The sequence below is a fragment of the Streptomyces sp. SCL15-4 genome (genome assembly GCF_033366695.1).
GTDB lineage: Bacteria > Actinomycetota > Actinomycetes > Streptomycetales > Streptomycetaceae > Streptomyces.
Map to the genome: position 1 here is coordinate 3025602 of NZ_JAOBTQ010000001.1, position 113919 is coordinate 3139520.

The window sequence follows — 113919 nt, forward strand, 5'->3', positions numbered from 1 at the left end:
TGCCTCGGCCACGGCCTCCCGCACCGCGTCCCGCGACGGCGCGAGCCCGAGGGCGGACAGCGCGAAGGAGGCCCGGCTTCCCTCACTGTCGAGCAGGGCCAGCAGCAGATGCTCGGGGCCGACGGTCCGCTCCCCGTCGCGCCGCGCATGCGCGAACGCCCCCTCGACCACCGCCCGCGCGTCCTTGGTGAACCGCTCGAACATCAACGCCTCCCGTACTTCTTGTGCACGGCCTGCCTGCTGACACCCAGCTCCGCGGCGATCTCCTGCCACGACCAGCCCTGATTGCGCGCACTGCGCACCTGTACCGCCTCCAGCTGCTCCAGCAGCCGGCGCAGCGCGGCCACGGCCCGCAGCCCGACCCGTGGATCACGGTCACCGGCACGCTCGGCGAGATCGATTGCCTCACTCATGCTGTCAATGTAGGTTGACAGCCTCCTCGCGTCAACCACAGTTGACAACCGGGGCACGCGAAAGGCGGGCCCGGCACCCCGGACCCGCCCTCCGTACCAACGCCCCGGCGAACCTCAGGAGTTGGTGAGCACGATCTTTCCGAACTGCTCTCCCGACGCCAGCCGTTCGAAGCCCTCGCGGGCCCGGTCCAGCGGCAGCTCCTCGTCGATGACGGGCCGTACGCCGGTCGCGGCGCAGAAGGAGAGCAGGTCCTCCAGCTCGTCCTTGGTGCCCATCGTGGAGCCGACGACCTTCAGTTCGAGGAAGAAGATCCGGGTCAGCTCGGCGTGCGAGGGCCGGTCCCCGCTGGTCGCGCCGGAGATGACGAGCGTGCCGCCGGGCCGCAGCGACTTCACCGAGTGGGACCAGGTCGCGGCGCCCACGGTCTCGATGACGGCGTCCACCCGCTGCGGCAGCCGGGCCCCGGGCTCCATCGCCTCCACGGCGCCCAGTTCCACGGCCCGCTTCCGCTTCGCCTCGTCCCGGCTGGTGGCGAAGACACGCAGCCCGGCCGCCTTGCCGAGGACGATCGCGGCGGTGGCGACACCGCCGCCCGCGCCCTGCACGAGGACCGAGTCACCGGGCCGTACCCCGGCGTTGGTGAACAGCATCCGGTACGCGGTCAGCCAGGCCGTCGGCAGACAGGCGGCCTCGGCGAAGGACAGCTCCTTCGGCTTGGGCAGCACGTTCCAGGTCGGCACGGCGACCTGTTCGGCGAAGGTGCCCTGGTAGCGCTCGGTGAGGATGGAGCGCGGCTCGCCGGGGCCGACGCCGTGGCCGGTCTGGCCGATGACGGAGTGCAGGACGACCTCGTTGCCGTCCGCGTCGACACCGGCGGCATCGCAGCCGAGGATCATCGGCAGCCGGCCCTCCGGGAGGCCGACGCCGCGCAGGGACCAGAGGTCGTGGTGGTTGAGGGAAGCGGCGCGCACGGTGATGGTGCTCCAGCCGGGACGGGCCTCGGGAGCCGGACGCTCCCCCAACTCGAGGCCGGTGAGCGGCTGGTCGCGGTCGATTCGGGCGGCGTAGACAGCGAACATGGAGCCGACGATAGGTGCGCGACGCACCCGGCGGAACCAGGCGCCCCTGTGACACATGCCCTCTTGCGCAACGGCACCCGTGCGGCGCAGGACCACCGGCACCGCACCGCCGGACACCCGGGAGGCGCCTCCCCGGAGGAGTCTCCCGGACATCCGGACGGCGTCTCCCGGACACCCGAGACGAAGGCGGCGGGCAAAAAAAGGTCCCGCCCTGACGGGCGGGACCATGCGGCGCGACGTCAGCGACGCGCGACGCCCGCGGCACGCGCGGCGGCCGCGACCGCCGCGGTGACCGCCGGAGCGACCCGCTCGTCGAACGGCGACGGGATCACGTAGTCGGCGGCGAGATCGTCACCGACCACCGCGGCCAGCGCCTCGGCGGCGGCGATCTTCATCCCCTCCGTGATCCGCGTGGCCCGCACCTGGAGCGCGCCGGCGAAGATGCCGGGGAAGGCCAGCACGTTGTTGATCTGGTTGGGGAAGTCGGAGCGCCCGGTGGCGACGACCGCCGCGTACTTGTGCGCGACGTCCGGGTGCACCTCGGGGTTCGGGTTGGCCATCGCGAACACGAAGGCGCCCTCCGCCATGGAGGCCACGGCCTCCTCCGGGACCGTACCGCCGGAGACGCCGATGAACACGTCCGCACCCGCGAGGGCGTCCTCCAGCGAGCCGGTGAGGCCGGCCTTGTTGGTGAACCCGGCCAGTTCGCGCTTGACCGGGGTCAGGTCGTCCCGGCCGGCCCAGACCACGCCCTTGCGGTCCGCCACCGCCACGTCCCCGATGCCGGCCTCGACCAGCATCCTGGCGATGGCGACACCGGCCGCGCCGGCACCCGAGATGACGGCCCGCAGCTGCCCGATCTCGCGTCCGCTCAGCCGCGCCGCGTTGCGCAGCGCCGCGAGCGTCACGACGGCCGTGCCGTGCTGGTCGTCGTGGAAGACCGGGATGTCCAGGCGCTCCTGGAGCCGGCGCTCGATCTCGAAGCACCGGGGAGCCGAGATGTCCTCCAGGTTCACTCCGCCGAAGGAGGGAGCGAGCCGGACGACGGTCTCCACGATGTCGTCGACGTCGGTGCAGTCGAGGGCGATCGGGACCGCGTCCACGCCGCCGAACTGCTTGAACAGGATGGCCTTGCCCTCCATCACGGGGAGGGAGGCCTGGGGACCGATGTCCCCGAGCCCGAGCACGGCCGTACCGTCGGTGACGACGGCGACCACACTGGATTTCCATGTGTAGTCGTTGACCAGCTCCGGCTGTTCCGCGATCGCGGTGCACACGCGCGCGACGCCGGGCGTGTACGCGAGGGAAAGGTCGTCCTTGTCACGGACCGGCACGGTGGCCTGCACAGCCATCTTGCCGCCGCGGTGCAGCGCGAACACGGGGTCGAAGGAATCGAGGGGCTCGGCCCCGCCGTCCTGGTCCGTTGTGTCGTCGCTGCGAGGATTGACGATCTCCGCTGCCACTTTGTCTTACCCCTTAGGTATGCATGGTTTGAGGGTCGACCACTCCTGGTGAGGGGTGGGCGGGCACCGCGTACGGCCCGATTGCTGATACGTACGAGGCCATACGCGACGGGCGCGCCGCACACGCGCCCTGAGCCCCGGATGAGGGGTGTAAAGAACCTTCTTACCGGACGGACGGCGCCCGCGACGAGTCCAATAGGTGCAAGGTCACATCCCGGAACGCGTGGGCGACGCGGAGATGACGGACGGCCGTCGGGCGGAAATGGCGTGAAATCGCGCAAGGGTGATCCACGGCCGACCGACCACATCGTGAGACACGGTGAAGATTCTCCGGCCGGAGTAGCGGATTCCCGCAGATGGTCCTGCGGCTATGGACCGAGGTTGTACCGACCTGGTGTGGTTCGGGGGTCACCCGTTATCCGATTTTGACATAACGAGTCCCCTGAATGGCGTAGTCCGAATGGCAAGATGCCGTAAACCCACGAGGTCGCGACACCCGAAGGTGTGTGTTTCCGTCGACCCATCGGCACCTCTTCCCATCCGCCGGAGGAACCACGATGACCGCAAGCTCCACCCGTCGTACCACCGCCGCGCGCTCCCGTCTTGCCGCGGTCGGTGCGATCGCGGTCGCAGGCGCCCTGCTGCTCACCGGCTGCGGTGATCAGACCAAGGACAAGGACAAGGACTCCGGCAGCGCGTCCACCAGCAGCGCCCCGCTCGCCGACAAGCTCCCGCAGGACATCCGGAGCAAGGGCAAGATCCGGGTCGGCTCGGACATCGCGTACGCCCCGGTGGAGTACAAGGACGACTCCGGCAAGGTGGTCGGTCTGGACCCGGACCTGGCCCAGGCGCTGGGCAAGCAGCTCGGGGTGACGTTCGAGTTCCAGAACGGCACCTTCGACGCCCTGCTCACCGGTCTGCGCTCGGACCGCTACGACATCGCGATGTCGGCGATGACGGACAACAAGAACCGCCAGGAGGGCGTGGACCCCGACACCGGCAAGCACGTCGGCGAGGGCGTCGACTTCGTCGACTACCTGACGGCCGGTGTCTCCATATACACCCGCAAGGGAGACACCGAGTCCATATCGACGTGGGACGACCTGTGCGGCAAGAAGCTGGCCGTGCAGCGCGGCACCACCTCGGACGACCTGGCCAAGGCGCAGGCCGAGAAGTGTCCGAAGGGCAAGAAGCTCTCCATCGAGGCGTTCGACGACAACCAGCAGGCCCAGACCCGGCTGCGCTCGGGCGGTGTGGACGCGGTGTCCGCCGACTTCCCGGTCGCCGCGTACGCGGTGAAGACCTCCGGCGGCGGCAAGGACTTCGAGCTGGTCGGCGACCAGGTCGAGGCGGCCCCGTACGGCATCGCGGTCTCCAAGAAGGAGACGCAGCTGCGGGACGCCCTCCAGGCGGCGATGGACGCGCTCATCAAGAACGGCGAGTACCAGAAGATCCTCGAGAAGTGGGGCGCCCAGGACGGCGCCGTCAAGCAGTCCGTCATCAACGGCGGCAAGTGACCCGCGACAGACAGCAGCGGCCACCGAGAGGCACTATCCGTGACTGACATCGACAAGACGGCGGGTCCGAAGGACACGCCCCCGGCCGGCGCCGAGGCCATCAGGGCCATCCCGGTGCGGCACTACGGACGGTACGTCACCGCCGTCATCGCCATCGCGATCCTCGTCGCGATCGTCTACGCGTTCGCCCAGGGCAAGATCAACTGGCACGCCGTTCCCGACTACTTCTTCGACGACCGGATCATGACCGGTGTCGGCAAGACCCTCCTGCTGACGGTCCTGTCGATGGTGATCGGCATCGTCGGCGGCATCGTCCTCGCGGTGATGCGGCTGTCGAAGAACCCGGTGACCTCGTCCATCGCCTGGTTCTACATCTGGTTCTTCCGCGGCACCCCGGTCCTCGTCCAGCTGTTCCTCTGGTTCAACCTGGGCCTGGTCTTCGAGTACATCAACCTGATGCCGATCTACAAGGACTACTGGTCGAGCTTCATGACGCCGCTGCTGACGGCGCTGCTCGGCCTCGGTCTGAACGAGGCCGCGTACATGGCCGAGATCTGCCGGGCCGGCCTGCTCGCGGTGGACGAGGGCCAGACCGAGGCGGCCCACGCGCTCGGCATGAGCCACGGCAAGACCCTGCGCCGGGTGGTCGTCCCGCAGGCGATGCGAGTGATCGTGCCGCCGACGGGCAACGAAGTGATCAACATGCTGAAGACGACCTCGCTCGTGGCGGCCGTCCAGTTCTCCGAACTCTTCCGCTACGCGCAGGACATCGGCCAGAACTCCGGCGCCCCGGTGGAGATGTACTTCCTCGCCGCGGCCTGGTACCTGATCATGACCTCGGTGCTGAGCGTGGGCCAGTACTACCTCGAGCGGTACTACGCCCGCGGCTCCAGCCGCACCCTCCCCCCGACCCCGTGGCAGAAGGTGAAGAAGCATCTGACGACCTTCTCCAGCAGGAAGGCCACGGCATGACCGACAAGCTGAGCAAGACGCAGGACGCCCGGCCGCGGGACGCGGTCCCGATGGTCAGGGCGGAGGGCGTGCACAAGTCCTTCGGCCAGGTCGAGGTGCTCAAGGGCATCGACCTGGAGGTGAAGCCGGGCGAGGTGTTCTGCCTGATCGGCCCCTCCGGCTCCGGCAAGTCGACGTTCCTGCGCTGCATCAACCACCTGGAGAAGATCAACGCCGGGCGGCTCTACGTCGACGGCGAGCTGGTCGGCTACCGCCAGCAGGGCGACAAGCTGTACGAGCTGCGGGACCGCGAGGTCGCCATGAAGCGCCGCGACATCGGCATGGTCTTCCAGCGCTTCAACCTGTTCCCGCACATGACGGCCGTGGAGAACGTCATGGAGGCGCCGGTCCAGGTGAAGGGCGCCAGCCGCGGCGAGGCCCGGGAGCGCGCCCTGCAACTGCTGGAGCGCGTGGGCCTGGCCGACCGCGCCGGGCACTACCCCTCCCAGCTCTCCGGCGGCCAGCAGCAGCGGGTGGCGATCGCCCGGGCCCTGGCGATGGAGCCGAAGCTGATGCTGTTCGACGAGCCGACCTCGGCCCTGGACCCGGAGCTGGTCGGTGACGTCCTGGACGTCATGCGGGACCTCGCCGAGTCCGGCATGACCATGGTCGTCGTCACCCACGAGATGGGCTTCGCCCGTGAGGTGGGCGACAGCCTGGTCTTCATGGACGGCGGCGTGGTGGTCGAATCCGGCCACCCCAGGGACGTCCTGACGAACCCGCAGCACGAGCGGACGCAGTCGTTCCTGTCCAAGGTCCTCTGACCTGCGCGTGAGGGGCGGTACGGGTCGCCGTACCGCCCCTCACGGCTGCCCCGCCTACTTCAGCGCCAGCAGCAGCGTGTCCGACGGGGAGCACCACACCGGCCTGGCCTCGGCGAATCCCTTCTCGCGCAGCACGCGCGCGTGCCACCGCACCGACGGCATGTCCCCGTCCGCGTGCTCGCCGTAGATCTCGAAGCGGCGAGCGGTCGGCTCGGCGAGGGCCGGGTCCGCGGCCGCCAGCCGCCACCAGTCGGCCCAGTCCACCGCGCCGTCCCGCTTGGCCTGTTCCATACGGGCGTGCCGCTGGGCGCGCTCCGCCTCGTTGATCCGGGGCGTGGTCTCGTCGATCATGTGGTCCGCGTTCATGAAAACACCGCCGTCGCGGACCAGCTCCGCGATCCGGCCGTAGAGGACCGCGAGGGGTTCGGCGTGCAGCCAGTGGAGGGCCGTCGCGGTCAGGACGGCGTCGTAGGAGTCGTACGGCAGCTTCGCCGGCCAGTCGGGGTCCTTGAGGTCGGCGGTGACGAGCCGGACGCGGTCGTCGCCGTCGAAGGTGCCGTGCGCGATGGCGAGCAGCGCCGGGTCCAGGTCGACACCGGTGCTGGTGGCCTCCGGGAAGCGGCTCAGCAGCCGGGCGGTGATGCTGCCGGTGCCGCAGGCCAGGTCGAGCACGCGCGGAGCGGGGCCCACGAGCGCCTCGACCATGTCGAGCATGATCCGGAAGCGCTCCTCGCGGTCCGGCATGTACCACTCCTGCTGCCGGTCCCAGCTCTCCTGCCAGGCCGCCCAGTCGGTCCCGGTACTCGTCGTCATGTGGAACACCGACTCCCCTCGGTTCGCGTAATACCCTGGAAGCACGACCGGCTCTTACCCGACCGCAGACACGACCATAAGACGCCCTCGTAAGGACTACAAGTGGAACTGGCCTATTACTCGGATTACGCGGTACGTCTCGTCAACAGCGAGGAGCCGGCCCGGGGCAAGGACGTCCTGACCACGGTCGAGGCCGTCCGCGACCTCTTCGGTGTCAACGCGTCGGCCGCCCGCCGCGCCACGGACGCCGACGTCACCCGCTTCCGCTCGGTCCGGGCCCGGCTGCGCGCGGTCTTCGAGGCCGCCGACCAGGGCGACGAGACCCTGGCCGTGGACCTGCTGAACTCACTGCTGCTGGAGTTCCCGGTCAGCCCGCAGATCTCCGGGCACGACCACCGGGACGACGACGGCCGGCCGCTGTGGCACATGCACCTGGCCGACCACCCCTCCAACGCCACCGCCGGCTACGCGGCGATCGCGGCGATGGGCCTCGCCTTCCACCTCACCGAGTACGGCGTCGACCGCCTCGGCCTGTGCCAGGCGTCCCCGTGCCGCAACGCCTACCTGGACACCTCCACCAACCGATCCCGGCGCTACTGCTCGGACCGCTGCGCCACCCGCGCCAACGTGGCCGCCTACCGGGCCCGCAAGCGCCTGGAGGCCGACCGGTCCGGCAGCAGCGGCCGGGCCGCCGACAGCGCCCAGCGCAGCAGCGCGAACGGCGACCGCTGACCGGCCCCCACCGGCCGGAACCGGAACAGCGCCTTGCCCAGGATCAGTTCCTCGGGCACCACCCCGTAGTCCGTGCTGTCCCCGCCCGCGTACGGATTGTCCCCGAGTACCCACCAGCCGCCGTCGCGCCGCTCCACCGCCCGCTTGACCACCAGCAGGTCCTGCTGGAAGGGATGGCGCAGGACCACCACGTCACCGGGCCGGACCGCGCCCCCGTACCGCACCAGCAACTGGTCCCCGTGGTGCAGTGTGGGCACCATGGACGGGCCGGTCACCTCCGCCAGCCCGAAGGGCGCCACCGCCCTCCCCCGCTCGGTCTCCTGCGACAGTTCCGGCATCCCCGGCACCTCCCCGGTCCGTTCCTCCACCAGTCTCAGTCTCACCCTGGACTTTTGTCCTAAGCCCTAGGGGGCAGCCGAGAAATCGCGTTCCTCAGGGAGTAATGTCGCACCTGAGAAGACGATCACGAGGAAGGAATGCTCCATGCTTTCCCGCCTGTTTGCCCCCAAGGTCAAGGTCAGCGCCCACTGCGACCTGCCCTGCGGCGTGTACGACCCGGCCCAGGCCCGCATCGAGGCGGAGTCGGTGAAGGCCGTCCAGGAGAAGATGGCCGGCAACGCCGACCCGCACTTCCAGGCCCGCGCCACCGTCATCAAGGAGCAGCGCGCCGAGCTGGCGAAGCACCACGTCTCCGTCCTGTGGAGCGACTACTTCAAGGCCCCGCACTTCGAGAAGTACCCGGAGCTGCACCAGCTGGTCAACGACGCCCTGAAGGCCCTCTCGGCCGCCAAGGCGTCCACCGACCCGGCGACGGGCCAGAAGGCCCTGGACTACATCGAGCAGATCGCCAAGATCTTCTGGGAGACCAAGCAGGCCTGACCGCCCGCCTCTTCCCCGCACCCGGCCCGCGCCACCGCGAGCCGGGTGCGGTGTTCTCCGCGGGCTGTGGTGCGCGCAAGCCCGCCGGGTCACGCACACCGGTGGCGTCGGCCGCCGGCTCGCGCACATGCTCCTGGACACCGGGCGGCCGGCCCCGGCCGCTTCGGCGCGTGGAGCGACGCGAAGGTTCGTTGCACCGCCCCGGCCACGACCAGGGTGTCCACGACGCCGCCGGCCCCGGGCCGCCTCCGTGCCGGGCTCCGGCCTCACTGCGCTGTGCGAAGCTGGGCGGGTGAGCGCACTGGAGGACCTGAGACGGCTGCGGCGCGTGCGCGACCGCATGGACCGGGAGTACGCCGAACCGCTCGACATGACCGCGCTGGCCCGCGACGCCCTGATGTCACCGGGCCACTTCCAGCGCAGCTTCCGCAAGGCGTTCGGCGAGACGCCGTACGGCTATCTCATGACCCGCCGGATCGAGCGGGCCAAGGCGCTGCTGCGCCGGGGCGATCTCACCGTCACCGAGGTGTGCCTCGCCGTCGGCTGCACCTCCCTCGGCTCCTTCAGCTCCCGCTTCACCGAGCTGGTCGGCGAGACGCCGAGCGCCTACCGGGCCCGCGACCACGAGGAGAGCGCGGTGATCCCGCCGTGCGTGGCCCGCAGGCTGACCCGGCCGCGCCGCCGCCCGTACTGAGGCACGGCGCGGCGGCCCGCTCTAGGGTGAGCCCATGGACGTGAAACTCGCGCAGTGTTTCCTCGCGGTGGACGACCACGACAAGGCCATCGCCTTCTACCGCGATGTCCTCGGCATGGAGATCCGCAACGACGTGGGCTTCGAAGGGATGCGCTGGGTGACCGTGGGCTCCCCGCTCCAGCCGGACGTGGAGATCGTGCTGGAGCCGCCGGACGCGAGTCCGGACGCCTCGCCGGCGGACAAGCAGGTCCTCAACGAACTCCTCGCCAAGGGCCTGCTGCGCGGGGTCATCTTCACCACCCCCGACTGCGACGCGCTGTACGAGCGGGTGCGGGAGGCCGGCGCCGACGTCCTCCAAGAGCCGCTGGACCAGCCCTACGGGGTCCGGGACTGCGCCTTCCGGGACCCGGCGGGCAACCAGCTCCGCTTCATCGAACGCCCGGCGTCCTGACGCGGCGGCCGGCCGGCGGCCGCCGCGCGGCTCAGCCCCAGGGCTCCACGTCCACCACGGCCTCGGCCGGCAGCGGGCCGTACACGTGCGGGAACTCCTCCCCGCCCGGCTCGGCGGACTCGTACCGCACCGGCGCACCGACCCGGGCCGGGTCCACGACGAGGACGACCAGCTCGTCCGGGCCGTCGTAGCCGCCGTAGAGGAACGCGGCGACGCCCGGCAGCTGCTCACGGCTGGAGAAGTGGATGAAGCCCTCCTCCTCAAGCGTGCGGCCCCGGGTGGACCGTTCGTAGACACCGCGCTCGCGCGCCGCTTCCCACAGGGAGCGTTCGGTGATGTGCAGGATGTACGGCAGTTTCGGCATGGCCTCACGCTACGGCGTCCCCCGCCACCGGCCCATCCGGTTCACGGCGCCTCCGGCCGCCCGGGCGCGCGGCCGGGGGCGTCCCTCGCACCGGCGGACGGGCCGGAACCGGGAGCGGGACCCGGAACAGGTTCGGCGGACCGGTCCGTGCCGGGGCCGTCGGGGGCGGTGTACGCCCCGCAGCCGCGGTTGCGGCACGGGCCGGGGCCCCAGACCGGCACCCAGGCGCCCAGCGTCTTGTGCCGCTTGACGACGTTCTCCACCGGCTGCCCGCAGACCGGACAGACGGGTTCCTCGCTGCCCATGACCTCAGCGTAGGCCGCCTCGTCGCGGCGCGCCGCCCGGACGGGCCGGCGGCAGGCGGTGGCCCCGCACAGTGTGGAGGTGTGCGGAGCCGCCTGACCGGAGGCCCCGACGGGCCGTGCGGGGTCAGGAGCCACACGGGCCGAAGTCTCCGGGTTCTCCCCGGCCGCCGGGCGGCGGCGCTCAGTTGGTGCGCCGGGTGACGAACTCGGCGAGCGCCAGCAGACCGCCCGCCGCCTCCGGATCGGGGACCGCACGGGCCAGTTCCTGCATGGCCCGGGCCATCCGGTCGGCCGCCTCGGCCTGCGCCCAGTCCCGGCCGCCGGCCCGCTCCACCGCCAGCGTCGTACGCGCGATCTCCCCGGCCTCCGCCTCCTCGCCGTACGGCTTCCCGTACAGCGCGGCCAGCTCGGACGCCTCCGGTGTGCCGGAGGTCAGCGCCGCCACCACCGGCAGGGACTTCTTGCGGGCGACGAGATCCGCGCCGGCCGGCTTGCCGGTGTGCCGCGGGTCTCCCCATATGCCGATCACGTCGTCGATCAGCTGGAAGGCGAGCCCGGCCTGACGGCCGAAGCCGTCCAGCGCGGCCACCTCCTCCGCGCCGGCGCCCGCGTACAGCGCGCCGATCGCGCAGGCGCAGCCCAGCAGTGCGCCGGTCTTGGCCTCGGCCATGGTGAGCACCTCGTCCAGCGTCACCGCGTCCGGGGCGCGCCGCTCCAGGTCGGTGTCGGCGTGCTGGCCCTCGCACAGCTCCACCACACAGGCCGCGAGCCGGGCCGCGGCCGGGCCGGAGGCCGGGTGCGGGTCCTCGGCGAGCAGCCGCAGGGCCAACGCCTGGAGCGCGTCCCCGGCGAGGATCGCGTCGGTGTCCCCGAACACGGTCCAGGCCGTCGGCCGGTGCCGGCGGGTGGTGTCCCGGTCCATCACGTCGTCGTGCAGCAGCGTGAAGTTGTGGATCAGTTCGACCGCCGCGGCGGCGCGGACCGCCGCCGTTCGGGCCGCCGGGCCGCCGAGCGCCGCGGCCGCCGCCAGCACGAGTGCCGGTCTGATCGCCTTGCCCGCGTTGCCCGCCGCCGGTGTGCCGTCGGCGTGCTGCCAGCCGAAGTGGTAGAGCCCGATCCGGCGCATGGTGCCGGGCAGCGACTCCACGGCCGCCCGCAGCTGCGGGTAGACCTGGGCCCGGGTGCGCTCCAACTGCGCCAGCGCCTCCTGCCCGTCGAGCGGACCGGCGGCCCCGGTGGTCTGCCGGGACTCCCCCGCCGTGCCGGAATCCGGCACACCGGGGGCACGCTCGTCGGTCTCCGTCATGTACTCGGCCATGCCTCCCCCTCGCCAGGTCCGCGCGAGCCGATGTCACCGGGCCGCCCGGACGCGTTCCCCGAGGGCCTACCCGTCCCGGCGGCCGGAGACACGGCCGCTACGTGCGGAAACGTCACCCCCACCGGCCGATCTCGACGTTCTCCAGGACACCGAGCGCGTCCGGCACCAGAACGGCGGCCGAGTAGTAGGCCGTCACCAGGTACTTGATGATGGCCTGCTCGTTGATGCCCATGAACCGGACGGACAGGCTCGGTTCGATCTCGTCCGGGATGCCGGACTGCCGCAGGCCGATCACGCCCTGCTCGGACTCGCCGGTACGCATGGCGATGATGGAGGTCGTCCGGGCCTCGCTGACCGGGATCTTGTTGCACGGGTAGATCGGCACCCCGCGCCAGGTGGGGATGCGGTTGCCGCCGATGTCGATGGTCTCCGGGACCAGGCCCCGCTTGTTCAGCTCGCGGCCGAACGCGGCGATCGCGCGCGGGTGGGCCAGGAACAGCTTGGTGCCCCGGCGGCGGCTGAGCAGCTCGTCCAGGTCGTCCGGGCTGGGCACGCCGTCGTGCGGCTGGATCCGCTGGTCGTACTCGCAGTTGCTGAGCAGACCGAACTCGGGGTTGTTGACCAGCTCGTGTTCCTGGCGCTCCTTCAACGCCTCGACCGTGAGCCGCAGCTGCTGCTCGGTCTGGTTCATCGGCTGGTTGTAGAGGTCGGCCACGCGCGAGTGGATGCGCAGGACGGTCTGGGCGATGCTCAGTTCGTACTCGCGGGGCCGTGGCTCGTAGTCCACGAAGGTGTGCGGGATGTCGGGCTCGCCGGAGTGGCCGGCCGCCAGCTCGACCTCCTTCTCGCCGTACTTGTTGGCCCGCTGCCGGGGGATCGAGCGCAGCCGTTCGAGGTGGGCGCGCAGCGAGTCGGAGCGCTCCGCGACCTGCTGGAAGTCCTGCCGGGCGAGGACCAGCACCGTGGTCGCGGTGTGCGCGCGGACGGTGTACTCCCAGATCGCCTCCGGCTCGAGCAGCGCCTGGTCGCCGAAGTAGGCGCCGTCGGCGAGGACCCCGAGGACGGCGTCGTCGCCGTAGGGGCCCGTGCCGATCTTCTCCACCCGGCCGTGCGCGAGCAGGTAGACCTCGTCGGTGGGGTGGCCGAAATCGGCGATCACCTCGCCGGCCGCGACTTCGCGCTGACGGCAGCGCCGGGCCAGTTCGGCGAGCACCTCCTCGTCGTCGTACGACCGCAGGGCCGGCAGTTCGCCCAGTTCGTTCGGGATGACCTCCACCTGGTCCCCGGTCTTCACGAAGGTGATGCGGCCGTCGCCGACGGCGTAGGTCAGCCGCCGGTTCACCCGGTAGGTGCCGCCCTGGACGTCGACCCAGGGAAGCGTGCGCAGCAGCCAGCGGGAGCTGATCTCCTGCATCTGCGGCACGGACTTGGTGGTGGTGGCCAGGTTCCGCGCTGCCGCCGTCCCGAGGGACTGCTGCGGCCTGTTCTGATCGGTACGGACCTCTTCGCCTACCGACATAAAGTAATGCCCTCCCATGTATGCCCGGTGCCGCAGTGCACCGGGCACCGGTCTCACGTCCGAGCGTCCCAGCACGCGGTGTGTCCGCGCCATTACCCGAAAGAGCGGGAATGGATCATCGGATTACCGGGCAGAAAGAGAGACTTCGCTCCGGCTCCCGCGGCCTCCGCCGGCTGTCCGGATCGGCTCGCACACCGTACGAACGATGTGTTCCGAGTCGTCCGGTTTCGGTAGAAGCAGGCAGGACATCCGGTCGCGCTCCGCGGACCGGACGGGCACGGCACGAAGGAGTCGGGCATGGCCCCACCCATGTCGGCGAGCGAATTCCTGGACGCGCTGCGGGACGAGGGCGTGACGGTCGTCGAGGTCGGCGACTGGCGGGAGCACAACCGCAATCACAAGGGCCCCTGGGGGCCCGTGCACGGTGTGATGATCCACCACACGGTGACCCGGGGCAGCGAGCAGACGGTGGACCTGTGCCGCGACGGTTACCAGGACCTGCCGGGCCCGCTGTGCCATGGCGTGATCACCAAGGACGGCCGGGTCCACCTGGTCGGCTACGGCCGCGCCAACCACGCCGGTCTCGGCGACGACGAGGTGCTGCGGGCGGTGATCGCCGAGAAGGGGATGCCGCCGGACAACGAGGCCAACACCGACGGCAACCGGCACTTCTACGGCTTCGAGTGCGAGAACCTCGGCGACGGGGCGGACCCGTGGCCGGAGGAGCAGGTGGAGGCGATCGTCCGGGTCTCCGCGGCGCTGTGCCGCCGTCACGGCTGGACGGAACGGTCGGTCATCGGCCACCTGGAGTGGCAGCCGGGGAAGGTGGATCCAAGAGGGGTCACGATGCGCTCGCTGAGGTCGCGGGTGCGGGAACGGCTGAAGGACTAGCACCACGAGGTCGGGGCGCGCCGTGGCCGGTCGCGCGGTTTCCCCTGGTGGTCGCGGTCACCGCCGGCCGCGATGCGCCCGGGCACCCGCCCCGGGCGACAATGGAGCCGTGACCAGCCCCGACCCGCTCGCTCCCCGCCTCCCCTCGCCCCTCCAAGAGGTGCGGGACAGCCGGTTCGAGCGCCGCGGGCTCCGGCTGCTGCTCAAGCGGGACGACCTCCTCCACCCCCATCTCGTCGGCAACAAGTGGCGCAAGCTGGTGCCGAACATCGCGGCGGCCGGCGGCCGGCCGCTGGTCACCTTCGGCGGGGCCTACTCCAACCATCTGCGGGCCACCGCCGCCGCGGGCCGGCTGCTGGGCCTGCCCACCACGGGCGTGGTGCGCGGCCAGGAGCTGGCCGGCCGGCCGCTCAACCCGTCCCTGGCCCGGTGCGCGGCCGACGGCATGCGGCTGCACTTCGTCGACAGATCGACGTACCGCCGCAAGACCGAGCCGGAGATCCTGGCCGAGGTCCTGCGCGCGGCCGGTGCCGAGGGGGCGTACGTCGTCCCCGAGGGCGGCAGCAACGCCGAGGCGGTGCGCGGCTGCCGGGCGCTGGGCGCGGAACTGCGCGGCCGGGCCGAAGTGGTCGCGGTCGCCTGCGGTACCGGCGGCACTCTCGCCGGCCTCGCCGCCGGGCTGGCGGCCGGGGAGCGCGCGCTCGGCATACCGGTTCTGAAGGGCGGCTTCCTGGAAGCCGACATAGAGGGCTTGCAGGAACGTGCCTTCGGGGCCCGTACCGGCCACTGGTCCCTGGACGACCGCTTCCACTGCGGCGGGTACGCGCGTACGACGCCCGAACTGGAGGCTTTCGCACGCGACTTCGAGCAGCGGCACGGGCTGGCCGTGGAACGTCTCTATGTCGCCAAGTTGCTGTACGGACTGGCCGCGCTCGCCGGAGAAGGTGCCTTCGCGCGCGGGAGCGCGATCGCCGCCGTCGTCACCGGGCGGCCGTTCCCGGAGCCCGCGGCGGCCGCCCCGGAACGCTAACCGGCCTCCCTGAAGGCGGCCGCCTCCTCCAGGTCCAGGCGCCGGAGCAGGGCGCGCAGCATCTCGTCATCGATGTAGCGGTGGTCGCGGAGCCGGACGAAGACCTCGCGTTCGGCGCTGATCATCTCCCGGGACAGCCGGCGGTAGGTGTCGTCGACGGACTCGCCGGTGACCGGGTTGACCTGGCCGAGCCGCTCCCAGACGGCGTTGCGGCGGCGCTCCAGGACGATGCGCAGCCGGTCGACGAGCGGCGGCGGCAGCGCGTTGCGCTCGTCGGAGAGGAGGTCGTCGAGCCGTGCCTCGGCGGCCCGTGAGGCCTGCGCCTGGGCGTTGGCCTCGGCGAGGGTCTCGGCCTGCCGGTCGCGGCCGGGGAATCTCAGCAGCCGGATGAGCGGCGGCAGCGTCACGCCCTGCACCACGAGCGTGCCGATGACCGTGGTGAAGGTCAGGAAGAGGATCAGGTTGCGGGGGCCGTCGGCCATGGTGGACGGGATGGCGAAGGCGATGGCCAGGGACACCACCCCGCGCATGCCCGCCCACGAGGTGACCATCGCGCCCCGCCAGGTGGGGTTCTCCTCGCGCGCGCGGATCCGCGCCGACAGCAGCCGGGGCAGGAAGGTGGCCGGGTAGACCCAGACGAACCGGGCCACCACGACGACCAGGAAGACGGCGACCGCGTACCACGCCGCGGCGGGGCCCTCGTACTCGCCGAGCCGCTTGAGGACGATCGGCAGCTGGAGGCCGATCAGGGCGAACACCGCCGACTCCAGGACGAAGGCGACCATCTTCCACACCGCCTCCTCCTGGAGCCGGGTGGCGAAGTCAACCTCCCACGCGCGGTGGCCGAGGTAGAGGGCGACGACCACGACGGCGAGCACACCGGAGGCGTGCGACTGCTCGGCGACCCCGTAGGCGACGAACGGGATCAGCAGCGACAGCGTGTTCTGCAGCAGCGGTTCTGTCAGGTGGGTGCGCAGCCAGTGCAGGGGCGCCATGAGGACCAGCCCGATCCCGACCCCGCCGACCGCGGCGAGCGCGAACTCGCCGATGCCGCCGGCCCAGGTGGCGCCCTCGCCGACGGCCGCGCCGAGCGCCACCTTGTAGGCGGTGATCGCGGTGGCGTCGTTCAGCAGGGACTCTCCCTGGAGGATGGTGGTGATCCGGGACGGCAGGCCGACCCGGCGCGCGACCGCCGTGGCGGCCACCGCGTCCGGCGGTGCCACCACCGCGCCCAGCACCAGCGCGGCGGGCAGCGGCAGCCCGGGGACGAGCTCGTAGGCGGCCCAGCCGACGACGACGGTCGCGAAGAGGACGTAGCCGACCGAGAGCAGCGCCACGGGCCGCAGTTGCGCCCGCAGGTCGAGGTAGGAGCTGTCGCTCGCCGAGGTGTACAGCAGCGGGGGCAGCAGCAGCGGCAGGACGATGTGCGGGTCCAGGGTGTACGACGGCACACCGGGGATGTAGGAGACCGCGAGGCCTACGGCGACCAGCAGCAGCGGGGCCGGCGCGGGGGTGCGCCGGGCGGCCGCGGCCACCGCCGCACTGCCCGCCACCAGCAACAGCAGGGGCATCACGTCCAAGGTCTTCGCCCACCCTCTTTTTCCGCGCGGTCATCCGCACACAAGTCGTAATCTGGCAATCATGAAACAGTGCACGCACGCCGACGCGCTGCCGCACCCGGAACCGGAGCCGCTCGCCGGGACCTGCCCGGAGTGCCTGCGGGACGGCACCCACCCGGTGCAGCTCCGGCTGTGCCTCACCTGCGGTCACGTCGGCTGCTGCGACTCCTCGCCGGGACGGCACGCGACGGAGCACTACGCGCGGACCGGTCATCCGGTGATGCGGACCTTCGAACCCGGCGAGGACTGGCGGTGGTGCTTCGTCGACCACGTGCTCGTATGACCGGCGCTCGTGTGACACTGCTTGTGGCGGCTTCCGCACGACGGTTCGAGCGTCTGACGTCTGGGTACGTCAATCCGGCGCGCGCTCTTCCCATTTGGGCCCACTCACCCTCTAGACACGGAGCGTATCCGGAGCTTTACTGTGAGTGACACCAGGGGGTTGGGGTCCCGGGGACAGGAATGTTCGGAGCGCGATAGCGTCACCGCTTGAACCACGTACGCGTTACCCCGGGGGGCGACCCTCGGCCCCGTAAAGCTTGTACCACCATGGAGGTGAGGGTGTCCCAGATCGCAGGCGAGCCCGCGGCGAACCAGGACTTCGTGGAAGTCCGGCTTCCGGCTGCGGGTGCCTACCTGTCGGTGCTGCGGACGGCCACGGCCGGTCTGGCGGCCCGCTTGGACTTCACCCTGGACGAAATCGAGGATCTGCGCATCGCCGTGGACGAGGCCTGCGCGATCCTGCTCCAGCAAGCCGTGCCCGGCTCGGTGCTCAGCTGTGTCTTCCGCCTGGTCGACGACTCGCTGGAAGTGACGGTCTCGGCGCCGACCACGGACGGCCACGCCCCCTCGCGGGACACCTTCGCCTGGACCGTGCTGTCGGCCCTGGCGGGGAAGGTCTCGTCCGCCGTGGACGAGGACAAGACGGTGTCGATCAGTCTCTACAAACAGCGTGGCGTCGGCCCCGGGCCGGCGTGAGGAACGGGGACGGGCCGGTGCGGGACGAAGAGCGCGGCACACGGGAGCTGCCGACCGGGGACGGGGGTGCCTCCCGGCCGGGTGACGCCGAGACCTCCGGGGCGGACCCCCGGGACGGTTCCCGGCGCATGGCGGACGGCATCGACGGCATCCCCGAGCAGGCCAGGCCCCACCCGGAGGACGGCTCCGCGCGGGCCGGCGGTGACGCTGCCGGACAGGGCACGCCGCCGACGGCTCCCGACGGCGCCGCGTCCGCCGTCCGCGCGGGGGCGAGGGCTCGGGGAAGGGGCACGGGCGGGACGATGAGCGAGCACGAGGGATACGCCAAGGACGACGCGCCGGACGCGGAGGCCGTGCGCGCCGTACAGCACGACGCCCAGGACCGCAGCGGGGCGCGGGCGCTGTTCGTCGAGCTGCGCTCGCTGCCCGCCGGCAGCCCTCAGTACGCGGAGCTGCGCAACCGGCTCGTCCGTATGCACCTGCCGCTCGTGGAGCACCTGGCGCGCCGCTTCCGCAACCGCGGCGAGCCGCTGGACGACCTCACCCAGGTCGCCACGATCGGTCTGATCAAGTCCGTCGACCGGTTCGACCCCGAGCGCGGGGTGGAGTTCTCCACGTACGCCACCCCGACCGTCGTCGGCGAGATCAAGCGGCACTTCCGCGACAAGGGCTGGGCGGTCCGCGTGCCGCGCCGGCTCCAGGAGCTGCGGCTCTCGCTGACCACCGCGACGGCCGAGCTGTCCCAGCTGCACGGCCGCTCCCCGACCGTCCACGAGCTGGCCGAGAAGCTGGCCATCTCGGAGGAGGAGGTCCTGGAGGGCCTGGAGTCGGCGAACGCGTACTCCACGCTGTCCCTGGACGTCCCCGACACGGACGACGAGTCGCCGGCCGTCGCCGACACCCTGGGCGCGGAGGACGAGGCGCTGGAGGGTGTGGAGTACCGCGAGTCCCTCAAGCCGCTTTTGGAGGATCTGCCGCCGCGCGAGAAGCGGATCCTGCTGCTGCGCTTCTTCGGGAACATGACCCAGTCGCAGATCGCGCAGGAGGTCGGCATCTCCCAGATGCACGTCTCCCGGCTGCTGGCCCGCACCCTGGCCCAGTTGCGGGAGAAGCTCCTCGTGGAGGAGTGAGCCAGGACACCCCTGCCTCGTACCGCCCCTCCCGGCCGGTCCTACTCGGTCCGGCCCGGCCCCTTGATCCCGAGGGCCCGGGTCGTCTCGCCGTTGACGAGGAGCACCAGCGCGGCGAGGGCGACCGCGGCGAGGGCGACACCGGCCGGGATCGCCATGCTGTCGGCCTGGACCAGGCTGTAGGCCACCGGGAGCGCCATGAGCTGGGTGATCACCGCGGGTCCACGGCTCCAGCCGCGCCGCAGCAGCAGCCCGCGCGCGGCGAGCAGCGGCAGCAGCGCGAGCACGATCAGCGTGATGCCGAGGGTCACGGCCTGCTGCCGGTCGTCCGGTTCACCGGTGACCCCGCGGACGAGCACCCACAGGCCGCCGGCCACCAGCGCGGCACCCTCCAGCGCGGCCAGCACCGCCGCGTACGTCAGCCGGCGCGGACGGGGTCCCTCGGTCGCGGCTGTCTCGGCGGTGGCGGGGGCGGGATTCTGCTGACTGCTCACCCCTGAAGGGTAGCCGTCGCGGCCCGGAAGCGGCCCGCCGCCCGGCGGGACGCGCCCGGCGAGCGTGGCCAGACTCACGCCCTCGCCTCTTACCGGATCCCTACCTCGGTCTGGGCCCAATACCCCCCAGTAGGTACGCTGCCATGCATGCGTGCACTTCTCGTGGTCAATCCGGCGGCTACCACCACAAGCGCACGCAGACGTGATGTGCTCACCCACGCACTGGCGAGCGAGATGAAGCTGGAGGCGGTCACCACCGAGTACCGCGGCCACGCCCGCGATCTCGGCCGGCAGGCGGCGGAGAGCGACGACATCGACCTAGTGGTGGCGCTCGGCGGCGACGGCACGGTCAACGAGGTCGTCAACGGACTCCTGCACGCCGGCCCGGATCCCGAGCACCTGCCGGGTCTGGCCGTCGTCCCCGGTGGGTCCACGAACGTCTTCGCCCGGGCCCTGGGCCTGCCCAACGATCCCGTCGAGGCCACCGGCGCGCTGCTGGACGCGCTGCGGGACGGCACCGAGCGGATCGTCGGCCTCGGGCTGACCTCGGGGCCGCCGGGCACCGAGGACGAGGCGGTGCCGGCCCGCTGGTTCACCTTCAACGCCGGGCTCGGCTTCGACGCGGGCGTGGTGGGCCGGGTCGAGCAGCAGCGCGAGCGCGGGAAGAAGTCGACGCACGCCCTCTACGTCCGGCAGGTGGTCCGGCAGTTCCTGGGCGAGCCGAATCGCCGGAACGGCACGATCACCCTCGAACGGCCCGGCGCGGATCCCGTCGAGGACCTCGTCGTCGCCATAGTCTCGAACACGTCGCCGTGGACGTATCTCGGCAACCGCCCCATGTACACGTCGCCCAAGGCGTCGTTCGACACCGGCATCGACGTGCTGGGTCTCAGCCGTCTGTCGACGGCCGCGGTTGCCCGGTATGGCACCCAGTTGCTCACTTCGTCCCCCGAGCGCGGACCGCACGGCAAGCACGCGCTGTCCCTCCATGATCTGGATCAGTTCACCTTGCATTCGAAGGTGCCGCTGCCCCTCCAGATGGACGGTGACCACCTGGGGCTGCGTACGAGCGTGACGTTCACAGGCGTACGCCGTGCACTGCGTGTGATTGTGTGAGCGGAACGGGCAAAAGTCCTTTCACTCGAACGTTTAGGCCAGGATCCACCCCATGGAAGTACGGCTGTGACCTAGTCGACACCGAGGAATCAAAAAAAACTTTCCGGAAGGGGTTGTATCCGCCGCCGAGGTTTGCGAGTCTCTACGTGGCGATCGGGACGGCCCGCAACATCGGCCTCCACTGATCACCGGAACCCCTCTTCAAACCAAGGACCACGCCGGGTGTGAACTCGGCGGTCGGCCCTTCACTTGTTGGGGGATTCGTGAAAGCGTTCACATTCACAAGCAATCTGCACGTAATACCAAGGAGAGGTAGCAGCCATGGACTGGCGTCACAACGCCGTTTGCCGCGAGGAAGACCCCGAGCTCTTCTTCCCCATCGGCAACACCGGTCCTGCGCTGCTGCAGATCGAGGAAGCCAAGGCCGTCTGCCGTCGCTGCCCGGTGATCGAGCAGTGTCTGCAGTGGGCGCTTGAGTCCGGCCAGGACTCCGGCGTCTGGGGTGGTCTCAGCGAGGACGAGCGCCGCGCCATGAAGCGCCGCGCCGCCCGCAACCGGGCCCGTCAGGCCTCCGCCTGACACACCCACCCCTGCTGACAGCCTGAGCTTGGCGGCGCGCACAGCACGTACGCATCTCCCGCCCCCGAACCGCAGCGCGCAGTTCCCCCGGAGCGCTTAGCGATACAAGCAGAGCAGCAACGAGCATCAGCCTCGGACCAATGGCGGTCCGGGGCTTTTTGCTGTGCCCGGACCCGTCGCGCCGAGCCCGCCGCGCCGAGCCCGCGGCGCCGGGCTCCGGCTCCGGCTCCGGCTCCGGCTCCGGCGAAGATCCTGGCCGGCCGGAGGCGTCGCCGGCGAGGAAGGTGCCTACTTCTGGGCCCGCACCGGAAGGTCGAGGATCACCCGGGTCCCCCGCCCGGCCGCCGGCACCATGTCGAAGGAACCGCCCAACTCGCCCTCCACCAGCGTCCGTACGATCTGCAGACCGAGGTTTCCCGAGCGGTGCGGATCGAAGCCCTCGGGCAGGCCGACGCCGTCGTCCTGGACGGTGACCAGCAGCCGGGCCTCCTTGGTGGTGCCTCCGCGCACCGCGGAGACCTCGACCGTGCCGGTGTCGCCCTCGCGGAAGCCGTGTTCCAGGGCGTTCTGCAGGACCTCGGTGAGGACCATGGACAGCGGGGTGGCGACCTCGGCGTCGAGTATCCCGAACCGCCCGGTGCGCCGTCCGGTCACCTTGCCCGGCGAGATCTCGGCGACCATGGCCAGCACCCGGTCGGCGATGTCGTCGAACTCCACCCGCTCGTCCAGGTTCTGGGACAGCGTCTCGTGCACGATGGCGATGGAGCCGACCCGGCGGACCGCCTCCTCCAGGGCCTCCCGGCCGCGCTCGGACTCGATGCGCCGGGCCTGGAGCCGCAGCAGGGCCGCGACCGTCTGGAGGTTGTTCTTCACCCGGTGGTGGATCTCCCGGATGGTGGCGTCCTTGGTGATCAACTCACGCTCACGGCGCCGCAGTTCGGTCACGTCCCGGAGCAGCACCAGCGAACCGATGCGGGTGCCCTTGGGCTTGAGCGGGATGGCCCGGAACTGGATGACACCGTCGTGCGCCTCGATCTCGAACTCGCGCGGCGCCCAGCCGCTGGCCACCTTGGCCAGCGCCTCGTCCACGGGACCGCGCGTGGGAGCGAGTTCGGCGGTGGTCTGCCCGAGGTGGTGACCGACCAGGTCGGCGGCGAGGCCGAGCCGGTGGTAGGCGGACAGGGCGTTCGGGGAGGCGTACTGGACGGTGCCGTCCGCGTCCAGCCGGATCAGGCCGTCGCCGACGCGCGGGGAGGCGTCCATGTCGACCTGCTGGCCGGGGAACGGGAAGGCGCCGGCCGCGATCATCTGCGCGAGGTCGGAGGCGCTCTGGAGGTAGGTCAGCTCCAGGCGGCTCGGGGTGCGCACGGTGAGCAGGTTGGTGTTCCGGGCGATCACGCCGAGGACGCGGCCCTCACGCCGTACCGGGATGGACTCGACCCGTACGGGGACCTCCTCCCGCCACTCCGGATCGCCCTCGCGCACGATCCGGCCCTCGTCCAGCGCCGCGTCCAGCATGGGCCGCCGGCCGCGCGGGACCAGGTGGCCGACCATGTCGTCCTGGTACGAGGTCGGGCCGGTGTTGGGCCGCATCTGGGCCACCGAGACGTACCGGGTGCCGTCCCGGGTGGGGACCCAGAGCACCAGGTCGGCGAAGGAGAGGTCGGAGAGCAGCTGCCACTCCGAGACCAGCAGGTGCAGCCACTCGAGGTCGGAGTCGTCCAGGGCGGTGTGCTGGCGTACGAGTTCGTTCATGGAGGGCACGTGTGCGAGCGTACCCGGGGCCTGACGACGGCCGGAAAAAACACCCGCGGGCCGCGGCGCCTGGAAGGGACCCTCAACCCTCACCGGCACCGCAGCCCGGAGCATCAACGGCCGTGGGGTGTGCGGTCCCGGTCGGCCGAAGGTCGAGGAGCCGGGGCAGTCAGGGCAGAGAGCACCGGATCCTCGGTCCGCCTTCCTGTGCGGGGAAGACGGAGGCTTGTTGTTCGATTCTGGACTGGACCACGACGGCGTGTCCATGGTGTGGAAGGCGTCCCATGCCTCGGCGGCTGATGGCACGCGATGCCACGCAGCCTAGCCCGCCCGGGTCAGTCGTGGGGCCAGATGGCCATCGCAATTTCCGCGAGTGCCTCCAGTTCCTCCCGGCGTGCGCCGTCGCGGGCCTGCTGGGACATGCCCTGGAGCATGGCGCCGGCATGCCGGGCGAGGGCGGCGGTGTCGGTGCCGGCCGGCAGCAGTCCGGCCGCGACGTCCGCCCGGATCCGGGCCTCCAGTGCGGCGATGTTCGCGTTGCGCCGCTCGCGCAGCAGCGCCTCCACCTCGGGGTTGGTGCAGTTGGTGGCGGCGTGGACGACCATGCAGCCGTGGGGGTGGGCCGGGTCGGTGTACTCGGCGGCGGCCTCGCGGAGCACGCGCGCGATGCCCTCGCGGGCCGTGGGCTCCTCGGCGAGGGCGCGGTCGGCGAAGGCGCCGTGGGTGCCGGCGTAGACGCGGACGACCTCGTCGAAGAGGGTCTGCTTGTCGCCGAAGGCCGCGTACAGGCTGGGGGCGCCGATGCCCATGGCGCGGGTGAGGTCGGAGACCGAGGTGGCCTCGTACCCGTGCTCCCAGAAGGCCATCAGCGCCTTCTCCAGCGCCGTGGCCCGGTCGAAGGAGCGCGGCCGGCCCCGCGTCCGGCCCGCGCCGCCGCTCTTGCCCTGTGTGTCCTGCCCCATCACCATGCCCTCATTTTATAGCGAGCCCTAGAAAATTGGCGGCGAGGTGGTGTACGGTCTTTCTGTAACGACCACTATACAAATCAGGAGAGGCGGTCATGGGCGCGCTGACGGGGAAGACGGCACTGGTCACGGGGGCGAGCCGGGGTATCGGGCGGGGCATCGCCGAGCGGCTGGGACGCGACGGGGCGCGGGTGGCGGTGCACTACGGCACCAACGCGAAGGCGGCCGAGGAGACGGTGGCCGCGATCGAGGCGGCGGGCGGCTCGGCGTTCGCGATCGGCGTGGAGCTGGGCACGCCCAGGGACGCGGAGCGGCTGTGGGAGGAGTTCGACCGGCACGCGGACGGGCTGGACATCCTCGTGCACAACGCGGGCATCGGCACCGCGCGCCCCTTCGGCGAGATCGAGCAGGAGGAGTACGACCGGCTGTTCGCGGTGAACGTGAAGGCCCCGTTCTTCCTGACCCGGCTCGGCGCGGACCGGCTGCGCGACGGCGGGCGGGTGGTGAACATATCGTCCGGCCTGGCGCGGACCGCCGCGATGCCCCACCTCATCGCCTACTCGATGACCAAGGCGGCGCTGGACGTCTTCACCCGGGACCTGTCCAAGCTGCTCGGCCCGCGCGGGATCACGGTGAACTCGGTGGCACCCGGGATCATCGACACCGACAACACCGCCGACCTCCTGTACGGCACGGAGGACGGTCTGGCCCAGGCCGCCGCGCTGTCGGCGCTGGGACGGGTGGGAACACCGGCGGACGTCGCCGATGTCGTGGCCTTCCTGGTCTCGGAGGACGGGCGCTGGGTGACCGGTCACTGGCTGGACGCGACGGGAGGTTCGCTCACCTGAGAGTTTCCCGGACCTTCCCCGTTTCTTCCCGCGCCTCGGGACCCGCCTCTGTTAGATTGGTCTAAACCACATAGAGAGCACAGAGCCCACTTCAGAACGGCAGGCCCAGCGTGGAAGTTGTCATCGTTCCGGACGCCGCGGCGGGCGGCGAGCTGATCGCCGAGGCCATGGCCCAGCTGCTGCGACGCAAGCCCGACGCCCTGCTCGGCGTGGCCACCGGCTCCACTCCGCTGCCCATCTACCAGGCGCTGACCGCCAAGGTGCGCTCCGGCGCCGTGGATGCCTCCCGGGCGCGGATCGCGCAGCTCGACGAGTACGTGGGGCTGCCCGCGGACCATCCCGAGTCCTACCGCTCGGTGCTGCGCCGCGAGGTGCTGGAGCCGCTGGGCATAGGGATGGACGCGTTCATGGGGCCGGACGGCACGGCGGAGGACGTCCAGGCGGCGTGCGAGGCGTACGACCGGGCGCTCGCCGAGGCCGGCGGGGTGGACCTCCAGCTGCTCGGCATCGGGACCGACGGGCACATCGGGTTCAACGAGCCCTGCTCCTCGCTCGCCTCGCGCACCCGGATCAAGACACTGACCGAGCAGACCCGGATCGACAACGCGCGTTTCTTCGACGGTGACATCGAGCAGGTCCCGCACCACGTCATCACCCAGGGCATCGGCACGATCCTGGAGGCCCGGCACCTGGTGCTGCTGGCGACCGGCGAGGGCAAGGCGGACGCGGTCGCGGCGACCGTAGAGGGCCCGGTCGCCGCGGTCTGTCCCGCCTCCGCGCTCCAGCTCCATCCCCACGCCACGGTGGTCGTCGACGAGGCCGCCGCGTCCAAGCTGAAGCTGGCCGGCTACTTCCGCCACACCTACGCCAACAAGCCGGAGTGGCAGGGGATCTGACCGGGATCACCGACCGGGGGCCGGGCGGCGGGCCGGACGGGCTCCGGCCGGGCCCCCGCTCCGGCCGCCGGCCGCGCGGCTCCCCGAGGGTCGATGGACTAGACCAACAGCGGGTGCGGCGGTATACAGAGGGGATCACGGAGCGTGCGGGTGGAGTGCCGGTACGGCAACCCGTGCCACGATGTGAGCCGTGGCCGATGGGATGTCGGTCGCTTTCGGCATCCGGAGCCGGGAAGGCAGAGCATGAGCACCGACGTCAGCAGTGCGGAGAACGAGGCAGGCATCACCCGTACCGCGCGCGTGCCCAAGTACTACCGCTTGAAGAAGCATCTGCTCGACATGACGCAGACGCAGGCGCCGGGCACGCCGGTCCCGCCCGAACGCACGCTGGCCGCCGAGTTCGACACCTCCCGGACCACCGTGCGCCAGGCCTTGCAGGAACTGGTCGTGGAGGGCCGGCTCGAACGCATCCAGGGCAAGGGCACCTTCGTCGCCAAGCCCAAGGTCTCCCAGGCGCTCCAGCTCACCTCCTACACCGAGGACATGCGGGCCCAGGGCCTGGAGCCGACCTCGCAGCTGCTGGACATCGGGTACATCACCGCCGACGACCGGCTGGCCGAGCTGCTCGACATCACCACCGGCGGCCGTGTGCTGCGCATCGAGCGGCTGCGCATGGCCAACGGCGAGCCGATGGCGATCGAGACCACTCATCTGTCGGCCAAGCGCTTCCCGGCGCTGCGGCGCTCGCTGGTGAAGTACACCTCGCTGTACACCGCGCTCGCCGAGGTCTACGACGTCCACCTCGCCGAGGCCGAGGAGACCATCGAGACCTCCCTGGCCACTCCCCGCGAGGCGGGTCTGCTCGGCACCGACGTGGGCCTGCCGATGCTGATGCTCTCCCGCCACTCGCTGGACCTCGAGGGCAAGCCGGTGGAGTGGGTGCGGTCGGTCTACCGCGGGGACCGGTACAAGTTCGTCGCCCGGCTGAAGCGGCCGACGGAGTAACCGCCGGGCAACGGCGGTACGCGTTCGCTGAATCGATATACCGATATGCGGACGAGGGCTTCCGCTGCCATGACCCCGTCACCTAGATTTCCTGCTCATTACACAGGTGATCAGCAAGGGGACGGAGCCGTGGCATGTCCGAAACGCCTGAAGTGAGACCACCGGTGGTGACACCGGGCAGGGTGGTCATCGCCCTGTGTCTCGTCGCGCCCTTCGTGGCGATGCTGTGGGTCGGCTCGTACGCCAAGACCGACCCCACGCTCATCGGGGTGCCGTTCTTCTACTGGTACCAGATGCTCTGGGTGCTGATCTCCACCGCGCTCACCATGCTGGCGTACAAGCTCTGGCAGCGTGACCAGCGCGCCCGCAAGGAAGCGAACGGGGGTGCGGCGAAGTGAAGGACGGTGTCAACGGAGTCGCGCTCGGCGTCTTCATCTTCTTCTTCCTGGCCGTCACGGTCATGGGCTTCCTGGCCGCGCGCTGGCGCAGGGCCGAGAACGAGCACTCCCTGGACGAATGGGGCCTGGGCGGACGGTCGTTCGGTACCTGGATCACCTGGTTCCTGCTCGGCGGTGACCTGTACACGGCGTACACCTTCGTCGCCGTGCCGGCGGCGATCTACGCGGCGGGCGCGTCCGGCTTCTTCGCGGTGCCGTACACGATCCTCGTGTACCCGATGATCTTCACCTTCCTGCCCCGCCTGTGGTCGGTCTCGCACCGCCACGGGTACGTCACCACCTCCGACTTCGTGCGCGGCCGGTTCGGCTCGAAGGGGCTGTCGCTGGCGGTGGCGGTGACCGGCATCCTGGCGACGATGCCGTACATCGCGCTCCAGCTGGTCGGCATCCAGGCGGTGCTGGACGTGATGGGCGTCGGCGGCGGCGAGAACACCAACTGGTTCGTGAAGGACCTGCCGCTGCTCATCGCCTTCGGTGTGCTGGCGGCCTACACCTACTCCTCCGGCCTGCGCGCCCCCGCGCTGATCGCGTTCGTCAAGGACACGCTGATCTACATCGTCATCGTGGTGGCGATCATCTACATCCCGATCAAGCTGGGCGGGTTCGACGACATCTTCGCCAAGGCGGGCCATGCGTTCGGCCAGCTCAACCCGGCCACCGGCAAGCCGCGCGGAGCGGTGACGCCGCCGGAGGCGGGCCAGTGGACGTACGCCACGCTGGCGCTCGGCTCGGCGCTCGCGCTGTTCATGTACCCGCACTCGATCACCGCGACCCTGTCGTCCAGGAGCCGTGAGGTGATTCGCCGCAACACCACGATCCTGCCGCTGTACTCCCTGATGCTGGGACTGCTGGCGCTGCTGGGCTTCATGGCGATCGCGGCCGGAGTGAAGGTCTCCAACGGCCAGCTGGCCATCCCGCAGCTGTTCGAGGACATGTTCCCGGACTGGTTCACGGGCATCGCGTTCGCGGCGATCGGCATCGGGGCGCTGGTCCCGGCGGCGATCATGTCCATCGCGGCGGCCAACCTCTTCACCCGCAACATCTACAAGGACTTCATCAAGCCGAACGCGACGGCCGCGGAGGAGACCAAGGTCTCCAAGCTGGTCTCCCTGCTGGTGAAGGTCGGCGCCCTGGCCTTCGTGCTCACGATGGACAAGACCGTCGCCATCAACTTCCAGCTGCTGGGCGGCATCTGGATCCTCCAGACGTTCCCGGCGCTGGTCGGCGGCCTGTTCACCCGCTGGTTCCACCGCTGGGCGCTGCTGGCCGGCTGGGCGGTCGGCATGGTCTACGGCACGGTCGCGGCGTACGGGGTGGCCTCGCCGACGCAGAAGCACTTCGGCGGCTCCGCGAAGGAGATCCCCGGCATCGGTGAGATCGGCTACATCGGTCTGACGGCGTTCGTGCTGAACGTCCTGGTCACCGTGGTCCTGACGTTCGTCCTGAAGGCCGTGAAGGCCCCGGACGGCATCGACGAGACCAGGCCGGAGGACTACACGGCGGACTCCGGCGACCCGGGAGTCCAGGTGGAGCTGCCGCCCGCCACGGCCGGCGCCGGCCACTGAGGCACCGGGTCCACCCCGCGCGACGGGCCGCCGGAAGCACACTCACCGGCGGCCCGTCGCCGTACCCGCCCGGCGGATCCGGCGCCGTGTCCCGCTCCGGCCGGCACGCCGTCGCGCCGCCCGCGCCGGCCCCGGCGGGCGCCCGCAACCGCTCCCGCCGCCGCCCCGGCATCACGCTCCCCGGCCGCGCGTTGACGCACCGGAGCGGGGGCGACACAACATCTGGGGGTGATGAGGCAGCCCGGCACTAGATGTATGCTCGTGCTCGCTGTCGTCGCAGGGGAATCCGGTGCGAATCCGGAACTGTCCCGCAACGGTGTACTTGCGTGTCCGCGCGCCTGTTCAGTCCGAGGACCTGCCGGCAGCCCACCCGGCCGTCCGGTCCGGGTGCGTTCCGACGTCCGGGCCTCGTGGAATGGGCCGGCGGACGCGACGCCGTGCGCGCTCGTGGTCACCGCTGCCCTCCGCCAGGCTCCGTGCCGAGCGAGGGAGACCCCCACGTGACCATCGCGCCAGCAGACCCGGCTCCGGTCAGCGGACCGGAGACCGACGGTCCCGGTGCCGCGCTGCTGCGGACCTTGTCCGAGCTGACGGCCGACCTGCCCGACGCCGACCCCGGGCGGGTCGCCGCCGCCGCGCTGCGCGGCCGGTCCGCGCGGGCCGACGAGGCGGAACTGCGCGAGCTGGCCACGGAGGCCGCCGCCGGCCTGATCGCCGAGGACCCCGCCTACTCCAGGCTGGCCGCCCGGCTCCTCACCCTCGCGATCCGGGCCGAGGCCGCCTCCCAGGACGTGACCTCCTTCACCGGGTCGATCGCGGTCGGCCACCGCGAGGGCCTGGTCGCCGACCGCACCGCCGCGTTCGTCCGCATCCACGCCGAGCGGCTGGACGCGCTGGTGGAATCGGCCGTGGCGGAGGGCGCCGACGACCGCTTCGGCTACTTCGGCCTGCGCACCCTGCACAGCCGTTATCTGCTGCGTCACCCGATCACCCGCAAGGTCATCGAGACGCCCCAGCACTTCATGCTGCGCGTGGCCAGCGGCCTGGCCGAGGACGACACGGTCCGCTCCGTGGACGAGGTCGCCTCGCTCTACGGCCTGATGAGCCGCCTGGACTACCTGCCCTCCTCCCCCACCCTGTTCAACTCCGGCACCCGTCACCCCCAGATGTCGTCCTGCTATCTGCTGGACTCGCCCCTGGACGAGCTGGACTCCATCTACGACCGCTACCACCAGGTGGCCCGGCTGTCGAAGCACGCCGGCGGCATCGGGCTGTCGTACTCCCGGGTCCGCTCGCGGGGTTCGCTGATCCGGGGGACGAACGGGCACTCCAACGGGATCGTGCCGTTCCTGAAGACCCTGGACGCCTCGGTCGCCGCGGTGAACCAGGGCGGCCGGCGCAAGGGCGCCGCCGCCGTCTACCTGGAGACCTGGCACTCCGACATCGAGGAATTCCTCGAACTGCGCGACAACACCGGCGAGGACGCCCGCCGCACCCACAACCTCAACCTGGCCCACTGGATCCCCGACGAATTCATGCGCCGGGTCAACGCCGACGCCCAGTGGTCCCTGTTCTCCCCCGCCGACGTCCCCGAACTCGTCGACCTGTGGGGCACCGACTTCGACACCGCCTACCGCAAGGCCGAAGCCGCCGGCCTCGCCAAGAAGACCCTCCCCGCCCGCGAGCTGTACGGGCGGATGATGCGCACCCTGGCCCAGACCGGCAACGGCTGGATGACCTTCAAGGACGCCGCCAACCGCACCGCCAACCAGACCGCCGAGCCCGGCAGCGTCATCCACTCCTCCAACCTCTGCACCGAGATCCTCGAAGTCACCAACGACGGCGAGACGGCCGTCTGCAACCTCGGCTCCGTCAACCTCGGCGCCTTCGTCCGCGACGGCGGCATCGACTGGGACCGCCTGGACGCCACCGTCCGCACCGCCGTGACCTTCCTCGACCGCGTCGTGGACATCAACTTCTACCCCACCGAGCAGGCAGGGCGCTCGAACGCGAAGTGGCGGCCGGTCGGCCTCGGCGCGATGGGTCTCCAGGACGTCTTCTTCAAGCTGCGGCTGCCCTTCGACTCCGCCGAGGCCAAGGCGCTGTCCACGCGGATCGCCGAGCGGATCATGCTCGCCGCGTACGAGACGTCCGCCGACCTCGCCGAACGCAACGGCCCGCTGCCCGCCTGGCAGAAGACCCGCACGGCCCAGGGCGTCCTCCACCCCGACCACTACGACACCGAGTTCACCTGGCCCGAGCGCTGGGACGCCCTTCGTGAGCGCATCGCGAGGACGGGCATGCGGAACTCGCTGCTGCTGGCGATCGCGCCGACGGCCACCATCGCCTCGATCGCCGGTGTGTACGAGTGCATCGAGCCGCAGGTGTCCAACCTGTTCAAGCGCGAGACGCTGTCCGGCGAGTTCCTCCAGGTCAACTCCTACCTGGTGCGGGATCTGAAGGACCTCGGCGTCTGGGACGCCCGCACCCGCGAGGCCCTGCGCGAGGCCAACGGCTCCGTCCAGGACTTCCAGTGGATCCCCGACGAGATCCGCGCCCTGTACCGCACCGCCTGGGAGATCCCGCAGCGCGGCCTGATCGACATGGCCGCCGCCCGCACTCCCTACCTCGACCAGGCCCAGTCGCTGAACCTGTTCCTGGAGACGCCGACCATCGGCAAGCTCAGCTCGATGTACGCCTACGCCTGGAAGTCGGGCCTGAAGACCACGTACTACCTGCGTTCGCGCCCCGCGACACGCATCGCCCGCGCCGCCCAGGCGCAGCCCACCCTCCCCGCACAGGCCGCCGCGGACCCCGAAGCGGTCGCCTGTTCCCTGGAAAACCCCGAGTCCTGCGAGGCCTGCCAGTAATGACCCGCAACACCCGCCTGCTCGACCCCGGCTTCGAGCTGACTCTCCGCCCCATGCGCTACCCCGACTTCTACGAGCGCTACCGGGACGCCATCAAGAACACCTGGACCGTCGAGGAGGTCGACCTCCACTCCGACGTCGCGGACCTCGCCAAGCTCACCCCCGAGGAACACCACCTCATCGGCCGCCTCGTCGCCTTCTTCGCCACCGGCGACTCCATCGTCGCCAACAACCTCGTCCTCACCCTCTACAAACACATCAACTCCCCCGAAGCACGCCTCTATCTGAGCCGTCAGCTGTTCGAGGAGGCCGTCCACGTCCAGTTCTACCTGACCCTCCTGGACACCTACCTCCCCGATCCCGACGACCGCGCCGCCGCCTTCGCCGCCGTGGAGAACATCCCCTCCATCCGCGAGAAGGCCGAGTTCTGCTTCAAGTGGATCGACGAGGTGGAAAAGATCGACCGGCTGGAAAGCAAGGCCGACCGGCGCCGCTTCCTGCTCAACCTCATCTGCTTCGCCGCCTGCATCGAAGGACTCTTCTTCTACGGCGCCTTCGCCTACGTCTACTGGTTCCGCAGCCGCGGCCTCCTGCACGGCCTCGCCACCGGCACCAACTGGGTCTTCCGCGACGAGACCATGCACATGAGCTTCGCCTTCGACGTCGTCGACACCGTCCGCAAGGAAGAACCCGACCTCTTCGACGACCAGCTCCGGCAACAGGTCACCGACATGCTCGAGGAAGCCGTCACCGCCGAACTCCAGTTCGCCCGCGACCTGTGCGGCGACGGCCTGCCCGGCATGAACACCGACTCCATGCGCCAGTACCTCGAGTGCGTCGCCGACCAGCGCCTCACCCGCCTCGGCTTCGCCCCCGTCTACGGCTCCGAGAACCCCTTCTCCTTCATGGAACTCCAAGGCGTCCAGGAACTCACCAACTTCTTCGAACGCCGTCCCTCCGCCTACCAGGTCGCCGTCGAGGGCACCGTCGACCTCGACGAGGACTTCTGATCCCTCTCCGCTCCGCGGTCCCTGCCGCCCTCCCTGACCTGCCGGTCGACGCGCCTGTCGCGCAGGAACCCGAGCAGGGACGGGAGGGCCAGCAGGACCAGGATCCCGAGGGTCAGTCCGAGTCCGATCACGCCTTCGATCTGGTTTCCGTTCATGGACACCACTGTCGTACCGGTCGCCCCTGACCGGCAGTGGCAGGACGGCCGTAGACCCTCGAATTCCTGCCACCGCCGGTGCAGACTGGCGGCATGCTGAAGAACGTGGTCGCCGTGCTGCTGAACGGGGTGCATCCCTTCGAACTGGGTCTCGTGTGCGAGGTGTTCGGCATCGACCGCAGCGATGACGGGCTGCCGGTGTACGACTTCGCCGTCGCGTCGGCGGAGGGCCCCGGCCTGGACACCCCTTGCGGGTTCGCGGTGTCCACGCCGTACGGCCTGGAACGGCTGGAGGAGGCCGACCTGATCGCCGTACCCGCCGGCGAGGGCTTCGCGGCACGCGCCTACCCGGAGGAGCTGCTCGCGGCGCTGCGCCGGGCGGTCGACCGGGGCACCCGGGTGCTCAGCGTCTGCTCCGGGGTGTTCGTGCTGGCCGCGGCGGGTCTGCTGGACGGCCGGCGGTGCGCGGTGCACTGGCACCACGCCGAACAGCTCGCCCGGCGCTATCCCGGGATCAGGGTCGAGCCGGACGTGCTGTACGTGGACGAGGACCCGGTGATCACCTCCGCCGGCACCGCCGCCGGGATCGACGCCTGTCTGCACCTGGTGCGCAAGGAACAGGGCCCGGAGGTGGCCAACAAGCTGGCCCGCCGGATGGTGGTGCCGCCGCACCGGGACGGCGGGCAGGCCCAGTTCATCGAGCGGCCCCTGCCGAAGGCCCCGGTCGACACGGTCGGGGAGGTGCTGGCCTGGATGGAGGCCCACCTCGACCAGGAGGTCACGGTGGAACAGCTCGCCGCCCGCGCCCACATGGCGCCGCGCACCTTCGCCCGGCGCTTCCGGCAGGAGACGGGGACCACGCCCTACCGCTGGATTCTGCGCCAACGCGTCCTGCTCGCCCAGGAGTTGCTGGAGGGCACGGACGAGACGATGGACGCGATCGCCTGGCGCACCGGGTTCGGTACGGCCGCCGCGCTGCGCCATCAGTTCGTCCGGGCGCTGGGTGTCACGCCGAACGCCTACCGGCGCGCGTTCCGGGGCCCCGAGGCCGCCTGAGCGCGCGCCGGCACCGGGCGGCCTACCAGGGCCTCGCGCGCAGCAGCAGGTTGTGCGGGCGGAGCGTGATGCCCACGCGCGTGGTGTCGTCCGACCCGGCGGCCGGCTCGAAGCGGTACTTCGCCGAGACGGCCGCGGTGATCAGGCTCAGCTGGGCCATGGAGAAGTGGTCGCTGGGACACTTGCGGTTGCCCACGCTGAACGGGCTCATGGCGTACTTGGGCACGTCCGCGGCCCGCTCGGGCAGCCAGCGGTCGGGGTCGAAGTCGAGGTGGCGGGCGTAGGAGCGGCCGTCGCGCTGGATCGCGTACGGGCTGTAGACGATGTCGGCACCGGCCGGAATGCGATAGCCGCCGAGTGCGGTGTCGGTCACCGCGCGCCGCGTCAGAATCCACACGGCGGGCCGCAGCCGCATGGCCTCGACGACGACATTGTTGGTGTGCGTGAGGGAGCGGACATGCTCGAATCCGACCGGTCGGCCACCGGTCACGGATTCGACCTCGGTCCGTACCTTCTCCGCGTGTTCCGGGTGTTCGGCGAGGACCTGGAGCAGCCACATGATCGTGGAGGCCACTGTTTCGCTGCCGGGCGTGAGTATCGCGACGACCTGGTCGTGGATCTCCTGTTCCCCGATGGGGTCGCCATTGTCGTCCTTCGCCTCCAGCAATGCCGTCAGCAAATCGTCCGGCCTTTGCCCGGACGCCCGGCGCTCGGCGACGATCTCGTCCACCAGCAGATGCAGATCGGCCAGCGCCCGGTTGAATGCGCGGTTGGCCGGGAACGGCAGCCGGTACAGCGGCCCGAGCGGGATCACCATCCTGCGGTACATGCCGCGGAAGACGGTAGCGAGGTCGGCGCTGAGCCGTTCCGCGCGCTCGTCCATGTGGTCGCCGCGCAGCAGGCAGCGGGCGGCGATGCGGACGGCGACGCGGAAGGACTCGGAGGTGCAGTCGATGGTCCGGCCGGGCTGCCAGCGCTCGGTCAGGGCGTGCGCCTCCTCCTCCATGACCGCGCCGTAGGCCGGTATCGCGTCGAGCCGGAACGCGGGCTGGACGGTGCGCCGCTGCCGGCGGTGCCGGGGCCCGTTCGCGGTGGCCACGCCCTCCTTGCCGAGCAGTCCCTCCAGGGATTCCCACAGCGGGCCGGCGATGTGGAAGTCGGGGCTGAGGGCCAGGGCTCCGGTGAGCGCCGGCGTGGTGACGGCGTACACCGTCTTGGGACCGAGTTTCAGGCGTACGACGTCGCCGTGCTCGCGCAGCGCGGACATGAAGGCGAGCGGGTCGCGGACCAGTCTCAGGCCGTGCCCGAGGACGGGCAGGGCTCCGCCGGCCAGGGGTGGTTCGGCGAGCGGGGGCGTGCCGGAAGTGGCGGGGGTCCGGGGCTTCACCGGCTCGACGGTCATTTCTCACCTGCCGCTTCGTTCGTGACGTACGGGGGCGTGGCGCGGTCGTCCCAGCTGTCGACCATGTACCTGCCGGACTCGTGGTGGAACCAGTAGACGGAACTGAACCAGTTGCGCATATTGCCGACGCAGCTGCGGACGGCGCTGCCCAGTTTCCGGCCGCGTGCCGTACCGTCGTCGATCTGCCGGGCCAGTACGAGGGCGTTCCGCTCGGCTTCGAGGAATTCGCCGACGCATTCCTCGACGCGCCGTCTGATGTCGTCCACCGCTTCTTCGAGGGTCAGCCCGGCATGGGTGACGAGGCTGATGCCGAGATTGTGCACCTCGTCGCCGGCGATTTCCTTCGGCAGTGAGCAGAGGTCGTTGTACCAGGCGGCGAATTCCTGGCTGAGCAGCGCCGCCCGGCGGTACACGGGATTTTTCCGCACGGCTTCCGGGAGTTCACAGCCGGCGGCGGGTTCCAGCAGATCCGTCCATATCCAGTGGGCGAAGGTGAGCCGGCGCAGCGCGAGATACTCCTCGACGGCGGGGATGTGCCCCTCGGCGCGGTTGCGGAACTCGCGGTCGTAGGCCTCGATCACGGCGTGGAAGTGCCGGGCGAACCGCCGGTTCCAGGTGTGCGACAGGAAGCCGTACAGCCGCAGCACGCTCTCCGCGAAGCCGGCCACGAGGGGGTCGGGGTGGTGCAGATGGGACCGGGGTGCGTCCAGGGCCGCGTGCAGCCGGTGGCGCAGCCGCCGCCAGTCGGCGGCCCGGCCGTGGACGATGTCGCGGTCGTGGCGGTCGTCCCAGACGAAGAACCAGGCGCTGTAGTCGGCTATGGCCTGCAGGACCTCGTCCGGGGCACCCAGGTAGTAGCCCGCCATGAGGTCCGTGTAGCACAGTCCATCGGCATATTCCGCGACCTTGTCCGCCGGCATCAGCCGCTTTTCCAGCAGCCACAGCCGCGTCTTCTCCTGAAGCTTTGGCCAATACGGGTGCAGGTGCCGTGGAAAGGAGGACTCGATCACCGGGAGTGCCAGTGACGGTGGGACTACGGCCGCCGTCGCCGTCGCCGTGGTGCTGTGTGGGAAAGCTTGCACAGAACAAACCCCTCTCAGCCGCCAGGAGCGCACACCTCTCCCCTTGTGCCGAGTGTGCGCCGTTGCGTATCCCCGTGCTTACATTCAGCACCACAAGTGACCGCCGTGGGAACGGATTTGCTCTACTCACCACCCCAAAGTGGCGAGACTGCCCCCTTGTCTGACTGATTGACGGGCACCGGGGCGGTGGAACGAAACGGCCGCACGACGCGCGGACGAGGGCGGACGGCGGCAGCACGAAGGCGCCCGGCCGGGAGGAATCCCGGCCGGGCGCCGCAGCGGACCCGAGGGGGGTCAGTCGTTGGCGACCACGGGGTAGCGCGGCTCGTTCTCGGCCATCTGCCGCAGCGCGTCCTTGCGGTCCCGCTTGGAGAGGCGGTCGATGTACAGGTAGCCGTAGAGGTGGTCGGTCTCGTGCTGGAGGCAGCGCGCGAAGTAGCCGGTGCCCCGGACCTTGATCGGGTTGCCCCGCTCGTCCTGGCCGGTCACCTCGGCGTAGTCGGGACGCGCGAGCGCGGCGTACGCCGTGGGAACGGACAGGCAGCCTTCGTTGCTGTCGTCGAGTCGGCGGCGCTCGGCGGGCAGGTCGACCAGCTTCGGGTTGCACACCACGCCGACGTGCCGGACACCCTCGTCGTCCTGGCAGTCGTAGACGAAGACCTTCCGGTCGACACCGATCTGGTTGGCGGCCAGGCCCACGCCCTCGGCGGTGCGCTGGCTCGCGAACATGTCGGCGACCAGCTGCTGGAGCTCCTCGCCGAACTCGGTGACGTCCTGGCACTCCTTGTGCAGGACCGGGTTGCCGACGACCGTGATCGGCCGCGAGGTGCCGCGCTCACGCCAGGCATGCTCGCGCTCCTCGCAGTTCTCCGTGTCGACGACATAGCCCTCGTCGTCGACGGGGAGCACGCCCGCGTGCTGCTGATCGGTGTCCTGCTGCGCCATGACCGACGTACGCCTTCCTCAAAGAACAGGGGGAGATGTTGCTGCTACAGGTTACGTGTACGCGCCCCTCAGGGGCGCGGGGAACGGCGCGACCGGTCATGACGGCGCCGCGGCCGGACCCGCCTCAGCACACCTCTTCGAGATCCCGCCAGTCACGCGAATCCGGACTGTCGGCGACCCATCCGTCGAGCAGCCCCCGGACCAGCGAGGCCGGCGCGGCCAGCCCGCACTCCCGCTCGGGCACCCACAGCTGCCCGTCCGTCCGGTGCCCCAGCGGCCCGGGATGCCCCGGCTCGCTGTGGTCGTGCGGGTCCAGGTGCACCCCCTCCCCCTCGTCGGAGGGCATCCGGGACTCGCTGCACATCCGGCACAGCAGCCGCACCGAGGACGACCAGTCCTCCGCGGCGAACCCCGCGTCGGCGGCCAGCTGCTCCAGCGCGTCCCGGTCGGCCTCGGTGGCCGCCTCCAGCAGGACCACCCAGGTGGGCACCGGCGACGGCGCCCACAACTCGATCTCGTCGAAGACCGGGTAGGAGTGCCCGGTGGAGGTGGTGCGCTCGCCGTGCGGGACGCCGTCGTGCAGCACGACCTCGCCCCAGCGCCGCCCGGACGAGGGCAGCGGGATGGACAGCACCTCCAGCCGGGCCGGGTCCAGCCGGCGGCCCCAGACGACCTCGGCCTCGCCTTCCGGGGACAGCCGTACCGCCGCGCTGCCCAGCTCCATGCCGAGCGGCTCGGCGGAGGCGGCGGAGCCCCCGGGCACCTTCAGCCCGTACGCCTGCCAGGCGCGGCGGGCCAGCGGCCAGTCCTGGAGGGCGGTCGCGGCGATGCCGACGTTCCACCAGTCGGGCGCTCCGGTGTCCCGGTCGAGCAGGGCGACCGCGCGCAGTCCGGCCGCGCGGGCCTGTTCCCAGTCGTGCCGGAACTTGTGCAGCAGGGCGAGGTTGAACCAGGACTCCGACAGCCAGGGTTCGAGATCGGCGGCGCGTGTCAGCAGTTCGCCCGCGTCCTCGTACCGGCCGTCGCCGATGAGTGTGAACGCGCGGTCCGTGGCCTGCCGCCAGGAGGCGGAGGGCCGGTGCCGTCCCTTGCCGAAGATCCTCACGTTTCCCGCCTGCCAGTTCCATTTCCCGCTGTGGGCTGGCTTGTGCCCCCGGACACCCTCTCCCTCGCATCCAACCACGTACGGCGGGAAAGGTGCTCATTACCCATGGGTTACCCAGCCGGGCGCGGGGTCAGACCGTCCCGGCCGTCTCGCCGGCACGCGTTCCCGCGCCGCCTGGGGCTGGGCCAGTACCCGCGCGAGCGACTCCACAACCTGCGGGGCGTAATCCCGGGCGGTGCCGAGCCGCAGTTCCTCCAGCGCGCGCGAGGAGCCCTCGGGGCCGGCGTCCCGGCTCTTCTCCTCGTAGGCGTTGACGGCCCGGACGATGCGGGCGGCGAGCGGCTGCTCGGGGTAGGGGTCGGCCTGCCGTTCCACGACGACCGCGACGGCCGGGTCCACCCCGGTCTGCCGGACGACGGCCCCGCCGAGCAGGGCGATGCGCCGCTGCTCGGCGGCGGGCAGGGCGGCGGTGGCGCCGGCCGGGACCGGGTCGACCAGGCTGAGCTGGCCGATGTCGTGCATCAGGGCCGCGTACTCCAGCACGGTCAGCTCCGGCCGGGTCAGCCCGAGGTCCCGGCCGACGGCGAGGCTGAGCGCGGCCACCCTGCGGGCGTGCCCGGCGGGCGTGCAGCCGGCGATCTCGGTGGCGCGGGCCAGCGAGGCGATGGTCTGCCGGTAGGTGGCGCGGACGGCCGCGTACCGGCGCACGGACAGCTGGACGAGCAGCAGCGGCAGGCAGAACACGGGCAGCGCCCACAGCCCGGCGACGGCGACCGCGAGCGCCATCACCGCGCCGGTCGCGACGACGGCGGAGCCGATGCCGGCCAGCCCGCGCACCTCCTCCCGCAGCAGCGGGCCGAACGGCCAGCCGGTGCGGCAGTGGGCCAGCGCGGCGGCCAGCACGGCACCGCACAGGGAGGTCAGGGCCAGCAGGGTGAGCAGCAGCAGGGCGTAGGCGGGCCCGCACCAGGCGGTGAAGACGCCCTGGTTGTACAGCGGTTGGAAGCACAGGGCGGCGAAGCCGACGGTGAGGATCCGGCGGGCCAGGTGGTCGGCCGTGGAGGCGCGGCCGGACCAGATGCGCGGGACGGCGCCGAGCAGCGCGGCGACGAGGACGACCGTGACGACCTGGGCGGCGTCGTGCTGGCTGGGCCGCCCGGCGACGGCGCCCAGCAGGGCGTACGACAGCGAGCCGGCGGCGCCGAGGGGCGCGGCCTGGCGGGCCCGGTCGTCGCTCCACCGGGACAGCTCGCCGACGGCGATGAGCAGCCCGAAGGCGAGCGCGTCACCGCGGTCGGCCAGGCCGGTCCACAGGGTGCCGGCGAGGGAGCCGGCCGCGACGAGGGCTGCGGCGGTGTGGACGAGCCGCAGCACGGTCACCGGTGCGCCCCGGTGCGCGGGGCCCGCTCGGCGGGCGCGGTGCCGTGGGCCGGTTCGTCGGCGGTGACCGCCGGGCGCCAGCCCTCGCGGCGCAGCGCGCGGACCAGCGCGCGCACCATACGGGGGTCGAAGTGCGCGCCGGCGCAGCGCTCCAGCTCGGCGACGGCGGCCTCGACCGGCCGGGCCCGGCTGTAGCAGCGGGTGGAGGTCATGGCGTCGAAGGCGTCCGCGACGGCGACGATCCGGGCGCACTCGGGGATGCGGTCGCCGGCCAGGCCGTAGGGGTAGCCGGTGCCGTCGAGCCGTTCGTGGTGGTGGAGGATGGCCGTGCGGGCCTCGCCGAGGAAGGAGATCCCGCGGACCATCTCGTGGCCGTACTCGGGGTGCAGCTCGATGATCCGGCGTTCCTCGGGGGTGAGCGGCCCGTCCTTGCGCAGCAGCCGGGTGGGCACGCCCAGCTTGCCGACGTCGTGCAGGATGCCCGCGAAGCGCAGCACCTCCACCCGGTCGTCGTCCAGGCCGAGTTCGCGGGCGATCAGCACGGAGGCCTGTCCGACGCGTTCGCTGTGGCCGCGGGTGTAGCCGTCCTTGATGTCGACGGCCTGGACGAGGGCGCGGATGGTGGCCTGGTGGGCGGCGCGCTCGCGGTGGTACTGGGCGAACACCCACCAGGAGACGCACATCGGCAGCAGCACCAGCAGCGCGGACACCGGTCCGTAGGGGCTGCGCCACAGCACGGCCATCATCAGGCCCGCCAGCCCGTGCACCGCGACGGGGGCGAGGGAGCGGGCCAGCAGGCCGCGCCAGGTCCGGCACGGCGGCACCAGGCCGGCGGCCGAGCACAGGCCGCCGTCGAGCGCGGTGAGCACCAGGCAGAAGGCGAGCACGGCCGCGCCGGCCGGCAGCAGCGCGTACGGGAAGTCGGAGCCGGCCACGGCGTCCCGGCCGCCGAGCGCCTCGTGCACCCGGGCGGCGGACCACACGGCGAGCGCGGGCCGTGCGGCCCGCCACACGTGCCGGGGCAGGGCCGGGCGGCGGCCGGCCGGGCGGAGCAGGGCGGCGGGCACCGGGACCAGCGCGGCGGCCGACGCCGGCAGCAGGAACGCTCCGGCGAGCAGCACCGGGTAGAAGGTGCCGCCGATGCGCCGGTGCACGGCGTGCTCGCAGGCCGCGTAGAGTGCGGCGAGCAGGACGGGTGCCGCCCAGGCGCCGGGGGTGTCCGGCGGGCGGGACAGGCAGAGGGCGCCCAGCAGGGCGACGGCGGCCACATAGCCGCGTGCCCTCGCCGGTACCGCGTCCATCACGCCCCTCCCCTACCGTGCCTGTCCAGGGCTCGGAGCCTAGGACGGCAATCGGGGAGTGTGGGGCTTATGACCTGAGGATTAGCACGTTCGGGTGATTTGACCCGGCGTGTCAGGACTCCTGGGGCGCGGTCGGCGCCCGGGTCACGTCGTGCTCGGGCACGGTCTGGCCGGAGCGGATCAGCTCGATCCGCCCCATGACCTTGGCCCGCAGGTCGGCCGGCACGTCGTCATGCCCGCAGCACCGCTTGACCAGCTTCTTCACGGCCTGCTCCAGGCCGTACTTCTCCAGGCACGGCGAGCATTCCTCGAAGTGGTGCTGGAACTTGTCGCGATCGATGTCCGGCATCTCGCTGTCGAGGAACTCGTACAGGTGGTCGAGGACCTCACTGCAGTCCGTCTCGTGCGGCTCTCCGCAGCTCATGAGCCCGAGCCTTTCGCTTCGTTCGACTCTCCGGCACCCGCCGGGACCAGCCCGCGCTCCCGGGCATAGTCCTCCAGCATGCCGCGCAGCTGACGGCGGCCCCGGTGCAGCCGGGACATCACCGTACCGATGGGTGTCCCCATGATGTCCGCGATCTCCTTGTAGGCAAAGCCCTCTACATCCGCCAGATAGACGGCGATGCGGAACTCCTCGGGGATCGCCTGGAGGGCTTCCTTCACGTCCGAGTCGGGCAGGTGGTCCAGCGCCTGCGACTCGGCGGAGCGCAGACCCGTCGACATGTGCGACTCGGCGCGCGCGAGCTGCCAGTCCTCGATCTCCTCGGCCGCGCTGCGCTGGGGTTCGCGCTGCTTCTTGCGGTACGAGTTGATGAAGGTGTTGGTGAGAATCCGGTACAGCCACGCCTTGAGGTTGGTGCCCTCGCGGAACTGGTGGAAGGACGCGTACGCCTTGGCGTAGGTCTCCTGCACCAGGTCCTCGGCGTCGGCCGGGTTGCGCGTCATGCGCAGCGCGGCCGAGTACATCTGGTCGAGGAACTCGAGCGCGTCCCGCTCGAAGCGCGCGTTGCGCTGCGCGCCCGTCTCGTCGGACGCGCTGATGCCCCGGCCCTCGGGCAGCTCCGCCTGGCCGTTGTCGGTCCCTGCGTCGGTCCCTGTGACCGGACCCACCTCCTCAAGATCCCGGGCGGGACCGAAACCGATCCCACTCGTTTCGGAGGATAGAACACGACCCGCACCCGCCGCCGCTCGAATAGGGGCCGTCCTGGCCGCGTGCAGCACCGACCAGTCCAGGTCAGCGGCGCTGCGGCGGCTCGGGCAGATGGTCGAACCCATGCGGCGGACTTCCTCTCCTGCTACGACATCGGTGCCGAGACCTCGGCACTTCCCGACCGCGTCAACAGCGGGCCGCCGCCCGGCATTCCCGCCTCACCCGAGTGACGCGACCCACGTCCGCACCGCGCCGGTGACGACCTCCAGCGCCTGCTCCTGGGTGATGCCGGCGCGCCTGGGCACCGCGAAGCCGTGATCGCCGCAGGCCACCTCGGCCAGGTCGAAATCGCCTTCGGGGAACTCGGCCGGCTTGCCGAAGGGGTCGTTGCCGCCCTGTACGACCAGCGTGGGCACGCCGGCGCCGAGCAGCTCGCCGGCGCGGGACTTCTCCGGTCTGCCCGGCGGGTGCAGCGGGAAGCTCAGCGCGAGCACGGCGCGCGCGCCCAGCTCGGCGGCCGTACGGCAGGCGACCCGGGCGCCCGCGCTGCGGCCGCCGGAGACCACCGGCAGGCCGGGTCCGGTGAGCGCGGGCCACACCCCGCGCCATCCGGCGTCCAGGGTCTTCGGCGCGGGCGCGACCTTCTTGCCGGCCACCCGCCAGGGCTGCTCGACGAGGGCGACGGTCACGCCGTGCGCGGGCAGCGCGCCGGCCAGCGCCTGGAGGTCGCGGGCCTCGATGCCGCCGCCCGCGCCGTGGCCCACGGCCAGCACCAGCCGCGCCTCCCCGGCCCGGTGCCAGGTGATCCGGGCGTCCCCCGCGTCCGTACCGACCGTCTCGGTGGTGGCGTCAGTCATGTCAGAAGAGTGTGCCCTCTTCCGGTGCCTCCAGCTCCTTCAGCAGCTCGGGGCCGTTGTTGCGGACGTTGCTGACGGCGGTGGAGACCGGGTAGGCGCGCATCAGGCCGGCCGGGGGCGGGGCGAGCAGGGCGCGCAGGTCCTCGGGGTCGGTGCGGGAGGGGTCGAGCCAGGCGTCCCAGCAGTCGGGGGTGAGCATCAGCGGCATCCGGGGGTGGATGTCGGCGAGCGAGCGGGGGCCCTCGGCGGGGGCGACGGCCAGCGGGCTCCGCTCGGCCTCGGTGGTGATCACCGAGCAGGTGACCCACCAGGCCCCGGGGTGGTCGTCGGGCAGGGTCCGGTCGCGCCAGAACTCGTACAGTCCCGCCATCGCGAACACCGAGCCGTCGGCGGGCAGCACGAAGTACGGCTGCTTGCGGGGCCGCTTCTTCCTGCCCTCGACCTCCAGCTCGCGTTCCTGCTCGCCGGTGACCCACTCGTAGTAGCCGTCGGCGGGCAGGATGCAGCGGCGGGCGGCGAAGGCGCGGCGGTAGGCGGGCTTCTCGTGCACGGTCTCCGCGCGGGCGTTGATCATCCGGGCGCCGCCCTCGGGGGTCTTGGCCCAGGACGGCACCAGTCCCCATTTCAGCTTGCGCAGCTGGCGAACCGGACGCGGTGATTCCGCGTCTTTCACAGGACGGTCCAGGACGGCGTAGACCTCTTTGGTCGGCGCCACGTTGTAGTCCGGCTCCAGGATCTCCTCGGGCTCCCTGCCCCCGGCTCCCGGCTCCGTCCGGGCAGAGGGGACCCCCATCTCGATCCCGAAGACTCCTGCGAGATCCTCGGGGCTACGACTGGATGCATACCGTCCGCACATAAGTGCCACCCTGCCAGACGCGTCACGAGAACAGGGAGCCGTTCACCGCCATGGACAGCCTCGCCGCCACCGCGCTGCCCGACCTCTGGGACCGGCTCACCGGCACCCAGCCCGCTCCGGGACCGTGGATGGTGTGGGCCACGCTCGCCGCCGCGCTCGCCGTCGTCGTCCCGCACCCGGTGTGGCGGGTGTTCCGCAACGCGATCACCATCGCGCACGAGGGCGGGCACGGTCTGCTCGCCCTGCTCACCGGCCGGCGGCTCACCGGCATACGGCTGCACTCCGACACCAGCGGGCTCACGGTGAGCCGGGGCAAGCCGTACGGGGCCGGGATGATCCTGACCGCCGCCGCCGGCTATCCGGCCCCCGCCCTGCTGGGCCTCGGCGGGGCCGCGCTGCTGGCGGCGGGCCGCATCACGCTGCTGCTGTGGGCGGCGACCGCGCTGCTGCTGGCGATGCTGGTGATGATCCGCAACGCCTACGGCGTGCTGACCGTGGTCCTGGCCGGCGGGACGTTCCTGCTGGTGTCCTGGCTGGCGCAGCCGCCGGTGCAGGCGGCGTTCGGGTACGCGGTGGTGTGGTTCCTGCTGCTCGGTGGGGTCCGCCCGGCGTTCGAGCTGCAGGCCGCGCGCTCGCGGGGCGGGGCGGGCGACTCGGACGCGGACCAGCTGTCCCGGCTGACCCACGTACCGGCGGGACTGTGGCTGTTCCTGTTCCACGCGGTGTCTCTGTGCTCGCTGATCGGCGGGGGCCGCTGGCTGCTGGAAGGTTGACCCCGGGCCCTCCTTATAAAGTGGCCCCATGGCCCCGAACAGCTCCTCCACCGCCCTCTGGCCCGCCCCGCACGCGAGCGGAGCCGTCGATGCGACGGTCCACGTGCCGGGGTCCAAGTCGGTCACCAACCGCGCCCTGGTCCTGGCCGCGCTGGCCTCCGAGCCGGGCTGGCTGCGCCGCCCGCTGCGGTCCCGGGACACGCTGCTGATGGCCGGTGCGCTGCGGGCCATGGGCGTGGAGATCGAGGAGGGCGTGGGCCCCGACGGCACCGGCGAGGCCTGGCGGGTGCTGCCCACGGGCCTGCGCGGCCCGGCCACGGTGGACGTCGGCAACGCGGGCACGGTGATGCGGTTCCTGCCGCCGGTGGCCGCGCTGGCCGACGGTCCGGTCCGGTTCGACGGCGACCCCCGGTCGTACGAGCGTCCGCTGCACGGTGTGATCGACGCGCTGCGCCGGCTGGGCGCCCGGATCGACGACGACGGCCGGGGCGCGCTGCCGCTGACCGTGCACGGCGGCGGGGCCCTGGACGGCGGCCCGGTCTCGGTCGACGCCTCCTCCTCGTCCCAGTTCGTCTCGGCGCTGCTGCTGTCCGGCCCGCGCTTCAACCAGGGAGTGGAGGTCCGCCACACCGGCGCGACCCTGCCCTCGCTGCCGCACATCCGGATGACGGTGGACATGCTGCGCGCGGTCGGCGCCCAGGTGGACACCCCGGAGTCGGGCGGCGAGCCGAACGTGTGGCGGGTCACACCGGGCGCGCTGCTCGGCCGGGACCTCACCGTCGAGCCGGACTTGTCCAACGCGCAGCCGTTCCTGGCGGCGGCCCTGGTGACCGGCGGCAAGGTGCTCATCCCGGACTGGCCGGCCCGCACCACCCAGCCGGGTGACCGGCTGCGGGAGATCTTCACCGAGATGGGCGGTTCCTGCGAACTCACCGAGTACGGGCTCGTGTTCACCGGTTCGGGGGCGATCCACGGCATCGACGTGGACCTCGGCGACGTGGGCGAGCTGACCCCGGGCGTGGCGGCGGTCGCCGCGCTCGCCGACTCGCCGTCCACCCTGCGGGGCGTGGCCCATCTGCGGCTGCACGAGACGGACCGGCTGGCCGCGCTCACCAAGGAGATCAACGAGCTGGGCGGCGACGTCACGGAGACCGCCGACGGCCTGCACATCCGCCCGCGCCCGCTGCACGGCGGGACCTTCCACACCTACGAGGACCACCGCATGGCGACCGCCGGTGCGATCATCGGCCTGGCCGTGCCGGGCGTGCGCATCGAGAACGTGGCGACGACGGCGAAGACCCTGCCGGACTTCCCCGAGCTGTGGACCGGGATGCTCGGGCAGTAGGGACATACACCATGCGCCGCTACGGCAAGCACACCGACGAGGACGACATCCGCAGCCGCCCCAACCGCAAGGGCAACCGGCCGCGCACGCACATCCGGCCCAAGCACGAGGACGCGGCCGAGGGCATGGTCCTCACCGTCGACCGGGGACGGCTGACCTGCCTGGTGGACGACCGGCCCGTCCTGGCGATGAAGGCCCGCGAGCTGGGCCGCAAGGCCGCCGTCGTGGGCGACCGGGTGGCCCTGGTCGGTGACCTGTCCGGCAAGAAGGACACCCTCGCCCGGATCGTCCGCATCGAGGAGCGGTCGTCGGTGCTGCGGCGCACGGCCGACGACGACGATCCCTACGAGCGGGTGGTCGTCGCCAACGCCGACCAGCTGGCCATCGTCACCGCGCTGGCCGACCCCGAGCCCCGTCCCCGCCTCATCGACCGCTGTCTGGTCGCGGCCTACGACGGCGGCCTGGAGCCGCTGCTGGTGATGACCAAGTCGGACCTGGCCCCGCCGGACAAACTGCTGGAGCTGTACGGCGCCCTGGACATCCCCTACGTCGTCACCAGCCGGGAGGAGCTGGAGAACGGCGACGCGGCGGACCGGGTGCGCGCCCACCTGGGCGGCAAGATCACCGCGTTCGTGGGGCACTCGGGCGTCGGCAAGACGACCCTGGTCAACGCGCTGGTGCCGCGGGAGCGCCGGCGTACGACGGGACTGGTCAACGCGGTGACGGGCCGGGGCCGGCACACCACCACGTCCGCGCTCGCGCTGCCGCTGGCGGGCGACGGCGGCTGGGTGGTCGACACCCCGGGCGTCCGTTCCTTCGGGCTCGCCCACATCGACCCGTCCCGGGTGATCAACGCCTTCCCGGATCTGGAGCCGGGCACGGCGGGCTGTCCGCGGGCGTGCGGCCACGACGAGCCGGACTGCGCGCTGGACGCGTGGGTGGCGGACGGGCACGCCGACCCGGCGCGGCTGTATTCGCTGCGCCGGCTGCTGTCCACGCGGGAGCGCCGGGAAGGCGACTGAGTCCAGCGTTGTTTGCCCGAGCACCAGTCCGGTGAGTGCATAATCGCACCGAGCCGGAGATCCGGATCCAATGGGAGGACCGCACATGGCGTGGCTGCTGGTCATAGTGGCCGGATTTCTGGAGACCGGTTTCGCCGTGTGCCTGAAACTCTCGCACGGTTTCACGCGCCTGTGGCCGACGATCGCCTTCGCGTCGTTCGCCCTGGGCAGCTTCGGTCTGCTGACCCTGTCCCTGCGCAAGCTGGACGTCGGCCCCGCGTACGCGGTGTGGACCGGGATCGGCGCGGCGGGCACCGCGATCTATGGCATGGTCTTCCTCGGCGACCTGGTGTCCACCTTGAAGATCGTCTCCATCAGCCTGGTCATCGTCGGGGTGATCGGGCTCCAGCTGTCGGGCTCCGCGCACTAGGGCCGCGCCGGCCGGACCAGGTGGCGCGGGAGCACCGCCCGGACCAGTTCCGCGATGCCGCCCTCGCCGGGCGGGACCGCCACACAGGACAGGGCGAGGCGGACCACCAGCTCGCAGCAGAGCAGCAGTTCGACCGGGGCGGCGCCGGGAGCGGCCAGCGCGGCCGCCGCGCGGTCCCGGACGATCCGCACGAAGTCGCGGGGCGCGGGCAGCGCTCCGTCCGCCCGGCGCTGGGCCGGCACCGTGGCGGTGGAGTGCGCGGGGCTGAGCGGCGGGCTCGGCAGCCGCTCGGTCCAGCAGCCGGTGAGCAGGGCCCGCACCAGCACGTTGTCCCGGGCCGCGGCGGCCGTCCACTCGGCGGTGGCGGTGAGCCGGTCACAGGGCTCGGCGCTGCCGGCGAGGGCCCGCTCGACACCGGCGAGGTAGCCGTCGGCCTCCCGCCGCACCAGCGCCCGCGCCAGGCCGTCCTTGCTGCCGAACTCGTTGTACAGGGTCTGCCGGGACACACCGGCCCGCGCGGCCACGTCGACCATCCGCACCGCGGACCACGGCCGGCGCGCGAGCGCCGCGTAGGCGGCGTCCAACAACGATTCCCGGGCAGCAGGCATCCGCGCCTCCCTGGGCCGCAGCGACTTAGCGCCCAGGTTTGACGGGGTTGTATGCACTGTCAAGGGTTCGCGGGGGGTACGGGGGCGCACGGTGGCGTACGAGAGGTGGTGACCGCCGGTCCACGGGCCCCGGACGGGACCGGACCGCCGTGGCCGCGCCCGCCCCGTACGGCCCCCTGTGGCCGCCCACCGGCCTCGGCGGATACCGTTCGTCACATGCCCGACTACCTCGACGACCTGCGCCTCGCCCACGCCCTCGCGGACGCGGCCGACGCCGCCACCACGGCCCGCTTCCAGGCCCTCGACCTGAAGGTGGAGACCAAGCCGGACATGACCCCGGTGAGCGAAGCGGACAAGGCGGCGGAAGAGCTGATCCGCGGCCGTCTCCGGCACGCCCGCCCCCGGGACGCCGTCCTCGGCGAGGAGTACGGCGTCGAGGGCACCGGCCCCCGCCGCTGGGTGGTCGACCCGATCGACGGCACCAAGAACTACGTCCGCGGCGTCCCGGTGTGGGCCACCCTCATCGCGCTGATGGAGGAGGGCGAGGACGGCTTCCAGCCGGTCGTCGGTGTCGTCTCCGCCCCGGCGCTCGGCCGCCGCTGGTGGGCGGCGAAGGGCCACGGCGCCTTCGCCGGCCGCGACCTCGCCTCCGGCCTCCCGGTCCGCGTCTCCCGCGTCGGCAGGCTCGCGGACGCCTCCTTCGCGTACTCCTCGCTCTCCGGCTGGGAGGAGCAGGGCCGCCTGGACGGCTTCCTGGACCTCGGCCGCCAGGTGTGGCGCACGCGTGCGTACGGCGACTTCTGGCCGTACATGATGGTCGCGGAAGGCTCCGTGGACATCTGCGCCGAACCGGAGCTGTCGCTCTGGGACATGGCCGCCAACGCGATCATCGTCACCGAGGCGGGCGGCACCTTCACCGGCCTCGACGGCCGTCCGGGCCCGCACGGCGGCAACGCGGCGGCGTCCAACGGCCTGCTGCACGAGGAGCTGCTGGGGTATCTCGGCCCGCGCCGCTGAGCGCCGGCATGCCCCGCGCGCGCCGTCGACGTGCGGCGCGCGCCCTCTTGTTGACCCTCCCTTTGCCTGCCACCCTGGGCCCACCCCACTTGTGAACAAGTGAATCCCGAGGTTGCGCGGGATTCCCAGGAGGTGGCCCCTTCATGCTCGTCCGTGACGCCATGAGCACGGTGATCCTCACCCTCGGCCCCGCCCACACCCTCCGTCAGGCAGCCACCCTGATGTCGGCCCGCCGTGTCGGCGCCGCCGTGGTCCTCGACCCGGACGCCGGCGGCATCGGCATCCTCACCGAACGCGACATCCTCGTCTCCGTCGGCCTGGGCCAGAACCCGGACGCCGAACCCCTGCACGCCCACACCACCACCGACATCGTCTTCGCCGCCCCGACCTGGACGCTGGAGGAGGCGGCCCGCGCCATGGCGCACGGCGGCTTCCGGCACCTGGTCGTGCTCGACCGCGGCGAGGTGGCCGGGATCGTCTCGGTCCGCGACATCGTGCGCCGCTGGGCCCCGGCCCGGGAGCCCGCCTCCGCGGCCTGAACGCGCGAACGGGCCGGACCCAGAGCACCATGGGTCCGGCCCGTCCGGCCGCGAGGACGGCCGGCTCAGCCGCGCAGCGCCTGCACCGCGGCCTCCAGCCGCTTGCCGAAGTCGGCGTCGGCGTTGCGGAAGTTGCCGATCGCGCGCTCGGCGATGTCTCCGCGCGAGACCTTGGAGAGGAAGCCGGCCAGGTTGGCGACCAGGCGCTCCTTCTCCGGCTCGGTCATCAGCCGGTAGAGGTTGCCGGCCTGGACGAAGTCGTTGTCCTCGGCGTGGACCGGCGTCGGGTGGTTGCCGGTGCCGCCGGTGAGGCCGTCGACCGGCTGCCACAGCGGACGGCCGGTCTGCTGCGGGCCGCCGAAGCTGTTCGGCTCGTAGTTCTTCTCCCCGCCGTGCCGGCCGTCGTAGAGGAAGCCGTCCCGGGAGTTGGTGCGCGCCTCGGTGGCGTGCGGGCGGTTGACCGGCAGGTGGTCGGCGTTGATGCCGACGCGGTAGCGGTGGGCGTCGCCGTAGGCGAACAGCCGGCCCTGGAGCATCTTGTCGGGCGAGGGGCCGATGCCGGGCACGAAGTGCGCCGGGGAGAAGATCGACTGCTCGACCTCGGCGAAGATGTTCCGCGGGTTGCGGTTCAGCTCCAGCTTGCCGATCTCGATGACCGGGTAGTCCGCGTGCGGCCACACCTTGGTCAGGTCGAACGGGTTGAAGCGGTAGGTCGCCGCGTCCGCCGCCGGCATGATCTGCACGCCCACGGTCCAGCTCGGGAACTCGCCGCGCTCGATCGCCTCGCGCAGGTCGCGCTGGTGGGAGTCGGGGTCCTTGCCGGCGAGGACCTCGGCCTCCTCGGCGGTGAGGTTCTTGATCCCCTGGTCGGTCTTGAAGTGGTACTTGACCCAGAAGACCTCGCCGGCCTCGTTGTTCCACTGGAAGGTGTGCGAGCCGAAGCCGTCCATGTGCCGGTACGACGCCGGGATGCCGCGGTCGCCGAACAGCCAGGTCACCTGGTGCGTGGACTCCGGCGACAGCGACCAGAAGTCCCACACGTTGTCGGCTTCCTGGCTGCCGGTGTACGGGTCGCGCTTCTGGGTGTGGATGAAGTCGGGGAACTTGATCGCGTCCCGGATGAAGAAGACCGGGGTGTTGTTACCGACGAGGTCGTAGTTGCCCTCCTCGGTGTAGAACTTCAGCGCGAAGCCGCGCGGGTCGCGGACGGCGTCCGCCGCGCCGAGGTTGCCGGCCACGGTCGAGAAGCGCAGGAAGACCTCGGTCTGCTTGCCCACCTCGGAGAGGAACGCGGCGCGCGTGTACGGGGTGACGTCCGCGGTGACCGTGAAGGTGCCGTACGCACCGGCACCGCGCGCGTGCACGACCCGCTCCGGGATGCGCTCGCGGTTGAAGTGGGCCAGCTTCTCCAGCAGCAGCTGGTCCTGGACGAGGACCGGCCCGCCCACGCCCGCCGTCTCGCTGTTCTGGTTGTCGGCGACCGGAGCCCCGGCCTCCGTGGTGAGCGGTCCCTGCGTCACGTGCGCCTCCTGCGTCATCACTGACTAGTCCTGTCCTGTGGCCAAAGCCGTTCTCGATCCTACAATGGACTTTGTCTAAGTCAAGTGATGATCCAAAGTCACACCTATTCCCAACCTAGGGACCCTTCCTGTTAGGCTGGTGGCCATGAGCGACCTTCTGGAACGGCTGCGTGGACGCGGATGGCGGATGACCGCGCAGCGGCGCGTGGTGGCCGAGGTCCTGAACGGCGAGCACGTCCATCTGACCGCCGACGAGGTGCACGCGCGCGCCGTCGCGAAGCTGCCCGAGATCTCCCGGGCGACCGTCTACAACACCCTGGGCGAGCTGGTCTCGCTCGGTGAGGTGCTGGAAGTCGCGACGGACAAGCGTGCCAAGCGGTACGACCCGAACGCGCACCGGCCGCACCACCATCTGGTGTGCGCCCGCTGCGGCGCGATCCGCGACGTCCACCCGAACGGCAACCCCCTCGCCGACCTCCCCGACACCGAGCGCTTCGGCTTCACGGTGTCGGACGTCGAGGTGACGTACCGGGGACTGTGCCCGGACTGCGCGGGCGCCTGACCGGAGCGGCATCTCGCGTGACACGCGGCACAAGGGGGCGAAAGCCCCCTTTTTTGCCGCCTTTTTTCGCCACCCGGACCGACGGGCCACCCGAGTTCTTCCACGGCCCGCCGTCCGAGCCCGGACGCCGGAACGACCGAGGGCCGGAATCCGTTTCCGGATTCCGGCCCTCGGCCTTCAGTAGCGGGGACAGGATTTGAACCTGCGACCTCTGGGTTATGAGCCCAGCGAGCTACCGAGCTGCTCCACCCCGCGTCGATGAATAAGACACTACGTGACTCTTGCTCCGGGATGCAAATCGCTTGTCCGGTACGTGTCCGGGGTCACGCCGACAGCTCCTCCCGCAGCGCGTCGCGCAGCCGGCCCGCCCGCTCGGCCACCTCCGCCGGACCCAGCTCCACCGCCCGGTCGGCCCAGCGCTGCCCCTCCGCCAGCTCGCCGCGACGCGCGTAGACCAGGGCCATCCGCAGAGCCGCCCGCCCGTGGCCGGCGTCGGCGGCCCGGGTCCACCACACCGCCGCCTCCGGCTCGCTGCCCTCGCGGGCGAGCAGCAGTCCGAGGTTGAAGGCGCCGTTGCGGGAGCCGGCCTCGGCCGCCGTGCGGTACCACCGCGCCGCCTGCACGACGTCCCCCCGGGCGGCGGCCAGCATCCCGACCCGGACCTGCGCCCGCCGGTGCCCCTGGCCGGCGGCCCGCTCGTACCACTCCTCGCACTCGGTCTTCTCGTGCACGATCTCCCCCAGCTCGTGCGCGGGCTCCGGCGGCCGGCGCGCGTCGAGCAGGGTGGCCAGCCGGTATGCGCCCTCCGCGCTGCCGCCCCCGGCGGCGCAGCGCAGGTGCCGCTCGGCCTCCTGTTCGTCGCCCTCGCGCAGCCGGGCGATCCCGACCTGCAGCGCGGCCTCGGCGTGCCCGGCGGCGGCGGCCCGCTCGTACCAGCGCAGGGCCATCCGCTCCTCGCCCCGTCCGGCGTAGAGGATGCCGAGGTTGAACGCGGCGTCCACGCTTCCGGCCTCCGCCGCCTTGGAGAACCACGGCTCGGCCCCGGACGTGTCGCCACCCTGGAGCAGCAGGATGGCCAGCGCGTTGGCGGCCTCCCGGTGCCCGGCGTAGGCGGCCCGCCGGTACCACTGCTCGGCCTGTGCGGTGCGGCCCTGCTCGGCGCAGAGCAGCCCGAGGTTGTAGGCGCCGTTGTCGTCACCGGCGTCCAGCGCGGCCCGGTACCAGCGCTCGGCGGTCTGGGTCTCGCCGCGCTCGGCGTGCAGCGCGCCCAGCGCGTTGGCCGCGTTGCCGTCGCCCTCCTGGGCGGCGCGCAGCCACCAGACGGCGGCGCTCTCGGTGTCGCCGGCGTCGCGCAGCAGGAAGCCGAGGGCGCAGGCGGCCCGCGGCTCGCCGTCCTTGGCGGAGGTCAGGTACCACCGCCCGGCCTCCCTCAGCTCCCCGCGCCGCTCCAGGATCGCCCCGAGCTGGAGCGCGGCCTTGCGGTGGCCGCGCGCGGCGGCCTGCCGGTACCACTGCTCGGCCTCCGCGGCACCGCTGTCGGAGGCGCTCGCCTCTCCGGGCCGGTCCTCCTCCTGTCCGGTGGCCCGGTCGAGCGCCCGGGCCAGCCGGTAGGCGGCCTCGCGGTGCCCGCGTTCGGCGGCGGAGCGCATCCAGTGCCGGGCGCCGGCGTCGCCGCGGTGCTCCAGCAGGTCGGCGAGGGCGTAGGCGCCGAGGACGTGGCCCTGCTCGGCGGACTGGCGCAGCCAGTACTCGGCGGCCGGCTCGTCCCCGCGCTCGCGGTGGTAGCGGCCGAGGGCGTGGGCCGCGGCGGCGGACCCGGCCACGGCGGCGATCCGCCACCAGCCGGCCGCCTCCTCCGGGTAGCCGCGCTGGTGCAGCAGGACGCCGAGGTTGTTGGCGGCGGCCCGGTCACCGGCCGCGGTGGCGGCGCGCAGATGGGGCTCGGCCGCGTCCAGGTCGCCGCGGCGCAGCAGCATCGCGCCCAGGACACTGGCCGCCTCGGCGTCACCGCTCTGCGCGGCGAGCGCCAGCCGCGTCTCCTCGGCGGCCTCCCCCATGTCCGCCAACTCGTCGCGGGCCGACTCCGTACCCGAAGGCTGCACAAATCGCCCCGACTCGAACAGAGTTGCCTTGTCCCCCATAACGTCCATCGTCGCACCACCCGCAACCTGGGTACACCCGGTATACCGCAGCAGCCCGTGAGGTCACTTCGGCGTTTTGTCGACATGCCCACAGAGAGACAAGTCAAACACACACCGCCCAACTCCCCACGGCGGCGCGGCCGTCCTTCTTCCCGGCACATGAGTTCGCACACCACGAAGGCCCGGATCCCTTTTCGGGATCCGGGCCTTCGACTTCAGTAGCGGGGACAGGATTTGAACCTGCGACCTCTGGGTTATGAGCCCAGCGAGCTACCGAGCTGCTCCACCCCGCGCCGTTGCCTGTCAACAGTACCACGGCGCGAGGGCGCTTTGATCAACTCTTGTTCTTCTCGCCGTTCTTCCCGTCGGCCTGGTCGCCGTTCTTCCCGCCGGCCTTCTCGCCGTTCTTCCCGGCGGCCTTCTCGCCGGCCTCGGTCTGGGCCCGCTCGGCCTGCTCCAGCGCGTCCCGGAGCTGGTCCTGCGCCTTGGCGTACGCGTCCCAGTCCGGCCCGTCCTTCAGCGCCCGCTGCCCGGCGTCGAAGGCCTTCTGGGCGTCCTGGAGCGCCTTGCGGACGGTCGGGTCGCCGGTGCCGGGCGGGTTCCCGGTCCCGGACCCCGGTGGCCTGGTGGACGGGCTCTTCGAGCCGAAGACCTTGTCCAGCGCCTCGCCGAGGGTGTTCTCGAACGCGGTCTCGGTTCCGTAGGTGACCAGGACCTTGCGCAGCAGCGGCAGCCTGAGTCCGCCGCCGCGGACGTAGACGGGCTCCACGTACAGCAGTCCGCCGTCCAGCGGCACGGTCAGCAGGTTGCCGTACTCGATGTCGGAGTCGCCGCCCTTGAGGAGCTTGAGCGAAGCGGCGATCCTCTCATTGGAGTTGAACTTGCTCTGCACCTGTTTGGGCCCGTCGACCGTCGTCCTGGTCGGCAGTTTCAGGATTCTGATCTTGCCGTAGTCGCTGGTGCCGGCCTCCGCGTCGACGGACATGAACGCGGCCAGGTTGTCCCGCCCGTTGGGCGTGAACGTCGTCGACAGCGAGAACGCCTGCTTGTCCTGGTCCGGCATCTTCATGCTCAGGTAGTACGGCGGCACCGCGTTGCCCGACTTGTTGGTCGGGTCGTTGGGCACCTGCCAGACCTCGCTGCCGGTCAGATACGTCTCGGCGTCCGTCACGTGGTAACGGGTGAGCAGTTCGCGCTGCACCTTGAACAGGTCCTGCGGGTAGCGCAGGTGGTCCATCAGGTCGTCGGAGATCGCGCTCTTCGGCTGCACGGTGTCCGGGAACGCCTTCATCCAGGTCTTCAGCACCGGGTCCTCGGTGTTCCACTGGTAGAGCTTGACCTCGCCGGTGTAGGCGTCGACCGTCGCCTTGACCGAGTTGCGGATGTAGTTGACCTGGTTCTGCTGGGCCACCACCGCGCGGGAGTTGTTCGTCGCGGTCAGCGAGTCGGCCGTCGTGTCGCCCAGGGTCGTACGGGAGGAGTACGGGTAGCCGTTGGTGGTGGTGTAGGCGTCGACGATCCACTGAATGCGGTCGCCCACGACCGCCGGGTAGGCGTCGCCGTCGATGGTCAGCCAGGGGGCGACCGCCTCCACGCGCTCCTTGGGCGTGCGGTTGTACAGGATCCGCGAACCCTTGCCGATCGCGCCCGAGTACAGGATCTGCGGCTCGTTGAAGGTCAGCGCGTACGCGGCCCGGTTGAGCGGGTTGTCGAGGTTGACGCCGCTGTCGCCGCGGTACCTGGTCGGCTTCTCGGCGTCGTTGTCGGAGTAGTCGATCTCCTCCTGGGGACCGCCGACGATCGAGTAGGTGGTGGTCTTCTCGCCGTAGTAGATCCGCTGCTCATAGGTGCCGAGGTCGCCCTTGGACGGCAGGTCGTACTCGGTGAAGACCGGCTCGCCGCCCTTGGCCTCGGTGCCCTTGGCGGCCACGACGCCGAAGCCGTGCGTGTAGCGGAAGTGGTCGTTGATCCAGTTGTGCTTCGGGACGCCGGCCAGGTCCAGTTCGCGCAGCCCGATGACCGTGTCCTGTTCCTTGCCGTCCTTGCCGGGGTACCGGTCGACGTCCAGGTTGGCCGGGAAGCCGTAGTAGTTCTTCATCTCCTGGCGCTGCTGGAACGTCGGCGAGACGATGTTCGGGTCGATGATCCGGATGCTCGCCGCGTCGTTCGCGTCGCCGCGCAGTTTCTCCTTGCCCGAGGTCGTGGGCTCGCCGTCGTAGGCGGTGACCTTGGTGTCGTCGATGCCGTACGCCTCGCGGGTGGCCTTCAGGTTCTTCTGGACGTACGGCGCCTCCTTCGCCTGCTCGTTCGGCTGGACCTGGAACTTCTGCACGATGGCCGGGTACAGGCCGCCGATCAGGATCGCCGAGAGCACCATCAGGCCGAAGCCGATGACGGGCAGCTGCCAGGTGCGCCGCCACAGCGTGGCGAAGAACAGCAGCGCGCAGATGACGGCGATGCAGAACAGGATGGTCTTGGCCGGCAGATAGGCGTTGGCGTCGACATAGCGCAGGCCGGTCCAGTTGTCGGTGGCCTTGAAGTCGCTGGACTTGACCGCGAGGCCGTACCGGTCGAGCCAGTAGGCGACCGCCTTCAGGGCGACGAAGATGCCGAGCAGCACCGACAGGTGGCCGGTCGCGGCGGCGGTGGCCCGCGTGCCCGGGCTGGTGATGCGCAGCCCGCCGTACAGGTAGTGGGTGAGCGCGGCGGCGATCAGGCACAGGACGGTGGCGGCGAAGCCGAAGCCCAGCAGGAAGCGGTACCAGGGCAGGTCGAAGGCGTAGAAGGCGACATCGAGGTGGAACTGCGGGTCCTTCTGGTGGAAGGGGACGCCGTTCACCCACATCAGCCAGGTCCGCCACTGGCCCGCCGCCGAGGCGCCCGCGATCAGCCCGACCAGGCAGGTGACGGCGAGCAGCAGCCACTTCTTGTACGGCGCGATGCCCATGCGGTAGCGGTCCAGGCTCTGCTGCTCCAGGGACATGGCGCTGAGCGGGGGCCGCAGCCGGTGCGCGAGCCAGATGTTGAGGCCGACCACGGCCGCCATCAGCAGGCCGAAGACGAAGAACAGGCCGATCTTCGTGGACAGGGTGGTGGTGAACACGGAGGAGTAGTGCACCGACCGGTACCAGAGCCAGTCCGTCCAGAAGCCCGCGAACATGGTGAACACCATGCCGAGGACGGCGAGGACACCCAGGGTCACGAGCAGCGCCCGGACCTTCCGGGACGGGCGGCCTGCCCTGATCCGTGGCCCCGTCGGGCCTCCGCCGCGGTCCGGCATCTGGAAAGCCAAGGTGCGCCCCTCGAAGTTCGCTGTCGTTCCGTCAGGCCCTCGGGTTCGCGGGCCCACCGTGGCCCCTCGTGATCGCGGGCCCACACCTATGCAACTTACTCACGGTTTACTCGGTTCCCGATTCCGGGCGGGAACGAGGCAGGATTGTGACCATGTCCAACACTCCCATGGCAGCGAGCCCGCTCACCCGGGCCGTACTCGAGATCGACGAGTACGTCTCCGGCCTCGGCTGGGACCGGCCCGCTCGCCTTTTCGCCCTCGTAGACACCGCACGGCTGCGGGCTCAGGAACCTTCGCTCGCGGCTCAGCTGGGCCTCGGGGACGAGTCCGAGACCGTCGGTCTCACCCCGATCGAGCAGGACGAGGTCCCCTCCGGCAAGCCGCTGGACGAGTTCCTCGCCACCATCGCCTGGCCCGACGCGGTCACCGGCTGCGCGCTCACCGTGGAGCGGCTGATGCTGCCGCCGTCCGCCGAGACCCAGGTCCCCTCCGACCTGGACGAGGTCCGGCTGGCCGAGTGGGTCGCCCGGCACCCCGCGCGCCAGGAGGTCCGCATGACGGTGGCCGTGCTGCGCGACGGCAGCCGCGAGTCGGCGCTGCGGCTGCGCGAGAAGGACACCCCGACGGAGGTCCTGACCGGTCCCGACCTGGTGCCGGGCCTGGCGGACGCGCTGGCGGCGACGTTCGCGGACTGATCCGTCCGCGGTACGGCACCGGGGGCGCCCCTCGTCCACGGGAGGCGCCCCCAGCCGTGCCGCGGCCCGCTCAGCTCTTGGCGGCGCACTTCGGCAGGGCCGCGGTGTCCCCGCCGCGGATGTCCTCGAGCGCGTCCAGCGCGTCGCCGATGGTCTTCACCTTGACCAGGGTGAGGCCGTCCGGGGTGTCCTTGGCCGCCGCCGCGCAGTTGTCGGCGGGCGTCAGGAAGTACCGGGCGCCCTTGTCGCGCGCGCCGACGGTCTTCATCTCGATGCCGCCGATCGGGCCGACCGTGCCGTTGTCGTCGATGGTGCCGGTGCCGGCGACGAACGCGCCGCCGGTGAGGCTGCCCGGGGTGAGCTTGTCGTAGATGCCGAGGGCGAACATCAGGCCGGCGCTGGGGCCGCCGACGTCGGCGAGCTTGATGTCGACGGTGAACGGGAAGGTGTGGTCGGTCCCGGCGGAGATGCCGACGATGGCCCGCTTGGCGCCGCTGTCGTCGGAAGCGCGGGTCGTGATCGTGATGTCCCGCGTGCCGGCCGCCGGTCTGTGGGCCTTCTCCGCGGCGGCCTGCTCCTTGGCGGGGACGATCGTGAAGACGACGTCCTGGCCGGGCTTGTGCTTGGTGACCAGCTTGGCGACGTCGCCCGGCTTCCCGACCGCCGTGCCGTCCACGGCCTTGATCACATCGCCGGCGTGCAGCCTGCCCTCGGCCGGGGAGCCCTTGACGACCGTGGAGACGATCACCCAGGACTTCACCGGGATGTGCAGTTCCTTCAGGGCGGCGACCTTGGCGCTCTCCTGGGACTGGCTGAACTCCTCGGCGTTCTCCTGGCTGGACTGCTCCTCCGTCTTGCCGTCCGGGTAGAGCGTGTCGTGCGGCACGATCTTGCTGTCGTGGGCCAGCCAGCCGTAGACGGCCTCGACGAGGTTCATCCGGAAGTCGGCACCGGTGACCCGCACGGTGGTCATGTTCAGGTGGCCGTCGGCCGGGTACGTCTTGTGTCCGGAGATCTGCAGCACCGGCTCGCCGTCGTGCTCCCCGAGCGTGTTCACGGTGGGGCCGGGGGACATCTCCGCGTACGGCACGGGGATGAGCACTCCCGCGCACAGGAGCGCGATCAGCATCAGGGTCGAGGCGAGCATCGTCACGGTGCGGCGTGGCATGCCTCGACAGTACGGGACGCTCCTGTCGGCGCGCCGTCAGGGCACCGACGTCACGCGCCGCGCGCGCCCGGCCGGGGCTTCTCCATGGCCTCGCGGAACCGGGCGTACCCGTCCAGCTCGGGACCGTCGCCGCGCACCTTGCGGGTCCGGTTGGCCCAACTGCCCCAGAGTCCGCCGCCGACCGCGGCCATCAGCGGAATCAGCAGCCAGACAAGCACCCCCATGCCGACCTCCTACGCCATGAGCGTCCGCAACTGACTGATCAGCAGATTAACCATCCGCACGGACAACGCTCACGCCAGGGTGCCGGTTACGCAACCGGAGAGGGCGGTGCGCCGGACGTGCACGGGGAGACGGCCGGCCGGTCGCGCGGGCTCCGGCCCGGATCAGCAGGCCCCCACCCACTCCTCGGTGCCGTCGGAGAACTTCTGGTGCTTCCAGATGGGCACCTCGTGCTTGAGGTCGTCGATCAGCTTGCGGCAGGCGTCGAAGGCCTCCGCGCGGTGCGGGCACGCCACGGCGACGACCACGGCGAGATCCCCGACCCGCAGGTCGCCCACCCGGTGGACGGCCGCCAGCGCCCGCACGGGATGGTCGGCGGCGACCTCCTCGGCGATCCGCCGCATCTCGGCCTCGGCGCTGGGGTGGCAGGAGTAGCCGAGGGCGTCCACGTCGGCGCCGCCGTCGTGGTTGCGCACGGTGCCCACGAACAGCGCGATGCCGCCGGCCGCCGCGTCCCCGACGGCGCGGAAAACCTCGTCCACGGAGAGCGGTGTCTCCCGGACGGCGATCAGCTTGACGGGATCCGCAGCCGCCCGCTCGCCCGGGTGGTCGTTCGTGAGTGCCATGCGCCCATCGTGCCCCACGGGTCCGGCATCGGGGAATACGACGTTCGGCAGCACGCGCGCGGGACGGTTTGGAGGCTTCTACAGAGGACCGGCGCCGGCCGGCGCGCAGGGCCCCGGCCCGGACGCCTCAGACGCGCCGCCGCGCCTTCCTGGCCCGCCGTACGACAGCCGCCGCGCCCAGCAGGGCCACCGTCGCGCCCGCCGCGCCCGCCGCCGTCGCGTCCTTGCGTCCCAGGCGCCGCCCGACGACCGTGCGCCGCCCGGACACCTCCTCCAGCAGCTCCGCCAGCACCTCCTCGTTGGTCCACTTCGGCCGCCATCCGGCGTCGTGCAGCCGGCTGCCGCTGACCACCCAGGGGTACATCGTGTAGGCCAGGTCACCCGCCGGGGACGGGGTGAGCCCGATCCGGTGCAGCCGGGCCGCGGCGCCGAGGGCGACCGCCGACGGCAGCTCCATCCGCCGGATCCCGCTCAGCTCCTCGACCTCCTCCTGCTCCAGCCACCCGTCGCAGCCGACGGCCAGTTCCCCGTCGGCCTTCTCCAGCACGGCGTACTCCAGGGCGCTGCACAGGTCCTCGACGTGGCAGAACTGCCACGCGGGCCGCGACCCGGCCACGACCAGCAGCCGCGGCGACTCGAAGTACCTGGTCAGCGCGGTGTCGGTACCGCCGACCAGGACGGCCGGCCGGACCACGGTGACGTTCAGCCCCGGATGCGCGCGCGGGGCGCGCCGGGCCAGCCGCTCGATCTCCAGCAGGTCGCCGACCCCGGTCGCCTCGGCGGTGGCGCGCAGCTCGGCGTCCTCCGAGAGGGGAAGTTCGTTGTCCGGCAGCGCGCCGTAGACCATCGCCGAGGTGCACAGCACCACCCGGCGCACCCCGGCCGCCGCGGCGGCCGTCAGCACGGTCTGGGTCCCCCGGACGTTGTAGGCCGTGCGCGCCGCCGGGTCGGTCTCCAGATCGAGGTCGAGGGCGAGGTGGACGACCACGTCGGTGCCGCGCAGCTTGTCCGCGATGGCCGGGTCGCGCACGTCGAGGATGTGCCACCGGGCCTCGGCGCACTCGCCGCGCCGCTCGTCGATCGCGACGACCTCCTTGATCTCCCCGGAGGCGGCGAGCCGCTCGGTGAGCAGGGCGCCGACCCCGCCGGCCGCGCCGGTCACCGCGACGACGGGCCCGCGCACGGCGGGAGAGGTTGAACGGTTTCGCGCTGCGCGAACCTGCGGATCTGGGGAACTCACCGGGCGTCTCCAGCGGTTGTCTTCAGTACGCGCGCGAGTGACGCGTACGTACCAGGTGCATCCATCCTGCCGCAGGCCTTCCGCAGGCGAAGCACCGAGGCCCGATCGGGTCCGGGTGTCTACGCTGGGTGGTGTTGTCGGGCAGCCGCGCCACCGGTGGAACCGGTGGCCTTACCAGCCGAGGAATCCCGTGAGTGACACCCCATTCGGTTTCGGCCTTCCGCCGGAGGAGCCGGAGGACGGCGACGAGGGCAAGAAGAAGGACCAGCAGAGCGGTGGTGGGCAGGGACCGGCGAATCCGTTCGGTTTCGGCGGCCTGCCCGGAGCCGGCGGCTTTGGCGGCCCCGGCGCCGACAACCCGCTCGCAGCCATGTTCGGCTCGCTGAACCCCAGCGACCTGGGCGCGGCCTTCCAGCAGCTCGGCCAGATGCTCTCGTACGAGGGCGGGCCGGTGAACTGGGACATGGCCAAGCAGATCGCACGCCAGACGGTCGCCCAGGGCGCGCCGGACGGCACCAAGGACGCCAGCGTCGGCCCGTCCGAGCGCCGGGCCGTGGAGGAGGCCGTCCGCCTGGCCGACCTGTGGCTGGACGACGCGACGTCCCTGCCGTCGGGTTCCGCCTCGGCGGTGGCCTGGTCCCGGGCGGAGTGGGTCGAGGCGACCCTGCCCGCCTGGCAGGAGCTGGTCGACCCGGTCGCCGAGCGGGTCGGCGCGGCCATGGGCGATGTCCTGCCGGAGGAGATGCAGGCCATGGCGGGCCCGCTGATCGGCATGATGCGCTCGATGGGCGGCGCCATGTTCGGCACGCAGATCGGGCAGGCCGTGGGCGTGCTCGCGGGCGAGGTCGTCGGCTCCACCGACATCGGCCTGCCGCTGGGCCCGGCCCGCAAGGCCGCCCTGCTCCCGGCCAACGTGGAGGCCTTCGGCAAGGATCTGGGCGTGCCGCAGGAGGAGGTGCGGCTCTACCTCGCCCTGCGCGAGGCCGCCCACCAGCGTCTGTTCGCGCATGTGCCGTGGCTGCGCTCGCACCTGTTCGGCGCGGTCGACGGCTATGCGCGCGGCATCAAGGTCGACACGGCCAAGCTGGAGGACGTGGTCGGCCAGTTCGACCCGCAGAACCCCGAGCAGTTGCAGGACGCGCTCCAGCAGGGCATGTTCCAGCCGGAGGACACGCCCGAGCAGAAGGCGGCCCTGGCCCGCCTGGAGACCGCTCTGGCGCTCGTGGAGGGCTGGGTGGACGCGGTGGTGCACGCGGCCGCGAAGCCGCGCCTGGGGTCCGCCGACGCGCTGCGCGAGACGCTGCGCCGCCGGCGCGCGACCGGCGGCCCGGCGGAGCAGACGTTCGCCACGCTGATCGGCCTGGAGCTGCGTCCGCGCCGGCTGCGCGACGCCTCCCGGCTGTGGGCGTCGCTCACGGACGCGCGCGGGGTCGACGGCCGGGACGGTCTGTGGGCCCACCCGGACATGCTGCCCACCGCGACCGACCTGGACGACCCGGACGGTTTCGTGCACCGCGAGCAGATGGACTTCTCCGAGCTGGACAAGATGCTCGGCGAGGCGGCGGGCGGCGGCCACGGCAAGCCGGACCTACGCAAGAAGGACGACGAGGCCGAGGACGCCGACGAGGGCAAGGGCGACGACGCCGAGTGAGCCTGTACGACGACGCGGTCCTGGTCCTGAAGGGGTACGAGGACCAGGAAGAGCTGCGCCGGTCGTACCTGGACCACCTGGCGGCCCACCCGGACGGCATGTGGAAGGCGTGTGACGCCGGCCACGTCACGGCCAGTGCCCTGGTCGTCGATCCGGAGCGCGGCCGGGTGCTGCTCACGCTGCACCGCAAGCTGCGGATGTGGCTCCAGATGGGCGGCCACTGCGAGCCGGGCGACCCGACCCTGGCGGCGGCGGCCCTGCGCGAGGCGACGGAGGAGTCCGGGATCCGGGGCCTGGCCCTGCTGCCCGGCGGTCCGGTGCGGCTGGACCGGCATCCGATCCCGGCGTCCTGCAACCGGCACTTCGACGTCCAGTACGCGGTCCTGGCCCCGCCCGGCTCGGTGCAGGAGATCAGCGAGGAGTCCCTCGACCTGCGCTGGTTCGCCTACGACGAGGTGGCCGACGTGGCCGACGCGTCGGTCGTGCGCCTGCTGGAGGCCACGCGCGCCAGGCTCTGAGGAGTGACCGACTAGGTAAGGGGCGGCCGCCCGGCGATCGCCCCTTACCGGCGTTCCGGCTCAGCTCCAGACGTTGCCCTGGTTCTGGCCGCGCGCCCCCTGCTGGCCCATGCCGAACTGAGCGGCGAGGCCCTGACCGATCACGGCGTTCTGCGGCGGCAGCAGCTCGCTGGGCTGCACGAGCGCGAACCCGGACCCCATGAAGCTCAGCTCCCAGCCCTCGCCGGTGCTGCCGCGGCGGCGCCACACACCGGAGGCGTGCGTCTGGGCCTGCATCTGCACCCGCAGCCCGGTGGACCAGGCGACGATCGCGTCGGCGTCGCAGTTGACGTACCTGTCCGGCGTGACCTGCATCAGCAGCGGAGCGCCCGAGGTCATCAGGGCCACCTTGCCGCGCCCGGTGATGTTCAGCTGGTACTTCCCGGAGCCGGAGATGCCGTAGAGGCTGTCGACGGCGACGACCTCGTGGTGCAGCGAGGAGTCCATGGCGAGGACGTAGGAGCTGTCGACGGTCAGCCCGTCCTGCTCGACGTCCACGATGTGCACGTGCTGGGCGAGGTTGGCGAGGTAGACCGTGCCCTGGCCGTGGCAGCGCATCAGGTCCAGGCCCTCGCCGGTGTGCGCACGCGCGCGTGACTGCCGGTTGGCCTGGTACTCGGCGTCGAACTCGACCATGCCCTGGTAGGCGACCATGGTGCCCTTGCGGGCGAGGAGGTCGTCGTGGCCCTCCAGGGTGATCCGGAGCATCTGCGCGTTCTGCAGGCTCCAGCGCTCGGAGCTCTGGAGGTCGTTGTGCGCGAAAAGCGGGCTCTGCATGGTGTCTGGCTCCCCCTCAGCCCCGGATCCGGAGGCGGTCGGTGCTGTCCTCGCTTGGCTGGACGACGACGATGCCCTGTCCGGAGAAGGCCATCTGGTAGGCCTCGCCGCTGCCCCGGCCGATCAGCGACTGGGCCTTGAAGCTGCGCTTGCCCTTCACCTTCAGGTTCGGCGACCAGGCGACGAGCGCGTCCGGGTCGACGTACGTCTCGTCCTCGCCGCCGCCGCAGTCCACGACGATCGGCGTGCCCCGGGAGGTCAGCGCGACCCAGCCCTGGCCGGAGATCCTCGTGTTCCACAGGCCCTGGCCGGCGAACTTCGCGAGCCCCTTGACGCGCTCCACGCCCCAGGTCAGGTGGGCGTCGAAGGCGAGGAGGTTGGTGGCGTTGACGGAGATGCCGTCGCCGTCGAGGTTGATCACGACGACGTCGGCGCCGTAGTCGGCGAGGTAGAGCAGGCCGTCGCCGGAGCACTTCATCAGCGGCGCGCCCTCGCCGGTGGCCCAGTCGCGGGCGATCTGGCGGACGGCCGGCGGGTTGGGCTCGTACTGGATGAAGCCCTCGTAGGCGACCATCGACCCCACGCGCGCGAGGAGGTCGTGCCCGCTCTGCAACGCGACCTTCAGCATGTGGCTGCCGTGGTTCTCCATGCGGGCGGTGACGGGTGCGGGAGCGAAGCCCGCGAGCGGCTGGTTCATGACGGGCTCCCTCAGACCTCGTACGGCTGGACGACGATGAAGTTGCCGGGCGCGCCCCGGAACTGGAGGTTGACGCTCTCTCCGGTGTCGCCCGGGTAGGCGTTGCGGCGCATGCGGACCTGGCTGGAGACGATCACCTGGGAGCCGGCCGACCAGGCGACGACGGCGTTGCAGTCGGCGAAGGTGGTCGGCGTGACCGGCAGCACCACGGGGGTGCCGTGCGTCTTGACGACGATCGTGCCGGTGCCCTGGAACTGCATGGTGAACAGCGCGCCGCCGGGGATGCCGTGGCCCTCGATCCGGCGGACCTCGTGGCTCAGGCTCTCGTCGAAGGCGAGGACGTTCTCCGCGGACACGCAGATCGCGTCGCCCTGGAGTTCCACGGGGTGCAGGTGGGCGGAGTTCTCGGCGAGGAAGACCTGGCCCTGGCCGGAACAGCGCATGAGCTGCATCTCCTGGCCGGTGGCGTTGCCCACGACCCGGCCCATGAATCCGGCGCCCTTGTAGCCGAAGTCGACCTTGCCCTGGTAGAGCACCATGCTGCCCTGCCGGGCCAGCACCGGCCGGTCGCCGATGCCGAGGTCGACGCGGACGAGCTTGTGGTTCTGCTGGGTCCAGCGCTGACCGGTCGGCGTCTCCTTGAACACCTGGAGCGCCGCCGTCACCCCGGCACCGCCCTGAGGCGCGCCCTGCGGCACTCCGTAGGCGGCCGGCCGGCCGGGCACCTGCCCGTAGCCCGGGGGCATGGGCGGGGCGGGCTGGCCGTACCCCGGCGGCACCGGCGCGCCCGGCTGTCCGTAGGGCGCGGGGGCCACGGCTGCGGGCGGCGCGGGAGCGGCCGGCGGTGGGACGGGGGCGCCGGGCGGGGCGAGGGGGGCGACGACCGTCGGGGCGACGTGCATGTGCGGGGCCGGGGCCGGGGCCGGGGGCGGGGGCGGGGTGTGGCCGGGCGGCGGGGCGAAGCCTTGCGGGGCGGGGTGCGGCGCGGGCTGCGGGGCCGGGGCGGGCGCGGGGGCCGGGGCGGGCGCGGGAGCCGGGGCGGGCTGCGGTGCGGCCGGGGCGGCGAACGCGGGCGGTGCGGCGGCCTGGGCGGGCGGGGCGAAGCCGGGGGCCGCGCCGGGCTGCGGCTGCTGCGGGACGGCGGGGGCCTCCTCCAGCACCTCGCCGCCGAAGTTCTTCAGCAGCGCCTCCAGGCCGCCGTCGAAGCCCTGGCCGACCGCGGCGAACCGCCATCCGTCCTTGAAGTAGAAGTCACCGAGCATCACGGCCCGCTCGGTGGAGAACTCCGAGCCGTCGAAGGAGTACCGCGCGACCTCCTCGCCGCCCGCCACAATGCGCAGATATCCGGGGCCGACCTGCGACATCTGTCCGGCGCCGTCGATGGTCGCCGTGAAGGACAGCCTGCGGATCGGGGAGGGTATCCGGTCGAGCGTGACCCGGAACGACTCGGTGTCGCCCGCCTGGGCACCCAGCAGCTGGATCGACTCCTCGGGCGACTTCGGCTGGTTGAAGAAGACGAAGTACCGGTCGTCGGAGAGCCGCTCGTCGGCGTCCAGGCCGAAGCAGCTGATGTCGAAGGTCAGCCCGGGAGCCGAGATCTGCACGCCTACGTACAGATCCGTGCCCGGCGTGAGGTCACTGATCCTGGCCTTGTGGCCGCGTTGGAATTCCCTGGCCATGCGTTACGACCGTCCCCCATCCCGAATGCGAGTGCGTCGCGCCAGGCTAACGGCAAAGACCGACAGCACCGCCGAAGGGCCCTGGTCGGTACAGAGCCGGTACACAATCGCACCCGGCACCGGACACGCCGGGGCCGCGGACGGACGGCGCGTCAGGCGTCCCGATCGCCGCGCGCGCCGGGCACGTGCGGCAGCCGTCCGGCGGCGACGACCCCTTCGAGATAGCCGCGGGCCCGCTCGGTGCGCGGATACGCCTTCAGCAGCCGCCAGAAGTCGGGGCCGTGACCGGGGACCAGCAGATGCGCCAGCTCGTGGCAGAGCACGTAGTCCACGACGTACTCCGGCATCCCCTGGAGGCGGTGCGAGAGCCGGATGCTGCCCTCGGCGGGGGTGCACGAGCCCCAGCGGGTGTTCTGGTTGGTGACCCAGCGCACGGAGGCGGGCCGGGCCCGGCCGTCGAAGTACTGGGCCGACAGCCGCTCGGCACGCTCGGTCAGCGCGGCGTCGCCCAGCACCTTCCGGCTCTCCTGGGCGGCGAGCTTGTCGAGCATGACGGTCACCCAGCGCTGTTCCTCCGCCTCGGACATCCGGGCGGGGATCAGTACGACGGTGCGATCGCCCTCGCGGTACGCGGAGACCGTGCGCCGGCGCCGGCTGCTCCTGCGGACCTCGATCGCGCTCGCCCCCGAGCCGCCGGACGGCGGGCTCGTCGTGCTGCGCGTGGGTTCACCGGCGCGGTACAGAGGGTCGACGGGCACGCCCCGACGTTACCCGGTGGGCACGGACAAAGTCCCGGCTCCGGGAGGGTTCGCCGCCGATCCCCCACCGTGTGTTTGATTCGTACGACCGATCCATGTGCCTATTTGTCCATATTCATTCCATGTCATACAGCTTGCGGTCCTCCACGGCCGACCGTTCGCTCCGCATTTGTACGACGATTCTCTCCGCCTGTGGATAACTTTCGGCGCCCGGCGGCCGTCCCGGGCATGCTGGCAGGCGTCGGCGGAACGTGACCGGTTCCACCGGCGAAGGACTATTGCGTGTTCCTTTCCCGCTCTGAGACTTTTCGACGGATACGGGGGTCTGTCATGCATCCGATGGTGAAACCCGCGCTGCGGCGCGGCTGGCGCGACCGCGGCACCGTGCAGTTCGGGATGACCCCGGCGCAGGCGGTGACACTGGGCCCGCTGGACCCGGCTACGGAGGGCTTCCTGAAACTGCTCGACGGCACCCGCGGGCTGCCCTCGCTGCGCGCCGAGGCCAGCCGCGCGGGCGTGCCGGCAGGCCGGGTCGACGTCCTGGTGGACCGGCTGGCCCGGGCCGGCCTCGTCGACGACGCCCGGGGCGGCGGCCCGGCCGCGGACGCGCTGCGGGAGAAGACGGACGTTCTCGACCGGCTGCGTCCCGACCTCGCCTCGCTGTCCCTGGTCAGCTCCGAGCCGGGCGGCGCACCGGCCCGGCTCGCCGCCCGGCGCGCGCTGCGGGTCCGGGTGCGGGGAGCGGGCCGGGTCGGCGCGCTGCTGGCGTCGGTGCTTGCGGGCGCCGGCGTGGGCGAGGTCGACGTGCGGGACGTGGGCCGTGTGGAGCCGTGGGACCTGGCGCCGGGCGGGCTGGCCGCCGAGTCGCTCGGCGACCGCCGGGACGCGGCGGCCCGGGCCGCCGTCCGCCGCGCCGCGCCCGACCGCCCGCCGCGCCACGCCCACCGCCCGGGGACCGGCGCCGGTGATCCCGGGCTCGCGCTGGTGATCCTCGCGCCCCGGGAGGACATCGCCGTGCACGCCCCGGACCCGTTCGCCGCCGAGCCGCTGCTGGCCTCCGGCACACCCCATCTGTACGCCGGCGTGGTGGAGGGCACGGGTGTCGTCGGCCCGCTGGTGCTGCCCGGGGAGTCGGGCTGTGCCGGCTGCCTGGACCGCGAGCGCCGGGACCGGGACCCCCTCTGGCCCCGGCTGGTCACCCAGTGGCGTTCCGGCCGGGCCCGCCCGGTCGGGGCCTGTGATCTGGCCCTGGCCACGACGGTGGCCGGGCTCGCGGCGGCGCACGCCCTGGCCTTCCTCGACGGGCGGTCACCGGTCGGCGCGGGCGTCCGCTGGGAGGTCCGTCTGCCCGGCCTGGACTGGCACGCCCGCCCGGTCCGGCCGCATCCGGAGTGCGGCTGCGGGGCGGTGAGAAGGAGTAAAAGGGAGCGGTTCTCAACCGAGGGCGGGCAGCGCGCGACAATGGCGGTGCAACGGCCGTCGACGGAGCGACAACGCGAAGCAGGCGCGGCACGGCCGACTGGGATCTGGAGGGCGCATGTCTGATCTTCCCCGGAAGGCGGTCACCCGTACCGCCAAGCTCGCCGCGCTCCCGCTCGGCTTCGCCGGCCGGGCGACCTGGGGGCTGGGCAAGCGGATCGTGGGCGAATCCGCGGAGCTGGTCGGCCGCGAGCTGCAACAGCGCACGGCGGAGCAGTTGTTCAAGGTGCTCGGCGAGCTGAAGGGCGGCGCGATGAAGTTCGGGCAGGCCCTGTCCGTCTTCGAGTCGGCGCTGCCGGAGGAGGTCGCCGGCCCCTACCGGGCGGCCCTGACCAAGCTCCAGGAGGCGGCCCCGCCGATGCCGACCCGCACGGTGCACGCGGTGCTCCAGGAGCGGCTGGGGAAGGACTGGCGGGAGCTGTTCGAGGAGTTCGAGGACAAGCCGGCGGCCGCGGCCTCGATCGGCCAGGTGCACCGGGCGGTGTGGCACGACGGCCGCGAGGTGGCGGTCAAGGTGCAGTACCCGGGCGCCGGCGAGGCGCTCCTCTCCGACCTGGGCCAACTGAGCCGTTTCGCCCGGCTGTTGGGCCCGCTCATCCCGGGCATGGACATCAAGCCGCTGATCGCGGAGCTGCGGGACCGGGTCTCCGAGGAACTGGACTACGGCCTGGAGGCCGAGGCCCAGGCGGCGCACGCGGAGGAGTTCGCGCACGACCCGGACGTGGTCGTCCCGGCGGTGGTGCACCAGTGCGAGCAGGTCCTGGTGACCGAGTGGATGGACGGCGTCCCGCTGTCGGAGATCATCGCGGACGGCACCGGGGAACAGCGCGACCGGGCCGGTCAGCTCCTGGCACGCTTCCTCTTCTCGGGCCCGGCGCGCACCGGCCTGCTGCACGCCGACCCGCATCCGGGCAACTTCCGGCTGCTGCCCGGCGGCCCGGGCGGAGAGGACGACTGGCGCCTGGGCGTCCTGGACTTCGGCACGGTCGACCGGCTCCCCGGCGGTCTGCCGGCCCCGATCGGTGTCTCCCTGCGGATGACCTTGGACGGCGACGCGGAGGGGGTCTACGAGCTTCTGTGCGCGGAGGGCTTCGTGAAGGAGACCGTCGAGCTGGACCCGGACGCGGTCCTGGACTATCTGGTGCCGATCATCGAGCCGGCCCGGGTGGACGCGTTCACCTTCACCCGTTCCTGGATGCGCAGCCAGGCCGCCCGCATCGCCGACCCCCGCTCCCCCGCCTACCAGCTCGGCAAGCGGCTCAATCTGCCGCCGGCCTATCTGCTGATACACCGGGTGACCCTCAGCACCATCGGGGTCCTGTGCCAGCTGGGCGCCACGGTACGGCTGCGGGAGGAGCTGGAGGAGTGGCTGCCGGGCTTCGCGGCCGACGCGGCCGGGGACGACCCGGGCGACGACACCGGCGAGGAGGAGTCGGCGGCGGGGGCGTGAGCGGCGTGTGCCGAGGTCCGGGAGGCGCGTCCGGCCGGGCGCCGGGTGCCGCGGGGGCCGGTCCGTTCGGTCGGACCGGCCCCCGCGAGGAGCTTCGCCTCCCGGGTCCGGGAGGCCACCGCCGCTCAGGTGTGTTCGTTACTGCATGACGGCCATGGCGAGCGCGCGGCGGGCGCGCAGCGAGGCGCGTTCGGCCCGGCGCTGCATCCGCTGGGCGACCACCAGGCGCAGGGCCCGGCGTTCGCGTACGGCGTCATGAAGGCGGTCGTGCATATGCGCACGAGCCAGGGCTTCTTGCATGAGTTGCATCTCACGGTTCCTGTTCTGGCGCGCTTCGGTCGCGCCGGTGATGGTGGAGTCTGTGGTCGCGGAGCCTGCGGGCTCGCTGGCGGACGGCTTCATCGGGGCCTGCTTCTTGGGGTCGTGCGTGAGGGGGCGGTCGATCGTTCCTGCGGTGTTCATGCTGTGACCGGGTTCTTGCGCGGGCGGCCACGCGGCCGCTTCCGGGCGACGACGACACCCTGGACGAACAGCTCGCCACCCCAGACGCCCCAGGGCTCGCGCCGCTCCTTGGCCCCGGCGAGGCAGGCCTCGATCAGCGGGCAGGTGCGGCAGAGGGACTTGGCGTACTCGACGTCCGCGGGCGACTCGGCGAAGAAGACCTCCGGGTCGTAGGAGCGGCAGGGGACGGCTACGCCGAGGTTCTCGATGGCGTCGTCGAGCGCGGTGAGCGCGGTGAGGGGGATCAAGGCGGGGTCCTCCGTGAGGCCGGGCGGGGGGATCGTTTGCGAAGGCGGTACGGACGGGGCGTGCGCTTCGAGTTGCACGATGGGTCTTCCTCGTCTTTTCGGTCCGGCCGGTTGACCGGGTGGCGGCTTGGTACCGGGTTCTTTTCTTGTCCCGAGGCCCCTTCGCTCCGTTGTCCCGTGTTCGGGGCAAACAGAAGGGCCGCGGATCCCGGATGGGGTTCCGCGGCCCTGAAGGCGCCGGCCTGATCGGCGATCAGGCTGGATCACTCCAGGGTTCTGGCCCACGGAAGGCCCACATCAGGTGGTGCTGCGTCGTCTGCTTCCGGAATCCGGCACCGGCCGCCGCAAAGGCATAGGCATGCGCCTGTGCCACTACCGCTTCCAGTGCCTTGGTCGGTCGCTCATTGCGCTCACGGATGGGAAGACCCGCGAGGGCAACGGAGGACGCCGGACGCACGGCAGCGATGCCGGACAGACCGGTGCCCTGGTCGAAGGCGCCGAGCATGCACGTGGAGACGGTCGAGCGATCGGTCAGTTTGGCCGCGCTGATGGTGCTGAAGTTGATGCTGATCACTGAACTCGCCTCCTCTCGGCGTCTCGGGGACTGGAGCGAACCAGTCCACTCGGATGTGCAAGTACAACACGGAACCGGGGCCTTGGAGAAGGCCGCTGCTTCCGTGCCTAGAACCTATGGGGATTGCCGGGGCATGTGCAAACTATTTTTTCGACGAGTTGCCTTCAGTCGTCCCCGTCAAGTCCGTCAGGCTTCCGACCTGCGCAGATGGCCAGAACATCGGCTCCGTAGCTGCGCAGCTTGCGGCTGAGGACACCGGGGATGCGGGCGAGTTCGGCAGAGGTCTCCGGGCACGTCTCCGCGATGGCCATGAGTGTCCGGTCCGTGAAGACGCAGAAGTCCGGCTGTCCGCTCCGCCCGGCCTGGACCGCCCGCCATTCCCGCAGCCGTTCGTAGAGCCCCTCGTCCATGTCCGAGGGGCAGTCCTCGCAGCGCATCAGCTTCATCTCGCCCGCGTCGGTGAGCGTGCGGCCGCAGACCCGGCAGCGGGCGGGGGTGCGCTGGGTGCGCCGGGGGACGGCGACCGCGCCGGCGGTGAACCCGCGCTCGACGCCGGCGCCGCCCGTGCCGGAGCCGGTGTGCCCGACGGTGGGGGTGGTGCCGGGACGCAGGCCGTCCAGGAAGCGGCTCGGTCTGCGGCCCGCGCGGCCGCCGGGCGAACGGGACAGGGCCCAGGAGACATGGAGGCGTTCCCTGGCGCGGGTGACGCCGACATAGAGGAGACGGCGCTCCTCCTCGATCTGCTCGTCGGTGCGGGCGTAGGTGATGGGCAGCATGCCCTCGGCGACGCCGACCAGGAAGACGACGTCCCACTCCAGGCCCTTGGCCGCGTGCAGGGAGGCGAGGGTGACGCCCTGGACGGTCGGGGCGTGCTGGGCGCTCGCCCGCTCGTCCAGTTCGGCCACGAAGTCGGCGAGGGTGGCCGCGGGCCGGGCGGCGGCGAGGTCGTGGGCGAGGCCGACCAGGGCGGCCAGGGATTCCCAGCGCTCCCGGACGGCACCGGAGCCGGCCGGCGGCTCGGTGGTCCAGCCCTCGCCGGACAGCACCGCCCGCACCTGGGAGGGCAGGTCCACGACGTCGTCCAGCAGGGAGTCGTTGCCGCCGAAGCGGGCCGCGCCGCGCAGGGCCAGGCCGGCCTTGCGGACCTCGGGCCGGTCGAAGAAGCGTTCGGCGCCGCGCAGCTGGTAGGGGACCCCGGCGTCGGCGAGCGCCTGTTCGTAGGTCTCGGACTGGGAGTTCGTGCGGAACAGCACGGCGATCTCGGCGGCCGGCACACCGGCGTCGATCAGCTCGCGGATGCGCCGGGCGGCACCCTCGGCCTCGGCGGGCTCGTCGGTGTACTCGGTGTAGACGGGCTCGGGTCCCGGAGGGCGCTGGGAGACGAGTTCCAGCCGGTGTCCGGCGGCGCGGCCACGGGCCTGGGCGAGCAGGCCGTTGGCGAGGCGCACCACCTGCGGGGTGGAGCGGTAGTCGCGGACCAGCTTCACGACGGTGGCGCCGGGATGCCGGGCGCGGAAGTCGAGCAGATGGTCCGGGGTTGCTCCCGTGAACGAATAGATGGTCTGGCTGGCGTCACCGACGACACACAGGTTGTCCCGCTCGCCGAGCCACAGGTCCAGCAGCCGCTGCTGGAGCGGGCTGACGTCCTGGTACTCGTCCACGACGAAGTGCTGGTACTGCGCGCGGACCTGTTCGGCGATGTCGTGCCGGTCCTGGAGGACGGCGACGGTGAGCAGCAGGACGTCCTCGAAGTCGATCACCGAGCGGTCGCGCTTCAGGTCCTCGTAGGCGGCGTAGAGGTGGGCGATCTCGTTCGGGTCGCGAGGGGCCTCGCGGCCGGCCTTCGCAGCCGCGTACGGGTAGTCGGCGGGGACCGTCTGGGTGACCTTGCACCATTCGATCTCGGCGGTCACGTCCCGCAGCTCGTTGCGGTCGAGGCGGGTACCGGCGGAAGCGGCGGCTTCGGCCACCAGCTGGATCTTGCGGTCCACCAGTCGGGGCATGGAGCCGCCGATCGCTTTTGGCCAGAAGTACTGGAGCTGGCGCAGGGCGGCGGAGTGGAAGGTGCGGGCCTGGACGCCCTGGGCGCCGAGCTGGCGCAGCCGGCCGCGCATCTCTCCGGCGGCGCGGTTGGTGAAGGTGACGGCGAGGACGCTGGAGGGCTGCAGGATGCCGGCGCGCACTCCGTAGGCGATGCGGTGGGTGATCGCACGGGTCTTGCCCGTGCCCGCTCCGGCCAGCACGCACACCGGGCCGTGCAGGGCGGTGGCCACCTCGCGCTGCTCGGGGTCGAGCCCTTCGAGCACCGCGTCGGCCGACTCCGGTGCCCGCGGGAAAAGGGTGGAATGCGTTGCTGCTGTCACACCGCCATGCTGCCAGGTCGTCCGGGACGGCTGTGCGAGTTGTCCACAGGCGGGAGCTCGCAGTCGTACTGATTACAGGCTGATCGTCGTACCGATGCGGCAGGTGTCACACCGGAGGCGGCGGGCGGCACGCCGGCGGACGGTGGCGAGGCCCCGCCCGGGAATGAGGCTGCGCTCGGCCGTGTTCCCCTCCCGACGGGATTTTCCGAGCTGTCCGAGGAGAGCGAAGACATGCAGGGCACTGTGACGATGTACAGCACGACGTGGTGTGGGTACTGCCGGCGGCTGAAGAGCCAGCTGGACCGGGAGGGCATCGCGTACAGCGAGATCAACATCGAGCAGGACCCCGAGTCCGCCGCCTTCGTGGAGAAGGCGAACGGCGGCAACCAGACGGTCCCGACCGTGCTCTTCGAGGACGGCACCACGCTGACGAACCCGTCGCTGGCCCAGGTCAAGCAGAAGCTCGCCGCGTGACCCCGCGCGGCTCGCGCCGCGACGGACACGAGGGCGGCCCCGGCAGTGCCGGGGCCGCCCTCGTGTGTCACACGAAGCCGCGGGTCGGCAGGGGCTTGCCGTACCACAGCTCGATCAGCCGGGCCGCGATGGAGATGCCGTAGGGCGGCAGCACCTCGCCGGACTCGAAGGCCGCGTGCAGCTCCTCACGGGAGAACCAGCGGGCCTCGTGTATCTCGTCGCCGTCGACCTCGATCTCGGTGGAGGTGGCGCGGGCCATGAAGCCCAGCATCAGGCTGGAGGGGAAGGGCCAGGGCTGGCTGGCGACGTACTCGACCGGGCCGACCGTGATGCCGGCCTCCTCGGACACCTCGCGGCGCACCGCCTGCTCGATGGACTCGCCGGGCTCCACGAACCCGGCGAGCGTGGAGAAGCGGCCCTCGGGCCAGTGGACCTGCCGGCCGAGCAGGATGCGGTCCTCCTCGTCCGTCACCGCCATGATCACGGCCGGGTCGGTGCGCGGGTAGTGCTCGGCGCCGCAGGCCGGGCAGCGGCGGATGTGGCCGGCCGCCGCGATGACCGTGCGCTCACCGCAGCGCGAGCAGAAGCGGTGGGTGCGCTGCCAGTTCTCCAGGCCGACCGCGTGCACCATGAGCCCGGCGTCGCGCGCCGACAGCAGCAGCCCGGCCTCCCGCAGCCCCGCCGGGCGCGCCGACTGGTCGATCCGGCCGGGCAGCGAGTCCTTCTGGAGGGCGAAGTAGCTGACGCCTTCCTCGTCGATGCCGAGGAAGTAGCGGTGCGCCTCGGTGAGCGGTGCCTCGAAGGACGGCGTCATGACGAGTTCGGTGCGGCCGTCCGGCGTCTCGTCGATGAGCACCTGACCGCCGGAGACCACGAAACAGCGGGTCGTGGGGTGGCTCCACGCCGCCGCGAGCCAGGCCTCGTCCAGCCGGTGGTGGGCGGCGCGGTCGATGCCGCTCGGGGCGGTCAGCGAGATGGGACGGTCGGCTGTGTGGTCGGTCCAGGTGGTCACGTGTGCTTCCAACTCCCCCAGTACAACGGATTCGGCGGGCGGTTCGGCGGGACGCGGGCGGGCGGGCACCGGGTCGGGCGCGGGCGGGACGGGCAGGGCGGTCCTTCCAGTGTGCCCCGAGCCCGGTGCCCCTCCGTGCCGGCGCCGGACGGTCAGGGTGCGGTGGGCCAGTTCCGGGCCAGGTCGTCCCACAGGTAGGCGCTGGTCTCCACACCCTTGAGGAGGAGGTCCAGCTCGACCTTCTCGTTGGGGGCGTGCCAGCCGTCGGACGGGACGGAGATGCCCAGGAAGAGCACCGGCGCGCCGAGGACCTCCTGGAGGTCGGCGGCGGGCCCGGAGCCGCCCTCTCGGGTGAAGCGGACCGGCTTCTCGAAGGCGCGGCCCATGGCGCGGACCACGGACCGCAGCGCGGGATGGTCCAGCGGGGTCAGGCACGGGCGCGTGGCCGAGCCGAAGTCGATCTCGCACCGGATGCCGGCGGGCACCTGTTCGGCGGCCCAGGCCCGGACGGCCTTCTCGATGTGGTCGCGGTCCTGGCCGGCGACCAGCCGGAACGACAGCTTCACCATGGCCGACGACGGGATGATCGTCTTGCTGCCGGGACCCTGGTAGCCGCCGCCGATGCCGTTGACCTCGGCGGTCGGGCGGGCCCAGACGCGCTCCAGGGTGGTGTACCCGGCCTCGCCGTGGGTGGCCCGCGACTTGGCCGTGCGCAGCCAGCGCTCCTCGTCGAAGGGCAGCTCGGCGAACAACTCGCGCTCGCGGTCGGTCAGCTCCACGACGCCGTCGTAGAAGCCCGGTATCGCCACGCGTCCCTGCGGGTCGTGCAGGGCGGCGACCAGGCGGGCGGCGGCGGTGGCCGGGTTGGGCACGGCGCCGCCGAAGGAACCGGAGTGGATGTCCTGGTCCGGGCCGTACAACCGGATCTCGCACTCGGCCAGGCCGCGCATGCCGGTGCACACGGTCGGGGTGTCCTCGGCCCACATGCCGGTGTCGGAGACGATCACGGCGTCGGCGGCGAGCCGCTCGGCCCGCTCCTCCACCAGGGCCCGGAAGTGCGGCGAGCCGGACTCCTCCTCGCCCTCGATCAGCAGCTTGAGGTTGACGGCCGGCGCGCTACGGCCGGTGGCGGCGAGGTGGGCGCGGACGCCGAGTGTGTGGAAGAACACCTGGCCCTTGTCGTCGGCGGCACCGCGCGCGTAGAGGCGGTCGCCGCGCACGACCGGCTCGAAGGGGTCGCTGTCCCAGCCGTCCTCGCGGGCGGCCGGCTGGACGTCGTGGTGGCCGTAGACCAGGACCGTGGGCGCCGCGGGGTCTCCCGAGGGCCACTCGGCGAAGACGGCGGGGGCGCCCGGGGTCTGCCAGACCTCGGCGGTCGGGAAGCCGGTGTCCATGAGCTTGGCCGCGAGCCAGTCGGCGCTGCGCCGCACGTCGGGCGCGTGGTCGGGCTGGGCCGACACCGAGGGGATGCGCAGCCACGCGGCGAGGTCGTCGAGGAACGTGGCGCGGTGCTGCTCGATGTACGTGCGGACGGCGCTGTCCGGGGTCTGACTCATGCTCCGAGCCTATCGGCCCGCACCGGCCACCTCGGCGGGCGGTTCGTCACACTCAGCTCGCCTCCCGTGTGCTCTGCGTCTCACCCGTGAGCAGCCGCTCCAGCGCCGCCCGGTCCGGCAGGCCCTCGGGGCGTACGACCTCGCCGCCGCGTACGTACAGGAAGGCGGCCGTGACCGACTCGGGCGGGACGCCCTGCTGCTCGGCCCAGGCCAGGCGGTACACGGCGAGCTGGAGCGGGTCGGCGGTGTGGGTGCGGCCGGTCTTCCAGTCGACGATTTCGTACGTCGCCCCGTCGCCGTCGCCGTTCCTGTAGACGGCGTCGATGCGGCCGCGGATGACACGGCCGGCGAGGGTGAGCTGGAAGGGCGCTTCGACACGGTAGGGAGTGCGCCGGGCGTACTCGGTGCGTTCGAAGGCCTGCTTCAGGGCTTCGAGGTCGTCCTCGTCGGCGATCTCGGCGTCGTCGCCGCCGGGCAGCTCGTCCGGTTCCAGCAGGGGCAGGGTCAGCTCCTCGAAGCGGGCCTCGACCCAGGCGTGGAACCGGGTGCCCCGGCGTGCGGCCGGTTGCGGGCGCAGCGGCATGGGGCGCGCGAGTTCCTGTGCGAGTCCGTCGGGGTCCTCGGCGAGCCGCATCAGCTGGGACGCGGTGAGCGTGGCGGGCAGCGGGACGTCGGTGACGGCCCGGCGGGCGCGCAGCAGCTCCCCGGCGAGCGCGTCCAGGTCACGGTCCCAGGAGGCGACGGTGCGGGCCTCCTCCGGGGTGAGCGCGGTGGCGGGCCGGGGAGCGTCCTGCGGGGCGGACGCCTGGTGGGGGACCAGGCCGGCGGGGCTGTCCGGGGCGGAGGCGAGGGCGCCGGACGGGTCGCCGGAGTCCTCGGCGCCGGGGTGCTCTCCGTAGGGCGGCGGGTCCTCCTCGTGGGGGATGCCGTCGTACGGTCCCGCGCCGTGCGGGTCGTCGTAGGGCGGCTCGTCGTCGTACGGGCCGTCGTACGGCTCCTCGCCGTACAGGTCGTCGTACGGGTCGCCGTCCGGCGGTGCGGGCCAGTCCGGGTCTTCGTCGTCGGCCGGGTCGTGCGGGGCCGGGGCGGGGCCCTCGGGGCGGGCGGCGAGGGCGTCGAGGTGGGCGAGGACGGTCTCGGCGGCGGCGCGACGGCGGGCCAGCGCGCCGGCGTCCAGCGGGAGCGGCCACACCTGGTCGGCGGTCGCCGTGTGCAGGGCCGGGTTCTCCGCGTCCTCGGGGGGCTCCTCCGCCCACGCCTCGATCTCGCCGTACCCGGCGGCGCAGTGGTCGTACAGGGCCTTCAGGAAGTCGGAGGGGCCGCGCCTCTTCTTCTGGCTGGGCCCCCACCAGTGACCGGAGCCGAGCAGGAGGGAGCGGGGGCGGGTGAAGGTGACGTAGCCGAGGCGCAGCTCCTCGGTGTGCTGGTGGTCCTTCATGGCCTCGTGGAAGGCCTTCATGCCGCGCGCGTCCCAGCTGTCGACGTCGGGCAGGGTGTCGGTGTCGCCGCGCAGGGCGTGCGGGACCACCTTGGCCTGGGCGGTCCACTTCTCGCGGCCCTGGGCGCTGGGGAAGGTGCCGGTGACGAGTCCGGGGACGGCCACGACGTCCCACTCCAGGCCCTTGGACTTGTGCGCGGTGAGCACCTTGACGGTGTTCTCGCCGCCGGGCAGGGCGTTGTCGAGGCCCTTCTCGTACTGGGCGGCGGTGCGCAGGAAGCCCAGGAAGGCCAGCAAGGTGGCCTCGGCGTCGCTCGCGGCGAAGGAGGCGGCGACGTCCAGGAAGTTGGACAGGGTCTCGCGGCGGCGGGCGGCCAGCGCGTGCGGGGACGCCGACAGCTCCACTTCGAGGCCGGTGACGGCGAGGACGCGGTGCAGGACGTCCATCAGCGGGTCGGACAGCGAGCGGCGCAGGTCGCGCAGCTCGGTGGCGAGACGGGCGAAGCGCACGCGCGCGTCCGGCGAGAACGGCAGCCCGTCGTCGTCCCCGTCGCCTTCGATCGGCGTCTCCAGGAAGGTGTCGAGGGCGTCGGCGAGCGAGATCACCTCGGCCGGGTCGACGCCCTCGACGGCCGCCGCGAGCCGGCGGTCGGGGTCGTCGCCGGCGTCCACGCGCGCGTGGGCGACGAGCAGGCGGGCGCGGCGGCCCAGCAGGGCGAGGTCGCGGGGGCCGATGCGCCAGCGCGGTCCGGTCAGCAGGCGTACCAGGGCGGCGTTGGCGCCGGGGTCCTGAAGGACCTCGCAGACGGCGACGAGGTCGGCGATCTCGGGCAGGTGCAGCAGCCCGGACAGGCCGATCACCTCGACGGGGACGTCCCGGGCGACCAGGGCGCCCTGGATCTCGGCGAAGTCGGCCGCGGTCCGGCACAGCACGGCGATCTCGCCGGGCGGCGTGCCGGTGCGCACGAGGTGGGCGAGGGAGTCGGCGATCCAGTCGATCTCCTCCGCGTGGGTGGGCAGCAGGGCGCAGCGGACCGTGCCGTCGTACTCGGCGCCGGGAGCCGGGCGCAGGGCCTCCACGCCCGCGTGCATCGCGCGCAGGGGCGCGGCGAGGCCGTTGGCGAGGTCGAGCAGGCGCCCGCCGCTGCGGCGGTTCTCGCTGAGCGCCTGCCGGGCGGCGGGCCGGCCGTCGGCGTCCGGGAAGTGGTCGGGGAAGTCGTCCAGGTTGGCCACGGAGGCGCCGCGCCAGCCGTAGATGGCCTGGCAGGGGTCGCCGACGGCGGTGACCGGATGGCCGGTGCCGCCGCCGAACAGGCCGGCCAGAAGGACGCGCTGGGCCACGGAGGTGTCCTGGTACTCGTCCAGGAGGACCACGCGGAACTCCTCGCGCAGCAGGCGGCCCACCTCGGGGATGCGGGCGAGGCGGGCCGACAGGGCGATCTGGTCGCCGAAGTCGAGCAGGTCCCGGCGGCGTTTCTCGGTTCGGTAGCGCTGGACGAGGTCGGCGAGTTCCCGGCGGGCCGCGGCCGCCTCCGGGACCTTGCGCAGGTCGGCGTTGGTGAGCTTGGCGCCTTCCAGGGTGCGCAGCAGGCCGGTGTCCCAGGCGCGCAGTTCCTCGGGGTCGACGAGGTGTTCGGCGAGTTCGGAGTCGAGCGCGAGCAGGTCGCTGACCAGGTCGGCGAAGGAGCGGGTCAGCGCCGGGTACGGCCCCGGGGCCTCGCGCAGCACGCGCGCGGCGAGCTGGTAGCGGGTGGCGTCGGCCAGCAGCCGGGAGCTGGGCTCCAGGCCGATGCGCAGGCCGTGGTCGGTGAGCAGGCGGCCGGCGAAGGCGTGGTACGTCGAGATGACGGGCTCGCCCGGCGGGTTGTCGGGGTCCGGCCAGGGGATGTCGGCGCGCGGCGCGGTCTCCGAGGGGCGGCGGCCGGGCGGCGCGAAGGCATCGGCGTCGGTGACCCCGGCCTTGATCAGCGCCTTGCGGACGCGTTCGGCCAGCTCGCCGGCGGCCTTGTTGGTGAAGGTCAGGCCGAGGACCTGTTCGGGGGCGACCTGTCCGGTGCCGACCAGCCAGACCACGCGGGCCGCCATCACGGTGGTCTTGCCCGACCCGGCGCCGGCCACGATCACCTGCGGGGCGGGCGGCGCGGTGATGCAGGCCGTCTGCTCCGGGGTGAACGGGATGCCGAGCAGCTCCTTGAGCTGCTCGGGATCGGTGATACGGGCGGACATGTCGAAAGAGGCTAGCGGCGGGCACTGACATTCGGGTGCGCACCGGTCGTCCTGGGCGGAAGACGCGCAGGTCAGCGCGGGTCGTGGGGTATGTCACTCCTGCCGCGGACGCTCACTCCACGACGTGCCGGCCCTCCGGCCGCGCGCTGCACGAGGCGCGGAACGCGCAGTGCGCGCAGTGCTGGCCGGCGCTGGGCGTGAACCGCTCGTCGAGGACCTTTCCGGCGGCGTTGGCCAGCAGTTCGCCGACCCACTCGCCCGCCAGTGGCTCCTGGGTCTGCGTCTTGGGCAGGCTGTCGCCGCCGTCGCGTTTGGCGGCGCCCTGGCGGAGGTGGACCAGTTCGGCGCCGCCCGGTTCGGGGCGGGCGCCGTCGAAGGCGCTGTCGACGGCGCCTTCGCGGACGGCGAGCTGGTAGACGGCGAGCTGGGGGTGGTGCTCCACCTCGCGCGCGGTGGGCGCCTGTTTGCCGGTCTTGAAGTCGACGACGTAGGCCCGGCCCGCGGCGTCCTTCTCCACGCGGTCCATCTGGCCGCGGATGCGGACCTGGTAGTCGCCCGCTTCGAGGGTGACGTCGAAGTCCTGCTCGCTGGCCACCGGGGTGCGGCCGGCCCGGTCCAGCACATGCCAGTTCAGGAAGCGTTCGAGCGCCACGCGCGCGTTGTCCTTCTCCTGCCGCGACTTCCAGGGCGCGTCGAAGGCGAGCGCGTTCCACACGGATTCCAGGCGCTCCATGAGCACGTCCAGGTCGGCGGGCGTGCGGCCGGAAGCGACCTCGTCGGCGAGGACGTGCACGACGTTGCCGAAGCCCTGCGCGGTGGTGGCGGGAGCGTCGGCCTTCACCTCGCGGCCGAGGAACCACTGCAGCGCGCAGGTGTTGGCGAGCTGGTCGAGGGCGCTGCCGGAGAGCACCACCGGCTGGTCGCGGTGGCGCAGCGGCACCTTGCTCTCGGTCGGCTCGTACATGCCCCACCAGCGGTAGGGGTGGGCGGACGGCACCAGTGGGCGGCCGTCCTCGTCGGCGAGCGCGGCGAGCCGGGCGAGCCGGCGGGCGGCGGCCTCGCGCAGCGCGGCCGACACGCGCGGGTCGACGGTGGTGGCGCGCAGCTCGGCGACGAGCGCGGCGACGGACAGCGGGCGGCGAGGGCGCCCGGTGACGTCCTTGGGTTCCACGCCCAGCTCGGTCAGGAACCGGGACGGCTGGTCGCCGTCGTCGGCGGGTGCCTTCACCGCGGTGACCACGAGGCGGTCCCGCGCGCGCGTGGCGGCGACGTAGAACAGCCGGCGTTCCTCGGCGAGCAGCGCGCCCGGGGGCAGCGGCTCGGCGAGGCCGTCGCGGCCGATGCGGTCGGCCTCCAGCAGCGAGCCGCGGCGGCGCAGATCGGGCCACAGGCCCTCCTGGACGCCGGCGACGACGACCAGCCGCCATTCCAGGCCCTTGGAGCGGTGCGCGGTCATCACGCGGACGGCGTCGGGGCGTATCGCGCGGCGGGTGAGGGTGTCGGCGGCGATGTCCTCGGCCTCGGTCTCCGCCAGGAAGTTCAGGGCGCCCCGGCCGCCGGTGCGCTCCTCCGCGCGCGCGGCGGTGGCGAACAGCGCGCAGACGGCGTCCAGGTCCCGGTCGGCGTTGCGGCCGGCCGCGCCGCCGCGCCGGGCGGCCCGCTCCAGACGCGCCGGCCACGGTGTGCCCTCCCACAGGTCCCAGAGCGCCTCCTCGGCGGTGCCGCCGCCGGCGAGGCGCTCGCGGGCCTTGCGCAGCAGGGCGCCGAGACGCTGCGCGCCGCGCGCGTACGCCGGGTCGTGCACGGTCAGGCGCTCGGGCTCGGCGAGCGCCCGCGTGAGCAGTTCGTCGGAGGGCGGCGGCAGCGGGTTCCCGGCGGCGCGCTCCTCCTCGCGCAGGGCCCGGCCCAGGCGGCGCAGATCGGCGGCGTCCATGCCGCCGAGCGGGGAGGCGAGCAGGGTGAGGGCGGTGTCGGTGTCGAGCCAGGGGGCGTCGGGGGCCGGGGCGCGGGTGCCGGCGGCCTGCTCATCGGCGGCTTCGGTGGCGGACTGCTCGCCGGGGTCGGCGGCCGGTTCGACGATGCCTTCGGTGGCCTGCACGCCGGTGGATCCGGAGGCGGCCTGCACACCGCTGTCGACGACGTGCACGCCGGCGCCTTCGGTGGCGGCCTGCTCATCGGTGCCTTCCGTGGCCTGCTCGCCCCTGCCGGCGGCCCGCGCACCGGTGCCTTCGGCGGCCGGTGCTTCCTCGGCGGGCGACGCGCTCTCGCCCGTGCGCTCGCGCTCCCCGGCGGGCGACGCGCTCTTGTCCGGGCCGTCGGCGGGTTCCTCCGCGCGGGGCCGTGCCGCCGCCGTGGCGACCGCGCGCAGGGCCGTGAGCAGCGGCGCCACCGCCGGCTCGTGCCGCAGCGGCAGATCGTCGCCGTCGATGTCCACGGGGACTCCGGCCGCGGTGAGGGCGCGGCGGAGGGTCGGCAGGGTGCGGGAGCCGGCACGGACCAGTACGGCCATGTCGTTCCAGGCGACGCCGTCCTCCAGGTGCGCGCGGCGCAGGATGTCCGCGATGTTGTCCAGTTCGGCGCCGGCCGTGGGGTACGTGTGGACCTCGACCCGGCCGCCCTCCCGCACGGGGGCCGGGTCGCGGTGGGCGCGGACCTTGTCGGCGGGCAGCCGGGTCAGCGGCATGCGGCGGGTGATCAGGCGGGTCGCGGCCAGCAGGGCGGCGCCGGAGCGGCGGGAGGTGCGCAGCACCTGGACGGGGGCGGGGCGGCCGTCCGCGCGCGGGAAGGCGGCCGGGAAGTCCAGGATGCCGTTCACGTCGGCACCGCGGAAGGCGTAGATCGACTGGTCGGGGTCGCCGAAGGCCACCAGGGTGCGGCCCTGGCCGGCCAGGGCGTGCAGGAGCCGGACCTGGGCGGGGTCGGTGTCCTGGTACTCGTCGACGTACACGGCGTCGTACTGGGCCGCGAGCCGGGCGGCGGTCTCCGGGTGGCGGGCGAGCGGGACCGCGCGGTGGACCAGTTCCGCGTAGTCGATCACGCCCTGGAGGTCGAGCGTGTCGAGGTATTCGGCGAGGAAGGCGGCGGCGGCCCGCCAGTCGGGGCGGCCGATGCGGCGCGCGAAGGCGTCCAGGGCTTCCGGGCCGAGGCCCAGCTCGCGGGTGCGGGCGAGGACGGCGCGGACCTCGTCGGCGAAGCCGCGCGTGGTCAGGCAGGCGCGCAGTTCGTCCGGCCAGCGCACGTGGGTCAGCCCGAGCCGTTCCAGCTCGGGCTGGCCGGCGAGCAGCTCGCGGACGGTGACGTCCTGCTCCGGGCCGGAGAGCAGGCGCAGCGGTGTGGTGAAGCGGTCGCTGTCCTGGTGTGCGCGGACCAGGGCGTAGCAGTACGAGTGGAACGTGGTCGCCCGGGGCGCGCGGGCGGCGCCCATGCGCAGGGCCATCCGGTCGCGCAGGTCGACGGCGGCCCTGCGGCTGAACGTCAGCACCAGGATCCGGGCGGGGTCGCCGCCGCGGGCGATCCGGGCGGCCACGGACTCCACGAGGGTGGTGGTCTTGCCGGTGCCGGGGCCGGCGAGGACGAGCAGCGGTCCGTCGCGGTGGTCAACCACGGCACGCTGCGCCGCGTCCAGACGAGGGGGGTCCGGCACGGGTGGCGGGGTACGCACCAGTCGGTAGGCGCCACGTCTCCCCTGTCGCACCGCGGGGTGCGACAGGCGCCTGATGGACGAAGAGGAGCTCACGTGATCGGCCGGTCCTGGTGGTTGTGCTGGTGGGCGGGCGGTCGCGCGCGTGGGGCGGTGACCGCGGGATGAGGGGGACACGTGCCGGCGACGCTACGCCGCCGCTCCGGACGGAAGCAGGTCTTCCGTCTGCTCCCTCGGGGCGCCGGGGCCACGCGTGTCCCACCCCCCACGAACGTACGGCATGCCACGGACGTCCCCGATGTCACCCGAACGGGCCACGGGTCCGCCACGGCGGCATCCGATGGCGGAAGCTGTCAGTTGTGACCCTCCGCGTCCGTGCCGCCGTCCCAGCGGGCCCGTCGCATGTCGAGCCGCGGCAGGTGGCCCTGGGCGGCCCGGCCCGCCTGCTTCAGCGGGGTGCCCTCCGCGCGGTAGTGGGCGAGCGCGCGCAGCTCGTGTCCGGGCAGCAGCACGCCGTCGGAGCGGACGACCCGCCACCACGCCACCGCGCCTCCGTAGAGGGCCATCACCCGGCCGACCTGCCGCGGTCCGCCCTCCTCCAGCCACTCGGCGACGTCGCCGTAGGTCATGACCCGGCCCGGCGGGATCCGCTCGGCGACCTCCAGGACCCGCTCGGCGTACTCCGGCAGCTCGTCCGCGTACCCCTCGCGGGCGTTCTCGGGAGGGCTCTGCTCGCTCATCCACCCCATCCTGCCGCACCGCGCCGACATCCCGGCGGGGTGCGTGACGCACGGTCCTCTCGCCCCGGGGCGGGGCTTCGGGCAGACTGTGCGCCCGCGCATCCGCACCCTGATGCCCCGGGGCGCCGGTGGGACATGCCACCATCGTGCGGGCGGTGACTGGTGATACGAGACCAAGAAGAGACCATGAACGAGCAGGGCGCGCACCCCGACAGAGCGGCGGGCACCCCTGACGCCTCCGCGCACCCGGACACCGCCCGCGCGGGCGAGGACGGCACCGGCGCACACCGGGAGGACACCGGCCCGCCGCCCGGGAACGACGCCGTACGCCAGGACGCGAGCGCGTCCGAGGACACCGGGACGACCGGAAACGACAGCGCGCCGGAGGACGAAGAGGCGCCCGAGGACGACGGCACGCGCGCGCGTGAGGACGGCGGCACGGATTCCTCCGAGGAGGCGTCCGGTGCCGGAAGCACGCCCCCGGACCACCTGCCGTACGACGACGACCCGCACGCCGAGCGGGTGGCGGTCGACGAACCGCTGCTCCCCGCGCGCGTGCACCGTCCCTCCGACCTCATGCGGCTCCTGGTGGGCGTCCTGGCCATCGCGGTGCTCCTCGCGATCGCCGCGTTCGCGCACGGCACCACCTCGGGCCTGGAACAGGACATCAACAAGGGCACCGGCCAGGCCCCGGACCTGCTGATCAAGATCGCGGGGCTGGCGTCCAGCATCGCGATCCTGCTGGTGCCGGTCGCCTTCGCCATCGAGCGGCTGATCAAGCGGGACGGGCTGCGCATCGCCGACGGCGTCCTCGCGGCCGTCCTGGCCCACGGGGTGACGCTCGCCACCGACCTGTGGGTCGCCCGGGCCGCCCCGGACTCCATCCAGGAGGCGCTCACCCAGCCCTCGCCGGGCGACATCCACGCCCTGACCGATCCGGTGCACGGCTATCTGGCGCCCGTGATCGCCTACATGTCGGCCGTCGGCATGTCCCGCAGGCCCAGATGGCGCGCGGTGCTGTGGATCGTGCTGCTGCTCGACGCGTTCTCGATGCTGGTCACCGGCTACACGACCCCCTTCTCGATCATCCTGACGGTGCTGATCGGCTGGTCCGTCGCCTACGGCACCCTCTACGCGGTCGGCTCCCCCAACGTCCGCCCCACCGGCCAGACCCTGATGGCCGGGCTCAGGCACGTGGGGTTCCACCCCGTCAGCGCCTCCCGGGAGGACGCCGCCGAGGCCGAGAGCGGCGACCGGGGCCGGCGCTATTTCGTCACCCTGGAGGACGGTCCTCCGCTGGACGTCACGGTCGTCGACCGGGAACAGCAGGCGCAGGGCTTCTTCTACCGCGCGTGGCGCAATCTGACCCTGCGCGGCTTCGCCACCCGCTCCAGCCTCCAGTCGCTGCGCCAGGCGCTGGAGCAGGAGGCACTGCTGGCGTACGCGGCGATCGCGGCGGGCGCCAACGCGCCGAAGCTGATCGCCACCTCCGAACTGGGCCCCGACGCGGTGATGCTCGTCTACGAGCACACCGGGGGACGCACCCTGGACTCGCTGGCCGACGACGAGATCACCGACGAGTTGCTGCGCAACACCTGGCACCAGGTACGGGCGCTGCAGTCGCGGCGCATCGCGCACCGCAGGCTCGCCGGTGACGCGATTCTGGTGGATCGTTCCGGCAGGGTGATCCTCACCGAGCTGCGCGGCGGCGAGATCGCGGCCGGGGAACTGCTGCTGCGCATGGACGTCGCCCAGCTGGTCACCACGCTCGGCCTGCGGGTCGGCGCCGAGCGCGCCGTGGCCTCGGCGGTCGGCGTGCTCGGCCCGGACGCGGTCGCCGACTGTCTGCCGATGCTCCAGCCGATCGCGCTGACGCGCTCCACGCGCGCGACGCTGCGCCGACTGGCCCGGGAGCGCGCCCAGCGCGAGCGCGAGGCGGTGCTCGAAGCCTCCCGGCAGGCCAAGCAGGCCCGGCTGGAGGAGGCGTCCGGAACGCCCGCGCCGGAGGCCGGAAAGCCCGACAAGAAGACGGTCCGCGCCGAGCAGCGCGCGGAGAAGCGGGCCATCGACGAGGCCCTGGAAGAGGCCCGCGAGGAGGATCTGCTCACCCAGATCCGGCACCAGGTACTGCTGATCAGGCCCCAGGCGCCCGTGGAACCGGCCCGTCTGGAGCGGATCCGGCCGCGCACGCTGATCAGCTTCATCGCCGGCGCGATCGGCGCGTACTACCTGCTGACGCAGCTGACCCACATCGAGTTCGCCACGCTGTTCGCGCAGGCCCAGTGGGGCTGGGTGATCGCCGCGGTGCTGTTCTCGGCGCTCAGCTACGTCGCCGCGGCCATGGCGCTGCTGGGCTTCGTACCGGAGCGGGTGCCGTTCCCGCGGACCGTGGCGGCGCAGGTCGCCGGGTCGTTCGTGAAGATCGTGGCCCCGGCCGCGGTCGGCGGTGTGGCCCTCAACACGCGCTTCCTCCAGCGCGCAGGCGTGCGCCCGGGACTCGCGGTGGCGAGCGTCGGTGCCTCACAGCTGTTCGGGCTCGGCTGCCACATCCTGATGCTGCTGTCCTTCGGCTATCTGACCGGCACGGAGAAGACGCCGTCGCTGTCGCCGTCCCGCACGGTCATCGCGGGCCTGCTGACCGTGGCCGTCCTGGTCCTCGTGGTCACCTCGGTGCCGTTCCTGCGGAAATTCGTCGCCACGCGTGTGAGGTCGCTGTTCGCCGGCGTCGTCCCGCGCATGCTCGATGTCCTCCAGCGGCCCCAGAAGCTCGTGACCGGCATCGGCGGCATGCTGCTGCTGACCGCCTGCTTCGTGATGTGCCTGGACGCCTCCATCCGGGCCTTCGGCGACGGCTCGGTGTCGCTGAGCATCGCGAGCGTCGCCGTCGTCTTCCTCGCCGGCAACGCGCTCGGCTCCGCGGCCCCCACTCCCGGCGGTGTCGGCGCGGTCGAGGCGACCCTCACGGTCGGTCTGATCGCCGTGGGCCTGCCCAAGGAGGTCGCCGCGCCGGCCGTCCTGCTGTTCCGGCTGCTGACCCTGTGGCTGCCGGTGCTGCCCGGCTGGCTGGCCTTCAACCACCTCACCCGCAAGGGAGCCCTCTGAGCGCCCGGTGATGTAGCCCGGACGGCCCGCGCCCCGCGCGGGCCGTCGTGCGCGCGCTCACGATGGGGAGCATGGCGAACCCCTCCCGGCTGCGCGCCGCCGCGCTGACCACGTCCGCTGTGCTGCTCTTCGCCGCGCCGGCCGGCTGCGGCGGCCGCTCCGAGGACGGGGACCTCACCCACCAGAAGCTGGACTGGCAGGACTGCCCGGCCCCGTCCGAGGCGGAGGGCGGCGGCACCGCCCCCACGCCGCTGCCGAACGGCACCGAGTGGCAATGCGCCACCATGAAGGCGCCGCTGGACTGGGGCCGGCCCAAGGGCGACACGATCGGCATCGCCCTGATCCGCGCCCGGGCCAGCGGCCCCGCGAACCGGCGGATCGGCTCGCTGGTGTTCAACTTCGGCGGCCCCGGCGGCAGCGGCGTCACCACGCTGCCCGCCTTCGGCCCGGACTACACCACCCTGGGCACCCGCTACGACCTGGTCAGCTTCGACCCGCGCGGGGTCGGCCGCAGCGCGCCGGTGCGGTGCGAGAGCGACGCCCGGCTCGACGAGTACTTCCAGCAGGACGCCACTCCGGACGACGCCGCCGAACGCGCCCAGCTGCTGCGGCGCACCCGGGAGTTCAACACGGCCTGCGAGAAGAACTCCGAGAAGGTCCTTCCGCATGTGCGCACCACCGACGCGGCCCGGGACATGGACCTGATGCGCCAGGTCCTCGGCGACCGGAAACTGCACTACTTCGGCATCTCCTACGGCACCGAACTCGGCGGCGTCTACGCCCACCTGTTCCCCGAGCACGTCGGCCGGGCCGTCTTCGACGCGGTCGTGGATCCCACGCAGAACGCCGAACAGAGCGCGCTGGGCCAGGCGAAGGGCTTCCAGCTCGCGCTCGACAACTTCGCGCGGGACTGCACCTCCAAGACCACGCAATGCCCGGTCGGCAGCACCCCGCAGGAGGTGAAGGAGCGCATCGCGAAGCTGCTCGCCGACCTGGAGAAGAAGCCGATCCCGGGCATCTCCCCGCGCGAACTGACCCAGACCGCCGCCACCAACGGCATCGCGCAGTCCCTGTACTCGAAGGACTTCTGGGAGTACCTGACCGAGGGGCTGGAGGAGGCGTACGACGGCGACGGCAAGATCCTCATGCTGCTCTCCGACTCGATGAACGGCCGCGGGGAGAACGGGGAGTACAGCAATCTGGCCGCGGCGAACGCCGCCATCAACTGCTCCGACGACAAGGCGCGGTACACCGCGGGCGACGTCCGGCGGGCACTGCCCCGGTTCCGCGCCGCCTCGCCGCTGTTCGGGGACTACCTGGCCTGGGGCCTGGTCAGCTGCACGGACTGGGCGGTGCCCGGCGCCGCCGCCCATCCCGACGTGCGGGCACCGGGTGCGGCGCCGATCCTCGTCGTCGGCAACACCGGCGACCCGGCCACCCCGTACCAGGGCGCGAAGAAGATGGTGGACGCGCTCGGCAAGGGCGTGGGTGTCCAGCTGACGTACAAGGGCCAGGGGCACGGGGCCTACGACAGCAAGAACAAGTGTGTGCAGCGCGCGGTGAACGGCTATCTGCTGGACGGCAAGGTGCCGAAGGCCGGCCTGGTCTGCTCCTGACAACTCCAGGCTTCGAGGAGAATCCGCAGGTCAGACAGTTATCCACAGGCCGTCACGGGCTGGGCCGAAGATGCCTACCATGGCCTGAACGCCCGGCGCGGACGACGCGACGGGCCTGTCAGGGGGGTGCGCGTGATGCGATTTCCGCGGTGGACGGCCGCGCTGGCGGCGGGACTGCTGCTGGCCGGCTGCGGCGGCTCGTCCGGCGGGGACGGAAAGGGCGACGAGGGCAAGGGGACCGGCTCCGCTCCCCCGTCGGCATCAAGTTCCCCGGCCGCGCCGTCCGCCACGGCCCTCCCCGCCTCGCTCACCTCCCAACGGCTCGGCTGGCACCGGTGCGAGGCCTCCGGGAACACCTCCGCACCGGGCGGCACATGGCGGTGCGCGACACTCAAGGTGCCGCTGGACTGGTCCGATCCGGCCGGCCGGACCATCGGCGTCTCCCTCATCCGCTCGCGGGCGACCGGCGGCGACCGCATCGGCTCACTGCTGTTCAACTTCGGCGGCCCGGGCGGCTCCGGCGTGTCGACGATGCCGTACTACACCTCCGCCGTCTCCGCGCTCCACAAGCGGTACGACCTGGTGAGCTGGGACCCGCGCGGGGTCGGCGCGAGCAGTGGCGTGCGCTGCCGCGACGACCGCGGGATCCAGGCCGCCGAGGCCGTGGACGCCACACCGGACACCCCGGCCGAGGAGGAGGCCTACTTCCAGGACGCCGCCGACTTCGGCGAGGGCTGCCAGAAGGCCGCCGGCCCGCTGCTGGCCCATGTGTCCACCACCGACACGGCCCGCGACATGGACCTGATGCGCCAGGTCCTCGGCGACGACGAGCTGCACTACTTCGGCATCTCCTACGGCACGGAACTCGGCGGTGTCTACGCCCACCTGTTCCCCGGGCGGGTGGGCCGGCTGGTGCTGGACGCGGTGGTCGACCCGGCCGCGGACACGGTGGGGCATGCCGAGAACCAGGCCCGCGGCTTCCAGCGGGCCCTGGACGACTATCTGAAGTCCACCGGCCAGGACCCGGTTCAGGGCACGCGGAAGATAGCCGGCCTGCTGAAGCGGCTCGACGCCACGCCGCTGCCGACCTCGTCCGGACGGAAGCTGACGCAGACCCTCGCGACCACCGGGATCATCCTGCCGCTGTACAGCGAGCCGAGCTGGCCGAGGCTGACCGGCGCGCTCAAGTCGGCGCAGGAGGGCGACGGTTCGGAACTGCTGGCGCTCGCCGACGAGTACAACGAACGGGGTGCGTCCGGCCGTTACGGCACCATGTCCCACTCCCAGCGGGTCATCTCGTGCCTGGACGAGAAGCAGCGGCCGACGCTCGCCGAGACGAAGCGACGACTGGCCCGGTTCGAGCGGATCTCCCCGGTGTTCGGGGAGTACCTCGGCTGGGACACGGCGGGCTGGTGCCACGACTGGCCGGTGCCGGGCCAGTACGACACTCCGGAGGTCGCCGCGCCGGGCGCGGCCCCGATCCTGCTGATCGGCAACACCGGCGACCCGGCCACCCCGTACGAGGGCGCCCGCGAGATGGCCGACGAACTGGGCCGGGGAGTCGGCGTCGAACTCACCTGGAAGGGAGAGGGGCACGGCGCGTACGGCAGCGGGAGCGCCTGTGTCGACGCGACGGTGGACGCCTATCTGCTGAACGGAACGACACCGAAGGACGGCAAAGTCTGCCCATAGCAGACTAATTTCAACAAAAACCTCATAATTAGACAGCTCACTCAGGGGTCGATACGCTCGGACGGTGGCCGCCACAGCCGATCCGATCGGGCCGGGCCCGTAGCCGCAGGCGCCCGCAGTGGCCGGCCCGTCAACCCACCGCGACGGCACACCGCATCTGGCGATCGGACGCCGTGCCCGGATGCACAGCGCTCGACGTCCTCGCCACATGCCGTCCTCAGCAGACGAGTGGAGACTGGTATGCGGGATTTCAGCAGCAGGGCCTGCAAGCTCGGTACCGTCGGGGCCGTGGCCTCGCTGGCACTGGTCGTTCCCGCCGCGACGGCCGGTGCGGCCCACGCCAACCCGAACTCCGGCAGGGTCAAGGTGACCGGGACCGCGAGCTGCGAGCGGTTCGAGGACTCCTCGGTGACCGACGTGACGATCACCACCAAGGGCAAGGTCGCCTCCGACCAGCTCTCCGGTGAGAACGTGGCCGAGTCCTACTCGATCACCTTCACCAAGGTCCCGGCGAAGAAGGGCCTCGCCGCCAACGTCAAGGTCACCTGCATCGACAGCGACGACGAGGCACACACCTTCGCGAAGAGCATCACGGTCACCCGCCCGGCAAGCCCCGCGACCGAGGAACAGACCATCAACCTCAAGTAGCGCCCCGGAAAGCCCACGGCGGCACGCGACCAACGACAAAAGCCCACGGCGTCCGAGCAGTTCGGAGGCCGTGGGCTTCGTCAGCCGTGCCGGTGGGCGAGACCCGTGGTCAGTAGACCGGCTTGTCGGGTTCGATCTGGTTGACCCAGCCGATGACTCCGCCGCCGACGTGAACCGCGTCGGCGAAGCCGGCGGACTTCAGGACCGCGAGGACTTCCGCACTGCGGACACCCGTCTTGCAGTTCAAGACGATCTTCTTGTCCTGGGGAAGGCTCTCCAGGGCGGTGCCCATCAGGAACTCGTTCTTCGGGATCAGCGTGGCGCCCGGGATGGACACGATCTCGAACTCGTTCGGCTCGCGGACGTCGATGATCTGGATGTTCTCGCCGTCGTCGATCCACTCCTTGAGCTGCTTCGGAGTGATCGTGGAGTCGATCGCCGCCGCCTGGGCCTCCTCGGACACGACGCCGCAGAAGGCCTCGTAGTCGATCAGCTCGGTGACGGTCGGGTTCTCGCCGCAGACCGCGCAGTCGGGATCCTTGCGGACCTTGACCTGGCGGTACTGCATCTCCAGGGCGTCGTAGATCATCAGACGGCCGACCAGCGGCTCACCGATGCCGGCGAGGAGCTTGATCGCCTCGTTGACCTGGATGGAGCCGACCGACGCGCACAGCACGCCCAGCACGCCGCCCTCGGCGCAGGAGGGGACCATGCCGGGGGGCGGCGGCTCCGGGTACAGGCAGCGGTAGCAGGGGCCGTGCTCGGACCAGAAGACGGACGCCTGGCCGTCGAAGCGGTAGATCGAGCCCCACACGTACGGCTTGTTCAGCAGCACACACGCGTCGTTGACCAGGTACCGGGTCGCGAAGTTGTCGGTGCCGTCGATGATCAGGTCGTACTGGCTGAAGATGTCCATCACGTTGTCGGCTTCGAGCCGCTCCTCGTGAAGGATCACGTTCACGTACGGGTTGATGCCCTTGACGGTGTCACGGGCCGACTCGGCCTTGGAACGGCCGATGTCGGACTGGCTGTGGATGATCTGGCGCTGCAGGTTCGACTCGTCGACCTCGTCGAACTCCACGATGCCGAGGGTGCCCACGCCCGCGGCGGCCAGGTACATCAGTGCCGGCGAGCCCAGGCCGCCGGCGCCCACACAGAGCACCTTGGCGTTCTTCAGCCGCTTCTGCCCGTCCATGCCCACGTCGGGGATGATCAGGTGGCGGGAGTACCTGCGGACCTCGTCTACGGTGAGCTCGGGAGCTGGCTCGACCAGGGGTGGCAGCGACACGGGGACTCCGTTGGTCGGTCAATCACTACAGTTGTTCTCCTCGTAACACTGCCACGCCCTTCTTCATTCCGAGACACCCGTTCCGGTGTGCGAGACGATGCCGTCCCAGCAACCGGGCAGCGTCCGCCGGGAGCCGGTGCGCTCGGGCGCGGCAGCGGTCAGATGCGGCACGCCGCCTCCATCCAGATGTCGGCCAGGGACTCCTCCAGGTTGATGCGGGGCCGCCAGCCGAGGCGGTCGCGGGCGGTGCGTACGTCGGCCTGCTGCCAGCTGCCGCAGCCGTCCGGGTAGGGGTAGGCGACCGGGGGCGCGTGGTCGGCGTCGGCGCGGGGGTGCCCGAGAGCGGCCCGCAGCGGCCCGGGCGGGGCGTCCAGTTCGTGGAGGGCACCGCCGTAGCCGGCCACGCGCGCCAGGACGGCGGCGGCGTCCCTGAGGCGGACGGCGCGCCCGGAGCCGATGTTGATCACGCCCTGCGCGGCGGAGAGCGAGGCCGCGTGCACGGCCCGGGCGACATCGCGTACGTCGATGAAGTCACGCTGGACGCCGAGCCCGCCGAGCTTCAGCTCGCCGTCTCCGGACTGCATGGCGCGGCGCATGGCCTCGGCGAGCCGGCCGAGCGGGGAGCCCGCCGGGGTGCCGGGCCCGGCCGGCGAGAAGACGCGCAGGACGACCGCGTCCAGGCCGGAGCCGAGGACCAGTTCGGTCGCGGCGAGCTTGCTGACGCCGTACGGGCCGCCGGGGCGCGGCACGGCGTCCTCGGGCGTGGAGGAGCCGGGCTGGCTGGGGCCGTACTCGGAGCCGCAGCCGATCTGCACCAGGCGCGCGCCGCAGCCGCTGCGGCGCAGCGCCTCGCAGACGGTGGCCACGGCGACGGTGTTGTGCCGGGTCAGTTCGCGGGCGCCGCCCCGGGTCGCGCCGGCGCAGTTGACGACGACTCCGGGGTGGACCGCGTCCAGGAAGCGGGTGAGCGCGCCCGGGCTGCCGGTGGCGAGGTCGAAGCGGACGTCGGCGTCGTCGCCGCGGCCGAGCGCGGTGAGCTGGACGGCCGGGTCGGCGAGCAGGCGGTCGGCGACGTAACGGCCGATGAATCCGTTGGCTCCGATCAGCAGGACCCTCATCGGGCGGCTCCCGGGGTGTGCGCGCCGGTGGTACCGGCCGTTTCGACGGCTGGTGCGGCTGCTCCGGACGCTCCGGCGGTTCCGGTGGCTCCGGACGCTCCGGGTCGGGAGGTGGTCATCTGGTCTTCTCCTTCGAAGAGATGGTGCGGATGCCCGTGGCGGGTCGGGTCGGACCGGCGGGCGGGAGATTCACTCGGGTGCTCCCGTGGGGGCGTGGGCCGAGGCCCGGGTGAGCGTGCGGCCGGCGTGCCAGAGCAGGGCCAGGGCCGCGGTGCCGCAGGCGAGGACCGGTACGGCGGCCTCGCCGCACGCGTCCACGAGGGTCTGGACCGGGGCCGCCAGGAAGGCGCAGCCGGACAGCCGGCCGGCCGGCGGCAGCGCCAGGGCCACCGCCTCCACGGCCACGGCGGCGCCCAGTGCGCGGGCGGGTGCGCGCCGGTGGCGGTGCGCGGTGAGCAGGCGGGCGGACAGCAGCAGGGCGCCCAGGGCGAGGGCCTGTGGGTAGGCCGCGGGCTGGCGCAGGACGGTGCCGCACAGCGCGAGCAGCGCGGCCAGGGCGCCGAGGTACAGGGCGAACGCGCCGGGCAGCACAGGGGTCATCGCGGCCGTGAACGCCTTCAGGCTCCGGCTGGCGGCGAGCCCGCGGCGGGCTCCGGCGGCGAGGAGGCGGGCGCACCAGGCGGCGGGGGCGCAGGCCAGCAGGAGGGCCAGGACGGGCGCGGTGGCCGTGGGCCAGGGGCCGTCCGGGGTCCCGGTGGGCGGGGCGTCGGGGCCGCCGGTCAGGACGGCGCGCAGCAGGCCGTCGCCGAGGAGGGCGTATCCGAGCAGCCAGAGCGTCCACGCGCCGGTGCCCGGCGTGGTGCGCCGGGCGCGTGCGCCGGGCGGGCCGGCGAGCGGGCCGTGGCGCAGGGCCGCGCGGGTGGCGAGGGCGACGGCGAGGAGGCCGCCGAGTGCCACCAGCAGGCGGGGGGTGCCGTGGGTGAGGCGCAGTCCGGTCACCGTCGCCGCGCCGAGCGCTCCGGGCAGGAGGGCGAGCAGGACCCAGCCTGCTCGGACGCGGGGTCCGGGGAGGGGCCGGGGCTGCGGGGAGGGCCGCTCGGTGTCGCACGGCACGCGCGCGTACAGCTCCTCGGCGAGCGAGAAGACGTCACGGTGGCGGAAGTGGGCGGCGGTCCGGTCGGTGATGCCGTACGACTCCAGGCGCACGGCGGTCTCCAACGGGTCCACCGCCCGCTCGCACAGCTCGGGGTGCCCGTGCAGCAGGGCTTTCACCGGGTCGCCGGAGCTTTGGGCGGCACCGCCGGCCGGCGTCCGCGCCGACCACCCGTCCGGCGCGGAGGGACCGCTCCCAGGACCCCGTCCGGCCGGAGCCGTCCACCAGGCGTCGCCCTCCACGGCTTCGGCCCGCGTACCGGAAACCCGCCCGCGAAGTCCGGCCGGCGCTCCGGGAACACGGTCGGCCGGCGGTGCTCCGCGCCCGGAGTCCGGCGCGACAGCCGGAGCCGGCACCCACTCCCCCGACCGCGCGTCCCATGGCTCCGCGCCGCTCGGCATTCCCGGGTGGTCCGAGGCGGCCGCATCTCTCCGGGCCGGAGCGCCGTCGCCCAGGTCGTCCCCGCTCCCGGCGACCGGCCTGTTCGCCTCTTCCGGCCGCACCGCCGTACCCGGCCCGCCCGGCTCCACCGGCTCTCCCTTCCGCCCCCGCGGCTCCACGGGCGGGCCGGAGCCCGGTCCGTCGGTGGAGGGACGGCGCCGCAGGCCGGTCATCGGGTCTCCTCCGCCGACGGCCGGGTGGCCCGGGACGGGGTGCGGGCCGCCCAGGCGGGGACGCCGCGGGGCGGGGCGGGGGCCGTGGGGCCGGTCCAGTGGCCGGGGACGAAGGTCTCGGCGGGGGTCGCGAAGGGGCGGGGCTCGTCCGGGGCGGACCGGCGGACCGGGCAGCGGGAGACGATCTCCAGGTAGAGGCCGTGAAAAGCCGTGACGGTCCGCTCGACGGTGAACAGTTCGAGCGCCCGGGCGCGCGCGGCGGCGCCGAGGCGCACGCGCCGCTCGGGGTCGCGCAGCAACGCCACGCACGCCTGCGCGAGCGCTCGGGGATCGCGCGGCGGTACGACCAGTCCCGTGCCGCCGATGACCTCCGCGACCGCGCCCGCGTCCGCGGACACGGTGGCCCGGCCGGTGAGCATCGCCTCGACGAGGCCGGCCGGGAAGCCCTCCGCATGGCCGGAGCGGACGACGACCGCGCCGGCGGCGTACGCGTCGGACACCCTCGTCTCCTCCGAGGGGCCGATCTCCTCGAAGGAGACGGGACGGTCGCCTTCCGGCTCGCCGGGGAACAGCCGCGCGGCCAGCGCCCGGCAGTGGCCGGCATAGGCCGCTCCCTCGGCGCCGGACGGCGTGCCCACGATGCGCAGCCGGGCCTTCGGCTCCTCCCGGCGGACCTCGGCGAAGGCGTGCAGCAGGGACACCAGGTCCTCGGCCGGGTCCACGCTCCCGGCCCAGACCAGCGTGTACGCATCGGCCGGGACCGTCGACGCGTCCGCCTCCCCGAACCGCTCGGCCTCCGCGCCGGGATACACCGTGCGGATCCGGGCGCGGTCGGCGCCGCACCGTTCCTGCCAGCGGCGCGCGTGCGCGTCACCGGAGGTGAGGAGTTCGGCCGCGCGGTAGACCTCGGCCGCGAGCCGGCCGTGGAAGGCGGCGAGCACGGCGCGTACGGCGGGAGCGGCGGTGCCGGGGCCGGACGTCAGGTAGTGGGTGCGCAGGTGCACGTCGAACTCGGTGACGAGCAGCGGCACCCCGTGGAAGTGCCGGGCGAGCAGCCCGCAGAGGGCGGGCGGGCCGCCTGTGGTGGCGTGGCAGAGGTCGGCCGCGCCGAGCGCGTCGTCGCCGTACCAGTCGAGCGAGAGGGGCCGCAGCGCGTGTTCGAGGTGCGCGGTGACGGTGAGCAGGTCGGTCACCCGGGCCTCGCGCGCCGTGCACAGCGCGCGGGGCGCGCGGCAGGCTCGTTCCAGGGCGCGCACGGCGATGTCCGAGCGCAGGGCGCCGGCCAGCCCGTCCTCCTCGCGGGCGAGTTCGGCGAGTGCGTACAGCGCACTGCCGAAACGGTCCGCCAGATCCCCGGACGCGTCCGGCCCCTCACCTGCGGCCCCGGCGCCCGCGCACACCGCCCCGACCAGTTCGCCGTAGCACTCGGCGAAGCGTCGGCGTGCGCGCCGGCCGTAGGGAAGGCCGGCGTCACCGGCCGTCCACGGCGGCGCCGTGCGCACCCGGCGGACCTGCGGCGGCAGCGCGGGCCGGACCCCGGCCTCCCGGCGCCGGCCGCCGCCGAGCGCGTAGATGTCGAACTCGTGCTGCCCGAGTCCGCGCACCAGCCGTTCGCACCAGGACGCGGCGGCACCGCTCGCATACGGGCGGGCACCCTCGGTAAGCAGCCCCAAGCGCATGTGTGCACCCCCGGTCTCCCGTCTGGGGAGCCGCCATCGGACCGGCGGCTCGCAGCGGGATGAACGTAAGGGGACAAGGCGGTGGCGCGACGGACGGTTGTCCGTCGCGCCACCAAAAGGGGTGAACGCTCGTAACTTTCGCGTGCGGGTCGCGTTCGACCGCGCTAATGCGTCACACGGTGATCGGACGAGCGCGAAACGTCACGGCCTGCGGTGCGGGCGCGGTGCCGGCCGCTAGGCGGCCGCCGGATCGCGTCGGGCGGCGCGCCGCCGGGCCGCCAGTTCCGGGTCGAGGGCGGGCACGGCGGCCAGGAGCTGCTTGGTGTACGGCTCGCGCGGGCTGTCGTAGACCTCGTCGGCGGGCCCGTACTCGACGAGCCGGCCACGCCGCATCACCGCGACCCGGTCGCTGACCTGGCGGACGACGGCGAGGTCGTGCGCGATGAAGACCAGCGCCAGCCCGAGTTCCCGCTGGAGTTCGCCGAGCAGGGCGACCACCTGGGCCTGCGTGGTGACGTCGAGCGCGGAGACCGGCTCGTCGCAGACGAGAGCGCGCGGCTCGGCGGCGAGCGCCCGTGCGATGCCGACGCGCTGGCGCTGGCCGCCGCTGAACTCGTGCGGGTAGCGGTCGTAGTGCGCCCGGTCGAGTCCCACGCGCGCCAGCAGTTCCGACACCCGCGCCCGGATGCGCTCCTCGTCGTGTTCGCCCCGCGCGCGCAGCGGGTCGGCGATGGACTCGCCGATGCTGCGGCGGGGGTTGAGGGAGGAGACGGGGTCCTGGAAGACCATCTGGACGGCCGGGTTCACCCCGGTGTGCGGGCGCCCGGCGTAGCGGATCTCGCCGGCGGTCGGCTCCAGCAGCCCGACCAGCATGCGGCCGAGCGTGGTCTTGCCGCTGCCGCTCTCGCCGACCACGCCGAGGGTCTCCCCGCGCCGGACGGTCACCGAGACGTCGTCCACGGCCGCGAACGCCCGCTTGCCGCGCCCGAACTCGCGCCGTACACCGGTGGCCTCCAGCACGACCTCGCCGGTGGCCGGCGGGCCGGTGCGGCGGGCGTCCACGCGCGGGACGGCGTCGAGCAGTTCGCGGGTGTAGGCCTCGGCGGGCGCGGCGAGGACGGCGCCGACCGGGCCGCGTTCGACGGCCCTGCCGTGCCGCATGACGAGGATGTCGTCCACGCTCTCGGCGGCCACACCCACGTCGTGGGTGACGAGCAGCAGGCCCATGCCGGTCTCCGCGCGCAGGGTGTGCAGCAGGTCGAGGATCTGGGCCTGGACGGTGACGTCGAGGGCGGTGGTCGGCTCGTCGGCGATCAGCAGGTCCGGTTCGCCGGCGAGGGCCATGGCGATGAGGGCGCGCTGGCGCATGCCGCCGCTGAACTCGTGCGGACGCGACCGGGCCCGCCGTGCCGCGTCCGGGATGCCGACCCGGTCCAGCACCTCCACGACACGGGCGCGTGCGGCGCGGCGCGACACGCGCGCGTGGACGCGGTAGACCTCGGCGATCTGGTCGCCGATCGCGTAGTACGGGTCGAGCGAGGACAGCGGGTCCTGGAAGACCATGGCCGCCCTGGCGCCGCGCAGCCGGCGCAGTTCCTCGTCGGAGGCCGCCCGGACGTCGGTGCCGGCCACCCGGACCGTGCCGCCGACCCGGGCGCCGGTGCCCCGGTGCAGGCCCAGCAGGGCGCCCGCGACCGTGGACTTGCCGGAGCCGGACTCGCCGACCAGGGCGAGGGCGGCGCCCTCCGCGAGGCTGAAGGAGAGCCCGTCGACGGCGCGCAGGGCGCCGAACCGGACGGTCAGGTCCGTCACTTCCACCAGGCTCATGCGAGCACCACCCGTCGGTCGGCCACCGCGTACAGGACGTCCGCGACGGCGTTGGCGAGGACCACGAAGAAGCCGGTCACCAGGACCATGCCGACGACCACCGGCAGGTCGACGACCTTGACCGCGTGCACCAGTTCCTGGCCGATGCCGGGCAGGCCGAACAGGGTCTCGGTGAGCACGGCGCCGCCGACGGCCGAGCCGAAGGTGACCGCGTTGAGGGCGATGACGGAGGCCGTGGCGCCGCGCAGGGCGTGCCGGGTGATCACCGCGCGTTCGCCGACGCCGTAGGCGCGGAAGGTGCGGATGTGGTCCTCGGCCAGTGTCTCCAGCATCGACGCCCGGGTCAGCCGGGCGAAGTTGGCCGCCTCGATGAGGGCGAGGGACAGCCATGGCAGCAGCAGGTTCCACGCCCACTGTTCGGGGTCGTCGGTGAAGTTCACGTACTGCGGGAAGGGCAGCAGCCGGAGTTCGCCGCAGACGACGATCATCAGGACCAGGCCGATGACGAAGACGGGGGTGGCGACGCCGGCGAGGGTGATCGCGGTCAGCACGCGTTCGGAGAGCCGGCCGCGCCGCCAGGCGGACAGCACGCCGGTGCCGACGCCGAGCAGCAGCCAGATCACCATCGCGCCGAGCACCAGCGAGAAGCTCACCGGCAGCTTGGTCAGGATGATGTCGGTGACCTGCCGGCCGCTCTGGTACGACTGGCCCAGGCAGGGCGCCGAGCAGTGCTCCACGGAGGTGCCGGTGGAGTAGTCCTGGCCCGCGAAGACGCCATGCAGGAAGTGCCAGTAGCGCACGTACAGCGGGTCGTCGAGGTGGAGTTGCTGGGCCACCTGGTGGACCTGGGCCGGGGAGCAGCGCGGGCCGCAGGTGATCTGGGCGACGTTGCCGGGGGTGACGTAGAAGACGACGTAGATGATCACCGAGAGCACGAACAGGGTGATCACGGCGCCGACGAGCCGGCGCAGGACGAAACCGGTGAGGCCGTTCACGCCCTCTCCTCCTTCCCGGCAGCGGTGTCCGCCACGGCGGTCCCGGTGGCCGGCGAGGCGTTCGCCAGGGCCGCCTCGGCGCGGGCCTCCCGTTTGCGGCCGGTGCCGACGCGCAGCCGGGAGGCGGCGCGCGGGTCGAGGGCGACGCGGACGCCGTCGCCGAGGACGGTCATGGCGAACACGGTCACGAACAGGGCGAGGGCGGGCAGCAGCAGGTACTGCGGGGCGGCCTCGTACCAGACGTCGGCGGAGGTGAGCATCTGGCCCCACGAGGGCGTGGGCGGCTTGACTCCGACACCGAGGAAGGACAAGGCCGCCTCGGCGCTGATGTTGGCCGGGACCAGCAGCGCGGCATAGGTGATGACCGGCGCGGCGAGACCCGGGAGGAGTTCGCGCACGGCGGTCCGCCAGGTGCTCCAGCCGCTGAGCCGGGAGGCGGAGACGTAGTCGAGGTTCTTCAGGGCGAGCGTCTGGGCGCGCACCATCTTCGCCATCGTGGACCATCCGGCGACCAGGGAGAGGATCAGCGCGACCAGGACCGGGCGCGGGAAGCCGTCGGGCGCGACGGCCAGCAGGGCCAGGGCCATGATCATCAGCGGCATCGCGACGAAGATGTCGGTGATCCGGCTCAGCACCAGGTCGACCCAGCGGTTGCCCAGTCCGGCGGCCGTGCCCACGGCGACCCCGAGGAGGACCTGGACCAGCGTGGCGCCCAGCGACACACCGAGCGAGACCCGCGCGCCGTAGACGAGCCGGGCGAACAGGTCGCGTCCGGTCTGCGGCTCGACGCCCAGCCAGTGGCCGGCGCTCGCGCCGCCGAGGGAGCCGATGGGCACGCCTCCGCGGGCGGAGTCGATCAGGTCGGGGTGGTAGGTGGTGGGGTCCTGGCCCTCGACGGCGGTGAGCAGCGGCGCGGCGAGCGCGACCAGGACGAGCAGTGCGACGACGACGGCGGCGACCAGGGCGGCGCGCTGCGCCCGCAGCCGCCGCCAGAACTGACGGGCCCCCGAGACCGCCGGGACGGTGGTGTCCGTCCCGGCGGTCTCGACGGCGACGAGTGCCTCGCTCACGGCGCTACTTCACCGCGACCTGGGAGACGTCCAGGACACCGGTCCAGTCGCTGATGACGATGTTCTTGACGTCCTTGCCGTACAGGCGCTTGTAGACCGGGTGGAACAGCGGCACGACGAGGGCCTTGTCGCCGATCTTCTTGTCCAGCGCGCCCCAGCGCCGGGCGGCGGCGTCGAGGTCGGTCAACTTGTTGATCGCGTCGATCTCGTCGTTGACGGACGTGTCGTCCAGCAGGCCCGTGTTGAAGTTCGCTCCGTCCTTGACGATCTGCCGGCCGTCGAAGATGGGCGCGAGGAAGGGACCGCCGGACGGCCAGTCCGCGCCCCAGTGGGCGAGGAAGAGGCCCGGCTCGGACTTCACGCTGTGGATCTTGTCCTTGTAGTCGTTCTCCTCCAGGCCCTGGAGCTTGACCGTGATGCCGGCCTTCTTCAGCGCGTCCTGGACGGCGGTGGCGATCTCCGGGCTGGTCTCGAAGTCCTTGCTGTTGGAGTGGGTCAGCGTGATGGTGAGACCGTTCTTGTGACCGGCCTGCGCGAGCAGCTCCCTGGCCTTCGCCGGGTTGCCGGACTCGCCGGCCGGGAACGGGTCGTACGGCGTGTGGCCGAAGGACTTCTGGTCGGGCAGGAAGGTGGTGGCGGGCTCGGCGAGGGCGCTGCCGCCGGCCGCGTTGACCACGGAGGAGCGGTCGATGGCGTACGCGATCGCCTGACGCACCTTGGGGTTGTCGAACGGCTTCACCTCGGGGTTGAACGCGAGGTAGTCGGTGTAGCCGAAGTGGCCGGTGCCCACGCGCGCGGCCAGTTCCTTGTCGCCGCTGACCTTGGCCAGTTCGGCGGGGCCAAGGTTGGTGTCCGTGGTGACGGCGGCGGCGTCCGCGCCCTGGGACGCGGACAGCCGCTGGTTGATCACCGAGGAGTCGAGGCCGGAGCGCACGTCGATGGTGTCCGGGTACGCCTTGCGCTCGGCGTCGGTCGCCGCCGACCAGTTCGGGTTGCGCTCCAGGACGAGGTGCTCGCCGTCGTTCTCGTTCTTGACGACCTTGTAGGGGCCGGAGGAGACCGGGTGCGACTCGTACTCGGTGCCGGTGTCCTTGCTCTTGGGCACCGGGGTGAACTGCGTCTGCGTGGCCAGGTACGGGAACTCGCCCTCGGGCTTGTTCAGGTGGAAGACGATGGTCCGCTCGTCCGGCGTCCCGATCGCGGCGAGGCCCTTCTTGTCCTTGTACGGCCCCTGGTAGTCGGCGGCGCCGACCAGCCAGTCCCGCAGGTAGGGCGCGCCGCCGGAGAGTTCGGGGGCGAAGGAGCGCTCGATGCCGTACTTGATGTCGGCCGAGGTGATCGGCGTGCCGTCCTCGTACTTGAGGCCCTTCTTCAGGGTGTACGTCCACACGGTCGCGTCCTTGTTGGGGCGTCCGGTGTCGGTGGCGAGGTCCGGGACGACCTTCGCGCCGGCCTCGCCGTTCTCGCGGTTGCGCGTGGTGAGGGTGCGGAAGACCAGCGAGGGGACGTTTCCGCCGCCGGAGGTGTACAGGCGCGCGGGGTCGAAGTCGCTCTGCGGCTGGGAGTTCAGGATCGTGAGCGTGCCGCCCTTGCGGGGCGCGGAGTCGCCACCGGAAGCCTTGGCATCGCTGTCCTTCGGGCCACAGGCGGCGACGCCCGCTGCCACGACCAGGCTGACGGATGCCGCTGCCACGCGGCGCGCTCTGACGGACGGTTGACGCATCGGAATGACGACCTCTCGGGGTGACGAGTCGGGTTGACCAGTGGATTGATCAACGTTGATCGAGTGCTTCTCGACGGATGGATCGAGAGTTTCTCGACAGGTGAGACATGTGGACGAGGAATGAGACGACTGCGGACAGACGTCGGCCCCGGCGTCGGGTCGTCGAAAAATCCGTGACACGGTCACGGAGAAAAGGAGTGAACAGTCGCGACGCGAACGCCGAGGGAGGCGCCGTCAGCGACAGTGGATGTCGGCCACGCAGAGTGCGGTCACGCCGATGAGCGCCAGCTCGATGGAGGCGCTCGCGGGGACGGCGTGACTGGACCACATGCGCAGAAATATGAATGAACATGCGGGCTTATGTCAATCTGACATAAGCGGCGCGCGTCAACTCCCCGGATACGGCCAGGGGTTGGCCCGGCAGTGGATCCCGTCGTGGTCCAGGAACTTGGTCTGCTGCTGCATCACGGGCGCCAGCTCGCCGTCCTTCTGGCAGGTGACGTGTCCGTGGCCGAGCCGGTGGCCGACCTCGTGGTTGATCAGCATCTGCCGGTACGCGTGGATCCGGTCACCGTATGTCGTGCTGCCCTGAGCCCACCGGTAGGCATTGATCATGACGCGTTCGGTCGCGGCCGAGTCGCAGGAAACGTTGTCCTCGGTCGTGTCCAGGCCGGACTTGGCGCACCACTTGGCGGTGGTGCCGGGGCTGGCCAGCGTGATCACGAAGTCGGGCGTGCCGGAGGAGATGCGCTCGAAGGTGCGCGCGCCGCCGTGGGCCCAGCTGCGCCGGTCGTTGAGGGTCTTCTGCACGGCCTCGGCGAACAGCGCGCCGTCCAGTCCGAGGCCCTGCTCGACATCGACGCGGTAGCGGTACTTCTGCCCGGTGCCGGGCGCCTTGTCGAACCCGGGCACGACGTCGAACCTCCCCGGCCCGCGCAGGCCGGCGCCGAGCGGGTAGGTCCGGCTCATCTTCTGCTCGTACGTCAACGGCGCCGTGCTCGGCACGGCCGCGGGCGCCGGTGCGCCGGAGGCGCGGGTGCCGTGGGCGTGGCCGGCGGACCGGGACCGTACGTCCGCGTCGTCCCGCGTCTTGGCGACCTGGCCGGCGACGATCACCGCGAGCACGGTGGTGACGGCGGCCGCCGCGATACCGGTGAACGCCCGCCCCCTGGCGCCGCCGCGCTGCGCGGGCACACCGGCGCCGGACCCCTGCGGCGGCTCGGCCGGCCGTCCTGCGGTACGGCGCGCGGAGCCGGAGCCGGGACCGGCCGGGACGTCAGCGGTGTCCTCGCGCCGGGCACGGCGCGGGCGGGCGCCGTCGAAGGCTTCGAGGTACTCCTGCCGGGGGCCGCCGGTTCCGGACCTCGAACCGCGCCCGGAACCGCCGTCCGGCCCCGCCTGCCGCTGCCGGGGCAGCACCGCACCGGGCACGCCGCCGTCGACGGCACCGGGCACACCGTGCCCGGGAGCGGCGCCGGGAGCCCCGGAGCCCTCGCGTGCGGGGTCGCCGCCGGAGGAGCCGGGCGTACCGTGCGCGGGAGTGCCGTCGGACCCGCGCGAGCCGCCGCGGCCGGCGGCTCCACCGGGCGGGACCGGGCCGCCGGACCGGCCGGCGAACTCTCCCCAGCCGCCTCCGGCTTCCCGCTGCTCGGGATGCCCGCCCCGCGCGGAATCGGCTTCCGGCCGACGCGGCACACCGCGTGCGGGGGTGCCGCCGGAGAACTGGGGCGTGCTCCGTCCCGCGGAGCCGTCGGGCCGCCCCGGAGCGCCGTCGCGCGGGCCCGGCGTCGGCGCGCCGCCCGCCGGCTCCCCGTGCCGGGCCGCGGCCTCGGGGCGGGGTCCGGCCGGCCGTCGGCGCGGTTGCCGTGTCTGCCGGTGCGTTCTGCGGTTATGTCCGTCGTCTCGGCCTTGGGGGCCGGTCCGCGGCGGCTGTGGCGTCCCACCCTGGCCCTCAGCTCCTCGCGCCCGGGACGGTGCTGTCGGTGCCGGGCGGCTGCGCGAGCAGTTCCCGGAAGGCGCCGGCGACCACGTCGGGGTACTCCATCATCGCCACGTGCCCGGCGTCCGGCAGGGTCACCAGCCGGGAGCAGCGGAAGGCGCGGGCGGCCTTGCGGGCCATGCGGAAGCCGACGAGCTGGTCGCGGCCGCCGTAGACGAGCAGGGTGGGGGCCAGTACCCGTTCGGCCTGGCGCCACAGTCCGTGCTGCCCGCCGAGCGTGTAGGCGTTCACGATGCCGCGTGCGGAGCGGGCCATCGCGTCCCAGAAGTACGGCAGCCGCAGCCGCCGTTCCAGTTCCTCCACGGCCTGCCGGAAGGCCTCGGGCGTCACCCGCTCCGGATCGCCCCAGCAGAGCCCCATCACCCCGCGCACCCGCTGCTCGGGAGTCCATTCCCTGGTGAGCCGGGTGAACAGGGCCGCGATCCCGGGCACGCCGAGCAGCCCCGTCGGCACCGCGGTGCGCTGGATGCGCAGCTCGGGCAGGGCGGGCGAGACGAGCGTGAGCGTGCGGACGAGGTCGGGGCGTACGGCGGCCACGCGCGTGGCGACCGCGCCGCCGAGGGAGTTGCCGAAGAGATGGACCGGGCCGCGGCCGGCCGCGTCGAGATGACGGATCACCGCGCGCGCGTGCCCGGTGACGGAGTAGTCGCCGTCGTCCGGTGGCGGCGAGTCGCCGAAGCCCGGCAGGTCGACCGCCTCGCTGTCCACGACGCCGTCCAGTTCCGCCATGAGCGACGACCAGTTCTGCGAGGAGCCGCCGAGACCGTGGACGTACAGCGCGGGCGGCAGGCCCTCGCGCGCCGGCGGCCGGGACCGGATCGTCAGCGTGACACCGGGCAGTGCCACCGACCGCAGCCGCTCGCCGTCACCGGCCCGGACGGGCGCCACTCGTGGAAGAACACTGGCGGCCGGCACGGACGGCGACTCGGTCGAAGACATGCGGCAATGTTACGAGGTGATCACGTCCGGTTTCATGTGTTCGCCGTCACAGAATGGATCGTATTCGGACGGAGAACCGGTCGGCGAACGGGCCTGACGGCATGGCGTCCGGATCAGCAGTCTCCTAGGCTCGTACAGAGGGCACCCGCGTGTGGCCCCTGCTGTTCCAGGGACGTTCGTAGGAAGGGAGCCCACCATGGCCTATGACCCCACAGAGCCCGACGCGATCGAGGACATCGACGAGCTGGAGCCCGACGCGGTGGCGGAGTTCGGCGTCGAGGCACCCGAGGTGGACGCCGCCGAGCAGCACACGGACATCGCGCCGGACCGTGACGACCCCTTGACGAGCGTGGATCCGGACCGCGGGAACGAGGCCGATCTACTGGAGCAGGCGCGCGTGGTCACGCTCGACGAGGACGACTACCGCTGACCTCGCGGGACCCCGGCCCGCCCGCTCCGGACCCGCGGCCGGCCTCCTGAGGGCGCCGCACGGCTTTCGCCGCCGTCCGCTACGTGAAATTCTGCGCTCGCACCGCGCACACCACTGTTACCGAAAAGTACGATGGCCGCGCGGCCGACACCGCATGTGGACGACTTTGGGAGGCGGCGTGACAGCCATCGAGCAGACTGAGGCAGCACGCCCGCGTGGCACGCGCCTGCCGCGCCGAGCCCGGCGGAACCAGTTGCTGGGCGCCGCTCAGGAGGTTTTCGTCGCGCAGGGCTACCACGCCGCGGCGATGGACGACATCGCCGAGCGGGCCGGGGTGAGCAAGCCGGTGCTCTACCAGCACTTCCCCGGCAAGCTCGACCTCTACTTGGCGCTGCTGGACCAGCACTGCGAGTCGCTGATCCAGGCCGTGCGGGGCGCGCTCGCCTCGACGACCGACAACAAGCAGCGCGTCCGGGCGACCATGGACGCCTACTTCGCCTATGTGGAGGACGACGGCGGGGCCTTCCGGCTGGTCTTCGAGTCCGACCTGACGAACGAGCCCGCGGTGCGCGAGCGCGTGGACAAGGTCGCCACCGAGTGCGCCGAGGCGATCTGCGACGTCATCGCCGAGGACACCGGCCTGTCCCGGGCGGAATCGATGCTGCTCGCCTCGGGCCTCGGCGGACTCGCCCAGGTGGTCGCCCGTTCCTGGCTGCACAGCGACCGCAGCGTTCCGCGCGACCAGGCGGTGCAGTTGCTGGCCTCGCTGGCCTGGCGGGGCATCGCCGGCTTCCCGCTGCACGGCACCGAGCACCACTGACCGGCGTTCCTCCGGGTGCGCCGGGCGCGTTTTCCGGTTTGTTCCCGGCCGGTGTTCGCTCGTGGCGTTCCGTCCCGCGGCGTACGGGTCGCCTCACCGGGCTAATGTGTGCTGGGTACGGCGCGGTTGATCGCGCACATCACTGACCGTCGGAGGGACATAGCCGTGGAGGTCAAGATCGGCGTGCAGCACGCGCCCCGCGAGATCGTTCTGGAGAGCGGTCAGAGCGTCGAGGAGGTCGAGGGCATCGTGGCCGAGGCCCTCGCCGGCAAGACGGGGCTCCTCAGCCTCCAGGACGAGAAGGGCCGCAAGGTCCTGGTGCCGACGGACCGGCTGGCCTACGTGGAGATCGGCGAGCCGACCGTGCGCAAGGTCGGTTTCGGCGCGCTCTGAACCGCAGGCGTGGCGAAGGGCCCGGCGGCCGTGTGCCGCCGGGCCCTTCGTATGCCCCGCGCGCCCCGGCCGTACGTGTGAACGCGCCCTTGCGCCGTATGGTCCGCACACACATACGGAGCACGACTTCTCCACAGCCAAGGATTGCAATCCGCAGGTCACGGGTATGACGGGCTACAACCGTCGAGCCGGACCGGCCGTGGGAGGGACCCCCGACATGATCTACGAAGCACTCGGCTCCGCCGTGCTCGGTCTGATCCTCGCCTGGGCGGGGGCGCACCGCCTCGCCCACCGGCTGCCGGCCCGCCCGCTGGTGTACTCGACGGGCGTCGCCGGAGCCCTCTTCGGCGACTTCGTCACCCGCACCGCCCTGGGCCCCGGCACCGCGCTGCTCAGCCTGCTGGGTGCCGCGGTCATCTCGGTGGCCTCGCTGTCCCTGCTGCTGCGCCCGGCGGGCGGCCTGCGCCGCCGATCAGCGCCGGCGTAGCGGCTGTGGTGCCGGCGGCGGGCCCGGGCAGCCGCCGCTCAGGCCGCGAGGCCCAGCGCGGCCATCCGCTTGGTGTGCGCCTCGGTGATCCGCGAGAACATCCGCCCGACCTCGGCGAGGTCGAAGCCGTCGGCCACGCCCCCCACGAGCATCGTGGACAGCGCGTCCCGCTCGGCGACCACCCGCTGCGACTGCGACAGCGCCTCGCCCATCAGCCGCCGCGCCCACAGCGCCAGCCGGCCGCCCACGCGCGGGTCGGCGTCGATGGCGGCCCGCACCTTCTCCACCGCGAACCCGGCGTGCCCGGTGTCGTCCAGCACGGCGAGCACCAGTTCACGCGTGTCGGCGTCGAGGCGGGCCGCAACCTCCCGGTAGAAGTCGCTGGCGATCGAGTCGCCGACGTACGCCTTGACCAGGCCCTCCAGCCAGTCCGAGGGCGCGGTCTGGCGGTGGAAGCCGTCGAGCGCGGCCACGAACGGGTCCATGGCGGCCGTCGGCTCCTCGCCGATCTCGGTCAGCCGGTCCCGGAGCCGCTCGAAGTGGTGGAACTCGGCCGAGGCCATCTTCGCCAGCTCCGCCTTGTCCGCGAGGGTCGGCGCGAGCTTGGCGTCCTCCGCGAGCCGCTCGAACGCCGCCAGCTCCCCGTACGCGAGCGCGCCGAGCAGGTCCACGACGGCGGCGCGGTACTGCGGCTCGGCGGACGCCTGCGCCCAGTCCTGGGCGGCGACACCGGTGGGGCCGGAGGGTTCGGCGGACGCGTTCTCAGGCTTGTCAGAGCTACTCATGAGGCGCACAATAGCCCGCTCGGCGGCTCGCTCAAGCCCTCGGCCGATCACCGGGATTCACCCGCCGATCACTGTGACCACCACTACGTGACCGAATCGGCCATCGCATGTGCGTCGATCCGGGGTATGGTGGTAATGCGCCTGCTGAGTGCGTCGACGGTGTTCGACGTGTCCGACAGGCCGCACGCATGAGGATGCCCGGTCGGTGGCCCGATCGGCTCCGACCCGACAGCTCTCCACGGACCGTACGGCTCTGACCGTACGACAACGGGAGAGACCCTCAGCGGTACGAGCGCTAGAGCGTCGGCAGAGGTCCCGTGTCTTACGGCTTGCCCGAGTGGTTCGTCCGTACGGCGGCCGACGTCCCCGGCACGGTCAGACATGATCCCCCGCGCTCGCCTCGCACCGCACACACAGAAGAGGCAGCACCCTGACTACGACGTTTCGTGAACTCGGAATCCTTCCCGAGACCGCCGAGGCCCTGGAAGCCGTCGGCATCATCACTCCCTTCCCCATCCAGGAGATGACACTCCCCGTCGCCCTCTCCGGCACGGATGTCATCGGCCAGGCCAAGACCGGCACCGGCAAGACGCTGGGCTTCGGCCTCCCGCTCCTGGAGCGCGTCACCGTCCCCGCCGACGTGGAGGCCGGACGCGCCACCCCCGACGCCCTCACCGACGCCCCGCAGGCCCTCGTCGTCGTCCCCACGCGCGAGCTGTGCACCCAGGTCACCAACGACCTGCTGACGGCGGGCAAGGTCCGTAACGTCCGCGTCCTCGCGATCTACGGCGGCCGGGCGTACGAGCCGCAGGTCGAGGCCCTGAAGAAGGGCATCGACGTGGTCGTCGGCACCCCGGGCCGGCTGCTCGACCTCGCGGGCCAGAAGAAGCTGGACCTGAGGCACATCAAGAGCCTGGTCCTCGACGAGGCCGACGAGATGCTCGACCTGGGCTTCCTGCCCGACGTCGAGAAGATCATCGGCATGCTGCCGGCCAAGCGCCAGACCATGCTGTTCTCGGCGACCATGCCGGGCGCGGTCATCGGCCTCGCCCGCCGCTACATGTCGCAGCCCGTCCACATCCGCGCCACCGCGCCGGACGACGAGGGCGTGACGGTCGCGAACATCAAGCAGTTCGTCTACCGCGCGCACAACATGGACAAGCCGGAGATGGTCGCCCGCATCCTCCAGGCCGAGGGCCGCGGACTGGCGATGATCTTCTGCCGTACGAAGCGGACGGCCGCCGACATCGCCGAGCAGCTCCAGCGGCGCGGGTTCGCCTCCGGCGCGGTCCACGGCGACCTCGGCCAGGGCGCCCGCGAGCAGGCGCTGCGCGCCTTCCGCAACGGCAAGGTCGACGTCCTGGTCTGCACCGACGTCGCCGCGCGCGGCATCGACGTCGAGGGTGTCACCCACGTCATCAACTACCAGTCCCCCGAGGACGAGAAGACCTACCTGCACCGCGTCGGCCGCACGGGCCGGGCGGGCGCCAAGGGTACGGCGGTCACGTTCGTCGACTGGGACGACATCCCGCGCTGGCAGCTGATCAACAAGGCGCTGGAGCTGGACTTCAACGACCCGGTGGAGACGTACTCCAGCTCTCCGCACCTGTTCTCCGACCTCGGCATCCCCGCGGGCACCAAGGGCGTCCTGCCGCGCTCCGAGCGGACCCGTGCCGGTCTGGACGCGGAGGAGCTGGAGGACCTCGGCGAGACCGGCGGACGAGGCGCGCGCGGCCGTGGCCGTGGCGGCCGGGACGACCGGCCCCAGGCGGACGACCGTGCCCCGTCGGCCGAGCGTGAGCGTCCGGCCCGTACGCCGCGCCGGCGCCGCCGGACGCGCGGCGGCGCGGTGCTGGACGCCTCCCCCGCCGTCGCCACGCCGGCCGCCGAGGCGGCCGGGACGGAGGAGACCCAGTCCACGGCCCGTACCCCCCCCCCCGCCGCCGTCGCCGCACGCGCGGCGGAACGCCCGCGCAGCCGGTGACGGCCGCCACGGCGACCGAGGAGACGCCCGCCGTCGAGCCGGTGGCCGAGGTGGAGACTCCCGCCGTCGAGCCGGTGGCCCGGGTGGCGGCGCCCGCCGCCGTGGAGGAGGCCCCGGAGAAGCCGCGCCGCCGTCGTACGCGGAAGCCGGCGACGGCCGAGCCGGTGCCGGCGGAGGCCACGGCCCCGGTGGCCGAGCCCGTGGTCGCGGACGCCCCGGTGGCGGAGGCCGCGCCGGCGACGGAGACCAAGCCGCGCCGCCGCACCCGCAAGACCGCCGAGCCGGCCGCCGAGGCGGAGACGGCCGTGGCCGCCGCCGAGGCCCCGGAGGAGGCCAAGCCGCGCCGCCGCACCCGCAAGACCGCGGAGCCGGCCGCGCCCGACGCCCCCGAGGCCGAGGCGGAGACCAAGCCGCGCCGCACCCGCAAGACCGCGGCCGCCGCCGACGCTCCCGAGGCTCCCGAAGCCGAGGCCAAGCCCAAGCGCACTCGCAAGACGGCCACCGCCGCACCCGAGGCCACCGAGGCCGCCGAGGCCGAGGTCAAGCCCCGCCGCACCCGGAAGACCGCGGCAGCCGCACCGGAAGCCGCCGACACCGAGGCCAAGCCCAAGCGCACCCGCAAGACCACGGCCGCCGCCGAGGCCACCGCGGAACCCGCCGAAGGCACGGAGGCCAAGCCGCGCCGTACGCGCAAGACCGCGGCCGCCGCCGACGCCCCCGAGGCTCCCGAAGCCGAGGCCAAGCCCAAGCGCACTCGCAAGACGGCCACCGCCGCACCCGAGGCCACCGAGGCCGCCGAGGCCGAGGTCAAGCCCCGCCGCACCCGCAAGACCGCGGCAGCCGCACCCGAGGCCGCCGAGGCCGAAGCCAAGCCGCGCCGCACCCGCAAGACCGCGGCCGCCGCCGAGACCACCGAGGCCCCCGAAGCCGAGGTAAAGCCCCGCCGCACCCGGAAGACGGCCGCCGCCGCGGACGCCGGTGACGGGGAGGCGGTCGCCGCTCCGAAGGCGCGCCGGACGCGCAAGGCCACCGTTGCCGAGGCGGCTGCCCCGGAGATTCCGGCGCAGGCCACCGAGGAGCCGGAGGTCAAGCCGCGGCGCCGGACCCGCAAGGCGGCGGAGTCCGCTGCCGAGGCGGCCGGTGACAGCGCCGGTACGACGACGCCCAAGCCGCGCCGCACCCGCAAGGCCACGGCCGCCGCGGAGGCTCCCGAAGCCTGATCCGGCGGCAAGGCGGCAGCACCGGTCCGATGGCCGGGTCCACGACAGTGGGCCCGGCCATCGGCGTCTCCGGCCGATCCGTCACGGGCCCCGCAGACCCCTTCCCGCCCCTGCCGATAGCCTCTCCCCATGAGCAGGCCCGCCACCTTCGTTCCGCCGCCCGGTGCCCGTGCGTACTCGCTCCGGACGGGGCGCGGGGAGTTCGCCGTGGTCGACGCGCCGGTGGCCGCCGGTGTCGAGCCGAGAGGGGTCGCGCTGCTGCTGCCGGGGTTCACCGGGAGCAAGGAGGACTTCAATCCGCTGCACGTGCCGCTCGCCGAGCGCGGGTACCGGACCGTCGCCGTGGACGGGCGGGGCCAGTTCGAGTCGGACGGCCCGGTGACGGACGAGTCGGCCTACGCGCAGCAGGAGCTGGCGCGGGACGTGCTCGCGCAGGCGGAGGCGGTCGGCGGCCCGGTGCATCTGCTGGGGCACTCCCTCGGCGGCCAGATCGCGCGCGCGGCCGTACTGCTCGACCCCTCGCCCTTTCTGTCGCTCACTCTGATGGCCTCCGGCCCGGCGCGGATCTCCGCGTCCCAGCAGCAGCGTGTGAAGCTGCTCCAGGACGCCCTCGCGGTGCTGGGCATGGCGGAGGTGTGGGAGACGATCCAGGCGATGGAGCCGCCGGAGGAGACGGGGACGCCCGCGCTCGACGCCGGCCTGGACGACCGGGACGACCTGCGGCGCCGCTGGCTGGGCACCAAGCCCGCCCAGCTGCTGGCCACCGGGCGCCAGCTGTGCACGGAGCCGGACCGGGTCGCCGAACTGGCGGCCCTGCCGCTGCCGTTCCATGTGCTGTCGGGCGCGCGGGACGACACCTGGCCGCTGCCGCTGCTCGACGACATGGCCGTACGGCTGGGGGCCCGGCGCACGGTCGTCGAGGACGCCGAGCACTCACCGAACACCGACCGGCCGCTGGAGACGGCGCGGGCGCTGGCCGACTTCTGGGACGACAGCGCCGGGACCGCCCGGAAACCGGCCTAGTACTGCGTCCGCAAGTGCTCCCAGAAGCCGTCCCTGAGCGCGCGGCGCAGCTCCGCCTGGCCGCGCAGGGAGTACTGGAGCAGCGCCTCGGCCTCGACCAGCAGGTCCTGGTCGACGGAGCCGGGCAGGTAGGGATGGCCGGGGAACAGTTCGGCGAGGGCCTCACGGCCCCGGGAGCCGAGCCACTTGGCCGCGATCTGGGCGCCGATGAAGCGGACGTCGTCGCGGGTGGGGCGGGCGGTGCCGGTGGCGTCGTAGGTGGCGGCCGTGCGCCGGGAGACGTACGGCTTGAAGAAGTCCAGGTCGAAGGTGCGCTGGCTGTCGACCTCCCAGAGCAGCGGCTCCGCCTGGTTGCGGCCCTCGGGTGCCTCGATGCCCCAGAGGTGGACGCGGGCGCCGTAGCCTTGGGCCGCCTCGACCGCCGAGACCAGGTCCTCGTCGCCGCCGAGGAGGGCCGCGTCGCTGATCGCGCGGTGCCGCGCCAGTGACTCCAG

103 protein-coding genes, 2 tRNA genes, 1 pseudogene and 1 riboswitch (2 of these 107 running past the window's edge) are annotated in these 113919 nt (G+C 72.4%); of the genes and pseudogenes, 45 read left to right on the plus strand and 61 right to left on the minus strand.

The window, feature by feature from the left end:
• The 4 genes from SCK26_RS12870 to SCK26_RS12885 form a co-directional block, all read right to left on the minus strand.
• On the minus strand, positions 1-204 hold the 5' portion of the coding sequence (locus tag SCK26_RS12870; RefSeq protein WP_318201437.1) for a Clp protease N-terminal domain-containing protein. Its footprint begins 369 nt before the window's first position; only the first 204 of its 573 coding nucleotides appear in the window; it begins with the start codon at positions 202-204; the stop codon falls past the left edge of the window.
• On the minus strand, positions 204-413 hold the full coding sequence (locus SCK26_RS12875) for a helix-turn-helix domain-containing protein (RefSeq protein ID WP_318201438.1): 210 nt from the start codon (positions 411-413) through the stop codon (positions 204-206). Before SCK26_RS12875 ends, SCK26_RS12870 begins: the two co-directional genes overlap by 1 nt.
• Before the next feature lie 114 nt (positions 414-527).
• Positions 528-1493: a zinc-binding dehydrogenase gene (locus tag SCK26_RS12880; protein ID WP_318201439.1), complete on the minus strand. Its 966-nt coding sequence runs from the start codon at positions 1491-1493 to the stop codon at positions 528-530.
• Positions 1494-1732: 239 nt separating this feature from the next.
• Positions 1733-2956 (minus strand): NADP-dependent malic enzyme, encoded by a 1224-nt coding sequence (locus SCK26_RS12885; RefSeq protein ID WP_318201440.1) that lies wholly within the window; start codon positions 2954-2956, stop codon positions 1733-1735.
• 557 nt (positions 2957-3513) lie between these two features.
• Here SCK26_RS12885 and SCK26_RS12890 point away from each other — a divergent pair.
• The 3 genes from SCK26_RS12890 to SCK26_RS12900 are packed head-to-tail and all read left to right on the plus strand — an operon-like array spanning position 3514 to position 6248.
• Complete coding sequence (locus SCK26_RS12890; protein WP_318201441.1) at positions 3514-4473, plus strand: ABC transporter substrate-binding protein; 960 nt, start codon at positions 3514-3516, stop codon at positions 4471-4473.
• A gap of 39 nt (positions 4474-4512) precedes the next feature.
• The gene (locus SCK26_RS12895) at positions 4513-5445 is read left to right on the plus strand and encodes an amino acid ABC transporter permease (protein WP_318201442.1); all 933 of its coding nucleotides are present in this window, start codon (positions 4513-4515) and stop codon (positions 5443-5445) included.
• A 50-nt stretch (positions 5446-5495) separates the two neighbouring features.
• Complete coding sequence (locus SCK26_RS12900) at positions 5496-6248, plus strand: amino acid ABC transporter ATP-binding protein (RefSeq protein WP_318205994.1); 753 nt, start codon at positions 5496-5498, stop codon at positions 6246-6248.
• A gap of 54 nt (positions 6249-6302) precedes the next feature.
• On the opposite strand, the gene SCK26_RS12905 is transcribed toward SCK26_RS12900, so the two are convergent.
• Complete coding sequence (locus SCK26_RS12905) at positions 6303-7061, minus strand: class I SAM-dependent methyltransferase (protein WP_318201443.1); 759 nt, start codon at positions 7059-7061, stop codon at positions 6303-6305.
• A gap of 102 nt (positions 7062-7163) precedes the next feature.
• On the opposite strand from SCK26_RS12905, the gene SCK26_RS12910 reads away from it, so the two are divergent.
• A complete protein-coding gene (locus SCK26_RS12910) occupies positions 7164-7793 on the plus strand; it encodes a CGNR zinc finger domain-containing protein (protein WP_318201444.1) in 630 nt (209 codons plus the stop codon).
• Here SCK26_RS12910 and sodX read toward each other — a convergent pair.
• Positions 7697-8131, minus strand: a complete 435-nt coding sequence (gene sodX / locus SCK26_RS12915; protein WP_318205995.1) for a nickel-type superoxide dismutase maturation protease — start codon at positions 8129-8131, stop codon at positions 7697-7699. The genes SCK26_RS12910 and sodX overlap by 97 nt on opposite strands.
• Positions 8132-8276: 145 nt before the next feature.
• On the opposite strand from sodX, the gene sodN reads away from it, so the two are divergent.
• The 3 genes from sodN (at position 8277) to SCK26_RS12930 (ending at position 9817) form a co-directional block, all read left to right on the plus strand.
• Complete coding sequence (gene sodN / locus SCK26_RS12920) at positions 8277-8672, plus strand: superoxide dismutase, Ni (protein WP_318201445.1); 396 nt, start codon at positions 8277-8279, stop codon at positions 8670-8672.
• Between the two features lie 292 nt (positions 8673-8964).
• The gene (locus SCK26_RS12925; protein WP_318201446.1) at positions 8965-9366 is read left to right on the plus strand and encodes a helix-turn-helix transcriptional regulator; all 402 of its coding nucleotides are present in this window, start codon (positions 8965-8967) and stop codon (positions 9364-9366) included.
• A 34-nt stretch (positions 9367-9400) separates the two neighbouring features.
• Entirely contained in the window at positions 9401-9817 is a 417-nt protein-coding gene (locus SCK26_RS12930; RefSeq protein ID WP_318201447.1) for a VOC family protein, read from the plus strand.
• Positions 9818-9848: 31 nt separating this feature from the next.
• Here the strand turns inward: SCK26_RS12930 and SCK26_RS12935 are convergent, their stop codons facing one another.
• The 4 genes from SCK26_RS12935 to SCK26_RS12950 all read right to left on the minus strand — a co-directional run bounded on the left by SCK26_RS12935 (position 9849) and on the right by SCK26_RS12950 (position 13323).
• Positions 9849-10181, minus strand: a complete 333-nt coding sequence (locus SCK26_RS12935; RefSeq protein WP_318201448.1) for a DUF952 domain-containing protein — start codon at positions 10179-10181, stop codon at positions 9849-9851.
• Positions 10182-10222: 41 nt separating this feature from the next.
• Positions 10223-10486, minus strand: coding sequence for a hypothetical protein (locus SCK26_RS12940; RefSeq protein WP_318201449.1), 264 nt, complete (start codon positions 10484-10486; stop codon positions 10223-10225).
• 181 nt (positions 10487-10667) lie between these two features.
• On the minus strand, positions 10668-11804 hold the full coding sequence (locus tag SCK26_RS12945; protein ID WP_318201450.1) for a family 2 encapsulin nanocompartment cargo protein polyprenyl transferase: 1137 nt from the start codon (positions 11802-11804) through the stop codon (positions 10668-10670).
• Between the two features lie 112 nt (positions 11805-11916).
• Entirely contained in the window at positions 11917-13323 is a 1407-nt protein-coding gene (locus SCK26_RS12950) for a family 2B encapsulin nanocompartment shell protein (RefSeq protein ID WP_318201451.1), read from the minus strand.
• A 297-nt stretch (positions 13324-13620) separates the two neighbouring features.
• Between SCK26_RS12950 and SCK26_RS12955 the strand changes: the two genes are divergently transcribed.
• A complete protein-coding gene (locus tag SCK26_RS12955; protein WP_318201452.1) occupies positions 13621-14214 on the plus strand; it encodes an N-acetylmuramoyl-L-alanine amidase in 594 nt (197 codons plus the stop codon).
• Positions 14215-14323: 109 nt separating this feature from the next.
• On the plus strand, positions 14324-15244 hold the full coding sequence (locus tag SCK26_RS12960) for a 1-aminocyclopropane-1-carboxylate deaminase/D-cysteine desulfhydrase (RefSeq protein WP_318201453.1): 921 nt from the start codon (positions 14324-14326) through the stop codon (positions 15242-15244).
• Here the strand turns inward: SCK26_RS12960 and SCK26_RS12965 are convergent.
• The gene (locus SCK26_RS12965) at positions 15241-16824 is read right to left on the minus strand and encodes a Na+/H+ antiporter (RefSeq protein ID WP_318201454.1); all 1584 of its coding nucleotides are present in this window, start codon (positions 16822-16824) and stop codon (positions 15241-15243) included. The genes SCK26_RS12960 and SCK26_RS12965 overlap by 4 nt on opposite strands.
• Before the next feature lie 61 nt (positions 16825-16885).
• Here SCK26_RS12965 and SCK26_RS12970 point away from each other — a divergent pair, with 61 nt between their 5' ends.
• The 3 genes from SCK26_RS12970 (at position 16886) to SCK26_RS12980 (ending at position 18971) form a co-directional block, all read left to right on the plus strand.
• A complete protein-coding gene (locus SCK26_RS12970) occupies positions 16886-17146 on the plus strand; it encodes a UBP-type zinc finger domain-containing protein (protein ID WP_318201455.1) in 261 nt (86 codons plus the stop codon).
• Between the two features lie 278 nt (positions 17147-17424).
• Positions 17425-17841, plus strand: a complete 417-nt coding sequence (locus SCK26_RS12975; protein ID WP_030609825.1) for an anti-sigma regulatory factor — start codon at positions 17425-17427, stop codon at positions 17839-17841.
• A gap of 17 nt (positions 17842-17858) precedes the next feature.
• Positions 17859-18971 carry an RNA polymerase sigma factor SigF gene (locus SCK26_RS12980; RefSeq protein WP_318201456.1) on the plus strand — a complete coding sequence of 371 codons (1113 nt, stop codon included), beginning with the start codon at positions 17859-17861 and terminating at the stop codon, positions 18969-18971.
• Positions 18972-19012: 41 nt separating this feature from the next.
• Here SCK26_RS12980 and SCK26_RS12985 read toward each other — a convergent pair whose 3' ends face one another.
• The gene (locus tag SCK26_RS12985) at positions 19013-19465 is read right to left on the minus strand and encodes a hypothetical protein (protein WP_318201457.1); all 453 of its coding nucleotides are present in this window, start codon (positions 19463-19465) and stop codon (positions 19013-19015) included.
• Positions 19466-19612: 147 nt separating this feature from the next.
• On the opposite strand from SCK26_RS12985, the gene SCK26_RS12990 reads away from it, so the two are divergent.
• Positions 19613-20581 carry a diacylglycerol/lipid kinase family protein gene (locus SCK26_RS12990; RefSeq protein WP_318201458.1) on the plus strand — a complete coding sequence of 323 codons (969 nt, stop codon included), beginning with the start codon at positions 19613-19615 and terminating at the stop codon, positions 20579-20581.
• A gap of 321 nt (positions 20582-20902) precedes the next feature.
• Positions 20903-21160, plus strand: coding sequence for a WhiB family transcriptional regulator (locus SCK26_RS12995; protein ID WP_003992873.1), 258 nt, complete (start codon positions 20903-20905; stop codon positions 21158-21160).
• Positions 21161-21448: 288 nt separating this feature from the next.
• Here the strand turns inward: SCK26_RS12995 and SCK26_RS13000 are convergent, their stop codons facing one another.
• Both SCK26_RS13000 and SCK26_RS13005 read right to left on the minus strand, forming a co-directional pair.
• Entirely contained in the window at positions 21449-22924 is a 1476-nt protein-coding gene (locus SCK26_RS13000) for a sensor histidine kinase (RefSeq protein WP_318201459.1), read from the minus strand.
• A gap of 326 nt (positions 22925-23250) precedes the next feature.
• Positions 23251-23883, minus strand: coding sequence for a TetR/AcrR family transcriptional regulator (locus SCK26_RS13005; protein ID WP_318201460.1), 633 nt, complete (start codon positions 23881-23883; stop codon positions 23251-23253).
• Between the two features lie 92 nt (positions 23884-23975).
• On the opposite strand from SCK26_RS13005, the gene SCK26_RS13010 reads away from it, so the two are divergent.
• The 7 genes from SCK26_RS13010 (at position 23976) to SCK26_RS13040 (ending at position 32532) form a co-directional block, all read left to right on the plus strand.
• Positions 23976-24728 (plus strand): SDR family oxidoreductase, encoded by a 753-nt coding sequence (locus tag SCK26_RS13010; RefSeq protein ID WP_318201461.1) that lies wholly within the window; start codon positions 23976-23978, stop codon positions 24726-24728.
• 110 nt (positions 24729-24838) lie between these two features.
• The gene (nagB, locus tag SCK26_RS13015; protein WP_318201462.1) at positions 24839-25624 is read left to right on the plus strand and encodes a glucosamine-6-phosphate deaminase; all 786 of its coding nucleotides are present in this window, start codon (positions 24839-24841) and stop codon (positions 25622-25624) included.
• Positions 25625-25867: 243 nt separating this feature from the next.
• Complete coding sequence (locus tag SCK26_RS13020) at positions 25868-26629, plus strand: GntR family transcriptional regulator (RefSeq protein ID WP_318201463.1); 762 nt, start codon at positions 25868-25870, stop codon at positions 26627-26629.
• A gap of 134 nt (positions 26630-26763) precedes the next feature.
• A complete protein-coding gene (locus tag SCK26_RS13025) occupies positions 26764-27027 on the plus strand; it encodes a DUF3311 domain-containing protein (RefSeq protein ID WP_318201464.1) in 264 nt (87 codons plus the stop codon).
• Complete coding sequence (gene mctP, locus SCK26_RS13030) at positions 27024-28652, plus strand: monocarboxylate uptake permease MctP (protein WP_318201465.1); 1629 nt, start codon at positions 27024-27026, stop codon at positions 28650-28652. The genes SCK26_RS13025 and mctP overlap by 4 nt, the downstream gene beginning before the upstream one ends.
• Positions 28653-28894: 242 nt before the next feature.
• A riboswitch (cobalamin riboswitch) is annotated at positions 28895-29030 on the plus strand.
• A 122-nt stretch (positions 29031-29152) separates the two neighbouring features.
• Positions 29153-31522, plus strand: coding sequence for a ribonucleoside-diphosphate reductase subunit alpha (locus SCK26_RS13035; protein ID WP_318201466.1), 2370 nt, complete (start codon positions 29153-29155; stop codon positions 31520-31522).
• Positions 31522-32532 carry a ribonucleotide-diphosphate reductase subunit beta gene (locus tag SCK26_RS13040; protein WP_318201467.1) on the plus strand — a complete coding sequence of 337 codons (1011 nt, stop codon included), beginning with the start codon at positions 31522-31524 and terminating at the stop codon, positions 32530-32532. The genes SCK26_RS13035 and SCK26_RS13040 overlap by 1 nt, the downstream gene beginning before the upstream one ends.
• Here the strand turns inward: SCK26_RS13040 and SCK26_RS13045 are convergent.
• Positions 32484-32687 carry a hypothetical protein gene (locus SCK26_RS13045; protein ID WP_318201468.1) on the minus strand — a complete coding sequence of 68 codons (204 nt, stop codon included), beginning with the start codon at positions 32685-32687 and terminating at the stop codon, positions 32484-32486. The two genes, SCK26_RS13040 and SCK26_RS13045, sit on opposite strands and share 49 nt — an antisense overlap.
• Positions 32688-32780: 93 nt before the next feature.
• On the opposite strand from SCK26_RS13045, the gene SCK26_RS13050 reads away from it, so the two are divergent.
• A complete protein-coding gene (locus SCK26_RS13050) occupies positions 32781-33743 on the plus strand; it encodes a GlxA family transcriptional regulator (protein WP_318201469.1) in 963 nt (320 codons plus the stop codon).
• Between the two features lie 22 nt (positions 33744-33765).
• Here SCK26_RS13050 and SCK26_RS13055 read toward each other — a convergent pair whose 3' ends face one another.
• The 10 genes from SCK26_RS13055 to SCK26_RS13100 form a co-directional block, all read right to left on the minus strand.
• Positions 33766-35145, minus strand: coding sequence for a cytochrome P450 (locus tag SCK26_RS13055; RefSeq protein WP_318201470.1), 1380 nt, complete (start codon positions 35143-35145; stop codon positions 33766-33768).
• A complete protein-coding gene (gene cyc1 / locus SCK26_RS13060; protein ID WP_318201471.1) occupies positions 35142-36227 on the minus strand; it encodes an epi-isozizaene synthase in 1086 nt (361 codons plus the stop codon). The genes SCK26_RS13055 and cyc1 overlap by 4 nt, the downstream gene beginning before the upstream one ends.
• Positions 36228-36521: 294 nt before the next feature.
• Positions 36522-37172 carry a peptide deformylase gene (gene def, locus SCK26_RS13065; protein ID WP_318201472.1) on the minus strand — a complete coding sequence of 217 codons (651 nt, stop codon included), beginning with the start codon at positions 37170-37172 and terminating at the stop codon, positions 36522-36524.
• A 124-nt stretch (positions 37173-37296) separates the two neighbouring features.
• Positions 37297-38277: a hypothetical protein gene (locus SCK26_RS13070; RefSeq protein ID WP_318201473.1), complete on the minus strand. Its 981-nt coding sequence runs from the start codon at positions 38275-38277 to the stop codon at positions 37297-37299.
• A 99-nt stretch (positions 38278-38376) separates the two neighbouring features.
• On the minus strand, positions 38377-39657 hold the full coding sequence (locus tag SCK26_RS13075) for an HD-GYP domain-containing protein (RefSeq protein ID WP_318201474.1): 1281 nt from the start codon (positions 39655-39657) through the stop codon (positions 38377-38379).
• Positions 39654-40958: an HD-GYP domain-containing protein gene (locus tag SCK26_RS13080; protein ID WP_318201475.1), complete on the minus strand. Its 1305-nt coding sequence runs from the start codon at positions 40956-40958 to the stop codon at positions 39654-39656. Before SCK26_RS13080 ends, SCK26_RS13075 begins: the two co-directional genes overlap by 4 nt.
• Before the next feature lie 112 nt (positions 40959-41070).
• Complete coding sequence (rsrA, locus tag SCK26_RS13085; RefSeq protein ID WP_318201476.1) at positions 41071-41382, minus strand: mycothiol system anti-sigma-R factor; 312 nt, start codon at positions 41380-41382, stop codon at positions 41071-41073.
• Entirely contained in the window at positions 41379-42068 is a 690-nt protein-coding gene (gene sigR / locus SCK26_RS13090; protein ID WP_318201477.1) for an RNA polymerase sigma factor SigR, read from the minus strand. Before sigR ends, rsrA begins: the two co-directional genes overlap by 4 nt.
• A 258-nt stretch (positions 42069-42326) precedes the next feature.
• Complete coding sequence (locus SCK26_RS13095) at positions 42327-42965, minus strand: alpha/beta family hydrolase (protein ID WP_318201478.1); 639 nt, start codon at positions 42963-42965, stop codon at positions 42327-42329.
• 1 nt (position 42966) lies between these two features.
• On the minus strand, positions 42967-43821 hold the full coding sequence (locus SCK26_RS13100) for an SOS response-associated peptidase (RefSeq protein ID WP_318201479.1): 855 nt from the start codon (positions 43819-43821) through the stop codon (positions 42967-42969).
• A gap of 50 nt (positions 43822-43871) precedes the next feature.
• On the opposite strand from SCK26_RS13100, the gene SCK26_RS13105 reads away from it, so the two are divergent.
• The 4 genes from SCK26_RS13105 to SCK26_RS13120 all read left to right on the plus strand — a co-directional run bounded on the left by SCK26_RS13105 (position 43872) and on the right by SCK26_RS13120 (position 47370).
• Positions 43872-44594 carry a M50 family metallopeptidase gene (locus SCK26_RS13105; RefSeq protein WP_318201480.1) on the plus strand — a complete coding sequence of 241 codons (723 nt, stop codon included), beginning with the start codon at positions 43872-43874 and terminating at the stop codon, positions 44592-44594.
• Positions 44595-44622: 28 nt separating this feature from the next.
• Entirely contained in the window at positions 44623-45939 is a 1317-nt protein-coding gene (aroA, locus tag SCK26_RS13110) for a 3-phosphoshikimate 1-carboxyvinyltransferase (protein ID WP_318201481.1), read from the plus strand.
• 11 nt (positions 45940-45950) lie between these two features.
• On the plus strand, positions 45951-46961 hold the full coding sequence (gene rsgA / locus SCK26_RS13115; RefSeq protein WP_318201482.1) for a ribosome small subunit-dependent GTPase A: 1011 nt from the start codon (positions 45951-45953) through the stop codon (positions 46959-46961).
• 85 nt (positions 46962-47046) lie between these two features.
• Complete coding sequence (locus SCK26_RS13120) at positions 47047-47370, plus strand: DMT family transporter (protein ID WP_318201483.1); 324 nt, start codon at positions 47047-47049, stop codon at positions 47368-47370.
• On the opposite strand, the gene SCK26_RS13125 is transcribed toward SCK26_RS13120, so the two are convergent.
• Entirely contained in the window at positions 47367-47978 is a 612-nt protein-coding gene (locus SCK26_RS13125; RefSeq protein WP_318201484.1) for a helix-turn-helix domain-containing protein, read from the minus strand. The genes SCK26_RS13120 and SCK26_RS13125 overlap by 4 nt on opposite strands.
• 216 nt (positions 47979-48194) lie before the next feature.
• Between SCK26_RS13125 and hisN the strand changes: the two genes are divergently transcribed.
• Both hisN and SCK26_RS13135 read left to right on the plus strand, forming a co-directional pair.
• On the plus strand, positions 48195-48995 hold the full coding sequence (gene hisN / locus SCK26_RS13130) for a histidinol-phosphatase (protein ID WP_318201485.1): 801 nt from the start codon (positions 48195-48197) through the stop codon (positions 48993-48995).
• 143 nt (positions 48996-49138) lie between these two features.
• Positions 49139-49534 (plus strand): cyclic nucleotide-binding/CBS domain-containing protein, encoded by a 396-nt coding sequence (locus SCK26_RS13135; RefSeq protein ID WP_318201486.1) that lies wholly within the window; start codon positions 49139-49141, stop codon positions 49532-49534.
• 65 nt (positions 49535-49599) lie between these two features.
• Here the strand turns inward: SCK26_RS13135 and SCK26_RS13140 are convergent, their stop codons facing one another.
• The gene (locus SCK26_RS13140; RefSeq protein WP_318201487.1) at positions 49600-51054 is read right to left on the minus strand and encodes a catalase; all 1455 of its coding nucleotides are present in this window, start codon (positions 51052-51054) and stop codon (positions 49600-49602) included.
• Between the two features lie 145 nt (positions 51055-51199).
• Here SCK26_RS13140 and SCK26_RS13145 point away from each other — a divergent pair, with 145 nt between their 5' ends.
• Complete coding sequence (locus tag SCK26_RS13145; protein ID WP_318201488.1) at positions 51200-51616, plus strand: Fur family transcriptional regulator; 417 nt, start codon at positions 51200-51202, stop codon at positions 51614-51616.
• Between the two features lie 181 nt (positions 51617-51797).
• On the opposite strand, the gene SCK26_RS13150 is transcribed toward SCK26_RS13145, so the two are convergent.
• The 4 genes from SCK26_RS13150 to SCK26_RS13165 form a co-directional block, all read right to left on the minus strand.
• Positions 51798-51871, minus strand: a tRNA-Met gene (locus SCK26_RS13150).
• A gap of 68 nt (positions 51872-51939) precedes the next feature.
• Positions 51940-53766, minus strand: a complete 1827-nt coding sequence (locus SCK26_RS13155; RefSeq protein WP_318201489.1) for a sel1 repeat family protein — start codon at positions 53764-53766, stop codon at positions 51940-51942.
• Positions 53767-53976: 210 nt separating this feature from the next.
• Positions 53977-54050 (minus strand) — tRNA-Met (locus tag SCK26_RS13160).
• A 41-nt stretch (positions 54051-54091) separates the two neighbouring features.
• Positions 54092-57037, minus strand: coding sequence for a UPF0182 family protein (locus SCK26_RS13165; RefSeq protein WP_318205996.1), 2946 nt, complete (start codon positions 57035-57037; stop codon positions 54092-54094).
• Between the two features lie 164 nt (positions 57038-57201).
• On the opposite strand from SCK26_RS13165, the gene SCK26_RS13170 reads away from it, so the two are divergent.
• Positions 57202-57744, plus strand: coding sequence for a PPA1309 family protein (locus tag SCK26_RS13170; protein WP_318201490.1), 543 nt, complete (start codon positions 57202-57204; stop codon positions 57742-57744).
• Between the two features lie 70 nt (positions 57745-57814).
• Here SCK26_RS13170 and SCK26_RS13175 read toward each other — a convergent pair whose 3' ends face one another.
• The 4 genes from SCK26_RS13175 to SCK26_RS13190 form a co-directional block, all read right to left on the minus strand.
• The gene (locus SCK26_RS13175) at positions 57815-58912 is read right to left on the minus strand and encodes a PDZ domain-containing protein (protein ID WP_318201491.1); all 1098 of its coding nucleotides are present in this window, start codon (positions 58910-58912) and stop codon (positions 57815-57817) included.
• Positions 58913-58962: 50 nt separating this feature from the next.
• Positions 58963-59136 carry a hypothetical protein gene (locus tag SCK26_RS13180; protein ID WP_318201492.1) on the minus strand — a complete coding sequence of 58 codons (174 nt, stop codon included), beginning with the start codon at positions 59134-59136 and terminating at the stop codon, positions 58963-58965.
• Between the two features lie 162 nt (positions 59137-59298).
• Positions 59299-59760: a molybdenum cofactor biosynthesis protein MoaE gene (locus SCK26_RS13185; RefSeq protein ID WP_318201493.1), complete on the minus strand. Its 462-nt coding sequence runs from the start codon at positions 59758-59760 to the stop codon at positions 59299-59301.
• Positions 59761-59887: 127 nt separating this feature from the next.
• Positions 59888-61000: an SDR family oxidoreductase gene (locus SCK26_RS13190; RefSeq protein WP_318201494.1), complete on the minus strand. Its 1113-nt coding sequence runs from the start codon at positions 60998-61000 to the stop codon at positions 59888-59890.
• Between the two features lie 190 nt (positions 61001-61190).
• On the opposite strand from SCK26_RS13190, the gene SCK26_RS13195 reads away from it, so the two are divergent.
• Positions 61191-62651, plus strand: a complete 1461-nt coding sequence (locus SCK26_RS13195) for a zinc-dependent metalloprotease (protein ID WP_318201495.1) — start codon at positions 61191-61193, stop codon at positions 62649-62651.
• Complete coding sequence (locus SCK26_RS13200; protein ID WP_318201496.1) at positions 62648-63169, plus strand: NUDIX hydrolase; 522 nt, start codon at positions 62648-62650, stop codon at positions 63167-63169. The genes SCK26_RS13195 and SCK26_RS13200 overlap by 4 nt, the downstream gene beginning before the upstream one ends.
• Positions 63170-63229: 60 nt before the next feature.
• Here the strand turns inward: SCK26_RS13200 and SCK26_RS13205 are convergent, their stop codons facing one another.
• From SCK26_RS13205 to SCK26_RS13220, 4 genes are all read right to left on the minus strand, one after another.
• Positions 63230-63985 (minus strand): AIM24 family protein, encoded by a 756-nt coding sequence (locus SCK26_RS13205; RefSeq protein ID WP_318201497.1) that lies wholly within the window; start codon positions 63983-63985, stop codon positions 63230-63232.
• Positions 63986-64001: 16 nt separating this feature from the next.
• Entirely contained in the window at positions 64002-64682 is a 681-nt protein-coding gene (locus SCK26_RS13210; RefSeq protein ID WP_318201498.1) for an AIM24 family protein, read from the minus strand.
• Between the two features lie 11 nt (positions 64683-64693).
• The gene (locus SCK26_RS13215; RefSeq protein WP_318201499.1) at positions 64694-66361 is read right to left on the minus strand and encodes a TerD family protein; all 1668 of its coding nucleotides are present in this window, start codon (positions 66359-66361) and stop codon (positions 64694-64696) included.
• Positions 66362-66513: 152 nt separating this feature from the next.
• Positions 66514-67119 (minus strand): M48 family metallopeptidase, encoded by a 606-nt coding sequence (locus SCK26_RS13220; protein ID WP_318201500.1) that lies wholly within the window; start codon positions 67117-67119, stop codon positions 66514-66516.
• 330 nt (positions 67120-67449) lie between these two features.
• Between SCK26_RS13220 and SCK26_RS13225 the strand changes: the two genes are divergently transcribed.
• Both SCK26_RS13225 and SCK26_RS13230 read left to right on the plus strand, forming a co-directional pair.
• The gene (locus tag SCK26_RS13225) at positions 67450-68664 is read left to right on the plus strand and encodes a TOMM precursor leader peptide-binding protein (protein WP_318201501.1); all 1215 of its coding nucleotides are present in this window, start codon (positions 67450-67452) and stop codon (positions 68662-68664) included.
• Entirely contained in the window at positions 68657-70048 is a 1392-nt protein-coding gene (locus tag SCK26_RS13230) for an AarF/ABC1/UbiB kinase family protein (protein ID WP_318201502.1), read from the plus strand. Before SCK26_RS13225 ends, SCK26_RS13230 begins: the two co-directional genes overlap by 8 nt.
• A gap of 138 nt (positions 70049-70186) precedes the next feature.
• On the opposite strand, the gene SCK26_RS13235 is transcribed toward SCK26_RS13230, so the two are convergent.
• The 4 genes from SCK26_RS13235 to SCK26_RS13250 all read right to left on the minus strand — a co-directional run bounded on the left by SCK26_RS13235 (position 70187) and on the right by SCK26_RS13250 (position 73734).
• The gene (locus tag SCK26_RS13235; protein WP_318201503.1) at positions 70187-70510 is read right to left on the minus strand and encodes a hypothetical protein; all 324 of its coding nucleotides are present in this window, start codon (positions 70508-70510) and stop codon (positions 70187-70189) included.
• On the minus strand, positions 70507-70875 hold the full coding sequence (locus SCK26_RS13240; RefSeq protein WP_318201504.1) for a WhiB family transcriptional regulator: 369 nt from the start codon (positions 70873-70875) through the stop codon (positions 70507-70509). Before SCK26_RS13240 ends, SCK26_RS13235 begins: the two co-directional genes overlap by 4 nt.
• Before the next feature lie 175 nt (positions 70876-71050).
• The gene (locus SCK26_RS13245) at positions 71051-71371 is read right to left on the minus strand and encodes a hypothetical protein (RefSeq protein WP_318201505.1); all 321 of its coding nucleotides are present in this window, start codon (positions 71369-71371) and stop codon (positions 71051-71053) included.
• A 164-nt stretch (positions 71372-71535) separates the two neighbouring features.
• Entirely contained in the window at positions 71536-73734 is a 2199-nt protein-coding gene (locus SCK26_RS13250) for an ATP-dependent DNA helicase UvrD2 (RefSeq protein WP_318201506.1), read from the minus strand.
• A gap of 231 nt (positions 73735-73965) precedes the next feature.
• Between SCK26_RS13250 and SCK26_RS13255 the strand changes: the two genes are divergently transcribed.
• Positions 73966-74208, plus strand: coding sequence for a mycoredoxin (locus SCK26_RS13255; RefSeq protein WP_318201507.1), 243 nt, complete (start codon positions 73966-73968; stop codon positions 74206-74208).
• A 67-nt stretch (positions 74209-74275) separates the two neighbouring features.
• Here the strand turns inward: SCK26_RS13255 and nudC are convergent, their stop codons facing one another.
• The 5 genes from nudC to SCK26_RS13280 form a co-directional block, all read right to left on the minus strand.
• The gene (gene nudC / locus SCK26_RS13260; RefSeq protein ID WP_318201508.1) at positions 74276-75220 is read right to left on the minus strand and encodes an NAD(+) diphosphatase; all 945 of its coding nucleotides are present in this window, start codon (positions 75218-75220) and stop codon (positions 74276-74278) included.
• A 152-nt stretch (positions 75221-75372) separates the two neighbouring features.
• Positions 75373-76776, minus strand: coding sequence for a dipeptidase (locus SCK26_RS13265; protein ID WP_318201509.1), 1404 nt, complete (start codon positions 76774-76776; stop codon positions 75373-75375).
• A 52-nt stretch (positions 76777-76828) separates the two neighbouring features.
• Complete coding sequence (locus tag SCK26_RS13270) at positions 76829-80440, minus strand: UvrD-helicase domain-containing protein (protein WP_318201510.1); 3612 nt, start codon at positions 80438-80440, stop codon at positions 76829-76831.
• A gap of 112 nt (positions 80441-80552) precedes the next feature.
• Positions 80553-84176, minus strand: coding sequence for an ATP-dependent helicase (locus SCK26_RS13275; protein ID WP_412080736.1), 3624 nt, complete (start codon positions 84174-84176; stop codon positions 80553-80555).
• A gap of 257 nt (positions 84177-84433) precedes the next feature.
• Positions 84434-84820 carry an MGMT family protein gene (locus SCK26_RS13280; protein ID WP_318201512.1) on the minus strand — a complete coding sequence of 129 codons (387 nt, stop codon included), beginning with the start codon at positions 84818-84820 and terminating at the stop codon, positions 84434-84436.
• Between the two features lie 186 nt (positions 84821-85006).
• Here SCK26_RS13280 and SCK26_RS13285 point away from each other — a divergent pair, with 186 nt between their 5' ends.
• The 4 genes from SCK26_RS13285 to SCK26_RS13300 all read left to right on the plus strand — a co-directional run bounded on the left by SCK26_RS13285 (position 85007) and on the right by SCK26_RS13300 (position 91878).
• Positions 85007-87922 (plus strand): lysylphosphatidylglycerol synthase domain-containing protein, encoded by a 2916-nt coding sequence (locus SCK26_RS13285; protein WP_318201513.1) that lies wholly within the window; start codon positions 85007-85009, stop codon positions 87920-87922.
• A 71-nt stretch (positions 87923-87993) separates the two neighbouring features.
• Positions 87994-89538 (plus strand): alpha/beta hydrolase, encoded by a 1545-nt coding sequence (locus SCK26_RS13290; RefSeq protein ID WP_318201514.1) that lies wholly within the window; start codon positions 87994-87996, stop codon positions 89536-89538.
• A gap of 132 nt (positions 89539-89670) precedes the next feature.
• Positions 89671-91230, plus strand: coding sequence for an alpha/beta hydrolase (locus SCK26_RS13295; RefSeq protein WP_318201515.1), 1560 nt, complete (start codon positions 89671-89673; stop codon positions 91228-91230).
• 240 nt (positions 91231-91470) lie between these two features.
• Complete coding sequence (locus SCK26_RS13300; protein ID WP_318201516.1) at positions 91471-91878, plus strand: hypothetical protein; 408 nt, start codon at positions 91471-91473, stop codon at positions 91876-91878.
• A gap of 109 nt (positions 91879-91987) precedes the next feature.
• Here the strand turns inward: SCK26_RS13300 and moeZ are convergent, their stop codons facing one another.
• The 11 genes from moeZ to SCK26_RS13355 form a co-directional block, all read right to left on the minus strand.
• Complete coding sequence (moeZ, locus tag SCK26_RS13305; protein WP_318201517.1) at positions 91988-93166, minus strand: adenylyltransferase/sulfurtransferase MoeZ; 1179 nt, start codon at positions 93164-93166, stop codon at positions 91988-91990.
• 158 nt (positions 93167-93324) lie between these two features.
• Positions 93325-94284: an NAD-dependent epimerase/dehydratase family protein gene (locus tag SCK26_RS13310; RefSeq protein WP_318201518.1), complete on the minus strand. Its 960-nt coding sequence runs from the start codon at positions 94282-94284 to the stop codon at positions 93325-93327.
• Between the two features lie 189 nt (positions 94285-94473).
• A complete protein-coding gene (locus tag SCK26_RS13315; protein WP_318201519.1) occupies positions 94474-95556 on the minus strand; it encodes a hypothetical protein in 1083 nt (360 codons plus the stop codon).
• 491 nt (positions 95557-96047) lie between these two features.
• On the minus strand, positions 96048-97730 hold the full coding sequence (locus SCK26_RS13320; RefSeq protein WP_318201520.1) for a DUF3492 domain-containing protein: 1683 nt from the start codon (positions 97728-97730) through the stop codon (positions 96048-96050).
• Positions 97731-97964: 234 nt separating this feature from the next.
• Positions 97965-99557: an ABC transporter ATP-binding protein gene (locus SCK26_RS13325; RefSeq protein WP_318201521.1), complete on the minus strand. Its 1593-nt coding sequence runs from the start codon at positions 99555-99557 to the stop codon at positions 97965-97967.
• Entirely contained in the window at positions 99554-100552 is a 999-nt protein-coding gene (locus SCK26_RS13330) for an ABC transporter permease (protein ID WP_318201522.1), read from the minus strand. Before SCK26_RS13330 ends, SCK26_RS13325 begins: the two co-directional genes overlap by 4 nt.
• Positions 100549-101622 carry an ABC transporter permease gene (locus SCK26_RS13335; RefSeq protein ID WP_318201523.1) on the minus strand — a complete coding sequence of 358 codons (1074 nt, stop codon included), beginning with the start codon at positions 101620-101622 and terminating at the stop codon, positions 100549-100551. The genes SCK26_RS13330 and SCK26_RS13335 overlap by 4 nt, the downstream gene beginning before the upstream one ends.
• 4 nt (positions 101623-101626) lie before the next feature.
• The gene (locus SCK26_RS13340; RefSeq protein WP_318201524.1) at positions 101627-103345 is read right to left on the minus strand and encodes an ABC transporter substrate-binding protein; all 1719 of its coding nucleotides are present in this window, start codon (positions 103343-103345) and stop codon (positions 101627-101629) included.
• Between the two features lie 234 nt (positions 103346-103579).
• Complete coding sequence (locus SCK26_RS13345; RefSeq protein WP_318201525.1) at positions 103580-103675, minus strand: Ms4533A family Cys-rich leader peptide; 96 nt, start codon at positions 103673-103675, stop codon at positions 103580-103582.
• Positions 103676-103732: 57 nt separating this feature from the next.
• Positions 103733-105040, minus strand: coding sequence for a DUF3152 domain-containing protein (locus tag SCK26_RS13350; protein WP_318201526.1), 1308 nt, complete (start codon positions 105038-105040; stop codon positions 103733-103735).
• A gap of 256 nt (positions 105041-105296) precedes the next feature.
• On the minus strand, positions 105297-106283 hold the full coding sequence (locus SCK26_RS13355; RefSeq protein WP_318201527.1) for an alpha/beta hydrolase: 987 nt from the start codon (positions 106281-106283) through the stop codon (positions 105297-105299).
• A 196-nt stretch (positions 106284-106479) separates the two neighbouring features.
• Here SCK26_RS13355 and SCK26_RS13360 point away from each other — a divergent pair, with 196 nt between their 5' ends.
• From SCK26_RS13360 to SCK26_RS13375, 4 genes are all read left to right on the plus strand, one after another.
• Positions 106480-106713 carry a hypothetical protein gene (locus SCK26_RS13360; protein ID WP_318201528.1) on the plus strand — a complete coding sequence of 78 codons (234 nt, stop codon included), beginning with the start codon at positions 106480-106482 and terminating at the stop codon, positions 106711-106713.
• Between the two features lie 178 nt (positions 106714-106891).
• Positions 106892-107533: a TetR/AcrR family transcriptional regulator gene (locus tag SCK26_RS13365; protein ID WP_318201529.1), complete on the plus strand. Its 642-nt coding sequence runs from the start codon at positions 106892-106894 to the stop codon at positions 107531-107533.
• A 165-nt stretch (positions 107534-107698) separates the two neighbouring features.
• Complete coding sequence (locus tag SCK26_RS13370; protein WP_030614747.1) at positions 107699-107926, plus strand: DUF3107 domain-containing protein; 228 nt, start codon at positions 107699-107701, stop codon at positions 107924-107926.
• A gap of 217 nt (positions 107927-108143) precedes the next feature.
• Entirely contained in the window at positions 108144-108413 is a 270-nt protein-coding gene (locus tag SCK26_RS13375; RefSeq protein WP_318201530.1) for a hypothetical protein, read from the plus strand.
• Positions 108414-108451: 38 nt separating this feature from the next.
• On the opposite strand, the gene SCK26_RS13380 is transcribed toward SCK26_RS13375, so the two are convergent.
• The gene (locus SCK26_RS13380) at positions 108452-109198 is read right to left on the minus strand and encodes a ferritin-like fold-containing protein (RefSeq protein WP_318201531.1); all 747 of its coding nucleotides are present in this window, start codon (positions 109196-109198) and stop codon (positions 108452-108454) included.
• Positions 109199-109721: 523 nt separating this feature from the next.
• Between SCK26_RS13380 and SCK26_RS13385 the strand changes: the two are divergent.
• Positions 109722-112402 (plus strand): annotated as a pseudogene (locus SCK26_RS13385) (DEAD/DEAH box helicase).
• Positions 112403-112531: 129 nt separating this feature from the next.
• Positions 112532-113425 (plus strand): alpha/beta hydrolase, encoded by an 894-nt coding sequence (locus SCK26_RS13390; protein WP_318201532.1) that lies wholly within the window; start codon positions 112532-112534, stop codon positions 113423-113425.
• Here SCK26_RS13390 and SCK26_RS13395 read toward each other — a convergent pair.
• A protein-coding gene (locus tag SCK26_RS13395) for an NYN domain-containing protein (protein ID WP_318205997.1) crosses the window boundary here: on the minus strand, positions 113422-113919 show its 3' portion. It continues 411 nt past the right edge of the window; 498 of the gene's 909 nt are visible here — the last part of the coding sequence; its start codon lies off the right edge, out of view — the gene reads right to left on this strand; its stop codon occupies positions 113422-113424. The genes SCK26_RS13390 and SCK26_RS13395 overlap by 4 nt on opposite strands.

What these genes read in the sequence shown, in the direction of transcription:
- SCK26_RS13235 (WP_318201503.1), bottom strand. Translation starts at nt 70,510, where the DNA reads ATGAACACCGCAGGAACGATCGACCGCCCCCTCACGCACGACCCCAAG.
- SCK26_RS13325 (WP_318201521.1), bottom strand. Translation starts at nt 99,557, where the DNA reads ATGAGCCTGGTGGAAGTGACGGACCTGACCGTCCGGTTCGGCGCCCTG.
- SCK26_RS13170 (WP_318201490.1), top strand. Translation starts at nt 57,202, where the DNA reads ATGTCCAACACTCCCATGGCAGCGAGCCCGCTCACCCGGGCCGTACTC.
- SCK26_RS13165 (WP_318205996.1), bottom strand. Translation starts at nt 57,037, where the DNA reads ATGCCGGACCGCGGCGGAGGCCCGACGGGGCCACGGATCAGGGCAGGC.
- SCK26_RS13050 (WP_318201469.1), top strand. Translation starts at nt 32,781, where the DNA reads ATGCTGAAGAACGTGGTCGCCGTGCTGCTGAACGGGGTGCATCCCTTC.
- SCK26_RS12900 (WP_318205994.1), top strand. Translation starts at nt 5,496, where the DNA reads ATGGTCAGGGCGGAGGGCGTGCACAAGTCCTTCGGCCAGGTCGAGGTG.
- SCK26_RS13225 (WP_318201501.1), top strand. Translation starts at nt 67,450, where the DNA reads ATGCATCCGATGGTGAAACCCGCGCTGCGGCGCGGCTGGCGCGACCGC.
- SCK26_RS13360 (WP_318201528.1), top strand. Translation starts at nt 106,480, where the DNA reads ATGGCCTATGACCCCACAGAGCCCGACGCGATCGAGGACATCGACGAG.
- SCK26_RS13310 (WP_318201518.1), bottom strand. Translation starts at nt 94,284, where the DNA reads ATGAGGGTCCTGCTGATCGGAGCCAACGGATTCATCGGCCGTTACGTC.
- SCK26_RS13155 (WP_318201489.1), bottom strand. Translation starts at nt 53,766, where the DNA reads ATGGACGTTATGGGGGACAAGGCAACTCTGTTCGAGTCGGGGCGATTT.
- SCK26_RS13145 (WP_318201488.1), top strand. Translation starts at nt 51,200, where the DNA reads ATGAGCGACCTTCTGGAACGGCTGCGTGGACGCGGATGGCGGATGACC.
- SCK26_RS12955 (WP_318201452.1), top strand. Translation starts at nt 13,621, where the DNA reads ATGGCCCCACCCATGTCGGCGAGCGAATTCCTGGACGCGCTGCGGGAC.
- SCK26_RS13265 (WP_318201509.1), bottom strand. Translation starts at nt 76,776, where the DNA reads ATGAGTCAGACCCCGGACAGCGCCGTCCGCACGTACATCGAGCAGCAC.
- SCK26_RS12905 (WP_318201443.1), bottom strand. Translation starts at nt 7,061, where the DNA reads ATGACGACGAGTACCGGGACCGACTGGGCGGCCTGGCAGGAGAGCTGG.
- SCK26_RS13055 (WP_318201470.1), bottom strand. Translation starts at nt 35,145, where the DNA reads ATGACCGTCGAGCCGGTGAAGCCCCGGACCCCCGCCACTTCCGGCACG.
- SCK26_RS13210 (WP_318201498.1), bottom strand. Translation starts at nt 64,682, where the DNA reads ATGAACCAGCCGCTCGCGGGCTTCGCTCCCGCACCCGTCACCGCCCGC.
- SCK26_RS13005 (WP_318201460.1), bottom strand. Translation starts at nt 23,883, where the DNA reads ATGGTGATGGGGCAGGACACACAGGGCAAGAGCGGCGGCGCGGGCCGG.
- SCK26_RS13230 (WP_318201502.1), top strand. Translation starts at nt 68,657, where the DNA reads ATGTCTGATCTTCCCCGGAAGGCGGTCACCCGTACCGCCAAGCTCGCC.
- SCK26_RS13020 (WP_318201463.1), top strand. Translation starts at nt 25,868, where the DNA reads ATGAGCACCGACGTCAGCAGTGCGGAGAACGAGGCAGGCATCACCCGT.
- SCK26_RS13105 (WP_318201480.1), top strand. Translation starts at nt 43,872, where the DNA reads ATGGACAGCCTCGCCGCCACCGCGCTGCCCGACCTCTGGGACCGGCTC.
- SCK26_RS13100 (WP_318201479.1), bottom strand. Translation starts at nt 43,821, where the DNA reads ATGTGCGGACGGTATGCATCCAGTCGTAGCCCCGAGGATCTCGCAGGA.
- SCK26_RS13340 (WP_318201524.1), bottom strand. Translation starts at nt 103,345, where the DNA reads ATGCGTCAACCGTCCGTCAGAGCGCGCCGCGTGGCAGCGGCATCCGTC.
- SCK26_RS12930 (WP_318201447.1), top strand. Translation starts at nt 9,401, where the DNA reads ATGGACGTGAAACTCGCGCAGTGTTTCCTCGCGGTGGACGACCACGAC.
- SCK26_RS13390 (WP_318201532.1), top strand. Translation starts at nt 112,532, where the DNA reads ATGAGCAGGCCCGCCACCTTCGTTCCGCCGCCCGGTGCCCGTGCGTAC.
- SCK26_RS13345 (WP_318201525.1), bottom strand. Translation starts at nt 103,675, where the DNA reads ATGTGGTCCAGTCACGCCGTCCCCGCGAGCGCCTCCATCGAGCTGGCG.
- SCK26_RS13135 (WP_318201486.1), top strand. Translation starts at nt 49,139, where the DNA reads ATGCTCGTCCGTGACGCCATGAGCACGGTGATCCTCACCCTCGGCCCC.
- SCK26_RS13255 (WP_318201507.1), top strand. Translation starts at nt 73,966, where the DNA reads ATGCAGGGCACTGTGACGATGTACAGCACGACGTGGTGTGGGTACTGC.
- SCK26_RS12940 (WP_318201449.1), bottom strand. Translation starts at nt 10,486, where the DNA reads ATGGGCAGCGAGGAACCCGTCTGTCCGGTCTGCGGGCAGCCGGTGGAG.
- def (WP_318201472.1), bottom strand. Translation starts at nt 37,172, where the DNA reads ATGGCGCAGCAGGACACCGATCAGCAGCACGCGGGCGTGCTCCCCGTC.
- rsgA (WP_318201482.1), top strand. Translation starts at nt 45,951, where the DNA reads ATGCGCCGCTACGGCAAGCACACCGACGAGGACGACATCCGCAGCCGC.
- hisN (WP_318201485.1), top strand. Translation starts at nt 48,195, where the DNA reads ATGCCCGACTACCTCGACGACCTGCGCCTCGCCCACGCCCTCGCGGAC.
- SCK26_RS12935 (WP_318201448.1), bottom strand. Translation starts at nt 10,181, where the DNA reads ATGCCGAAACTGCCGTACATCCTGCACATCACCGAACGCTCCCTGTGG.
- SCK26_RS13375 (WP_318201530.1), top strand. Translation starts at nt 108,144, where the DNA reads ATGATCTACGAAGCACTCGGCTCCGCCGTGCTCGGTCTGATCCTCGCC.
- SCK26_RS12995 (WP_003992873.1), top strand. Translation starts at nt 20,903, where the DNA reads ATGGACTGGCGTCACAACGCCGTTTGCCGCGAGGAAGACCCCGAGCTC.
- SCK26_RS13040 (WP_318201467.1), top strand. Translation starts at nt 31,522, where the DNA reads ATGACCCGCAACACCCGCCTGCTCGACCCCGGCTTCGAGCTGACTCTC.
- SCK26_RS13205 (WP_318201497.1), bottom strand. Translation starts at nt 63,985, where the DNA reads ATGCAGAGCCCGCTTTTCGCGCACAACGACCTCCAGAGCTCCGAGCGC.
- SCK26_RS12875 (WP_318201438.1), bottom strand. Translation starts at nt 413, where the DNA reads ATGAGTGAGGCAATCGATCTCGCCGAGCGTGCCGGTGACCGTGATCCA.
- SCK26_RS13270 (WP_318201510.1), bottom strand. Translation starts at nt 80,440, where the DNA reads ATGTCCGCCCGTATCACCGATCCCGAGCAGCTCAAGGAGCTGCTCGGC.
- SCK26_RS13185 (WP_318201493.1), bottom strand. Translation starts at nt 59,760, where the DNA reads ATGGCACTCACGAACGACCACCCGGGCGAGCGGGCGGCTGCGGATCCC.
- sodN (WP_318201445.1), top strand. Translation starts at nt 8,277, where the DNA reads ATGCTTTCCCGCCTGTTTGCCCCCAAGGTCAAGGTCAGCGCCCACTGC.
- SCK26_RS12950 (WP_318201451.1), bottom strand. Translation starts at nt 13,323, where the DNA reads ATGTCGGTAGGCGAAGAGGTCCGTACCGATCAGAACAGGCCGCAGCAG.
- SCK26_RS13010 (WP_318201461.1), top strand. Translation starts at nt 23,976, where the DNA reads ATGGGCGCGCTGACGGGGAAGACGGCACTGGTCACGGGGGCGAGCCGG.
- SCK26_RS13285 (WP_318201513.1), top strand. Translation starts at nt 85,007, where the DNA reads ATGAACGAGCAGGGCGCGCACCCCGACAGAGCGGCGGGCACCCCTGAC.
- SCK26_RS12970 (WP_318201455.1), top strand. Translation starts at nt 16,886, where the DNA reads ATGAAACAGTGCACGCACGCCGACGCGCTGCCGCACCCGGAACCGGAG.
- SCK26_RS12945 (WP_318201450.1), bottom strand. Translation starts at nt 11,804, where the DNA reads ATGGCCGAGTACATGACGGAGACCGACGAGCGTGCCCCCGGTGTGCCG.
- SCK26_RS12990 (WP_318201458.1), top strand. Translation starts at nt 19,613, where the DNA reads ATGCGTGCACTTCTCGTGGTCAATCCGGCGGCTACCACCACAAGCGCA.
- SCK26_RS13180 (WP_318201492.1), bottom strand. Translation starts at nt 59,136, where the DNA reads ATGGGGGTGCTTGTCTGGCTGCTGATTCCGCTGATGGCCGCGGTCGGC.
- SCK26_RS13280 (WP_318201512.1), bottom strand. Translation starts at nt 84,820, where the DNA reads ATGAGCGAGCAGAGCCCTCCCGAGAACGCCCGCGAGGGGTACGCGGAC.
- SCK26_RS12890 (WP_318201441.1), top strand. Translation starts at nt 3,514, where the DNA reads ATGACCGCAAGCTCCACCCGTCGTACCACCGCCGCGCGCTCCCGTCTT.
- SCK26_RS12880 (WP_318201439.1), bottom strand. Translation starts at nt 1,493, where the DNA reads ATGTTCGCTGTCTACGCCGCCCGAATCGACCGCGACCAGCCGCTCACC.
- SCK26_RS13355 (WP_318201527.1), bottom strand. Translation starts at nt 106,283, where the DNA reads ATGTCTTCGACCGAGTCGCCGTCCGTGCCGGCCGCCAGTGTTCTTCCA.
- aroA (WP_318201481.1), top strand. Translation starts at nt 44,623, where the DNA reads ATGGCCCCGAACAGCTCCTCCACCGCCCTCTGGCCCGCCCCGCACGCG.
- SCK26_RS13175 (WP_318201491.1), bottom strand. Translation starts at nt 58,912, where the DNA reads ATGCCACGCCGCACCGTGACGATGCTCGCCTCGACCCTGATGCTGATC.
- SCK26_RS13120 (WP_318201483.1), top strand. Translation starts at nt 47,047, where the DNA reads ATGGCGTGGCTGCTGGTCATAGTGGCCGGATTTCTGGAGACCGGTTTC.
- sodX (WP_318205995.1), bottom strand. Translation starts at nt 8,131, where the DNA reads ATGCCGGAACTGTCGCAGGAGACCGAGCGGGGGAGGGCGGTGGCGCCC.
- SCK26_RS13300 (WP_318201516.1), top strand. Translation starts at nt 91,471, where the DNA reads ATGCGGGATTTCAGCAGCAGGGCCTGCAAGCTCGGTACCGTCGGGGCC.
- SCK26_RS13125 (WP_318201484.1), bottom strand. Translation starts at nt 47,978, where the DNA reads ATGCCTGCTGCCCGGGAATCGTTGTTGGACGCCGCCTACGCGGCGCTC.
- SCK26_RS13080 (WP_318201475.1), bottom strand. Translation starts at nt 40,958, where the DNA reads ATGGACGCGGTACCGGCGAGGGCACGCGGCTATGTGGCCGCCGTCGCC.
- SCK26_RS13320 (WP_318201520.1), bottom strand. Translation starts at nt 97,730, where the DNA reads ATGCGCTTGGGGCTGCTTACCGAGGGTGCCCGCCCGTATGCGAGCGGT.
- SCK26_RS13095 (WP_318201478.1), bottom strand. Translation starts at nt 42,965, where the DNA reads ATGACTGACGCCACCACCGAGACGGTCGGTACGGACGCGGGGGACGCC.
- SCK26_RS13025 (WP_318201464.1), top strand. Translation starts at nt 26,764, where the DNA reads ATGTCCGAAACGCCTGAAGTGAGACCACCGGTGGTGACACCGGGCAGG.
- rsrA (WP_318201476.1), bottom strand. Translation starts at nt 41,382, where the DNA reads ATGAGCTGCGGAGAGCCGCACGAGACGGACTGCAGTGAGGTCCTCGAC.
- SCK26_RS13380 (WP_318201531.1), bottom strand. Translation starts at nt 109,198, where the DNA reads ATGAGTAGCTCTGACAAGCCTGAGAACGCGTCCGCCGAACCCTCCGGC.
- SCK26_RS13215 (WP_318201499.1), bottom strand. Translation starts at nt 66,361, where the DNA reads ATGGCCAGGGAATTCCAACGCGGCCACAAGGCCAGGATCAGTGACCTC.
- SCK26_RS13045 (WP_318201468.1), bottom strand. Translation starts at nt 32,687, where the DNA reads ATGAACGGAAACCAGATCGAAGGCGTGATCGGACTCGGACTGACCCTC.
- SCK26_RS13290 (WP_318201514.1), top strand. Translation starts at nt 87,994, where the DNA reads ATGGCGAACCCCTCCCGGCTGCGCGCCGCCGCGCTGACCACGTCCGCT.